Source organism: Streptomyces sp. S063 (assembly GCF_002832675.1).
Classification (GTDB): domain Bacteria; phylum Actinomycetota; class Actinomycetes; order Streptomycetales; family Streptomycetaceae; genus Streptomyces; species Streptomyces sindenensis.
Window position 1 is genome coordinate 5,916,258 of record NZ_CP021707.1, and the last position, 115,343, is coordinate 6,031,600.

Annotated in this window: 53 protein-coding genes, 3 pseudogenes and 1 riboswitch (2 of these 57 cut by a window edge); of the genes and pseudogenes, 40 read left to right on the forward strand and 16 right to left on the reverse strand. The window is 71.9% G+C overall.

Translation table 11 applies throughout. The annotated features are described in order from the left end of the window. Positions 1-762, forward strand: partial view of an ATP-dependent DNA helicase gene (locus CCZ36_RS27290; RefSeq protein ID WP_128818769.1) — the final stretch only. The gene continues 1,209 nt to the left of window position 1, outside the view; the window shows 762 of its 1,971 coding nt (coding positions 1,210-1,971); its start codon lies beyond the left edge, outside the window; the stop codon is at positions 760-762. A 135-nt stretch (positions 763-897) separates the two neighbouring features. Here the strand turns inward: CCZ36_RS27290 and lexA are convergent, their stop codons facing one another. Beyond that, positions 898-1,695, reverse strand: a complete 798-nt coding sequence (gene lexA / locus CCZ36_RS27295; RefSeq protein WP_069738661.1) for a transcriptional repressor LexA — start codon at positions 1,693-1,695, stop codon at positions 898-900. Between the two features lie 534 nt (positions 1,696-2,229). On the opposite strand from lexA, the gene nrdR reads away from it, so the two are divergent. Beyond that, the gene (gene nrdR / locus CCZ36_RS27300; protein WP_069738660.1) at positions 2,230-2,742 is read left to right on the forward strand and encodes a transcriptional regulator NrdR; all 513 of its coding nucleotides are present in this window, start codon (positions 2,230-2,232) and stop codon (positions 2,740-2,742) included. Positions 2,743-2,907: 165 nt separating this feature from the next. Beyond that, a complete protein-coding gene (locus CCZ36_RS27305) occupies positions 2,908-5,805 on the forward strand; it encodes a vitamin B12-dependent ribonucleotide reductase (protein WP_128818770.1) in 2,898 nt (965 codons plus the stop codon). Positions 5,806-5,941: 136 nt separating this feature from the next. Here the strand turns inward: CCZ36_RS27305 and CCZ36_RS27310 are convergent, their stop codons facing one another. Continuing rightward, complete coding sequence (locus tag CCZ36_RS27310; RefSeq protein WP_069738658.1) at positions 5,942-6,478, reverse strand: TerD family protein; 537 nt, start codon at positions 6,476-6,478, stop codon at positions 5,942-5,944. A 485-nt stretch (positions 6,479-6,963) separates the two neighbouring features. On the opposite strand from CCZ36_RS27310, the gene CCZ36_RS27315 reads away from it, so the two are divergent. The 6 genes from CCZ36_RS27315 (at position 6,964) to CCZ36_RS27340 (ending at position 12,905) form a co-directional block, all read left to right on the forward strand. Further along, positions 6,964-7,569 carry a YdbC family protein gene (locus CCZ36_RS27315; RefSeq protein ID WP_069738656.1) on the forward strand — a complete coding sequence of 202 codons (606 nt, stop codon included), beginning with the start codon at positions 6,964-6,966 and terminating at the stop codon, positions 7,567-7,569. Between the two features lie 208 nt (positions 7,570-7,777). Beyond that, positions 7,778-8,437: a histidine phosphatase family protein gene (locus CCZ36_RS27320; protein WP_069738655.1), complete on the forward strand. Its 660-nt coding sequence runs from the start codon at positions 7,778-7,780 to the stop codon at positions 8,435-8,437. A 12-nt stretch (positions 8,438-8,449) separates the two neighbouring features. Then, on the forward strand, positions 8,450-9,358 hold the full coding sequence (locus tag CCZ36_RS27325) for an ADP-ribosylglycohydrolase family protein (RefSeq protein WP_069738654.1): 909 nt from the start codon (positions 8,450-8,452) through the stop codon (positions 9,356-9,358). A gap of 196 nt (positions 9,359-9,554) precedes the next feature. Beyond that, positions 9,555-11,312 (forward strand): DUF4153 domain-containing protein, encoded by a 1,758-nt coding sequence (locus CCZ36_RS27330; RefSeq protein ID WP_069738653.1) that lies wholly within the window; start codon positions 9,555-9,557, stop codon positions 11,310-11,312. A gap of 185 nt (positions 11,313-11,497) precedes the next feature. Continuing rightward, positions 11,498-12,208, forward strand: coding sequence for a ribonuclease HII (locus tag CCZ36_RS27335; protein WP_128818771.1), 711 nt, complete (start codon positions 11,498-11,500; stop codon positions 12,206-12,208). Between the two features lie 67 nt (positions 12,209-12,275). Further along, a complete protein-coding gene (locus tag CCZ36_RS27340) occupies positions 12,276-12,905 on the forward strand; it encodes a hypothetical protein (RefSeq protein ID WP_128818772.1) in 630 nt (209 codons plus the stop codon). Positions 12,906-12,967: 62 nt separating this feature from the next. Here the strand turns inward: CCZ36_RS27340 and CCZ36_RS27345 are convergent, their stop codons facing one another. Next, positions 12,968-13,615 (reverse strand): hypothetical protein, encoded by a 648-nt coding sequence (locus tag CCZ36_RS27345; protein ID WP_069740532.1) that lies wholly within the window; start codon positions 13,613-13,615, stop codon positions 12,968-12,970. Positions 13,616-13,829: 214 nt separating this feature from the next. Beyond that, on the reverse strand, positions 13,830-16,001 hold the full coding sequence (locus CCZ36_RS27350) for a RecQ family ATP-dependent DNA helicase (protein ID WP_128818773.1): 2,172 nt from the start codon (positions 15,999-16,001) through the stop codon (positions 13,830-13,832). A 110-nt stretch (positions 16,002-16,111) separates the two neighbouring features. On the opposite strand from CCZ36_RS27350, the gene CCZ36_RS27355 reads away from it, so the two are divergent. The 6 genes from CCZ36_RS27355 to CCZ36_RS27380 all read left to right on the forward strand — a co-directional run bounded on the left by CCZ36_RS27355 (position 16,112) and on the right by CCZ36_RS27380 (position 24,188). Further along, positions 16,112-17,503 (forward strand): DUF4192 domain-containing protein, encoded by a 1,392-nt coding sequence (locus CCZ36_RS27355; protein WP_128818774.1) that lies wholly within the window; start codon positions 16,112-16,114, stop codon positions 17,501-17,503. 135 nt (positions 17,504-17,638) lie between these two features. Further along, a complete protein-coding gene (locus CCZ36_RS27360; protein ID WP_010063447.1) occupies positions 17,639-18,397 on the forward strand; it encodes an NUDIX hydrolase in 759 nt (252 codons plus the stop codon). A 145-nt stretch (positions 18,398-18,542) separates the two neighbouring features. After that, positions 18,543-20,276 carry an ATP-binding cassette domain-containing protein gene (locus CCZ36_RS27365; RefSeq protein ID WP_069740530.1) on the forward strand — a complete coding sequence of 578 codons (1,734 nt, stop codon included), beginning with the start codon at positions 18,543-18,545 and terminating at the stop codon, positions 20,274-20,276. A gap of 181 nt (positions 20,277-20,457) precedes the next feature. Further along, entirely contained in the window at positions 20,458-21,324 is an 867-nt protein-coding gene (locus CCZ36_RS27370) for a FadR/GntR family transcriptional regulator (RefSeq protein ID WP_269467463.1), read from the forward strand. 320 nt (positions 21,325-21,644) lie between these two features. Continuing rightward, the gene (locus CCZ36_RS27375) at positions 21,645-23,192 is read left to right on the forward strand and encodes an RNA polymerase sigma factor (protein ID WP_069740533.1); all 1,548 of its coding nucleotides are present in this window, start codon (positions 21,645-21,647) and stop codon (positions 23,190-23,192) included. A 165-nt stretch (positions 23,193-23,357) separates the two neighbouring features. Further along, entirely contained in the window at positions 23,358-24,188 is an 831-nt protein-coding gene (locus tag CCZ36_RS27380) for a S1 family peptidase (RefSeq protein ID WP_069740528.1), read from the forward strand. Positions 24,189-24,470: 282 nt separating this feature from the next. Here the strand turns inward: CCZ36_RS27380 and CCZ36_RS27385 are convergent, their stop codons facing one another. Then, positions 24,471-24,704: a DUF7455 domain-containing protein gene (locus tag CCZ36_RS27385; RefSeq protein WP_006128079.1), complete on the reverse strand. Its 234-nt coding sequence runs from the start codon at positions 24,702-24,704 to the stop codon at positions 24,471-24,473. 447 nt (positions 24,705-25,151) lie between these two features. Between CCZ36_RS27385 and CCZ36_RS27390 the strand changes: the two genes are divergently transcribed. From CCZ36_RS27390 to CCZ36_RS27400, 3 genes are all read left to right on the forward strand, one after another. Further along, a complete protein-coding gene (locus tag CCZ36_RS27390; protein WP_128818775.1) occupies positions 25,152-27,278 on the forward strand; it encodes a DNA gyrase/topoisomerase IV subunit B in 2,127 nt (708 codons plus the stop codon). 246 nt (positions 27,279-27,524) lie between these two features. Continuing rightward, on the forward strand, positions 27,525-27,968 hold the full coding sequence (locus CCZ36_RS27395; protein WP_128819757.1) for a DUF485 domain-containing protein: 444 nt from the start codon (positions 27,525-27,527) through the stop codon (positions 27,966-27,968). Continuing rightward, positions 27,965-29,557, forward strand: coding sequence for a solute symporter family protein (locus CCZ36_RS27400; protein WP_128818776.1), 1,593 nt, complete (start codon positions 27,965-27,967; stop codon positions 29,555-29,557). The genes CCZ36_RS27395 and CCZ36_RS27400 overlap by 4 nt, the downstream gene beginning before the upstream one ends. Before the next feature lie 26 nt (positions 29,558-29,583). Here the strand turns inward: CCZ36_RS27400 and CCZ36_RS27405 are convergent, their stop codons facing one another. Together CCZ36_RS27405 and CCZ36_RS27410 are read right to left on the reverse strand one after the other, a co-directional pair. Further along, on the reverse strand, positions 29,584-30,258 hold the full coding sequence (locus CCZ36_RS27405) for a DUF7342 family protein (RefSeq protein ID WP_069739019.1): 675 nt from the start codon (positions 30,256-30,258) through the stop codon (positions 29,584-29,586). Continuing rightward, positions 30,255-31,937, reverse strand: coding sequence for an ATP-binding protein (locus CCZ36_RS27410; RefSeq protein WP_128818777.1), 1,683 nt, complete (start codon positions 31,935-31,937; stop codon positions 30,255-30,257). The genes CCZ36_RS27405 and CCZ36_RS27410 overlap by 4 nt, the downstream gene beginning before the upstream one ends. Positions 31,938-31,996: 59 nt before the next feature. Here CCZ36_RS27410 and CCZ36_RS35995 point away from each other — a divergent pair. Beyond that, positions 31,997-32,158: pseudogene (locus CCZ36_RS35995) on the forward strand (LacI family transcriptional regulator); the annotation flags it as partial. Here the strand turns inward: CCZ36_RS35995 and CCZ36_RS27415 are convergent. Then, positions 32,142-33,431, reverse strand: a complete 1,290-nt coding sequence (locus CCZ36_RS27415) for a citrate synthase (RefSeq protein ID WP_069739017.1) — start codon at positions 33,429-33,431, stop codon at positions 32,142-32,144. The pseudogene CCZ36_RS35995 and the gene CCZ36_RS27415 sit on opposite strands and share 17 nt — an antisense overlap. A 111-nt stretch (positions 33,432-33,542) precedes the next feature. Between CCZ36_RS27415 and CCZ36_RS27420 the strand changes: the two genes are divergently transcribed. Together CCZ36_RS27420 and CCZ36_RS27425 are read left to right on the forward strand one after the other, a co-directional pair. Next, positions 33,543-34,697, forward strand: coding sequence for a citrate synthase/methylcitrate synthase (locus CCZ36_RS27420; protein WP_128818778.1), 1,155 nt, complete (start codon positions 33,543-33,545; stop codon positions 34,695-34,697). 23 nt (positions 34,698-34,720) lie between these two features. Further along, positions 34,721-35,863 (forward strand): CobW family GTP-binding protein, encoded by a 1,143-nt coding sequence (locus tag CCZ36_RS27425; protein WP_128818779.1) that lies wholly within the window; start codon positions 34,721-34,723, stop codon positions 35,861-35,863. 96 nt (positions 35,864-35,959) lie between these two features. Here CCZ36_RS27425 and CCZ36_RS27430 read toward each other — a convergent pair whose 3' ends face one another. Continuing rightward, positions 35,960-38,416 (reverse strand): DNA gyrase/topoisomerase IV subunit A, encoded by a 2,457-nt coding sequence (locus CCZ36_RS27430; protein ID WP_128818780.1) that lies wholly within the window; start codon positions 38,414-38,416, stop codon positions 35,960-35,962. Positions 38,417-38,708: 292 nt separating this feature from the next. Between CCZ36_RS27430 and CCZ36_RS27435 the strand changes: the two genes are divergently transcribed. The 4 genes from CCZ36_RS27435 to CCZ36_RS27450 all read left to right on the forward strand — a co-directional run bounded on the left by CCZ36_RS27435 (position 38,709) and on the right by CCZ36_RS27450 (position 43,616). Next, a complete protein-coding gene (locus CCZ36_RS27435) occupies positions 38,709-40,091 on the forward strand; it encodes a M16 family metallopeptidase (protein ID WP_069739013.1) in 1,383 nt (460 codons plus the stop codon). A gap of 26 nt (positions 40,092-40,117) precedes the next feature. Further along, positions 40,118-41,488, forward strand: coding sequence for a M16 family metallopeptidase (locus CCZ36_RS27440; protein ID WP_069739012.1), 1,371 nt, complete (start codon positions 40,118-40,120; stop codon positions 41,486-41,488). A 243-nt stretch (positions 41,489-41,731) separates the two neighbouring features. Beyond that, positions 41,732-41,898: riboswitch (cyclic di-AMP (ydaO/yuaA leader) on the forward strand. Positions 41,899-41,912: 14 nt separating this feature from the next. After that, positions 41,913-42,728: a M23 family metallopeptidase gene (locus tag CCZ36_RS27445; protein ID WP_069739011.1), complete on the forward strand. Its 816-nt coding sequence runs from the start codon at positions 41,913-41,915 to the stop codon at positions 42,726-42,728. Positions 42,729-42,908: 180 nt separating this feature from the next. Beyond that, positions 42,909-43,616, forward strand: a complete 708-nt coding sequence (locus CCZ36_RS27450) for a GntR family transcriptional regulator (RefSeq protein ID WP_069739010.1) — start codon at positions 42,909-42,911, stop codon at positions 43,614-43,616. Between the two features lie 159 nt (positions 43,617-43,775). Here the strand turns inward: CCZ36_RS27450 and CCZ36_RS27455 are convergent, their stop codons facing one another. Further along, complete coding sequence (locus CCZ36_RS27455; RefSeq protein ID WP_007449776.1) at positions 43,776-44,057, reverse strand: HPr family phosphocarrier protein; 282 nt, start codon at positions 44,055-44,057, stop codon at positions 43,776-43,778. 96 nt (positions 44,058-44,153) lie between these two features. Here CCZ36_RS27455 and CCZ36_RS27460 point away from each other — a divergent pair, with 96 nt between their 5' ends. From CCZ36_RS27460 to CCZ36_RS27475, 4 genes are all read left to right on the forward strand, one after another. After that, the gene (locus tag CCZ36_RS27460; RefSeq protein ID WP_128818781.1) at positions 44,154-47,192 is read left to right on the forward strand and encodes a bifunctional acetate--CoA ligase family protein/GNAT family N-acetyltransferase; all 3,039 of its coding nucleotides are present in this window, start codon (positions 44,154-44,156) and stop codon (positions 47,190-47,192) included. A gap of 65 nt (positions 47,193-47,257) precedes the next feature. Continuing rightward, entirely contained in the window at positions 47,258-47,854 is a 597-nt protein-coding gene (locus tag CCZ36_RS27465) for a DUF5998 family protein (protein WP_006128099.1), read from the forward strand. Beyond that, on the forward strand, positions 47,854-49,041 hold the full coding sequence (locus CCZ36_RS27470; RefSeq protein WP_069739008.1) for an alkaline phosphatase family protein: 1,188 nt from the start codon (positions 47,854-47,856) through the stop codon (positions 49,039-49,041). The genes CCZ36_RS27465 and CCZ36_RS27470 overlap by 1 nt, the downstream gene beginning before the upstream one ends. A gap of 44 nt (positions 49,042-49,085) precedes the next feature. Further along, positions 49,086-49,736, forward strand: a complete 651-nt coding sequence (locus CCZ36_RS27475) for a thymidine kinase (RefSeq protein ID WP_069739007.1) — start codon at positions 49,086-49,088, stop codon at positions 49,734-49,736. A 24-nt stretch (positions 49,737-49,760) separates the two neighbouring features. Here the strand turns inward: CCZ36_RS27475 and CCZ36_RS27480 are convergent, their stop codons facing one another. From CCZ36_RS27480 to CCZ36_RS27495, 4 genes are all read right to left on the reverse strand, one after another. Next, positions 49,761-52,655 carry a helix-turn-helix transcriptional regulator gene (locus CCZ36_RS27480; protein WP_128818782.1) on the reverse strand — a complete coding sequence of 965 codons (2,895 nt, stop codon included), beginning with the start codon at positions 52,653-52,655 and terminating at the stop codon, positions 49,761-49,763. A gap of 277 nt (positions 52,656-52,932) precedes the next feature. Beyond that, positions 52,933-53,919: an NAD-dependent epimerase/dehydratase family protein gene (locus CCZ36_RS27485; protein ID WP_069739005.1), complete on the reverse strand. Its 987-nt coding sequence runs from the start codon at positions 53,917-53,919 to the stop codon at positions 52,933-52,935. 22 nt (positions 53,920-53,941) lie between these two features. Further along, entirely contained in the window at positions 53,942-55,237 is a 1,296-nt protein-coding gene (locus CCZ36_RS27490) for a nucleotide sugar dehydrogenase (protein ID WP_069739004.1), read from the reverse strand. Positions 55,238-55,356: 119 nt separating this feature from the next. After that, entirely contained in the window at positions 55,357-56,037 is a 681-nt protein-coding gene (locus CCZ36_RS27495; protein WP_234428151.1) for a PIG-L deacetylase family protein, read from the reverse strand. Positions 56,038-56,353: 316 nt separating this feature from the next. Here CCZ36_RS27495 and CCZ36_RS27500 point away from each other — a divergent pair. From CCZ36_RS27500 to CCZ36_RS27530, 7 genes and pseudogenes are all read left to right on the forward strand, one after another. Beyond that, positions 56,354-67,804, forward strand: a pseudogene (locus tag CCZ36_RS27500) (type I polyketide synthase); the annotation flags it as partial. Between the two features lie 32 nt (positions 67,805-67,836). After that, on the forward strand, positions 67,837-69,174 hold the full coding sequence (gene ccrA / locus CCZ36_RS27505) for a crotonyl-CoA carboxylase/reductase (protein ID WP_069739001.1): 1,338 nt from the start codon (positions 67,837-67,839) through the stop codon (positions 69,172-69,174). Next, positions 69,171-70,181 carry a 3-oxoacyl-ACP synthase III family protein gene (locus CCZ36_RS27510; protein WP_069739000.1) on the forward strand — a complete coding sequence of 337 codons (1,011 nt, stop codon included), beginning with the start codon at positions 69,171-69,173 and terminating at the stop codon, positions 70,179-70,181. Before ccrA ends, CCZ36_RS27510 begins: the two co-directional genes overlap by 4 nt. After that, a complete protein-coding gene (locus tag CCZ36_RS27515) occupies positions 70,178-71,038 on the forward strand; it encodes a 3-hydroxybutyryl-CoA dehydrogenase (RefSeq protein ID WP_128818784.1) in 861 nt (286 codons plus the stop codon). The genes CCZ36_RS27510 and CCZ36_RS27515 overlap by 4 nt, the downstream gene beginning before the upstream one ends. A 64-nt stretch (positions 71,039-71,102) precedes the next feature. Then, entirely contained in the window at positions 71,103-72,086 is a 984-nt protein-coding gene (locus CCZ36_RS27520) for a nucleotide disphospho-sugar-binding domain-containing protein (protein ID WP_069738998.1), read from the forward strand. A gap of 79 nt (positions 72,087-72,165) precedes the next feature. Next, positions 72,166-77,034 (forward strand): type I polyketide synthase, encoded by a 4,869-nt coding sequence (locus tag CCZ36_RS36550; protein WP_443069849.1) that lies wholly within the window; start codon positions 72,166-72,168, stop codon positions 77,032-77,034. A gap of 90 nt (positions 77,035-77,124) precedes the next feature. Beyond that, on the forward strand, positions 77,125-87,963 hold the full coding sequence (locus CCZ36_RS27530; RefSeq protein WP_128818786.1) for a type I polyketide synthase: 10,839 nt from the start codon (positions 77,125-77,127) through the stop codon (positions 87,961-87,963). A 21-nt stretch (positions 87,964-87,984) separates the two neighbouring features. Here CCZ36_RS27530 and CCZ36_RS27535 read toward each other — a convergent pair whose 3' ends face one another. Beyond that, positions 87,985-88,752, reverse strand: coding sequence for a TetR/AcrR family transcriptional regulator (locus CCZ36_RS27535; RefSeq protein ID WP_069738995.1), 768 nt, complete (start codon positions 88,750-88,752; stop codon positions 87,985-87,987). 98 nt (positions 88,753-88,850) lie between these two features. On the opposite strand from CCZ36_RS27535, the gene CCZ36_RS27540 reads away from it, so the two are divergent. Beyond that, positions 88,851-89,852 carry an ATP-binding cassette domain-containing protein gene (locus CCZ36_RS27540; RefSeq protein WP_069738994.1) on the forward strand — a complete coding sequence of 334 codons (1,002 nt, stop codon included), beginning with the start codon at positions 88,851-88,853 and terminating at the stop codon, positions 89,850-89,852. Further along, positions 89,849-90,646 carry an ABC transporter permease gene (locus CCZ36_RS27545; RefSeq protein ID WP_069738993.1) on the forward strand — a complete coding sequence of 266 codons (798 nt, stop codon included), beginning with the start codon at positions 89,849-89,851 and terminating at the stop codon, positions 90,644-90,646. The genes CCZ36_RS27540 and CCZ36_RS27545 overlap by 4 nt, the downstream gene beginning before the upstream one ends. A gap of 60 nt (positions 90,647-90,706) precedes the next feature. On the opposite strand, the gene CCZ36_RS27550 is transcribed toward CCZ36_RS27545, so the two are convergent. Next, on the reverse strand, positions 90,707-91,483 hold the full coding sequence (locus tag CCZ36_RS27550; RefSeq protein WP_069738992.1) for a thioesterase II family protein: 777 nt from the start codon (positions 91,481-91,483) through the stop codon (positions 90,707-90,709). 374 nt (positions 91,484-91,857) lie between these two features. Between CCZ36_RS27550 and CCZ36_RS27575 the strand changes: the two genes are divergently transcribed. Continuing rightward, entirely contained in the window at positions 91,858-108,243 is a 16,386-nt protein-coding gene (locus tag CCZ36_RS27575) for a type I polyketide synthase (RefSeq protein WP_237302749.1), read from the forward strand. Between the two features lie 338 nt (positions 108,244-108,581). Further along, positions 108,582-115,343 (forward strand): annotated as a pseudogene (locus CCZ36_RS37020) (SDR family NAD(P)-dependent oxidoreductase); its annotated part runs 1,828 nt beyond the window's last position; the annotation flags it as partial.

The window sequence follows — 115,343 nt, forward strand, 5'->3', positions numbered from 1 at the left end:
AAGCTCGGCGGCGACTTCAACGGCGTGGGCGCGTCCCTCGGGCTGGCCCCCGAGGGCACGGCGGGCGAGGACCTTCCGCAGTGGAAGGGGCTGGACGTCGGCTCCCCGTTCGACTACCCGAAGCAGGGCATCCTCTATGTCGCCCGGCATCTGAACACCCCGGGGCGCGAGGGATCGCGTACGGACATGCTGGACGAGCTCGCCGAGCTGGTGGAGGCGGCCGGCGGTCGCACGCTGGGGTTGTTCTCCTCCATGCGGGGAGCCAAGGCGGCGGCCGAGGAGCTGCGGGGACGCCTGGACAAGCCGATCCTGCTCCAGGGCGAGGAGACGCTCGGCGAGCTGATCAAGAACTTCGCGGCCGACCCGGAGACCTGCCTCTTCGGCACCCTGTCACTCTGGCAGGGCGTCGATGTCCCGGGGCCGAGCTGCCAGCTGGTGGTCATGGACCGGATTCCGTTCCCCCGGCCCGATGATCCGCTCATGAGCGCCCGGCAGAAGGCGGTCGAGGAGGCGGGTGGCAACGGGTTCATGGCCGTGGCGGCGACGCACGCCGCTCTGCTGATGGCCCAGGGCGCGGGCCGGCTGGTCCGGGCGACGGGCGACAAGGGCGTCGTCGCCGTGCTGGACCCGAGGCTCGCCAACGCGCGGTACGGAAGCTATCTGCGTGCCTCGCTGCCGGACTTCTGGTACACCACCGACCGGAACCAGGCGCGCCGCTCGCTGGCCGCCATCGACGCCAAGGCCAAGGCGGACGGGGCGTAGCAGGGCTCTTCCGCCGGCTGCGCGGTCTGTCGGTTGTGCGGTTCCGGGGCACGGCAAAGCCCCGGGACCGACGCCATGATCGACGTCCTAGGGAATCCCGGGGCCAACGAGCTCTCGACCGACGCTGCCGTCTCCTCAGACCCGGCGCAGCACCGCCACCACCTTGCCCAGGATGGTCGCCTCGTCGCCGGGGATCGGCTGGTACGCGGCGTTGTGAGGCAGCAGCCATACATGACCGTCCTCCCGGCGGAAGCGCTTGACCGTGGCCTCGCCGTCGAGCATGGCGGCGACGATGTCCCCGTTCTCCGCGACGGGCTGGCGGCGGACGGTGACCCAGTCGCCGTCACAGATCGCGGCCTCGATCATCGAGTCGCCGACGACCTTCAGGACGAACAGCTCACCGTCGCCGACGAGCTGGCGGGGGAGGGGGAAGACGTCCTCGACGGACTCCTCGGCGAGGATCGGACCACCGGCGGCGATCCGGCCCACCAGCGGCACATAGGACGCGGCGGGCTTGCCCGTCGTGTCGGTCGGCTGGGTGCTGGGCTGGTCCGACCCGCGCACCTCGTACGCGCGGGGGCGGTGCGGGTCCCGGCGGAGGAACCCCTTGCGCTCCAGGGCCATCAGCTGGTGGGCGACGGACGAGGTGCTGGAGAGGCCCACCGCCTGACCGATCTCCCGCATGGAGGGCGGGTATCCCCGTCGCTGCACGGAGTCGCGGATGACCTCGATGACCCGCCGCTGCCGGTCCGTGAGCCCCGAGCTGTCCGCCCGGATGCCGGGGGGCCTTCCGGGCATGGAACGTCCGGGACGCGCGGGCTCGGGCCCGTCCGTGGTCGTGACTGAGTCATTCATGGCATGCACCGGCTCAAATCGGCTCTGGGAGCGGTGGTCCCGGGCGGTGATGGTGGCGCTGTCTGCGGTGGTGGTCACGTCGGCCCCTCTCGAATGTTCTCCCTAGCTGGACAACGGTAGTAGCTTTCGAAAGGTTGCGCCAAACACACGTTCGAGTGAAAAACGAATAAAGGGGTGCGGTGTTGCTGCCGACAGGTGTATGGGCGTCGTGGTGAAGGTCGTTCGGCCTCCGCGGCGGGCCTGTCGCGGGCCCCGGCCCAAGTCTGTCATCCGGACCTGTGTGCGGAGTCTTTCATCCGGCCCGGACGTCGAAGCCCCGGCGGCTCGGCGGCCCCGCGTTTCCCGTACCCTCTTCTCTGGTCCACGCTCCCCGGGCGGCCTCGCGGCGGCCTCACGGCGGCGTTCCGGTGGGGTCCGGTGCGCGACACGCGATGGGGCCCAAAACGCGAACCAACCCTAGATCTAGTGGTTGGATTGCCTCAGTCGCCCAGAGGTTGTGGTCTCGGTTCAACCGTGCCGTGGTCATCGCCTATGCTGGGGACTGCTTCCAGGGGCCCGGACAAGGCCCTGAAGAGGCTATTCAGTCGTGCGTGTTAAGGAGGGTTGGGAGCCATGCACTGCCCCTTCTGCCGGCACCCCGACAGCAGAGTCGTCGACAGTCGCACCACCGACGACGGGACGTCGATCCGTCGCCGCCGCCAGTGCCCCGACTGCTCCCGCCGCTTCACCACGGTGGAGACCTGTTCGCTGATGGTGGTCAAGCGCAGCGGCGTGACTGAACCCTTCAGCCGCACCAAGGTCATCTCCGGCGTCCGCAAGGCATGCCAGGGACGGCCCGTCACCGAGGACGCCCTCGCCAAACTCGGCCAGCGGGTCGAGGAGGCGGTGCGCGCCACCGGCAGCGCCGAACTGACCACCCACGACGTGGGACTGGCCATCCTCGGCCCCCTGCAGGAACTCGACCTCGTCGCGTACCTGCGCTTCGCGTCCGTGTACCGGGCGTTCGATTCCCTGGAAGACTTCGAGGCCGCCATCGTGGAACTGCGTGCGCAGCGGCCTTCCGCGGAGGACTGCGGGAACGGCGAGACCCCCGAGGTCCCCGCCCCCGCCATTGCCGCCGACTGAGCGGTACGCGCCCGTCACGGTCCGGAGTCACCTCCGCCGACCGGTGGCCGGGCGAATCAAGACCTGTTCCCGTGGCCGAGTGCGGCCCACGGGGCAACGGACACACATTGTGCCTGGGAAGATCTGGGCACTTCAGGGCGTTTTCGCCCACATATGGGAGGCGGCATGACAGAGACGGCGAGCGGCCCGGCACGAGGTTCCCGCACCAAGGGCGCCAAGGCGAGCAAGGGTCTGCGTATCGAGCGCATCCACACCAGCCCCGGCGTGCACCCGTACGACGAGGTGGAGTGGGAGCGCCGTGACGTCGTCATGACCAATTGGCGCGACGGCTCGATCAACTTCGAGCAGCGTGGCGTCGAGTTCCCCGACTTCTGGTCGGTGAACGCGGTCAACATCGTCACCAGCAAGTACTTCCGCGGTGCCGTCGGCACTCCGCAGCGCGAGACCGGCCTCAAGCAGCTGATCGACCGGATCGTGAAGACGTACCGGAAGGCCGGCGAGGACAACAACTACTTCGCCTCTCCCGCGGACGCCGAGATCTTCGAGCACGAGCTGGCCTACGCCCTCCTGCACCAGATCTTCAGCTTCAACTCCCCGGTCTGGTTCAACGTCGGCACGCCCCAGCCCCAGCAGGTCTCCGCCTGCTTCATCCTGGCCGTCGACGACTCCATGGAGTCGATCCTCGACTGGTACAAGGAAGAGGGCATGATCTTCAAGGGCGGCTCCGGCGCCGGCCTGAACCTCTCCCGTATCCGCTCCTCCAAGGAGCTCCTCTCCTCCGGCGGCAACGCCTCCGGACCGGTCTCGTTCATGCGTGGCGCCGACGCCTCCGCCGGAACGATCAAGTCCGGCGGTGCGACCCGCCGCGCGGCCAAGATGGTCATCCTCGACGTCGACCACCCCGACATCGAGAACTTCATCGAGACCAAGGTCAAGGAAGAGGAGAAGATCCGCGCGCTGCGCGACGCGGGCTTCGACATGGACCTGGGCGGCGACGACATCACGTCCGTCCAGTACCAGAACGCCAACAACTCGGTCCGGGTGAACGACGAGTTCATGAAGGCCGTCGAGTCCGGCGGCAAGTTCGGGCTGCGCGCCCGGATGACCGGCGACGTCATCGAAGAGGTCGAGGCCAAGTCCCTCTTCCGCAAGATGGCCGAGGCCGCCTGGGCCTGCGCCGACCCGGGCATCCAGTACGACGACACCATCAACGCCTGGCACACCTGCCCGGAGTCCGGCCGGATCAACGGCTCGAACCCGTGCAGCGAGTACATGCACCTGGACAACACCTCGTGCAACCTCGCCTCGCTGAACCTGATGAAGTTCCTCAAGGACGACGGCCTGGGCAACCAGTCCTTCGAGTCCGAGCGCTTCGCCAAGGTCGTCGAGCTGGTCATCACCGCGATGGACATCTCGATCTGCTTCGCGGACTTCCCCACGCAGAAGATCGGCGAGAACACCCGTGCCTACCGTCAGCTGGGCATCGGTTACGCCAACCTCGGCGCCCTCCTGATGGCGACCGGTCACGCGTACGACAGCGACGGCGGCCGCGCGCTCGCCGGCGCCATCACCTCGCTGATGACCGGCACCTCGTACAGGCGCTCCGCCGAACTGGCCGCGGTCGTCGGCCCGTACGACGGCTACGCCCGCAACGCCGAGCCGCACCAGCGCGTCATGAAGCAGCACGCCGACGCCAACGCCAAGGCCGTCCACATCGACGACCTCGACTCCCCGGTCTGGGCCGCCGCCACGGAGGCCTGGCAGGACGTGATCCGGCTCGGCGCCAAGAACGGCTTCCGCAACGCGCAGGCCTCGGTCATCGCGCCCACCGGCACCATCGGTCTCGCGATGTCCTGCGACACCACCGGCCTGGAGCCCGACCTCGCCCTGGTCAAGTTCAAGAAGCTGGTCGGCGGCGGCTCGATGCAGATCGTCAACGGCACGGTGCCGCAGGCGCTGCGCCGCCTCGGCTACCAGCCCGAGCAGATCGAGGCGATCGTCGCCCACATCGCCGACCACGGCAACGTGGTCGACGCCCCCGGCCTCAAGACCGAGCACTACGAGGTCTTCGACTGCGCGATGGGCGAGCGTTCCATCTCCGCGATGGGCCACGTCCGGATGATGGCGGCCATCCAGCCGTGGATCTCCGGCGCGCTCTCCAAGACGGTGAACCTCCCCGAGACCGCCACCGTCGAGGACGTCGAAGAGGTCTACTTCGAGGCGTGGAAGATGGGCGTCAAGGCGCTCGCGATCTACCGCGACAACTGCAAGGTCGGCCAGCCTCTCTCCGCGAAGACCAAGGAGAAGGAGAAGGAAGAGGTCACTGCGAAGGCCGAGGAGACCATCCGCGAGGCGGTCGAGAAGGTCGTCGAGTACCGCCCGGTCCGCAAGCGTCTCCCCAAGGGCCGCCCCGGCATCACCACCTCCTTCACGGTGGGCGGCGCCGAGGGCTACATGACCGCCAACTCCTACCCGGACGACGGTCTCGGCGAGGTCTTCCTGAAGATGTCCAAGCAGGGCTCGACCCTCGCTGGCATGATGGACGCCTTCTCCATCGCCGTCTCGGTCGGCCTGCAGTACGGCGTCCCGCTGGAGACGTACGTCTCGAAGTTCACCAACATGCGCTTCGAGCCGGCCGGCATGACGGACGACCCGGACGTGCGGATGGCGCAGTCGATCGTCGACTACATCTTCCGCCGCCTGGCGCTGGACTTCCTGCCCTTCGAGACCCGCTCGGCCCTCGGCATCCACTCCGCCGAGGAGCGCCAGCGCCACCTGGACACCGGCAGCTACGAGCCGTCGTTCGAGGCGGACGGCGTGGACGCGGACAGCCTGGCCCAGTCCGCCCCGGTCCACGCCGAGCCCCTGAAGGCGGTCCCGGCCCCCGGGGAGTCCGCCGTGAAGGCGGCGCCGAAGACCGCGCACACCTCGGCCGAGCTGGTCGAGATGCAGCTCGGCATCAGCGCCGACGCCCCGCTCTGCTTCTCCTGCGGGACGAAGATGCAGCGCGCCGGCTCCTGCTACATCTGCGAGGGCTGCGGCTCGACGAGCGGTTGCAGCTGACCGGACGCGGCTGACCGGACGCGGAAGCGTGTGCGGAACCGCGTAGGGCTCAGCTGACCCGCTGCTCACGAAGGGGACCGGCCATCGGCCGGTCCCCTTCGGCGTGCCGCCCCGGGTTGTCCGGAACTGACCGCTGTCAGCCCTCGGCGGCCCGGCTTCCCATCGCCGCCGCGAACGAGTCAGCGTCGCCGTCGTAACCGCGTACGGCCGACCGGAAGCCCCAGGAGCCAGAGCCGTCCCGGGTGAACTCCCCGACGACCGCAGCGGTCGCCCAGGCCACGTCGGAGAAGTCGTTCGCCGCCAGCTTCGTGTAGCCCTCGGCGATCTCCATCGCCGTGCTCCCTATGGCGCCGAAGGTCTTGTGACCGTCGCGCTGCTGGATGGCGACGCCGACCACCACGCGCCCGTACCGCTCGGCCAGCCGGTTCAGCTCGATGGTCATGACCTCGTCGAAGCCGAAGCCCTGGCCGGTCCGGCTGTCCCGGTTCAGGGTGATGGTGCCGTCCGGGGAGCGGCTGTCGAAGTGGACCAGGTAGGCGGGGGCGCCGTACGGATCGTCGGCCGGATACGTCGCCGCGATGATGTCGAGGTCGTTGGCCGGTGCCCCGTGCGGGCTGGGGTCCCATTTGACCCGCACTTCGACCTTCTCGATGTCCTTGTTCGGAGTGCTCAAGAAACTCCCCTCCCCGCCGACGGCCCACGGGCCGTTCTCATCACCCGATACACGACTGACCCGATCATGTACGGAACCGGCCGCCGAACCAACTGCCCCGGGGTCGGACGGCGGATTCGGGCCATTCGACGGCCCGCCGGCCTCCCCCGGATACGCGCCCGCGCGCTCCAGTGCCGCGGTGTTCTCCAGGACCGGGCCGTGGCTGACCCCGTGGTAGGCGTCGACCTCGAACCCGATGGACACGACGAGACGTTCGGGCCCCTGGATCCCGGCGAGCGCGGCGACGCCGGTGAGGTCCTCCCCAGGGGTGCCGAGTCCCGATTCGTCCCCGCGCAGCGAGGATGCGCCGGGCGGAGGCGAGCCGGTCGAACAGGGGGTGGGCGCGCAGGGTCGTCATGGCTCTCATGGTGGGAGCGGAACGACCGGTTCGGGTGCACTCCCCGGGACCGTGACGCGTGCCACGTTCCGCGCCGTACGATGGCGCGGTGCTGGTGAAGTGGATTCGCTGTTCCGTGGTGGACCGTCATGGTTTCGAGCGGGGGCAGCGGAAGTGGGCGGGGCTGGTCGGTGAGCCGGGGTTCCGGGGACAGAGCGGCGGGTGGAGCCGGACGCGCCCCGAAGTCGCCCACGTCTTCGCGTTCTGGGAGAACCGCGTCTTCTACGACTCCTTCATGGCCCGCGGGCACGACCGGCTGGCGGCCGGGCAGTCGGGCATGTTCCGGGACATGCAGGTCACGCTCTTCGAGCGCCGCTTCGACGTGAAGACGGGCTTCGAGCCCCACTTCGCCGAGGCGGACGTCGCCAGGGTCGCGCACAGCCGGGTGCACGAGGACCGCGCCGAGCACTTCGTGCTGATGCAGCAGCAGGTCTGGAACCCCGCCATGGCCGGATCGCCCGGCATGCTGCGCGGCGTGTTCGGTGAGGCGCCCGGCAACGAGTTCCTCGCGCTGTCCCTGTGGAAGTCGAGCGCCGAGCGCGGCAAGTACCGCGCGGCCGGGGCCGAGCGGCTGGCGGCCCGCGCGCAGACCGAGACGGACGTGATCGAGCTGACGGGCGACGTCGTGGAGCTGGAACCGTCCTGGACGGTGTGACCGGCGGCTCCCCGCAGGACGGGGCGGCCCGGTGACTCCCTCCGGGCAGGGCGGCCCGCGCAGCCCTCTCCCACCGCCCCCGGCCGGTGGCGCGGGGCCGATCCGTTCCGATCCGTTCCGATCCGTTCCAAGGGGTGTCCTGCCGATCAGGCCGCACCGGGCCCCGCGAGTCCGGCATGATCGGCAGGACACCCCCTAGGCTCGGGGCATGGCACGACCGCAGCGCATTGTCCTCGTCCGGCACGGTGAGTCCGAGGGCAACGCCGACGACACGGTGTACGAGCGGGAGCCCGACCACGCGCTCCGGCTCACCGCCACCGGTCTGCGGCAGGCCCGGGAGACCGGGGAGGAGCTGCGCGAACGGTTCGGCGACGAGCGGGTGAGCGTCTACATCTCGCCCTACCGCCGCACCCACGAGACGTTCCGGGCCTTCGACCTCGATCCGGCACGCGTCCGGGTCCGCGAGGAGCCTCGGCTGCGCGAACAGGACTGGGGCAACTGGCAGGACCGGGACGACGTACGGCTGCAGAAGGCCTACCGGGACGCCTACGGGCACTTCTTCTACCGCTTCGCCCAGGGCGAGTCCGGCGCCGACGTCTACGACCGGGTCGGGGCCTTCCTGGAGAGCCTGCACCGGAGCTTCGAGGAGTCGGACCACCCGGAGAACGTCCTGCTGGTCACCCACGGACTGACGATGCGGCTGTTCTGCATGCGCTGGTTCCACTGGTCGGTCGCGGAGTTCGAGTCGCTGTCCAATCCGGGCAACGGCGAGACGCGGACGCTGCTGCTGGGCGAGAACGGCCGCTACACGCTCGACCGGCCCTTTCAGCGCTGGCGGACCCCTGAACCGTACGGCCGCACCGGTTAGAGTGGCTGTGCGATGACCGCTGATTCTGCTTCCGCGCGGCGCTTCGAACGCGCCCTGGCCAGCCTGCGTGGGCTGTCCGTGGGAGACGCCCTGGGCTCCCAGTTCTTCGTACCGGCCAACTACCCCCTGCTGAAACGGCGGGCCCTGCCGCCCGGGCCCTGGCAGTGGACCGACGACACCGAGATGGCCTGCTCGGTCCTCGCCGTGCTCGTCGGCCACGGCCGTATCGACCAGGACGCGCTCGCCCGCTCCTTCGCCGAACACCACGACTTCGACCGCGGCTACGGCCCCGCCGTCAACCGGCTCCTCAGGCTCGTGCGGGAGGGCGGCGACTGGCGGGAACTGTCCTCGGCGCTGTTCAAGGGCCAGGGATCCTGGGGCAACGGTTCGGCGATGCGCATCGCCCCGCTCGGCGCCTGGTACGCGGACGACCCGGAGCAGGCGACGCACCAGGCGGAGATCTCGTCCTACCCCACCCACCAGCACCGTGAGGCCGTCGTCGGGGCGATGGCCGTGGCCGCCGCAGCGTCGCTCGCCGCTGCTCCCGGCGGGCCGCCGAGCCCCGAGGACCTCCTCGACGGCGTCATCGCGCTCGTGCCCCGCAGCGCTGTCGGCGCGGGGCTGCGCCGGGCCCGCGACATGCTGGACTACCAGGACGCGGGGACGGTCGCCGCGGTCCTCGGCAACGGCCGCCGGACCAGCGCCCACGACACCGTGCCGTTCGCACTCTGGTCGGCCGCCAGGAGCCTCGGCAACTACGAGGAGGCGTTCTGGGTGACGGCCCAAGCGGGCGGCGACGTCGACACGACCTGCGCCATCGTCGGCGGTGTCGTCGCGTCGGGCGAGACCGGAGCGCCGCCCTCCGGCTGGCTGGCACAGACCGAGGAGCCACCGGCGTGGATGGTCCTGTCCCCGCGCTGACCCGTCCGCCCCTCTGCTGAGGACTCCTCTGTCACGGTCCTGCCACAGGATCACTCTCCGTGTCTGCGAACGCGGGTTCGGGACTACTCTTTCGGCCACGCCGCCCCTGGTTGATCTTGAGGGCGCGCTCCGAATGAGACACCGGGCCGGGCGTACGGCCGTGGGCCGCGCCCGGAACCGGTGGGGGAGGGGTCCCATGTCCGATCAGCCGTCCGAGGCGTCCAGACCGCCGGAGCGGTCGCCGGAAGCCGGCACACAACCGGAGCCGCGACCGGAACCGCAAGCATCGACGTCCACCACCACCGCCACGACCACCGAGGTCGCCGGAACCACCGCGCCCCCCGGCACACCGGCAGGCGCCGGCGCACCGGCGTCCGGGCCCGGCAACCCCTGGCAGTACGGTGCGGGGGCGCCCGGAGCCAAGAACAGCGCGGGCGACGGCGTGGCCGCCCGGCTCCGGCCACCCGCTCCGCCCCTGATCCGTCCCGCCGTGCTCTGGTCGGTCCTGGCCACCGCCGTTCTCAGCGCGCTCTTCCTGGGCGACGGGCTCGGGGTGAACCTGCTGATCGTGGCCGCGCCCGCCGCGCTGGCGGCGTTCTTCGCCGCACGGTCGGCGGGCCGCCGCCTGCGCCCCTGGACCGCGACCTGGGCGCTCGGTGGGCTCGCGCTGCTCGCCGTGCCCGCGCTCCGCGACGCGGGCTGGCCCACCTTCCTCGCCGTGGTCTCCGCCTTCGCGCTCGGCTCGCTGGCGCTGCACGGCAGCCGGAGCTGGCTGGGCGTACTGATCGGCTCGCTGGGCCTGTTCGACGCGGTCGTCCCCGGCATCATCTGGGGCGTCCGGGGGGTACGCGCCCGCGCCGACGGCTCCCGGGCGCGCTGGGGCACGGCCCTGCGCACCACGGCGGTGGCCGTCGTGCTGCTGGTGGTCTTCGGAACGCTCTTCGCGAGCGCGGACGCCGCCTTCGCCGATCTGCTGAGCGGCCTCATGCCCGACGTCTCGCTCGTCGAGGGGCCCTGGCGGATCTTCCTGTTCGCCCTCGGTCTGGCCGGCGCGCTCGCCGCCGCGTACACCGCGGCCGCCCCGGTGCGCTGGGACGGGATCACCGTGTCCCCCGGCAAACCGCGGGGACGGATCGAGTGGGCCCTCCCGCTGATCGTGCTCAACCTGCTCTTCGCCGCGTTCATCGCCCTCCAGCTCGTCGTCCTCCTCGGGGGCTACGAGAAGGTGCGGGCGGAGACCGGGCTCGACCACGCCGAGTACGCCCGCCAGGGCTTCTGGCAGCTGCTGTGGGCCACCCTGCTCACCCTCCTCGTCATCGCCCTCGCTCTGCGCTGGGCCCCGCGCGGCGGCAGCCGGGACCGGACACTGGTGCGCGCCGTCCTCGGCACCCTCTGCGTGCTCACTCTCGTCGTCGTCGCCTCGGCGCTGCGCCGCATGGACCTGTACGTCGACGAGTACGGCCTCACCAGGCTCCGGATATCCGTGGCCGCGATGGAACTCTGGCTCGGCGTGGTGCTGGTCCTGATCCTGGCGGCCGGGGTCTTCGGGGCCCGGTTCCTGCCCCGGGCCATCGCGGTGAGCGCGGCGGCCGGGGTCCTGGCCTTCGGACTGCTCTCGCCGGACGGACTGGTCGCCGAGCAGAACGTCCAGCGCTTCGAAGCCCGCGACTCCGCCGGCATCGACATCGACTACGTCAAGGACCTCTCCGCCGACGCCGTACCGGCCCTGGACCGACTGCCCGAACCGGAACGCTCCTGTGCGCTGCGGATCATCCAGCGCGAGGTCCTCCACGACGACGCCCCCTGGTACGCGACCAGCTGGGGAGAGGCGCGGGCGAAGGAGATCCTGGAGAAGCGCCCGGTGGTGGGCGACGGCCGGGACTGCTACCGCCTCGGCACGGACGGGGTCCGCGACGGCTACGAGCCCGATGACGACGGCTACGACCCGTACTGAGCAACGGCTTCGAGAGCGGCGCCGCCGCTCCGGACCGACTCGGCCTCTGAGCCCACGGGCCCTCTGAACCCCGCCGGGCTCGGAGGGCCCCGGACCCTTGAACCCGCCCCCGGTGGCTGATTCGCAGTACGCATGGTGCCCCGGGGTGTTGCCGCCGTGGCTCTCGGCGTACGCTGGCTGGCGCCATGCCGTACGAACCACCCACGCACACCGTCGAGCGCTCGATTCGCGCTACCACCGGTGCCAGAACCGTCGCCGGTGTCGATGAGGTCGGACGCGGCGCTTGGGCCGGACCCGTCACCGTGTGCGCGGCGATCACCGGTCTGCGCCGACCGCCCGAAGGTCTCACCGATTCCAAGCTGTTGACCCCGCGGCGGCGCGCCGAGCTCGAACCCGTGCTGCGGAGCTGGGTCACCGCCTATGCCCTGGGCGACGCCTCGCCGCAGGAGATCGACGACCTCGGGATGACCGCCGCTCTCCGGCTCGCCGCCGTGCGCGCCCTGGAAGGGCTGCCGGTCCGTCCCGACGCGGTGATACTCGACGGCAAGCATGACTACCTGGGCGTTCCCTGGAAGGTCCGCACCGTGATCAAGGGCGATCAGTCCTGTATCGCGGTCGCGGCGGCCTCGGTGATCGCCAAGGTGCACCGGGACCGGATGATGGCCGAGCTCGGCGCCGCGTCCGAGGACTGCGGCGACTTCGCCTTCGACGCCAACGCGGGATATCCCTCGCCCGTGCACCGGGCCGCGCTGGAGGAGCGGGGGCCCACGGTCCATCACCGCCTCTCCTGGTCGTACCTGGACGCGCTGCCCCGGTGGCAGCACCTGAAGAAGGTCCGTATTTCCGCCGAGGCGGCCGCACTCGAAAGCGGGGGCCAGCTCGGCTTCGAATTCTGATCGCGCGCACGCGCCCCTTTTCCCGGCGCCGACGACCTCGGCGTCCGACACCACCCAGACCACCGTCATGCCTCTGATCTCCGAGGAGCCTCAGATTCCCGAGAGCGCCCAGGGTCCCCGCGTCACTCCGGCCGCCGGCCGCACCGCGCCGACCCCTCGTCCCGTACCCGGTCCGCGTTCAGCGGCCACCCCGCGTCCCGGCCGTCCGGGCCCCGGCCCCGCGCGCCCCGCGCCCCCGGCGCAGCGCCCCCACCCCGCCCCCGCGGCTCCGGCCCCCGCCCGTCCGAAGCCGCCGGAGAATCGTTCCGCACCGCAGGTCCAGCTGATCCCGGCCCCGGCGGCCGGTGCGCTCGACGCCGCCGAGGAAGCGGTCGACCTGCTGCTGGAGTCCGGTCGCGCACCGGGTGACATCCTGGTCCTCACCACCGGCGAACAGCATCCGTGGGCCGCCCACGAGCTGTCCTTCGGCGAAGCCGCGTACTGGGCCCAGCACGACGCCGGCGACGACGTCTTCTTCGCCGACGTCTCCGCGGCCGACCGGGCGGCGTCCCGGCCCGTGGTCGTCGTCGCGGTCAACGGCGATGCCGACCGGACCGTGGCGCGCACCCTGCCCGCCGCCCGTGACCGCGCAGGCGCGCTGCTGATCGTCTGCGGCGACCCGCAGACGATCAACTCCGCACTCGGCGCCGGGGTCTGAGGCACATCCCACCGGTGCCCCGGCCGCCCACGCGCGGGCGGCCGGGGCACCGGTGGGGGCGGTCAGCGGGCCGCCGTGCGACGCAGCGCCTCCACGGCACCGCCGCCCGACCGGGTAGGGGCGGTCCGGTGGTCGCCGACGGAGACGGTGTCGGCCAGGAGCGAGGGCTCCGACAGCGAACTGGGCCGCCGCCCGCCCCTTCCCTCGCCGAGCACCTGCCAGCCTCCGCGGGTCAGCGTGATGTACGCGCCGCAGCGCAGCCCGTGCAGGGTGCAGGCGTCCCGCAGGCCCCACATCCACGCGCCGTCCTCCTCGGTCCACCGTTCGTCGCCGTCACGGCAGTACAGAAGTACCGCCGTACGGACCGGAGCACGCCGGCGCAGATCGTGCGGGATGACCCGCCGCAACTGCGCCAGGAGGGCGTTGCGGAACTCCCAGCCGTCCGCGGCCACCGTCGGCCGGCGGGCGAACGAGGCGCTCGCGATGAGCCGTTCCTCATGGTCCAGGACCGCGACCACCGCGGTGGCCGGAGTCGGGTGGTGCCGGGAGTGCAGCCCGCTGACCACTTCCCGGGGACTGCGCAGCAGGGGGATGCCCGCCGAGGCCCACTCCGCCGGCTCCAGCATCCGGGCAAGGTGATCGGCGGAGCCGGCGGAAACCGGGGACGCCGATGTCGACGTGGTTGAGGACGGGGCGAATCCGAAGGTCACGGTCCTCCCTTCGCTACGCGCCCACGGTGCGGGCAGGGTCGAGTGAGGGCGCGCCGCGGCACAGCCCTTCCGGGCCCGACGAGAACTGTGCGGGAGCGCTTCCCATCCTCCCTGGCCCACCGGCAGGCGGCAACGAGCAATTTCTGAGGCTGACGGGAATCAGCCGGAATGACACTGATATCCCTGCCCAGACCCGCACGCGATGACTCCCCCGTCACCCCTGAACCGCGAGGACCAGCGGAAACACCCCCTGAGCCCCGGCCCGCCGCAGCAGGCGCCCCGCCACGGCCAGGGTCCAGCCTGTGTCCGACAGATCGTCCACCAGCAGCACGGGGCCGTCCGCCGCCGCCAACGCCGCCGCCAGATCCGGCTCCACGACCAGCGTCTCGTGCAACGCCCGCACGCGCTGCGCGCTGTTGGTCTGGGACATCCGTACCTCCTCGGAGCCCGGCGCGTAGGAGACCGACCCGAGCAGAGGCATCCGGCCGATCTCGGAGATGCGCCGGCCGAGTGACTGGACCAGCTGCGGCCTGCGGCGTGAGGCGACGGTCACCACACCGACCGGCCGGGGAGCCGCGTCCGCCGATCCGGAGGCCCAACCGCCCGGCCCCTTCGCCCAGTCGGCGAGCACGGTGACCACGGCGTCCGTGACATCGTCCGGCACCGGAGCGTCCGGAGCCTGCGCCGCCAGCATGGGGCGCAGCCGGTTGCCCCAGCCGATGTCGGAGAGCCGGCCCAGCGCCCGTCCGGCGAAGGACAGTTCGCCCGCGGGGATACGCCCCTTGAGATCGACGCCCACCGCGGGCAGGCCGGTGGGCCACATCTTGCGGGGATCAACCTCGACACCGGGACGGCCCAGCTCGTGGCGCGCCCCGTCCAGGGCGGAGGTGGAGACCTTGTCGTTGAAGCGGGCGCCCGCGCAGTTGTCACAGCGTCCGCAGGGTGCGGCCGTCTCGTCGTCCAGACGCAGCCGCAGGAACTCCATCCGGCACGCCGTCGTCGAGGCGTAGTCGCGCATCGCCTGCTGCTCGGCCTCCCGCTGCCGGGCGACCCAGGCGTAACGCTCGGCGTCGTAGACCCAGGGGGCGCCCGTGGAGATCCAGCCGCCCTTGACGCGTTTCACGGCACCGTCGACGTCCAGCACCTTGAGCATCGTCTCCAGCCGGGTCCGGCGCAGATCGACCAGGGGCTCCAGGGCGGGGAGCGAGACCGGGCGCTCCGCGTGGGCCAGCACGTCCAGGGTGCGCCGCACCTGCTCCTCGGGAGGGAAGGCGACGGAGGCGAAATACTGCCAGATCGCCTCGTCCTCCTTGCCGGGGAGCAGCAGCACCTCGGCGTGCTCCACACCGCGCCCCGCACGCCCGACCTGCTGGTAGTAGGCGATGGGGGAGGAGGGCGAGCCCAGATGCACGACGAAGCCGAGATCGGGCTTGTCGAATCCCATGCCCAGCGCGGACGTGGCGACCAGGGCCTTGACCCGGTTCGCCAGCAGATCGTCCTCGGCCTGCTGCCGGTCGGCGTTCTCGGTCCGCCCGGTGTACGAGGCCACCGCGTGCCCGTTCTGGCGCAGGTAGGCGGTGATCTCCTCGGCCGCTGCCACGGTCAGCGTGTAGATGATTCCGGAGCCGGGAAGCTCGCCGAGATGGTCGCCCAGCCAGGCCAGCCGGTGCGCGGCATTGGGCAGCCGCAGCACGCTCAGGCTCAGGCTCTCCCGGTCGAGGGGCCCCCGCAGGACCAGCGCGTCCGTGCCGGCGCCGGTGCCCAGCTGCTCCGCGACGTCCGCCGTCACCCGGGCGTTGGCCGTGGCGGTCGTGGCGAGCACCGGGACGCCGGTCGGCAGATCGGCGAGCATCGTCCGCAACCGCCTGTAGTCGGGCCGGAAGTCGTGTCCCCAGTCGGAGATGCAGTGGGCCTCGTCGACCACCAGGAGCCCGGTCGCCGCCGCCAGCTTCGGCAGCACCTGGTCGCGGAAGTCCGGGTTGTTGAGCCGCTCGGGGCTCACCAGCAGCACGTCGACCTCGCCCGCCGCCACCTCGGCCTGGACGCTCTCCCACTCCTCGGTGTTGGAGGAATTGATCGTCCGGGCGCTGATCCCGGCCCGGGCCGCCGCGGCGACCTGGTTGCGCATCAGCGCCAGCAGCGGTGAGACGATCACGGTCGGGCCGCTGCCCTGCGCGCGGAGCAGTGAGGTCGCGACGAAGTAGACGGCGGACTTGCCCCAGCCGGTGCGCTGCACCACCAGAGCCCTGCGCTTGTCGGCGACGAGCGCCTCGATGGCGACCCACTGGTCCTCGCGCAGCACGGCTGTTCCGCTGTCGTCGCCCACCAGGCGGGCGAGAACGGAATCGGCCGAAGCCCTGAGCGCTGCACGGTCTGCGTTGGTCATGCCCCCATGCAACCCGATGACTGTGACAAACCGCGAACGGCGACGCAAGCCTGTGGATAACGTTATCCACAGGGGTCGCGGGATTCGGTGGCTCGCGGGACCGTCGAGCCATGAACAAGCACCACGAATCCACCGGCCCCGCCGGGGACCAGCAGATCACCCTGCGTGGCCCCGCCGACCTCGCCGACGCCCTCCCGTATCTGATGGGCTTCTATCCCAACGACAGCGTCGTGATGGTGGCCCTGCACGGCGGCCAGGGCCGGTTCGGCGGCCGGCTCCGCCTCGGAATTCCGCAGGCGCCCGGCGAATGGGGGCCGGTCGCCGACCAGTTGGCCGAGTGCCTGGTCTCGGGGAGCGAGCGTCGCGAAGGGCGGCCCGACGCGATCGTGATCTTCCTCTGCCAGGACTCGCCCGACGGTGAGAGCGGCCGGCTGACCATGGAGCGGCTCAGGCCGTTCGCGCAACGTCTGCGCACGGCGTGCGGAGCCCTCGACGTCCCCGTCCTCGAAGCGCTCTGCCTCTCCGACGGCCGTTACTGGTCCTACTGCTGCCCCGACCCACGGTGCTGCCCCGACCAGGGAAATCCCCTGGCCATGCCCGGGACGACGGTGATGGCCGCGGCCGCCACCTACGCGGGCGTGCACGTGCGGGGCACGCTGCGCGAGATGGAGGCACGGCTCCAGCCCTGGCGGACCCCGGCAGCCGTGCGGGCCCAGGAGAAGGCCCTGGACACGGCCGGCCCCGAGCTGCTGCCGAGGCTTCTCGACGAGCGGGCCAGGCGGGAGGTCACGGCGGAGACCCTTCGGCTGGCGCGCAGGCTCATGGACCGGATCGAGGACGCGCAACCCGCGCCGCCCGCGCTCGCGGACGCCGGGGACGACCAGCTGATCGGTTCCGACGAGGCCGCCGCCGTCATCCTCGGGCTCCAGGACCGCGAGACCCGGGACAAGGCCGCCGCCTGGATGGAGGGGCCGGAAGCCCAGTCCGCCCTGCGGTTGTGGCGGACGCTGGCACGGCGCTGCGTCGGACCGTACGGGGAGCATGCCGCCGCCCCGCTCACCCTGGCCGGCTGGGTCTCCTGGTCCACCGGCGACGAACCGGGCGCCCGGGTCGCCCTGTCGCTGGCGCTGCGCGCCGATCCGGACTACACGTTCGCGCAACTGCTGCACCGGGCCTGCAACGAAGGGCTCGATCCGGAGGCCTTGCGCCGGTGTCTGCGCGAGGCGGCCGACGCCGACGAGGAGCAGCCGGGCGCCGACGCCGAAGAGGGGGAGGCGGTGGGGACCGGCATCGACCGGGGTACCACCCCTCTCCACGTCCGCAAGGTCCGCGCGCTGCCCGACGGAGGACGGCGGCGGGCGCGTGCTCTCCGCCCTCCGGGCGCCGAGCGGCACCAGGCGTCACCCGGCTCGACCCGTTCCCGGGTCCCGGCGCCCGGGCGACGTGCGCGCGACGCCCGGCGGTACGGCCGACGCGGCAGCAGGGCGCGGCGGCATGACTGACCGTCCCCTCGGCAACCCGTTACGGCCACACCCCGGTGCCCCGTGCCCCGGCGAATCCGACGACGTGGCACCCGGACTGATCACGAGCATGCTGAAGGGAGTGTTTATCGTCAGGCAGACGACTATGATCGCGGCATGCCGCCCTACGACCCGTCGACCTTCCCGCCCTTCGCAGTCACCGTCGACCTGGTCGTGCTCACGGTGCGCCGTCACGCGCTCTGCGCGCTGGTCGTCCGACGCGGAGAGACCCCGTTCCAGGGCCGGTGGGCGCTGCCCGGCGGTTTCGTCAGGCTGGACGAGGACCTGGGCTCCGCGGCGGCACGCGAGCTCGTCGAGGAGACCGGCCTCTGTGCGCACGATCCGGCTAAACCGGCCGTGGGCAACGGAGCGCATCTGGAGCAGCTGGCCACCTACGGGGACCCGGCGCGCGACCCCCGGATGCGGGTGGTCAGCGTCGCCCATCTCGCCCTCGCGCCCGACCTGCCCGCGCCCCGGGCGGGCGGCGACGCCAACAGCGCGCGCTGGGCGCCGGTCGAGGATCTGCTGCACCCCGGCACCGGACGGGAGGGCGAACAGGCGGCTCCGCTGGCCTTCGACCATGCGCGGATCCTGGCCGACGGGGTGGAGCGGGCCCGCTCCAAGATCGAATACTCCTCGCTGGCCACGGCGTTCTGCCCGCCCGAGTTCACGGTCGGTGAGCTGCGCCGGGTGTACGAAGCGGTGTGGGGCGTGGTCCTCGACCCCCGCAACTTCCACCGCAAGGTCACCGGGACGCCGGGATTCCTGGTGCCGTCCGGCGGGACGACCACACGCCAGGGCGGACGGCCCGCGCAGCTCTTCCGGGCCGGGGCGGCCACGGTGCTCAACCCGCCGATGCTGCGACCCGAGGTCTGAGTCACCGGGCGTTCCCCCGCGCCGGCTCCACGGAACGCCCGTCGATCCCGCCCTGCACCAAAAGTCTGAAATGTCGCGTTATCTTGCTGCGGTACCCCCTTGCCGCCGAGCGGTCTCACCGTCCGCGAGAGACGCGAGAGAAGCGATGCTCCAGGCCATCGGACTCACCAGCACCCCCCGTCGCGACGGGCCCCCCGCCGTGAACGATCTGACCTTCGAGGCCCCTCCCGGACGGGTCACGGCCCTGCTGGGCGCTCCCGGCTCGGGCCGGACCGCGGCCCTGCGGCTGATGCTCGAACTGGACGCCGGGCGGGGCGTCGCCTATTTCAGGGGGCGGCCACTGCACCGCATCGCCCACCCGGCACGGGAGGTGGGCGTGCTCCTGGGCGACGTGCCCGGCCACCCCTCCCGGACCGTCCGGGGGCAGCTCCGGATGCTCTGCGCGGCCGCGGGCGTACCCACCACCCGGGCCGACGAGGTGCTGGAGGTCGTCGGCCTCGCCGGGCTCGGGGACCAGCGCCTGGGGACCCTGTCGGTGGGGATGGACCGTAGGCTCGGGCTCGCCGCCGCGCTGCTGGGAGACCCGCACACCCTGATCCTGGACGAGCCGGCGGACGGGCTGTCCCCACGGGAGAACAGCTGGCTGTACGGGCTGCTGCGCGCGCACGCGGCCCAGGGCGGCACGGTCCTCCACACCACCGGCGACCCCAAGGAGGCGGCCCGCACCGCCGATCGCGTCGTCACCATCGGCGGCGGACGCCTCGTCGCCGACCAGGACGTCGCCGACTTCGCCCGCACCCGGCTCCGGGCCCGCGTCGCCGTCCGCACCCCGCACGCCGCCCGGCTGGCGGCCGTGGTCAGCCGGGAGGCGCGGGCGGCGCAGCGCTCCGTCGAGGTGGTCGAGGAGGCGGGCGGCCGGCTGACGGTCTACGGCAGCAACTGCGCGGAGATCGGCGACACCGCCTACCGGCACGGCGTCCCCGTCCACCAGCTCGCCGACGAGATCGGCGACACCGGACCCGCCGAACCGGCAGCCGGGCGAGCGGAGCGGGACGACGCGGCCGTTGCCCTCTCCGAGCTGCCGCCCCCGATCCGGGTGCGGCCCGTGCGCGGCCCCCTCCGCCCGCTCCGCTACGAACTGCGGCGCTCCCTCGGCGTCCGGACAACGACCATGATCATGGCGACCGTTCTGGTGGTGTCGGCCGCCCTGTCGGTCCTGCTCGCCCGCACCGACGGCACCGCCCTCCCCCGTGTGCTCGCCGCCTGGCCGGCCCTCTTGCCGCTGCCTCCCGCCGCGCTCGGCGCGGGTCTGCTCGGGGCGCTGTCCTTCGGGGACGAGTTCCGTTATCCCGCGCTCGCCGCCGCTCGCGGCACCGTGCCCCGGCGGCTCGGGCTGCTGCTGGCCAAGCTCACCGTGACGGCGGGCTTCGCCCTGTTGCTCGCCGCCCTCACCGTGGTGGGCGGAGCGCAGAGTCTCCGGCTCGTGTACGGACCGGACTTGATCGACATCCCTTCGAACGCCTTCGCGCTGGGCGTGAGTTGGGCCGGCCTGACGGTCGGCTGCGCCTGGGCGGGGCTGCTGGCCGCCGGCGTCTTCCGGGTGACCGGGGCGGGTATCGCCGCCGTCCTGGCCGTACCGGTGCTCGTCGTTCCGCTGGTGCAGAAGATCTTCGCGGTGCCGTCCGCGCGTTCGGTCGCCGGGCTCCCGGGCCGTCTGCGCGAACTGGCCGGATGGCAGCTGCCGCAGCAGGCGGACCACTGGATCCTCGCCGTCGCGCGGGTGGTGGCGCAGCCCGTCGGGACCGCGCTCACCCTGTCGTTGGCAGCCCTGATCTGCGCGTATCTGTTCACCAGCCTTCGAGGAAAGGCGCGTTGGTGACCGCCACCGCATCACACCGAGGAGAGGAGCCCACAACTCCCTGAAAAATGACTGACTTGTGCGGATATGGCGTCAATTGCGGAGCGGGCGCCGATCACCCTTTCGTGTGCTTTTCACCAAAGACCTCAAGAGGCGGGTGAGCCGCGCCGACAAAGGATGCGTGAGTACCCTTGCGCACACCATGATGACCGCCGCCCGCACCGCCGATTCCGGCCTGGCCGGCTCGGGCGAACTCGACCGCTACCCGTATCCGGAGGCGTCGGCCGGCGAGCGTGCCGCGACCCGGGCCTGGGGCGGTGCCGATTCCGAGCTGGGACGGGCGAGCCGGCGGGGCTCGGCCAGCCGTGGGCGCGGTCTCCACGGCCAACTTGTCCAGCAGCTGGGCCAGATGATCGTTTCCGGTGATCTCGGCGCGGACCGCCCCCTCGTACCCGAGGAGATCGGCCAGCGCTTCGAGGTCTCCCGCACCGTCGTCCGCGAATCCCTGCGCGTCCTCGAAGCCAAGGGGCTGGTCAGCGCGCGTCCCAATGTGGGGACGCGGGTCCGCCCGGTCAGTGACTGGAACCTGCTCGATCCCGACATCATCGAATGGCGTGCCTTCGGTCCGCAGCGCGACGATCAGCGTCGTGAGCTGGCCGAGCTCCGCTGGACCATCGAGCCCCTCGCGGCCCGGCTCGCCGCCGGGCACGGCCGGGACGACATCCAGCAGCGGCTCGCCGACATGGTCGAGATCATGGGGCACGCGACGGGGCAGGGCGACACGATCACCTTCTCCCGCGCCGACGCCGAGTTCCACGCCCTGCTCATCCAGGCCGCGGGCAACCGGATGCTCGAACACCTTTCCGGCATCGTCTCGGCGGCCCTCCATGTCTCCGGCGGCCCCGTCACCGGCTGTGACCGCCCCGGTGAGACCTCGCTCGCCCACCACGCCCGTATCGCCGACGCCCTGGCGTCGGGCGACGCCGGGGCCGCCGAGGCCGCCATGCGTCAACTGCTCGTCGTCCATCCCGACGTCGAACGCGTGGTTCCCGCACCGCGCGAGCACTGACCGGGGCGGCGGGGCCCCGGGCCCGATGCCGCCGGACCGCACGGGCCCGGCGGCACAATGGAGGGGGATGCAACCTTTGGTCCCGTTCGCCGTAAATGGGGTGTGACTCGGGCCACGCGGATTGGCCGTAACACTCCTCGAAGCAGCGCGATGACTTAAGAGGTGAGCGCAGCGGAAGGAATACAGCAGCCCTGGGGCGCGCTGTTTCAGTTCTGAGGCCAAACCCGCGCCGTCGACGACATCCCCAGTCGGCGGTCGTCGGTTCCAGCCCCCTCCAGGGCAGGGCCGGAAGCCGTTTCCATCGTTCCGAGAGGTTGTTCGTGTCGGCCAGCACATCCCGTACGCTCCCGCCGGAGATCGCCGAGTCCGAATCTGTGATGGCGCTCATCGAGCGGGGAAAGGCTGATGGGCAGATCGCCGGCGATGACGTGCGTCGGGCCTTCGAGGCTGACCAGATTCCGCCAACCCAGTGGAAGAACGTTCTGCGCAGCCTCAACCAGATCCTCGAGGAAGAGGGTGTGACGCTGATGGTCAGTGCCGCGGAGTCGCCGAAGCGCGCCCGCAAGAGCGTCGCAGCGAAGAGCCCGGTCAAGCGCACCGCCACCAAGACTGTCGCGGCGAAGACCACCGTGACCAGGACCGTCGCGGCAACCGCCGCCCCGGCGGCCGAGAGTGCGGACGCGGGGGCCGACGACGCCGTCGCGGCCGCTCCCGCGAAGAAGGCGGCGGCCAAGAAGACCGCTGCCAAGAAGACAGCCGTGAAGAAGACGGCGGCCAAGAAGACCGCCGCCAAGAAGTCCGGCAAGCAGGACGACGAGCTCCTCGACGGCGACGAGCCGGTCGAGGAGGTCAAGGCCGGCAAGGGCGAGGAAGAGGAGGGCGAGGGCGAGAACAAGGGCTTCGTCCTCTCCGACGACGACGAGGACGACGCACCTGCTCAGCAGGTCGCCGTCGCCGGCGCCACCGCCGACCCGGTCAAGGACTACCTGAAGCAGATCGGCAAGGTTCCCCTCCTCAACGCCGAGCAGGAGGTCGAGCTCGCCAAGCGCATCGAGGCCGGCCTCTTCGCCGAGGACAAGCTGGCGAACGCCGACAAGCTCGCGCCGAAGCTCAAGCGCGAGCTGGAGATCATCGCCGAGGACGGCCGCCGCGCCAAGAACCACCTCCTGGAGGCCAACCTCCGTCTGGTGGTCTCCCTGGCCAAGCGCTACACCGGCCGCGGCATGCTCTTCCTGGACCTGATCCAGGAGGGCAACCTCGGTCTGATCCGCGCGGTCGAGAAGTTCGACTACACCAAGGGCTACAAGTTCTCCACGTACGCCACCTGGTGGATCCGTCAGGCGATCACCCGCGCGATGGCCGACCAGGCCCGCACCATCCGTATCCCGGTGCACATGGTCGAGGTCATCAACAAGCTCGCGCGTGTGCAGCGCCAGATGCTCCAGGACCTGGGCCGCGAGCCCACCCCGGAGGAGCTGGCCAAGGAGCTCGACATGACCCCGGAGAAGGTCATCGAGGTCCAGAAGTACGGCCGCGAGCCGATCTCCCTGCACACCCCGCTCGGCGAGGACGGCGACAGCGAGTTCGGTGACCTCATCGAGGACTCCGAGGCCGTCGTCCCGGCTGACGCGGTCAGCTTCACGCTCCTCCAGGAGCAGCTGCACTCGGTGCTCGACACGCTCTCCGAGCGTGAGGCCGGCGTGGTCTCGATGCGCTTCGGTCTCACCGACGGGCAGCCGAAGACGCTCGACGAGATCGGCAAGGTCTACGGCGTGACGCGTGAGCGCATCCGTCAGATCGAGTCGAAGACGATGTCGAAGCTCCGGCACCCGTCCCGCTCCCAGGTGCTCCGCGACTACCTGGACTAGAGCGCGAAAGGCGGCCTCCCAAGGGCGGAACGCCGAGGATTCACCGGCCGAGGGCCCGGAACCCCCCAGGGGATCCGGGCCCTCCGGCGTGTCTCCGGGGCCGGACACGGACTGCCTGGATCACGCTGGGTGAAACGGTTTATCGCCTCAGTGTCAGGAGCCTCCATGCCTCGTCCCCTCGTCCGTGCCCTGACCGGGGCGCTCGCCCTGACCGCCGCCTCGGCCGTGCTGCCCCTCGCCGCGCCCTCCGCGGCGGTCGCGGAGAGCATCATCGTCGGCGGGCGCCCCGCCCCAGTCGCGGACAGCCCCTGGGTCGTGGCGCTGTCGAGCCGGGACCGGTTCGGGGACACGCGCGCCGGGCAGTTCTGCGGCGGTGTGGCCGTGGCGCCCACGAAGATCCTGACGGCGGCCCACTGTCTGAGTGACGAGGCGCTCGGCGGACCGGCGAAGCGGGTGAAGGACCTGCTGGTCATCGCCGGCCGGGAGCGGTTGAGCGATTCCGGCGGCCGGGAGGTCCCGGTCCGGCGCATCTGGGTGAACCCGGCCTACGACCCGGTCTCCAACGCGGGCGACCTCGCGGTGCTGACCCTGTCCCGCGCCCTGCCGAAGGGCGCGACCATTCCGGTGGCCAGGAGCGGAGACGCCGCCTACCGGGCCGGGACAGCCGCCGACGTCTACGGGTGGGGGGACACGACGGGCAGTGGCACCTACGCCTCCGTGCTGCGCTCCGCCCGGGTCCAGGTCCTGCCGGACGGCGACTGCGCGCGGGCCTACCCGGGCGGCCGGGAGGGTACGTACAAGGCCTCGGCGATGCTCTGTGCGGGCGAGCCCGCAGGGGGCCGGGACGCGTGCCAGGGCGACAGCGGCGGGCCGCTGGTGGCCCGTGGGCGGCTCATCGGCCTGGTGTCCTGGGGCAGCGGCTGCGGGCGGCCGGGCAGCCCCGGGGTGTACACCCGGGTCTCGGCCGCGCTGGACTGGGCCGCAGGCCGCATCTGAACCGCGCCCCGCACCGCCTCGGAGCCGTACGGACCCCGCGGCCGAGGTCTGCGGGGTCGCAACCGCATCCGGGGCGGTACGGGCGGACCGAGGCCCCGGAGGCGTCACGGCCCCCTGAGGCCACGCACAGCCCCGGAGGCGCCTGAGGCCGCGCACAAGCCCCTGGGGCCTCCCGACGGCCGGCAACACCGGCAGCACAACGAGAACGGGCGGCTCCCCCGGTGGGGGAGCCGCCCGTCGGCCGGTCCTGGACCGGCCCCTGGCTCGTCGTGATGCGAGGTGTCAGTGTTGGTCCTCGTCGGCAGCAGCCGTCTGTACGGCGGTCAGCCGATCCGTCTCATCCTGTATTTCCGCGGCGATCTTCTTGAGTTCCGGCTCGAACTTGCGCCCGTGGTGGGCGCAGAAGAGCAGTTCACCGCCGCTGATCAGGACGACGCGCAGATATGCCTGGGCGCCGCAACGGTCACAGCGGTCTGCTGCGGTCAGCGGGCTCGCGGGGGTCAGAACAGTAGTCACGTCGCCTCTTCTCTAGCTCGACGAGCTGTCGTACCAGGGTCAACATCCAACCAGGCCGAAAACGTTCCCGCTCGTGGCTTTTCTTCGAAACTTCTTCTCGGTGTGGCTGTCTGTTGCCGGTTGGCGGCGAATGTGCCGTATGCGGAGCGCTACGGTTTCGCATTGCTTGTCTCGGGGGTGGGTCCCGCCGGCCGGCTTGCCGGTTTGTTCATGAGGACGTGCCCGGAGCCTAAATGGTTCATGCGTCGAAGGGAACGTGATGTGCACGTCACTCCAACGAATGATCGAACATCCATGCGAGCCCGGATGGGGCTCGACTAGCATGAGGATTCCCCGAGGGTGGCGTTACAACCGCTCTACCAGGCCTCTGTAGGCTCTCAGCGGCAACCGACGCCCAGCCCGATACCCACGGGGGCCCCAGATGAAATTCAGCGAGGAGCGAACCGCGTGACCGCCGAAACGTCCGTGCCGTCCACCGCGATGCTGGCCGCAGCAGGAGGCGACCGGGACAGCTCCAACTACACCGCGCGGCACCTTCTCGTCCTCGAGGGGCTCGAGGCGGTCCGCAAGCGCCCCGGCATGTACATCGGGTCCACCGACAGCCGTGGCCTGATGCACTGCCTCTGGGAGATCATCGACAACTCCGTCGACGAGGCCCTCGGCGGCTACTGCGACCAGATCGAGGTCATCCTCCACGACGACGCCTCGGTCGAGGTCCGGGACAACGGCCGGGGCATCCCGGTCGACGTCGAGCCCAAGACGGGCCTCTCCGGTGTCGAGGTCGTCATGACCAAGCTGCACGCCGGAGGCAAGTTCGGCGGCGGCTCCTACGCGGCCTCGGGCGGCCTCCACGGCGTCGGCGCCTCCGTGGTCAACGCCCTCTCCTCGCGCCTGGACGTCGAGGTCGACCGCAACAGCGCGACCCACTCCATCAGCTTCCGGCGCGGCGTCCCCGGCATGTTCACCGAACAGGGGCCGGACAGCCCGTTCGATCCGGCCAACGGACTGCACAAGGGCAAGCGCGTCCCCAAGACCCGTACCGGTACCCGGGTGCGGTACTGGGCGGACCGGCAGATCTTCCTCAAGGACGCCAAGCTCAACCTGGAGACGCTCTACCAGCGGGCCCGCCAGACCGCCTTCCTCGTGCCCGGCCTCACGATCATCGTCCGCGACGAGCGAGGGCTCGACGGCGAGGGCAAGACGGAGGAGACGTTCCGCTTCGACGGCGGCATCAGCGAGTTCTGCGAGTACCTCGCCCAGGACCGGGCCGTCTGCGACGTGCAGCGTCTGAGTGGCACGGGCACCTTCAAGGAGACCGTCCCGGTCCTCGACGACCGCGGCCACATGACCGCCACCGAGGTCACCCGCGAGCTCGGCGTCGACATCGCCCTGCGCTGGGGCACCGGCTACGACACGACCGTACGGTCGTTCGTGAACATCATCGCCACCCCTAAGGGCGGCACCCACGTCACCGGGTTCGAGCGCTCCCTGACCAAGACGGTGAACGAGGCACTGCGCTCCGCCAAGATGCTGCGGGTCGCCGAGGACGACATCGTCAAGGACGACGCCCTCGAAGGACTCACCGCCGTCGTCACCGTCCGGCTCGCCGAGCCGCAGTTCGAGGGGCAGACCAAGGAGGTGCTCGGCACCTCGGCGGCAAACCGGATCGTGGCCAATGTGGTCGCCAAGGAGCTCAAGGCGTTCCTGACCTCGACGAAGCGGGACGCCAAGGCCCAGGCCAGGGCGGTGCTGGAGAAGGCCGTGGCCGCTGCCCGCACCCGGATCGCGGCCCGTCAGCACAAGGACGCCCAGCGCCGCAAGACCGCGCTGGAGTCGTCCTCGCTGCCCGCCAAGCTCGCCGACTGCCGCAGCGACGACGTCGAGCGCAGCGAGCTGTTCATCGTCGAGGGAGACTCGGCGCTCGGCACGGCCAAGCTGGCCCGGAACAGCGAGTTCCAGGCACTGCTGCCGATCCGCGGCAAGATCCTCAACGTCCAGAAGTCGTCCGTCTCCGACATGCTGAAGAACGCCGAGTGCGGCGCGATCATCCAGGTCATAGGAGCCGGGTCCGGGCGGACCTTCGACATCGACGCCGCGCGCTACGGGAAGATCGTCCTGCTGGTGGACGCCGATGTCGACGGCGCCCACATCCGCTGCCTGCTGCTGACCCTCTTCCAGCGCTACATGCGCCCGATGGTCGAGGCGGGACGGGTCTTCGCCGCGGTGCCCCCGCTGCACCGGATCGAGCTGGTCCAGCCCAGGAAGGGCCAGGACAAGTACGTCTACACCTACTCCGACAGCGAACTGCGCCAGACCCTCCTGGAGTTCCAGCGCAAGAACATCCGGATCAAGGAATCGATCCAGCGCTACAAGGGCCTCGGCGAGATGGATGCCGACCAGCTGGCCGAGACGACGATGGACCCGCGCCACCGCACGCTGCGGCGCATCAACATCGGCGACCTGGAATCCTCCGAGCAGGTCTTCGACCTGCTGATGGGCAACGAGGTCGCGCCCCGCAAGGAGTTCATCACCAGCTCCGCGGCCACCCTGGACCGCTCGCGCATCGACGCCTGATCCCCGGATCCCGTCGCACGGCCCCCGCCCCGGTTCCGCCGGAGCGGGGGCCGCGCGCGTTTTCCGGGGGCCCCGCCGGGGAAGCGCGCAGCCGTCCCGGATATCTGTCACCTGAAGGGGTGAAGTCGGGCGAATGACGCGCCCGGGACCCTCCCGAACCGCCCATGGTTGGCCGTGCGGCCGAAAAGGTCCGTGAATCAGGGGAGTTGTTCGGTGGAGAAGGAAGCAGGGCGTCAGACCGTGGGAGTGCGGCTCGACGACCCGTGGGACGACGTACCGGCGCCCGGCCGGGGCGACCAGGACGGTACGGAAGGCGCCGCGGCCCTCGACGCGTCCGGCGCGGCGGGGCCGGACCCCCGGCCCAGCGCGGCCGACATCTATCTGGAAGTGCACCGCAGCGACGCCTTCCGCGAGGTGCGCCGCCGCTACCGCCGCTTCGTGGCCCCCGCCGCCCTCGCCTTCCTGCTCTGGTATCTCGCCTTCGTCGTCGCCGCGACCACCGCCCCCGCCCTGATGGCCCGCCCGGTCGCGGGAGCGGTCAACGTCGCGATGGTGGCGGGGCTCGGCCAGTTCTTCACCACGTTCCTGCTCACCTGGGCGTACGCACGGCACGCGCGGCTGCGCAGGGACCGGGCGGCGCTCGATCTGCGCTGGGACACCCAGGAGATGACGAGAGGGCTCGGACGGTGAAAGGAGACCACCAGACCCTCGCCCTGCTGCTGTTCAGCGCGTTCATCGCGGTGACGCTCTTCATCACCACCTGGGTCGGCCGCCACCGGCAGGGCTCCGCCGAGGAGTTCTACGCCGGCGGACGCCTCTTCTCGCCCATGGAGAACGGATTCGCCATCGCCGGCGACTACATGTCGGCGGCCTCCTTCCTCGGCATCTCCGGGCTGATCGCCCTCTTCGGCTACGACGGCATGCTCTACTCCGTCGGCTTCCTCGTCGCCTGGCTGGTCGTTCTGCTGCTCGTCGCCGAACTCGTCCGCAACTGCGGCCGGTTCACGCTGGCCGACGTGGTCGCCGCACGGATGGCGGAGCGCCCGGTGCGTACCGCCGTCGGCACCTCGTCCGTTACCGTCTCCGTGCTGTACCTGGTCGCCCAGATGGTCGGCGCGGGCAGCCTGGTGGCGCTGCTGCTCGGCGGCACGAGCGACGCGGCCCGGTCCTGGACCGTGGTCGGGGTCGGCGCGCTGATGGTGATCTACGTGTCCTTCGGCGGCATGCGCGCCACCACCTGGATCCAGATCGTCAAGGCCGTCCTGCTGATGGCCGGAGCCCTCGCGCTGACCGTGCTCGTCCTGGTCCACTTCCACGGGAACATCAACACCCTGCTCAACACGGCGGCCGAACGCAGCGGCCACGGCAAGGACTTCCTCGCTCCCGGGCTGCGGTACGGCGGGGACTGGACCTCGCGCTTCGACTTCATCAGCCTGGGTGTGGCCCTGGTCCTCGGCACGGCGGGGCTGCCGCACATCCTGTCGCGCTTCTACACCGTGCCCACCGCTCGTGCCGCGCGCCGGTCCGTCGTCTGGTCCATCGGCCTGATCGGCAGCTTCTACCTGATGACGATCGTGCTCGGGTTCGGCGCCGCCGCACTCGTCGGCTCCGCCGAGGTCCGCGCGTCGAACGCGGCGGGCAATACCGCGATCCCGCTGCTGGCGCTCGATCTCGGCGGCGGCGAGGGCTCCACCGGTGGAACGATTCTCTTCGCCGTGGTCGCCGCCATCGCCTTCGCCACCATCCTGGCCGTCGTCGCGGGCATCACGCTCGCCTCGTCCGCCTCGGTCGCCCACGATCTCTACGCCTCGCTCCGCCGCCCCGGGCGCAAGAAGCGCGGCGAGGTCGCCGTGGCGCGTATCGCCGCCGCCGGGATCGGCGCGGTCGCGATCGGTCTCGGGCTGCTCGCCCAGGACCTCAACGTCGCCTTCCTGGTGGGCCTCGCCTTCGCCGTGGCCGCCTCCGCCAACCTTCCGGTCCTGCTCTACTCGCTGTTCTGGCGCAACTTCACCACCCGGGGCGCGGTCTGGTCGGTGTACGGCGGTCTGGTCCCGGCGGTCGTCCTGGTGCTGGTCTCACCCGTCGTCTCGGGCAGCCCGACGTCCCTGTTCCCCGGCGTCGACTTCCAGCTCTTCCCGCTGGAGAACCCGGGCCTGGTCTCGATCCCGCTCGGCTTCCTGGCCGGCTGGATCGGTACGGCCACCTCGCCCGAGCCGCCCGACGAGGCCAAGCACGCCGAGGCCGAGGTGCGGGCGCTGACGGGGGCCGGGGCGGCGTAGGGCGTGGCGGGGCCCCGGGCGGCGGCTCAGCCCGCGGCCCAGGCGTACCGGTGTTCCGGGCGGCCCGTCTCGCCGTACCGCAAGGTCAGCCGGACCTTGCCGGTGCGCTCAAGCAGCTTCAGATAGCGCTGGGCGGTCTGCCGGCTCATCCCCGCGCTGTCGGCGATCTCCTGTGCGGAGAGCGGACCGTCGGCGCCGCGCAGGGCCCGCCGGACGAGGTCGGCGGTGGTGGGGGAGTGACCCTTGGGGAGGGCCGGCTCGCCCGCCGCCCACAGCGCCCCGAAGAGCCGGTCCACCTCCGCCTGCTCGGCCTCCCCGCCCCCGTCGAGCGTCTGCCGCAGCGCCGCGTACGCCTCCAGCTTCGTGCGCAGACCGGCGTACGTGAACGGCTTCACCAGGTACTGGAGCGCACCGTGCCGCATCGCGTCCTGCACGGTCGCGACGTCCCGCGCGGCCGTCACCATGACCACGTCGACCTGACGGCCGAGGCGGCGCAGCTCCCGGACGACGGCGAGGCCGTTGCGGTCGGGCAGATAGTGGTCCAGCAGGATCAGGTCGACCGGGACCTCCTCGACCCTCGTCAGCGCCTCGGCCGCCGAGTGGGCCTGCGCGGCCACCCGGAAGCCGGGGACCTTGGCGACGTACGCCGCGTTGATCTGCGCCACCCGCACGTCGTCGTCGACGATCAGGACCTCGATCACCGTTGCTCTCCCGTCGTCGCCGGATGCGTGGGGTGCGGCGCGCCGGCCGGGGGTTCGGCGGAGGGGGCCGCCAGCGCCTCCGGCAGGACGACCGTGAACACCGCGCCGCCCCCGTCCGCCCCGGACACGGTCACGCTGCCTCCCTGGCGCTCCGCGAGCCTGCGTACGAGGGCGAGCCCGAGGCCGCGCTTGCCGTGCGCCGGGACGTCCTTGGTGGACCAGCCCTCGGTGAAGATCGACGCGTGCTGGTCGTGGGGGACGCCGGGGCCGCTGTCGCGCACGTCCAGGACCACCGTCCGGCCCTCGGTCCGCAGGCCGACCTCGATCCGCGCCCCCTCCGATCCGGCCGCCGCGTCCGTGGCGTTGTCGACGAGATTGCCCACCACCGTCACCAGACCCCGGGGGTCGACCACCCGGTCCGGCAGCAGCGTGCCCGGGGCCAGCCGCAGCGAGACACCGCGCTCGGCGGCGACCGTCGTCTTGCCGACGAGGAGGGCGGCCAGCAGCGGGTCCTGGACCTTCTCCGTGACCTGCTCGGCCGTCGCCCGGTGCACGCCCACCACCTCGGTGACGAACTCCATCGCGTCCTCGTGCATCTCCAGCTCCAGCAGCCCCAGCAGAGTGTGCAGCCGGTTCGCGTGCTCGTGGTCCTGGGCGCGCAGGGCGTCGATCAGCCCGGTGGTGGAGTCGAGTTCGCGGCCCAGGTGCTCCAGCTCGGTGCGGTCGCGCAGGGTCACCACGGCTCCGCCGTCGTCCGTGGGCATCCGGTTGGCCAGCAGCACCCGGCTGCCCCGCACCGCCAGCAGGTCGTCGCCGACCACCCGTCCCGCCAGCACGTCCGTGGTCCTCCCGTCGCCCAGCACCTCCTCCAGCGGGCGGCCCGCCGCTTCCGGGCCCAGCCCCAGCAACCGCTGCGCCTCGTCGTTCAGCAGCCGGACGCGGCCGGCCCCGTCGAGGGCGACCACGCCTTCGCGGATGCCGTGCAGCATGGCCTCGCGTTCGGTCAGCAGCGCGGAGATATCGGAGAACGCCAGGTCATGGGTCTGTCGCTGCAAGCGCCGGGAGATCAGATACGCGGCGAGCGCCCCGACGGCCAGGGCCCCGCCCGCGTACGCCAGCAGCCCCGGGATCGCCGCGAGGAGCCGGGCGCGGACGCTGTCGTACGCGATACCCACCGACACCGCGCCGATCACCTCGCCGGACGGGCCGAACAACGGCACCTTGCCCCGCGCCGAGCGGCCGAGGGTGCCGCTGTCGATCTCCATCACCTCGTGCCCGCGCAGCGCCTCACCGGGGTCGGTGGAGACGACCGCGCCGATCCGGTGGGTGTCGGGATGCGACCAGCGCACCCCGCGCCGGTTCATGACGACGACGTACTCCGCGCCGGTCGCCCCCCTGACCCGCTCGGCGGCCGACTGGACGGGGCCCCCGTCCGACGGGTCCGTGCTGCTCAGGTTCTCCACGATGTCCGGGTCGGCGGCGGTGGACTGGGCGATGGCCAGGGCGCGGCGCATCGCCTGGTCGTCCAGCTGCTCGCTGAGGGGGGCCAGGAAGAGGCCCGTGACCAGGATCGTCACACCGGTGATGATGGCCAGCTGCATCAGCAGGACCTGGGAGAAGACCCGCTGGGGCCAGCCGAACCGGCGCGGGCCCCGGCCGGGGGGCAGTGGGGCGTTCATCGTAGAGACGGTAAGGGCCGGGCGGCCGGGGCGGAAATCTCGTCGCGCGGAGCCCGGAAACCTGCGACGACTCCGTCGCCGTCGAGCAGGCCCGGCGTCATCTCGTCTCGCTCGCCCACGAGCGCATCGGTCTCGTCCCGGGGCCGTCCGACCACGTGCCCTCGCAGCGCGAGCTCGCCGCCGCCCGGGTGCTTGGTTCTGTGGCTAATGTGCGCTGCCCGGTCCTCGGTCCGGACCTGATCCGTCCCGGGGGAGGGGCTGAGGCGGTCGGGGCCCGGTGTACTGTCCGCTCGGCCGGATGCGGAGCGGGCGCTCCTCGTACTCCTCCAGCGCGTGGGCGATCCAGCCCGCCGTACGGGACACCGCGAACACGGTCTCGCCCGCATCCGCCGCCATGCCCCGGGAGACCGACAGGACCGCCAGCGCCAGGTCGATGTTGGCGTGCAGCGGAGCGTGCCGCGCCGTCGTGGCCACCACCTCACGGGCCGCCGCCAGCGCCCCGGCCGCCTGCGGCACCTCCGCCAGCAGCGCGAACAGGACGGTCGCCCGGGGGTCCTCGCCCCGGTACAGCCGGTGACCCAGGCCCGGCACCCGCCGCCCGGTCCGCAGATGGTCGGCGACCACGGGGACCGCGCTGCCCCGGTCCACCGCTTCCCGGAGAAGCCGGTGCGCCAGGCCGCTCGCCGCACCGTGCAGCGGCCCCTCCAGCACGCCGAGGCCCGCCGACACCACGGCGTACGGATGGGCCCGCGCGGAGGCGGCGACCCGGGCGGCCAGGGTGGAGGCTGCCAGGTCGTGGTCGATCAGCAGCGCGAGGGCCGCGTCCAGCACGGCGAGGGACGGGGCGTCGGCCTGCTCCGCCGTGAGCCGTGACCACAGGTCCGCCGCCAGCGGACCCTCCTCGGCCGCCGGACCACCCAGCACCGGCAACGCGCCCACCAGCGTCGGGATCAGGCCGCGCGCACTGTTCAGCACCGCCCCCGGCGACAGGTCGAACCGCAGCGGATCCGTGGCCGCGGCAGCCGTCACCGCCACCCGGAGCCGGTCGGTCGACCCGCTGTGCGAGGGCAGTGCCTCGACCGCCCTGCGGGCTGCCGCGAGGGTCCCGGCGGGCGCGGCGAACCGGGCGCCCGGCCGCGCCTCACCCGTCCACAGCCACTCGGCGACCTCTTCGTAGCCGTAGTGCCGGACCAGCTCCGTCGCGTCGACCCCGCGGAAGTAGCAGCGGTCGTCCTCGATGAGCGTGATGCCCGTCCGGAAGGCCAGGTCGCCTCCGGCCGGGGACGGGTCCCGGCGTCCCGAACGCCGCGCCAGTGCCCGGACCTCCTCGGCGTCGAACGTGCTGCCCCGGCCCCCGGCGGCCCGCACGCTGCTCAACTGGCCCCGGCTGACGTAGGCGTACACCGTCTCCGGCTTCACCCCCAGCAGCTCGGCCGCCTGCCGGGTGGTGAGCCTGGGTGCCTCGTGCCGCTCGGGCTCTGGTTGATCCGTCATGGAAACCACCGTATCCATTCCGCATATGTATTGATTGAATCAACATTGACAGATCTTCAGTCAAGCATGGACAGTCGAATCAATGTTGCATGCACGGAGGAGAGAGCAGCCATGACCACCACCCCCGTCGCCCCCGCCGTCCCCCGTGGGCTCGCCGGTGTCGTCGTCACCGACACCGCCCTCGGTGACGTCCGCGGCCGCGAAGGCTTCTATCACTACCGCCAGTACTCGGCGATCGAGCTGGCGCAGACCCGCGGCTTCGAGGACGTGTGGTACCTGATGCTTCACGGTGAGCTGCCCGACCGGGCGGCGGCCGCCGAATTCGCGGCCCGGACGGCGAGCCTGCGCGCGCTCCCGGCCGATGTGACCGGGGCCCTGCCCGCCATCGCCCGCGCGAGCGCCGTCTCGGGCCCTCTCGCGGGACTCCGCACCGCGCTCTCCCTGCTCGGGTCCTCGGCCGGCTTCCGCCCGGTGTACGACATCGACGCCGGGCGCCGACGCGAGGACGCGCTCGCCGTCTGCGCGGCCGTGCCCACGATCCTGACCGCCCTCCACCGCCTCGGCCAGGGGCTGGAGCCGGTCGCGCCCCGCGCGGACCTGCCGCACGCCGCGAACTACCTGTACATGCTGACCGGCTCGGAGCCCCGCCCCGAGCGGGTACGGGCGATCGAGCGGTACCTCGTCTCGACCGTCGACCACGGCTTCAACGCCTCCACCTTCACCGCTCGCGTCGTCGCCTCCACCGGGGCCGACCTGGCCGCGTGCCTGGTGGCGGCCGTCGGCGCGCTCTCCGGACCACTGCACGGCGGAGCCCCCAGCCGGGCCCTGGACACCCTGGACGCCATCGGCACCCCCGACCGAATCGACGGCTGGATCCGCGAACAGGTCCTCTCCGGCCGCCGCATCATGGGATTCGGCCACCCCGTGTACCGCACCGAGGACCCGCGCTCCCGGATGCTCAGGTCGATCGCCCAGGGCTTCGGCGGCCCGCTCGTCGACTTCGCCGTGGAGGTGGAGGCCCAGGTCGAGGCGATCCTCGCCGAGCTCAAGCCGGGCCGGGAGCTGCACACCAACGTGGAGTTCTACGCCGGGGTGGTCATGGAGCTGTGCGGGCTGCCGCGCGCGATGTTCACCCCTACCTTCTGTGCGGCGCGGGTGATCGGCTGGAGCGCCAATATCCTGGAGCAGGCGGAGGACTCGAAGATCATCCGCCCGGCGGCCCGCTACGTCGGCGCACCTCCGCCGCAGCCGGTCCCGGCACCCTGACGACGCCCGCAGGAAGGCTCCCGTTGACCCCGCCCCGTACCTCGCAGATCCCGGTCGTCGTCCTGGCGGGCTTCCTCGGCTCCGGCAAGACCACGCTCCTGAACCATCTGCTCCGCAACCGGGCGGGCACCCGGATCGGCGTGATCGTCAACGACTTCGGGGCCATCGAGATCGATGCCATGACCGTCTCGGGGCAAGTCGGCTCGACGGTCTCGCTGGGCAACGGCTGCCTGTGCTGCGCCGTGGACGCGAGCGAACTCGACACCTTCCTGGAGACCCTGACCCGGCCGTCCGCCCGGCTGGACGTGATCGTCATCGAGGCCAGCGGACTGGCCGAACCCCAGGAACTCGTGCGCATGCTGCTGGCCAGCGACAACCCGCACATTCTGCACGGGGGCCTCGTCGAGGTCGTCGACGCGGCGGAGTTCGCCGGCACCCGTCAGCGGCATCCGGAGCTCGACCGCCACCTCGCCGTCGCCGACCTCGTCGTCCTGAACAAGACGGACCGGGTGGAGGAGGCCGAACGGGAGCGGCTGCGGGCCACGGTCGCGGAGCTGAGCGGCCCCGCCGCCGTGATCTCCGCCGAGCACGGCCGCATCGATCCCGAGCTGCTCTTCGACCCCGCGCTGCGGCCGGACGGGGAGGAGACGGCGGGTCAACTGAGCTTCGAGGACCTGCTGCGCCAGGAGGAGTGCGACGAGCACGAGGTGTGCGACGGGCACGGGCACGCCGACCACCTGCACGCGGCGTACGAGAGCGTCGACTTCACCGCCGATGTGCCGATGGACCCGCGCCGCTTCATGGCCTTCCTCGACTCCCGGCCCGAAGGGCTCTACCGGATCAAGGGGTTCGTCGACTTCGGTGCGGGGGACCGGGACAACACCTACGCGCTGCACGCGGTCGGCCGGTTCCTGCGCTTCGTCCCCCGGCCGTGGGCGCGCGGCGAACAGCGCCTCACCCAGCTCGTCATGATCGGCGCGGGCATCGACGCCGCCGCGCTGACGGCCGGGCTCGCCGCCTGCCGGGCGGAGCCGCGGCCCGACGCCCCGGACATCGAGCGCGCCATGTGGGGCGTGCTCCGCTACGTACCGGAGTCCGTCAGCGAAGGGGACGCGGAGCCCGCCGGAGCGGAAGCCGACGTACCGGAAGCGGCCGTGGAGGCGTAACCGGGGAGCGGCCGAGGAGAGTTCATCCCTCCCCGCCGCTCCCTGCCGTACGACACACTCCCTGCCGTACGACACGCTCCCTGCCGTACGCGGGCGTCAGTACAGCGGCGGTCCCGCGATCACGGCCACCTTCTCCAGCAGCGGTGTGCCCGAACCGTCCCGCCTCGGGTCCGGAGCCGGCAGCTTCGCCGGGGTGCCGTTCTTCTGGGCGGCCCGGGCCGGGGTGGGACCCGCCCAGGCGAAGACCAGGACGTCTTCGCCCTTCAGGAACCGCTGGCAGCGCACTCCGCCGGTCGCCCGGCCCTTGCGCGGATACTGGTCGAACGGGGTGAGCTTCGACGTCAGCACCGAGTCGTCCAGCGTGCCGTGCGAACCGGCCACCGTGAACACGACCGCGTCGGCCGCCGGGTCCACCGCCGTGAACGACAGCACCTCGGCCCCGGCCGCCAGCTTGACGCCCGCCATACCTCCGGCGGGCCGCCCCTGCGGGCGTACCGCAGCCGCCGGGTAGCGGAGCAACTGGGCGTCGGAGGTGATGAACACCAGATCCTCCTCGCCCGTCCGCAGCTCGGTCGCGCCCACGATGCGGTCACCGTCCTTGAGAGTGATGACCTCCAGCTCGTCCTTGTTGGCCGGGTAGTCCGGCACGACGCGCTTCACCACGCCCTGGAGCGTGCCGAGCGCGAGACCCGGCGAGTCCTCGGCCAGCGTCGTGAGGCAGATCAGCTCCTCGTCCGCCTCCAGCGTGAGGAACTCGGAGATCTGCGCCCCGCCCGAGAGGTTCGGCTCCGCGTGCGTGTCCGGCAGCTGCGGCAGATCGATCACCGAGAGCCGCAGCAGCCGGCCGGTCGACGTGACCGCACCGACATCGCCCCGGGCCGTCGCCGCCACCGCCGACACGATCACGTCGTGCTTGGTCCGCCGGGCGTCCTCGGAGATCTCGACGGGCTCCGCGTTCGCCGTACGGGCCAGCAGGCCCGTCGAGGAGAGCAGCACCCGGCACGGGTCGTCCGCCACCTCCAGCGGCACGGACGCGATCTGCGAACCGGCCGACTCCAGCAGCACCGTGCGCCGGTCCGTGCCGAACTTCTTCGCCACGGCCGCCAGCTCCGAGGAGACCAGCTTGCGCAGCTCCGCGTCCGACTCCAGGATCGCGGTCAGCGCGTCGATCTCGCCGTTCAGCCTGTCGCGCTCGCTCTCCAGCTCGATCCGGTCGAAGCGGGTGAGCCGGCGCAGCGGGGTGTCCAGGATGTACTGCGTCTGGATCTCGCTGAGCGAGAAGCGCTCCATCAGGCGCTCCTTCGCCTGCGCGGAGTTGTCGCTGTCCCGGATGATCCGGATGACCTCGTCGATGTCGAGGAGGGCGACGATCAGACCCTCGACCAGATGCAGCCGGTCGCGCCGCTTGGTGCGACGGAACTCGCTGCGCCGGCGCACGACCTCGAAGCGGTGGTCGAGATAGACCTCCAGCAGCTCCTTGAGGCCCAGGGTGAGCGGCTGGCCGTCGACCAGGGCCACGTTGTTGATGCCGAAGGACTCCTCCATCGGCGTCAGCTTGTAGAGCTGCTCCAGCACCGCCTCCGGCACGAAGCCGTTCTTCACCTCGATGACGAGGCGCAGGCCGTGCGCCCGGTCGGTGAGGTCCTTCACATCGGCGATGCCCTGGAGCTTCTTCGCCGAGACCAGATCCTTGATCTTGGCGATCACCTTCTCCGGTCCGACGGTGAAGGGCAGTTCGGTGACCACGAGGCCCTTGCGGCGGGCGGTCACGTTCTCCACGGAGACGGTGGCGCGGATCTTGAACGAGCCGCGGCCCGCCGTGTACGCGTCCTTGATGCCGGCGAGTCCGACGATGCGGCCGCCGGTGGGCAGGTCGGGGCCGGGGACGAAGCGCATCAGCGTCTCGACGTCGGCGCCCGGGTGCTTGATCAGGTGCCGGGCGGCGGCGATGACCTCGCCCAGATTGTGCGGGGGCATGTTGGTGGCCATGCCCACAGCGATCCCGGAGACCCCGTTGACCAGGAGGTTGGGGTAGGCGGCGGGGAGGACGACCGGCTCGCGCTCCTGACCGTCGTAGTTCGACTGGAAATCGACGGTGTCCTCGTCGATCGCCTCGGTCATCAACGACGTGGCGTCGGCCATCCGGCACTCGGTGTACCGCATGGCGGCCGGCGGGTCGTCGTTGCCGAGGGAGCCGAAGTTGCCGTGGCCGTCGACCAGGGGGAGACGCATCGAGAACGGCTGCGCCATGCGCACCAGTGCGTCGTAGATCGAGGCGTCGCCGTGCGGGTGCAGCTTGCCCATGACCTCGCCGACGACGCGGGCGCACTTCACATAGCCGCGGTCGGGGCGCAGTCCCATCTCGTTCATCTGGGACACGATGCGGCGGTGCACCGGCTTCATGCCGTCGCGGGCGTCGGGCAGGGCCCTGGAGTAGATCACCGAGTACGCGTACTCGAGGAAGGAGCCCTGCATTTCGTCGACGACGTCGATGTCGAGGATCTTCTCCTCGAAGTCGTCCGGAGGCGGGGTCTTCGTGCTACGGCGGGCCATCGCGGCTGCGACTCCTTCACGGATTCTGTTCGGGCGACCTGAGCTTGTTCGGGACAACACGAGCTGCTGACGCGGTCCATTGTGGACCGCCCCACTGACAACGCCGACCTCGACCCGTCCGAAGGCCTCTCCGAGGGACGGTCCGAAGCCGCCCGGGCGGTACACCGCCGACGGCGTCCGCGACACCATCGACGGAAACATCCGCCGAACGGGAACTTCGCCAGGTGCTGGTGCGCTTGCTTAGAGTGGCAGGTCTGGCAGGAAGTCCAGTATCGCGATCGAAGGGACGTACATGCCCATGGGTCACACGGCCACAGCACAGGCCGGCTCCGGCGGCTTGACAGCGACCGAGCACCGCCTGGCCAACGGCCTGCGTGTGGTGCTCTCCGAGGACCATCTGACCCCGGTCGCCGCGGTCTGCCTCTGGTACGACGTCGGCTCGCGCCACGAGGTCAAGGGACGCACCGGCCTGGCTCACCTCTTCGAGCACCTGATGTTCCAGGGCTCGGGCCAGGTCAAGGGGAACGGTCACTTCGAGCTCGTCCAGGGGGCCGGCGGTTCGCTCAACGGAACGACCAGCTTCGAGCGGACCAACTATTTCGAGACCATGCCCACCCACCAGGTGGAACTCGCCCTGTGGCTCGAGGCCGACCGGATGGGCTCCCTCCTCGCCGCGCTCGACGAGGAGTCCATGGAGAACCAGCGCGACGTCGTCAAGAACGAGCGCCGCCAGCGTTACGACAACGTGCCCTACGGCACCGCGTTCGAGAAGCTGACCGCCCTCTCCTACCCCGAGGGCCACCCCTACCACCACACCCCGATCGGCTCCATGGCCGACCTGGACGCGGCCACGCTGGAGGACGCCCGCGCGTTCTTCCGTACGTACTACGCGCCCAACAACGCGGTGCTCTCGGTGGTCGGCGACATCGACCCCGAGCAGACCCTCGCCTGGATCGAGAAGTACTTCGGTTCCATCCCCTCCCACGACGGCAAGCAGCCGCCGCGCGACGGGACGCTGCCCGAGATCATCGGCGAGCAGCTGCGCGAAGTGGTCCACGAGGAGGTTCCGGCGCGCGCCCTGATGGCCGCCTACCGCCTCCCGCACGACGGCACCCGGGCCTGCGACGCCGCGGACCTCGCGCTGACCGTGCTGGGCGGCGGCGAGTCCTCCCGGCTGCACAACCGCCTGGTCCGCCGCGACCGTACGGCCGTGGCGGCGGGCTTCGGCCTGCTGCGGCTCGCCGGGGCGCCCTCGCTGGGCTGGCTGGACGTGAAGACGTCCGGCGGTGTCGAGGTGGAGACGATCGAGGCCGCCGTCGACGAGGAGCTGGCCCGGTTCGCCGCCGAGGGGCCCACCCCGGAGGAAATGGAGCGGGCCCAGGCGCAGTTGGAGCGCGAGTGGCTCGACCGGCTCGGCACGGTCGCCGGCCGCGCCGACGAACTGTGCCGTTACGCCGTCCTGTTCGGCGACCCGCAGCTCGCCCTGACCGCGGTGAGCCGCGTCCTGGACGTCACCGCCGAGGAGGTGCGCGCGGCGGCCGAGGCGGCCCTGCGCCCCGACAACCGGGCGGTGCTCGTCTACGAGCCCATCGAGCCGGCCGACGAGGCCGCCGAGGGCGAAGAGGGCGAGGACGGCACCGAGGGGACCGACGCGCACGAGGGGGCGGCCAAGTGAGCGACGCCGCCGTGACTGGAGTAACCATGGAGTTCCACCCGCAGCCCACGCCCGGCACGGCCCGCCCCTGGGCCTTCCCGGCGCCCGAGCGCGGCGCCCTGCCCAACGGGCTGACCGTGCTGCGCTGCCACCGCCCCGGCCAGCAGGTCGTCGCCGTGGAGATCTTCCTGGACGCGCCGCTGGAGGCCGAGCCCGAGGGCCTGGACGGCGTGGCCACGATCATGTCGCGGGCGCTCTCCGAGGGCACCGACAAGCGCAGCGCCGAGGAGTTCGCCGCCGAGCTGGAGCGCTGCGGCGCCACACTCGACGCGCACGCCGACCACCCCGGTGTCCGGGTCTCCCTGGAGGTCCCGGCCTCCCGCCTGGCCAAGGCGCTCGGACTGGTCGCCGAGGCGCTGCGGGCCCCCGCCTTCGCCGAGAGCGAGATCGAGCGCCTGGTGGGCAACCGCCTCGACGAGATCCCGCACGAGCACGCCAACCCGTCCCGGCGCGCCGCCAAGCAGCTCTCCAAGGAGCTGTTCCCGGCCACCGCCCGGATGTCCCGCCCCCGCCTCGGCACCGAGGAGACGGTCCGGCGGATCGACGCGGCCGCCGTGCGCGCCTTCTTCGACGCCCACATCCGCCCGTCCACCGCGACCGCCGTGATCGTCGGCGACCTCACCGGCATCGACCTGGACGCGCTGCTGGCGGAGACCCTCGGCGACTGGTCGGGCAACACCGCCCAGGCCCGCCCGGTGCCGCCCATCACCGCGGACGACACCGGCCGCGTGGTCATCGTGGACCGGCCCGGCGCGGTCCAGACCCAGCTGCTGATCGGCCGCATCGGAGCCGACCGGCACGAGCGCGTATGGCCCGCGCAGGTGCTCGGCACGTACTGCCTGGGAGGCACCCTCACCTCCCGGCTGGACCGGGTGCTGCGTGAGGAGAAGGGCTACACCTACGGCGTACGCGCCTTCGCCCAGGTGCTGCGCTCCTCCGGCCCGGACTCGGGCGGCGCGGCGATGCTCGCGATCAGCGGCTCGGTGGACACCGAGTCCACCGGACCTGCCCTGGACGACCTCTGGAAGGTCCTGCGGACGCTGGCGGCCGAAGGACTGACCGACGCCGAGCGCGAGACGGCCGTGCAGAACCTGGTGGGCGTCGCCCCGCTGAAGTTCGAGACCGCCGCCTCCGTCGCGAGCACGCTGGCCGACCAGGTCGAGCAGCACCTCCCCGACGACTACCAGGCCCACCTCTACGCCAGGCTCGCCGAGACGGGCACCGTGGAGGCGACCGCCGCCGTGGTCAACGCCTTCCCGGTCGACCGGCTGGTCACGGTCCTCGTGGGGGACGCCGCCCGGATCGCGGAGCCGGTGAAGGCCCTCGGTATCGGAGAGGTGACCGTCGTCACCGGCTGACACCGCCGCGGCGCGCGGCCGACCGCTGAGCGGTCACCGGCGTGAACCGGACCCCGACGGAAGAGATTTCGTCGGGGTCCTTCGTTTTTGACGCATTGGTCGGTTTCACCCCCTTTGGGGGAGTGGTTGCCTGTCTGCCCTGTGGGATACGCGACAAATCCCCGTGTCCGTTTGGTGATGGGAAGTCGCCCCGCCTAGCGTCGGCCCGGCTGTCCGTCACCTGTATGCCGCAGCCGCGGCGCCGGACAGCCATCGCCGAGTCCCCGTCAGGCGCGAGCCTGGGGAGCCGGGGACCCACGCAGTCCCTGGGGTGAATCGGAGACCCGAGCCGCGAACCGGCGCGGGGACCCGTAGGAGACCTTCCTGCTCCGAACCCGTCAGCTAACCCGGTAGGCGAGAAGGAAGGAAAGGAACCAGCCCCTCCATGGCGTTCACCCGTGCCACCGGGAAGCACCGTGCCCCGAGCCGCCTCACCCGCCGGAGCGCCCAGGCCGCCGGCATCGCGACCCTGGCCACCACCGGAGTCCTCGGCTCGCTGTCCTCCCCGGCCCTCGCCGCCGACACCGAGGCCGCCAAGGTCGCCGACACCGGCCTCACCCAGGCCCTCTCCCTCGACGCCACCCTCGCCGAGCGGATCGACGCGCAGGCCCACGCCCAGCAGCGGCAGGCCGACGCGATCGCCAAGGCGAAGGCGAAAGCCGCCGCCGAGGCCCGGGAGAAGGCCGCCAAGGCCAAGGCGAAGGCCGAGGCCGAGCGCAAGGCCGAGGCCCGCGCCAAGGAGATCCGCGAGGAGAAGGCCCGTGCCGCCCGCGCCGCCGAGCGCGCCCGGCTGAACGCCTTCCACCTCCCGGTCGCCGGCTCCCACGTCACCACCGGCTACAACGCCGGCGGCTCCCTCTGGTCCTCCGGCAGCCACTCCGGCGTGGACTTCCGGGCCGCCTCCGGCAGTTCCGTCGTCGCGGTCGGCGCCGGCACGGTCGTCGAGGCCGGCTGGGGCGGCGCGTACGGCAACAACATCGTGCTCCGGATGGCCGACGGCACCTACACCCAGTACGGCCACCTCTCCTCGATCGGCGTCTCCGTCGGCCAGAGCGTCTCCTCCGGCCAGCAGATCGGCCTCTCCGGCTCCACCGGCAACTCCACCGGCCCGCACCTGCACTTCGAGGCCCGCACCACCCCCGACTACGGCTCCGACATGGACCCCGTCGCCTACCTGCGCTCCCACGGTCTGAACGTCTGACCCCACTCCGCGCGACCCACCGCCCGAAGGCCCCGGCAGCCGCCGGGGCCTTCGGCAATTCCCGCGTGAAGATATCCCTGGATTCCGACCCGCCATCGGAAATTCCGGCGGATTGTCATAGAGTCACGGAACAGACGTCGGGCGGCCGCGTTTCGCGGGGATCAAGGCGGAGGTTCGGATATGCGCATTCCCGCGCATTCGGTATGCACGGCAATCCGTGACGACATCGTCTCCGGTGTCTACGAGCGCGGCAGCCGCCTCACCGAGGAGTTGCTGGCACGCCGCTACGGGGTCTCCCGCGTCCCGGTCCGCGAGGCCCTGCGCACGCTGGAGTCCGAGGGGTTCGTGGTCACTCGCAGGCACGCCGGCGCCTGTGTCGCCGAGCCCACCGTGCAGGAGGCGGCCGACCTCCTGGAGGTGCGGATGCTCCTGGAGCCGCTGGGCGCGGCCCGTGCCGCCCAGCGCCGCACCGAGGCCCATCTGAAGGTGCTCCGCGGTCTGGTCAGGCTGGGCCAGGAGCGGGCCCGCCGGGGCGAGGGCGAGGATCTGCGCTCGCTGGGCGGCTGGTTCCACGAGACCCTGGCCCAGGCCTCCGGAAGCCCCGGGCTGATCGCGCTGCTCACCCAGCTCCGCCACAAGATCGCCTGGATGTACGCGGTCGAGCAGCGGGCCCGCCCGGTCGACTCCTGGGCCGAGCGCGGCGCGATCGTGGACGCGGTGGCGCGCGGCGACGCGGAGCGGGCGAGGGCCCTCACCGCCCAGCACGCGGAACGCTCCACCGCCGAGTACCGGCTCCGCCGCCCGGATCTCCCGGGGCGCCGCACCGCCCCCGTCCGCCCGGTGAGAAGTTCGCAACACGGCGTAAACACTGCGGGTGTCCGGCATTAACAGAAGCGCCGTATACAAAGAGAAGTAATTGCGGAGCGCCTATTTCGCGCTGCCCGCATTATCGAGATGCGGCTCTCTCGAAAACGAAAAGGCCGTGATCCCTTGACGGAATCACGGCTTTCGCGCGCGTCGCATCCGGACGGACCGGAGGCGGAGGGGTCAGACGGTCTCCGGGAGCTCTTCCAGGCCCTCGGCGACCAGCTTCGCCAGCCGGTCCAGAGCGGCCTCGGCGTCGTCCGCGTCGGACGCGAGCACGATCTCCTCGCCACCCTGCGCGCCCAGACCCAGCACGGCCAGCATGGAGGCGGCGTTGACCGGGTTGCCGTCGGCCTTGGCGATCGTCACGGGGACGCCGGAGGCCGTGGCGGCACGGACGAAGATGGAAGCGGGGCGGGCGTGCAGGCCCTCGGCCCAACCGACGTTTACGCGGCGCTCAGCCATGGTTCTGCCCTTCACATATCAACGGTTGTCTAGACCAGTCTCTCATGCAGTGCGTGGTGCTGTGCCCGGCCTCCCGTCCGGCCGTAGGCTTTGGCCATGGAGCCCACGCCGGAACAGAGTCCGCATCACGCGTACCCCGACCACTGGGAAGCGGACGTGGTGCTCCGCGACGGGGGCACCGCGCGCATCAGGCCGATCACCACGGACGACGCCGAGCGACTGGTCAGCTTCTACGAGCAGGTGTCCGACGAGTCGAAGTACTACCGCTTCTTCGCCCCGTATCCCCGCCTATCCGACCGGGACGTGCACCGCTTCACCCATCACGACTACGTCGACCGGGTCGGACTGGCGGTCACGATCGGCGGCGAGTTCATCGGGACCGTCCGCTACGACCGCATCGACGACAGGGGCCGTCCCGCCTCTGCCCCCGCCGACGAGGCCGAGGTCGCCTTCCTCGTCCAGGACGCCCACCAGGGCCGCGGAGTCGCCTCGGCGCTGCTCGAACACATCGCCGCGGTCGCCCGTGAGCGCGGCATCCGGCGCTTCGCCGCCGAGGTGCTCCCCGCCAACAACAAAATGATCAAGGTGTTCCGGGACGGCGGGTACACCCAGCGCCGCAGCTTCGAGGACGGCTCCGTCCACCTCACCCTCGACCTCGAACCCACCGAGAAGTCCCTCGCCGTCCAGCGCGGCCGGGAACAGCGCGCCGAGGCCCGCTCGGTGCAGCGGCTGCTCGCCCCGGGCTCCGTCGCGGTCATCGGCACCGGCCGCACCCCCGGCGGCGTGGGCCGCACGGTCCTGCGCAACCTCCTCGCCGCCGGCTACACCGGCCGCACCTACGCCGTGAACCGCGCCTTCGACGAGGGCCCGGCCACCCTCGACGGGGTCCCCGCCCACCGCTCGCTCGGCGAGATCGACGAACAGGTCGACCTCGCCGTGATCGCCGTCCCCGCCCACCGCGTCCCCGAGGCCGTCGCCGACTGCGGCGAGCACGGCGTCCAGGGCCTGGTCGTCCTCTCCGCCGGTTACGCCGAGCGGGGCGCCGAGGGCCGCGAGCTCCAGCGCGAACTGGTCCGCCAGGCCCGCTCGTACGGCATGCGGATCATCGGCCCGAACGCCTTCGGCATCATCAACACCGCCGAGACCGTCCGGCTCAACGCCTCCCTCGCCCCCGAGTCGCCCGCGCGCGGCCGGATCGGGCTGTTCACCCAGTCCGGCGCGATCGGCATCGCCCTGCTCTCCGGCCTCCACCGGCGCGGCGCGGGCCTGTCCTCGTTCATCTCGGCGGGCAACCGGGCCGACGTCTCCGGCAACGACTTCCTCCAGTACTCCTTCGAGGACCCGGACACCGACGTCGCGCTCCTCTACCTCGAATCGCTCGGCAACCCCCGCAAGTTCACCCGCCTCGCCCGCCGCACCGCCGCCGTGAAGCCCGTCGTCGTGGTGAAGGGCGCCCGGCACAGCGGCACCAACCCGCCCGGCCACGCCGTCCCGGTCAGCCGCATCCCCGACACCACGGTCTCCGCGCTGATGCGCCAGGCCGGCGTCATCCGGGTCGACACCGTGACCGAGATGGTCGACGCCGGGCTCCTGCTGGCGGGCCAGCCCCTCCCGGCCGGCCCCCGGGTCGCCATCCTCGGCAACTCCGAGTCCCTCGGCCTGCTGACGTACGACGCCTGCCTCGCGGAGGGGCTGCGGCCGCGCCCGCCGATCGACCTCACCACCGCCGCCTCTCCGCAGGACTTCCGCGACGCGCTGGCCGAGGCGCTGGCGGACGGGACCTGCGACGCCGTGATCGTCACCGCCATCCCGTGGGTGGGGGAGAGCGGCGAGGCCGAGACCGGTGACGGCCAGGTGCTGGCCGAGGCCCTGACCAAGGCGGTGGCCGGGGGTTCCGCCAAGCCGGTGGCCGTCGTCCACGTCGAGATCGGCGGCCTCGCCGAGGCGCTGGCCGCCGCGAGCAGCACGGCGGCCCCGCGACCGCGGACCCCCGCGCTCCGGACCCCGTCCCCGGAAGCGGACGCGGCCCGGGGGGCGGCGGACCGGGCGGGGACCGCCGGCCCGGAAACGATCACGGGCCGGGCGGCCGGGACCACCGCCCCGGCAACGCCCGCCGCCCAGGCCGGGCCCACCGCCCCGAGGGCGGCGACCGCCCCGGCGGTTCCCGGACCGGCGACCTCCGCGACGCCTTCCCCCGGCACGCCCGCCCCCGCACCACCGGCCTCCGAAGCGCCCGCCCCCGAGACCCCGCCCCGCCCCGGCCGCATCCCCGCCTACCCCGCCGCCGAACGGGCCGTACGCGCCCTCGCCGAGGCCGTGAAGTACGCCCAGTGGCGGCGGCAGGCAGCCGTGCCGGGCAAGATCCCCGAGTTCCTCGACGACACCATCGACGAGGCCGGGGCCGCCGCCCTGATCGAGGCGCAGCTCGCCACCGCCCCCGACCCGCGCGGGCGCCCGCTCAGCCACGACGAGGCCCGCGAACTGCTCGGCCACTACGGCATCGACGTACGCCCCACCCTGCCCGCCCCCGACCCCGAGGCGGCCGTCGCCGCGGCGGCCCGGCTCGGCTACCCGGTCGCCCTCAAGACCACCGCCCCCCACCTGCGACACCGCGCCGACCTCGGCGGTGTCCGCCTCGACGTCGCCGACGAGGAGGCGCTGCGCCGGGCGTACGGAGAGCTCACCGACCTCCTCGGCAAGCCCGCCGAACTCCTCCCCGTCGTCCAGGCGATGGCCCCGCGCGGCGTGGACACCGTCGTGCGGGCCTCCATCGACGCGGCCGCCGGGGCGATCCTCTCCTTCGGCCTCGCGGGCGCGCCCTCCGAACTGCTCGGCGACACCGCGCACCGGCTGGTCCCCGCCACCGACCGGGACGCCGCCGAGCTGATCCGGTCCATCAGGGCGGCCCCGGTGCTCTTCGGCTGGCGCGGCTCGGCCCCGGTGGACACCGCCGCGCTCGAAGAACTGCTACTGCGGCTGTCCCGGCTGGTCGACGACCACCCGGAGGTGGTCTCCGTCGCGCTCGAACCCGTCGTCGTCGCCCCGCAGGGGCTGACCGTGCTGGGCGCGAGTGTCCGCCTGGCCCCGCCGCCCGCCCGGAGCGATGTCGGCCCCCGCCGCCTTCCGAACTACTGAGACCCGCCGGCCGGCGGCCACCGGGGCGTCCCCGGCAGTCACCGGCCCGCCGTAGGATGGTGCTCATGGCAAAGACCGGTACGACGACGAAGGGGCTGCGCGCGGCGATCGAGCGCAGCGGCTACTACCCGGCCCTCGTGGCCGAGGCGGTGGAGGCCGCCGTCGGCGGGGAGCCGGTCGCTTCGTACCTGGTCCACCAGGAGACCACGTTCGACTCCAACGAGGTCCGCCGTCATGTGACGGTCCTCGTCCTGACCGAGCACCGGTTCATCGTCAGCCACACCGACGAGCAGGCCGCCGACACCAGCTCCCCGACGCCGTACGCCACCACCTCCACCGAGTCGGTGAAGCTGGAGCGGATCTCCTCCGTGGTCGTCAGCCGGGTGGTGGCCAACCCGGAGAAGTACGTCCCGGGCACCCTGCCCCGCGAGGTCGTCCTGACCATCGGCTGGGGCGCGGTCTCCCGCATCGACCTGGAGCCCGCCGCCTGCGGCGACTCCAACTGCGAGGCCGACCACGGCTACACCGGCAGCTCCACCGCCGACGACCTGAGCCTGCGGGTCAGCGAGGCCGGTGACGGCCCCGACGCCGTGCGCCAGACCCTCGCCTTCGCCCAGGCGCTCTCCGAGGCCACGGCCGCCACCGCGGCGAGTGGCCGCTGATGGCCCAGCCCGCCTGGCAGGACCCCGCGCCGCTGGCCCTCGACACCGCGCCCGTACCGGAGTACGGCAGCGGCTCGCTCGCGGACCTGCTGCCGACGCTCGCCGCCGGGCTGGAGGTGCCGGGCTTCACCGTCGCGATCCCCGAGCTGACCCCGGCGAGGCGCAACTGCGTCTTCCTGATCGACGGCCTCGGCTGGGAGCAGATCAAGGCCCACCCGGACGAGGCCCCCTTCCTGCACTCCCTGCTGCCCACCTCGCGCGGAGGCACCGGCCGCCCGCTCACCGCGGGCTTCCCGTCCACCACCGCGACCTCGCTCGCCTCCGTCGGTACGGGGCTGCCGCCCGGCGAGCACGGCCTGCCCGGTTACACCGCGCGCAACCCGCGCACCGGCGAGCTGATGAACCAGCTCCGCTGGAAGCCCTGGACCGAGCCGAAGGCCTGGCAGCCGTACCCGACGGTCTTCCAGCTCGCCGACGCCGCGGGTGTGCACACCGCGCAGGTCTCCGCGCCGATGTTCGAGCAGACCCCCCTCACCAAGATCGCGCTCAGCGGCGGTTCCTTCCTCGGCCGGCTCTCCGGCGAGGACCGGATGGACGTCGCCGCCCAGCGCCTCGCCGCGGGAGACCGCTCGCTCGTCTACACGTACTACAGCGAGGTCGACGGCAAGGGCCACCGCTTCGGCACCGACTCCGACGCCTGGCGCGGCCAGCTGATGTACGTCGACGGGCTCGCCCGGCGCCTCGCCGAGCAGCTCCCGCCGCGCTCCGCGCTCTACATCACCGCCGACCACGGCATGATCGACATCCCGTTCGACGAACAGTCCCGGATCGACTTCGACGAGGACTGGGAGCTGAGCGCCGGCGTCGCCCTCCTCGGCGGCGAGGGCCGCGCCCGCCACGTCTACGCGGTGCCCGGCGCCCAGGCCGACGTCCTGGCCGTCTGGCGCGAGGTCCTCGGCGAGCAGTTCTGGATCGCGAGCCGGGACGAGGCCATCGCGGCCGGGTGGTTCGGTCCGACGGTCGACGAGCGGGTGTACGGGCGGATCGGCGACGTGGTCGCCGCCGCCCACGACGACGTGATCATCACGGCCTCCGTCAACGAACCGCACGAGTCGGCCATGGTGGGCGTGCACGGCTCCCTGACCCCCGTGGAACAGCTCGTCCCGCTCCTCGAAGTACGCTCGTAACCCCTCCTGCCCCACCACCCCCTCCGAAAGGTGCTCGACCTCTCATGCCCGAGCTGGTGTTCTTCTCCGGAACGATGGACTGCGGAAAGAGCACGCTGGCCCTGCAGATCGGTCACAACCGCTCGGCACGTGGCCTCCAGGGCGTGATCTTCACCCGGGACGACCGCGCGGGCGAGGGCAAGCTCTCCTCCCGGCTCGGCCTGGTGACGGACGCCGTCGAGGCCGAGGAGGGCATGGACCTGTACGGAAACATCGTGGACCGGGTCAGCCGGGGCGGCCGGGTCGACTACGTGATCGTGGACGAGGCCCAGTTCCTCGCTCCGGACCAGATCGACCAACTGGCCCGTGTGGTCGACGATCTGAAGCTCGACGTCTTCGCCTTCGGCATCACCACGGACTTCCGCACCAAACTGTTCCCGGGCTCCCAGCGGCTGATCGAACTGGCCGACCGCATAGAGGCCCTCCAGGTAGAGGCGCTCTGCTGGTGCGGGGCCCGCGCCACGCACAACGCCCGGACGGTCGGCGGGGTCATGGTGGTCGAGGGGGAACAGGTCGTCGTCGGGGACGTCGACCGGCCGGCCACGGAGATCGGCTACGAGGTGCTCTGCCGCCGTCACCACCGTCGCCGGATGACGAGCGCCGCCGCGCACGCGGGCGCGCTGTCGCCGGACGTGCTGCCGGTCTCCGCCGGGTGATTCCCCGCGGAGACCGGCAGCACGTCAGACGACGATGCCGATCCCGGAGTCGCTCCGGGGGCTTTCGTCGCTCGACATGAGCTGCGGATAGCGTGTCCAGAGTTCCTTGCTCAAGGTGCTCCGGCCGCTTATGCCCAGCTTCTTGTAGGCACGCGTCAGGTGCTGCTCGACCGTACTGACGGTGATGAACAGCCTGCTGCTGATCTGCCGGTTGGTGTGGTCGAGGGCCGCGAGCTGCGCGACGCGCTGTTCGGCCTCGCTGAGGACGGTGGCGTCATGTGTCTCCGATGGCTTGGAGCCGGGCGCCGCGGACCGTTCGGTACGCGCGGCCGGCGCACTCCGCGCCGGAGCGCCGACGGGCCGGGCCGGCGCCCGCCCGGAGCCGAGCGGCTGCGCGGGGATGCCTCGGGGGGTGAGCTTCTGGCCTTCTCCCGGGCTCCGTCGCTCGGCCGGCCAGCGCTGATCACCGGGCCGGCCGGTGCGGGGGGCGGTGCCGCTCCGGGGCGCCTTGTTGGCCATCCGGACGGTCCTGTCCACCTCCAGCTGGTCGCCCAGGGCCTGGAAGGACTCGGCGGCCCTGGCGAACAGGGCCGAGCGCTCACCGGGGGGGCCGGCCTGCGCCAGCACCCGGAGCGCGAGACCACTGCCGTAGGGGTCCTTCTCGGCCGACAGATCGAGCTGCTGTCTCGCCAGATCGCGGGCCATCGCCGTGTTGCCGAGATGCAGGTTGGCCTCGGCGAGGTCGCTCCGCCAGGGCACCAGCGAGGCTGCCGTCGCGTCCCAGTCCCGCACCAGCTGCTGGCACTTCTGGAACTCGCTGACCGCGGCGAGCGGCCGCTTGGTGGCGAGGTAGAAGTGGCCGCACGCGCGTAGATAGGTGAGCCCGCCCACCGTTGCGAACATCGCTTCGGGTACCGGACGGCGCAGCACCTTCGCCGCGTCGTCGTAACTGCCGCGGGCGATGTCGGCGAGCAGGAGAACGGTGAGCGGCTGCGCGATCGAGACGCCCCAGTTGTGCTCTCCGAGCATGTCGAGGCAGGCACGGGCCCGCTCGGCCGCGACGGCCACCTCGCCCCGTTGCAGCAGGATGCTCGCCCGGAGACCTTCGAGCATGGCCTGCCAGGTCACGGCGCCGCGCTGGTCCGCCTCCCGGACGAGCCGCTTGCACCAGCGTTCGGCGCGGTCGCTCCTGCCACTGCGCGCCAGTGCCATGATGGCCATGGCGAGAGCTTCCAGCGAGGTGTCGCTGAGACGGCAGTTCTGCAGGATCCGCTCGGCGCTGGCGTCGGTCGTCTCGTCCCCGCCGCCGCGCCAGATCTGCATCAGGCCGGCCGCCGTACGGTCCCAGAGCGCGGAACCCGGGTGGCTCCCGGAGTCGGCGTGCTCCTTCGTGCCGGCGACCGGGCCGAAGTGCCACTGATACGCGAGGTGCAGCTCGGCCTCGGTCTGGGGGTCGACGGACGCCGGCAGGGTGCTCAGCACCTGCTGGGTGCGGGCGAAGGTCTCGCGGTCGCCGTGCCACAGGGCGTGCCGCATGAGCGCGAAGCAGCCGGGCGCGTCCAGCGTCCCCGCGTACGCGGCCTCGCGCAGCGAGGATCCGTAGGCCGAGACGGCCGAGGGGTTGACCCGCCAGGTGTTGTGCACGAGCGACTGGCGGATGGCCCGCCGCTCGTCCTCGTCCTTCGAGCCGGTCAGCGCCAACTCCAGGCACTGGGTGGCGAACTGGACGTCGTCGCTGAGCATGGCCTGACCCGCCGCGTGCCGCAGGACGGGGATCGCCCAGGGCGCCGGTGTCTCGCCCGCCGCGACGAGATGGGACGCCACCTCGTTCGGGGTGGCCGCGTTCCAGTACTTCAGCTCGGCGGCCTTGCTGTGCAGCGCCGAACGGGCCCCGGGCGCGAGGCTGCCCAGGATCGCGGCCCGGGTGCTGGGGTGCTTGACCTGCCCCTTGACGAGCAGTCCGGCGAGATCGAGGGCGTCCATCATGCCGCTCACCGCGTCGGGATCGATCCCGGTGAGCTTCGCCACCATCTCCGTACCGCCGTAGTCGCCCAGTACCGCGACGGCGGAAGCGGTCTCCAGCAGTCTGATGTCCGGCCGGTCGAGGAAGGCGTGCACGGCCCGGGCGTACGCCGGGCCCACCGCGGGACGGCCGTCGCGGTCGCCGGCGAGGTAGTCGTCGACGAGGGCGGTCGTGAGCAGCGGGTTGCCCCCGCCCAGGGCGTGGAGCTGCGCCGGCAGGTCGGGACCGGGCGCTCCGTCGAGGGATTCGCGCAACATGGAACCGACGGCCCGCTTGGACATGGGCTGCAACTGGACGAAGTGGAAGTGCGGCTGGCGTGCGAAGCGCGCGCTGAGACGCATCTGCGCGGTCTGCGGAAGCCAGTCCGGCTGACTGAGGATCACCATCATCCTGGTGAACCTGATCCTGAGCTGGAGCTGCAGGATCAGCTTCAGAGACAGGTCGTCGGCATAGTGAAGATCATCGATCGCTATGACGAGAGGACGTGTCCGCGCGATACCCAGGAGTGCGTCGCAGAATCTGCGGGGAATTCGGGTGTCCGTCTGCCGGCGCCCCGGAACCGCGGACCAGTCGCTTTCATCCCCGGAATCCGGGGAAACTGTACCGGGGTCGTCGGGTATGTCAATGGGCAGAGGGGAATTGGCGAGGAGCTGGTCGAGTACTGCGGCATTGATTTGCTGCTCGTCCGGTGCGGCCGTCGCACTCAGCGTCAGAGCGCCCGAACCAGCGGCGTTGTGGAGAAGTTCGCTCTGCAGCGTCGTCTTTCCGCTGCCGACTCCACCACTGATGAAAACCAGGCGCCCGGCTCCTGCCACGCTGGATTCGAAGCTCTTCTCTAAGAATTGAGACGCACTGTCCGGTTCAAGAAGTCGTCTTCGGCCGTCAAAAAGCCTCATGTACACCTACCCCCGTACATGCATGGACCGGCAGGTCACGATTTTACTGCCCCGTGACCTTCATCACGCCAGGTACCGTACCAGACCGACTGTCACTGTGGTGTTTCAGTCGAGAGTTGATTCGGAAGGGGTGCGAAAGGCCCCGGGTAAGGGACGTGACGCACCGTGGGGCCGGCGCCCCAAGGTGTTTTTCCCCGTTTATGCACTGTTCCCGAAAGGGCGTGATGGTGTATACGAAGGGCGGGGTCCGAGCCGTCGGCAGGGGCGCGGCGGGCCGTCAGGAGGCCGGGATCTCGCGTCCCTGCCGCTCCAGGTCCTCGGCCACCGCCGCGATGATCTCGTCGAGCGTGCGCCGTGGCCGGAACCCGATGCGCTCCCTCGCCCTGGTGCAGTCGGGAATGCGCCGCTGCATGTCCTCGAAGCCGGGTCCGTACGCCTGCTCGTAGGGGACCTTCACGACGGGACTGCTCGACCCGGTCGCCTCGACGACCCTCTGCGCGAGCGCGGTGATGCTGATCTGTTCGGAGTTGCCGAGGTTGTAGACCGTGCCGTGGGTGTCCGCGTCCTCCAGGAGCGTGACGAGCGCGGGCACGATGTCGTGGACGTGGCAGAAGCACCGGACCTGCGTGCCGTCGCCGAAGACGGTGATCGGCTCGCCGGCGAGCGCCTGTCCCACGAAGCGGGGGATCACCATGCCGTACTGGCCGCTCTGCCGGGGCCCGACGGTGTTGAACAGCCGCACGATCACCGTGCTCACGCCGTACTCCACGCCATAGAGGTGGGCGAGTGTCTCGTCCAGCGCCTTGGCCTCGGCGTACGACCAGCGGTTCTTGAGCGGTGAACCGAGGACCCGGTCGGCTTCCTCGGAGAGGCCGTCGGCGGTGTTCTTGCCGTAGATCTCGCTGGTCGAGGCGACCAGGATCGGTACCCCGTGCGCGCGGGCCGTCTCCAGCACGGTCTCCGTGCCGTGCAGATTGGTCCGCAGACAGTCCAGCGTGTTGCCGAGGATGGTGAACACACCGACCGCGGCGGCCAGATGGTAGATCGCGTCGACTCCCGTCATACAGCTCTCGACCGTTTCCCGGTCGCAGACGGAGCCGCGGACGACACGCACAAGCCCGGGATGACCGGAGAACGGCGCGAGGTTGCGTTCGCTCCCCGTGCTGAAGTCGTCGAGGACGACGACCTCGTGTCCCAGGCCCAGCAGGTGCTCGGTGAGGTGCGAGCCGATGAAGCCGGCACCTCCGGTGATCAGGCAGCGCAAGAGCGGGTCCTCTTCCGGATACTCAGCAGGGTGCGGGACTGGGGGCGAAACGGTAGGTCGCGTCGACGGTCATGGGGCACTGATGGACCCAGGCGTAGTCGTGGTCCGGCTGCACGGTGTGCAGGAGAGCCGCGTCCCAGTCGGAGCCCGACGGCTCGACGATGCTCTCCAGCACCGTGCCGTCGGCGAGCGCGACGCGTTGGATCAGCGGGTCGTAGTAGCCGACCTTGGCACCCCGCCGGGTGAGCAGCTCGATGATCTCCAGGGCGGGTGACGAACGTACGTCCCGCACGCCCGGCTTGTAGCTCACGCCGACGACGAGGATCCTGCTGCCCGCCATCCCCTTGCCGTTGTCGGACAGCACGCCCTGGACGCGTTCCACGACCCGCCGGGGCCGTTCGGCGATCGCGTTCATCGCCTGGCGCACCAGCGGTGCGCCGGTGCGTGTCTCGCTCAACTGCCACAGCAGATAGTGCGGATCGCAGGGAATGCAGTGCCCGCCGACACCGGGGCCCGGGTGGAAGGGCATGAAGCCGTAGGGCTTGGTGCTCGCCGCGTCGATGACCTCCATCGGATCGAGCGCGAGGTCCGCGCAGATGTCGGCGAACTCGTTCGCGAGGGCGATGTTGACGGCCCGGAACGTGTTCTCGTACAGCTTGGTCATCTCCGCGACCTCGGGAGAGCCCACCCGGTGCGCGATCGGGCTCAGTGCCTCGATCACGCGGGCCGCCATGTCGGTGCACCGGGGCGTCACACCGCCGAGCACCCTGGGGGTCTCCTGCTGGGTGTGGCGGACGTTGCCCGGGTCGATGCGCTCCGGGCTGGACGCGACGAAGACGTCGGAGCCGACGGTGAGCCCGCGGTCGGTCAGCGGCTCGACCAGCATGGTGGCCGTCGTCCCGATGAAGCTCGTCGAGGTGAGGATGAAGGTCTGGCCGGCGCGTGCGTACCGCACCAGCTTGTCGCAGGCGTCGCTCAGCGGCCCGAGGTCGGGCAGCAGACGGCTGTCGACCGGAGTGGGCACACAGACCATGACCGCGTCCGCCTCGGCCAGTCTGGCGACATCGGTCGTGAGCTCGAAACCGCTCTCGCCCAGGGCCGTGGCGAGGCGTTCCCGATCGGGCCCGATCAGGTCGACATTCTGATTCCTGATCGCTTCGAGGCGATGCGGATCGTGGTCGATACCGAGGACTGAAATTCCGTTCGCGTGCAGTCCGAGTGCGGTCGGCAGTCCCACATATCCCATGCCGATTACCGCGACAGAAGAAAGCCGTGCTGAGCTGAATGGGACGTCCCCTGCGGTAAGCAGCTTCGCCATTATCTACTCGACTTCGTTGGCGGGAATGTTTTGATGGGGGATCTTACGAGCTGAGGCGTACCGCTTCCTACCCCTACCCGCCCCTACTGGCCCCGGCCGTCCCCGGCTGTCACGCCTGGTCATCGCACGGTCCTGAGCAGCTCGAAGGCCTCCGCGAACTCCTCCGTGATCTGCGAACCCCGGTACTCGGCGAGGGCCCGCACCCCGCGCTCGCTGCGCGGGCTCGGCCAGTTCTCCACCTCCTGCCCGTACTCCCGCAGCGCCTCGATCTTGCGCTCCAGGTGGGAGGCGCTCACGACCTCCCAGCAGTTGGGCGCGAACGTCGGCAGGCCCGAGGCCTCCCCGCAGTCGGTCGCCGAGCGGGTCTCGAAGCAGCGGATCTCCCGGACCCCTGACCTGCCGGGACGTCCGGCGATACGGGCCGCCCTGCTCACGAGCTGGTGGTCCATGCTCAGATCGCTCATGCTGGTCGTGAAGATGGTGTCGGGCCGGAAGTCGCGCACCTCGCGCTCCACAATGCGGTTCAGCTCCAGCTGGCTCTCGGCGTCGAGTCTGTTGTCGCCGAACTCCCGGATACCGACCCGCTCGATTCCGAGAATCTTCGCGGCCCTCTCGATGGCGGAAACGCGATTGGTGACACGCTGTCCCATTGCCGCCCGCGAACCGTCGTCGTTCGTCAGGACCAGCAGGCTGACCTGCACTCCTGCCTCGGTCAGCTTCGCTGTGGTCGCTCCGGCACCGAGCGTCTCGTCATCACCGTGCGCGACCACTATCAGGAGTTTGCCGGGCATTCTGTCCATCGGGATCCCCGCCTTCGACGGCAGCCCGGTGGGCCGCCCACTGGAAAGGCACGAATGTGCCAGCCGTCGAGATGGAGGGGCAACCCCTACCGGCCGGGGATGGCCGCCCGAAGGTGCATCGCAGCGCGCGGACCCTGCGGAATTTTGCGGGGCTCGTTAGGGGTGGGGTCACCATTCCCCCCGTCGTTCTTCCGCTCGTAAAGTGACGCCAGGCTCGGCAATCCAACTTGCGCAATGGGTGCGGCACATAAGTCTCTTGATTCCGGCGCGACGGCACACACGTGAGGGTTAAGTGAGTATGTCTGAAGACAGGCTGGTCGGCGCGCTGCGAGCGTCACTGAAGGAGACCGACCGGCTGCGCGAGCAGAACAAGCGGCTCATGGACGCCGGCCGGGAGCCGATCGCGATCATCGGTATGGCCTGCCGGTTCCCGGGCGGCGTCACGACGCCCGAGGATCTGTGGAGGCTGCTCGCCGCCGGCGAGGACGGCATCGGCCGGTTCCCCACCGACCGGGGCTGGGACCTGGAACGGCTCTACGACCCGACGGGGGAGCGCCCCGGAGCGACGTACGTCCGAGAGGGCGGATTCCTCTACGGGGCGGGCGACTTCGACGCCGACTTCTTCGGGATCAGCCCTCGTGACGCGCTGCTCATGGACCCCCAGCAGCGCCTCCTGCTGGAGACCGCGTGGGAGGCGCTGGAGCGGGCCGGTGTGCCGCCCCACTCCGTCAAGGGAACCCCCGTGGGGGTCTTCGCCGGAGCGATGTACCACAACTACCCCGGCAGCTACGGATCCTCCGGGCCGCTGTCCGGCAGGCTCTCGTACCACCTGGGGATCGAGGGCCCCGCGGTCACCGTCGACACCGCGTGCTCCTCGTCCCTCGTGACGCTGCACCTCGCCGCCCAGGCGCTCCGCCAGGGCGAATGTCCGCTGGCGCTCGCCGGCGGCGTCTCCGTCATGTCCTCACCGCGCACCTTCGTCGAGTTCAGCGTCGACGGGAACCTGTCGCGTGACGGCCGGTGCCGGCCCTTCGCGGAGTCCGCCGACGGCACGGCCTGGTCCGAGGGCGCGGGCATGCTGCTGCTCGAACGGCTCTCCGACGCCCGCCGCAACGGCCACCCCGTCCTCGCCGTCGTCCGGGGCAGCGCCGTCAACCAGGACGGCGCCTCCAACGGCATCGCCGCGCCCAACGGCCCCGCCCAGCAGCGCGTCATCCGGCAGGCGCTCGAGAACGCCCGCCTCTCCGCGAACCAGATCGACGTGGTCGAGGCCCACGGCTCCTCCACCGAACTCGGCGACCCCATCGAGGCCGACGCGCTGATCGCGACGTACGGCAAGGACCGCCCCGAGGACCGGCCGCAGTGGCTCGGCTCGGTGAAGTCGAACCTGGGGCACACGCAGGGCGCCGCCGGGGTGGCCGGCGTGATGAAGATGGTCCTGGCGATGCGCAACGAGCTGCTGCCGAAGACCCTGTACGTCGACCGGCCCAGCCGCCACATCGACTGGGCCGAGGGCGCCATCAAGCTGCTGACCGACCCCGTCGACTGGAAGGCCAACGGCAGCCCGCGCCGCGCGGGCGTCTCCTCCTTCGGCCTGAGCGGCACCAACGCGCACGTGATCCTCGAAGAGGCGCCCCCGGGCCCCGCGGTCCCGGAGGACGCCGCCGGCACGCCGGACCGCGAGGCCGCGCCGGCGGGGCCCCTGCCCTGGATGCTGTCGGGCCGCAGCCGCGACGCACTGCGTGCGCAGGCCGCCCGCCTCGTGGAGTACCTGCGCGACCGCCCCCAGGACCGTCCGCTGGACGTGGCCTGTGCGCTCGCCACCACCCGCTCGCCGCTGGACCACCGAGCCGTCGTCACGGGAACGGACCGCGACGAGCTGATGAGCGGGCTGCGCGCCGTCGCCGACGGCGAGCACGCCGCCAACGTGGAGACCGGTCTGGCCAGGGGCGAGTCCACCACCGCGTTCCTCTTCCCCGGCGGCGGCGCGCAGCGCCTCGGCATGGGCCGCGAACTGGCCGCCGCCCACCCCGCCTTCGCCGCGGCGTACGACGAGGTCTGCGCCGAGCTGGACAAGCACCTGGACCGGCCGCTGCGCCCGATGATCGACGGGGACGCCGAGGCGCTCGACCAGGTGGGCTACGCGCAGGCCGCGCTGTTCGCCATCGAGGTCGCGCTCTTCCGGCTCACCGAATCCATGGGGCTGCGCGCCGACTTCCTCGCCGGGCACTCGACCGGCGAGCTGGCGGCCGCCCATGTCTCCGGCATCCTGTCCCTGCCCGACGCCGCCCGCCTCGTCGCCGCGCGCGGCCGGCTGATGCAGGGGCTCCCCGAGGGCGGGGCCATGGTCGGGATCAACGCGACCGAGGACGAGGTACGTCCGCTGCTGACCGACGGCGTCGGCATCGCGGCCGTCAACAGCCCCGACTCCGTGGTCGTCTCGGGCGAGGCCGACCAGGCGCACGCCGTGGCGGAACACTTCGCGGCCAAGGGGGTCCGCACCAAGCGGATCCGGGTGAGCCATGCGGCGCACTCGCCGCTCATGGAGCCCGTCCTGGAGGAGTTCCGCCGGGTCGCGGCGGAACTGGACTTCCAGCAGCCGCGCATCCCCGTCGTCTCCACCGTCACCGGTGAACTCGCCGCGGACGACGACCTGCGCACCCCCGACTACTGGGTGCGGCACATGCGTCAGACGGTGCGGTTCCGCGACGCCGTCGAGGGCCTGCGCGCCGAGGGCGTCACCCGCTTCGTCGAGCTCGGCCCCGGCGGTGTGCTCGCCGCGATGGCACAGGAGTGCCTGACCGGCACCCCGGACGGCAACCTCCTCGTGGTGCCGCTGCTGCGCAAGGGCAGATCCGAGGAGCTGGCCTGCGCCACCGCCCTGGCCCAGCTGCACGTACGCGGCACCTCGCCGGACTGGAAGAGGTGGTTCGAGGACCGCGGGGCCCGCCCCGTGGAGCTGCCGACGTACGCCTTCCAGCGGCAGCGGTACTGGCTGGAGGCCTCCTCCGCCGGCGGGGACCCGGCCACGCTCGGCCTGGAACCGGCGGACCACCCGCTGCTCGGCGCCGCCACCGTACTCGCCGACTCGGAAGGGCTGCTGCTGTCGGGCCGCCTCTCCCTCGCCACGCACTCCTGGCTGCGCGACCATGCCGTGGGCGGCGCGGTCCTGCTGCCCGGCACCGCCTTCGTCGAGCTGGCGGTCCACGCGGGCGGGCGGATCGGCGCCCCGGCCCTGCGCGACCTGGTGCTCCACGCCCCGCTCGTCCTGCCCGAGCACGGGGCCGTACGCGTCCAGGTGCTGGCCGGCCCGGCCGACGCCTCCGGCGCCCACCCCCTCAGCGTGTACTCGCGGACCGAGGAGGGGGGCGACGGCACCCCGTGGATCCAGCACGCGAGCGGCACGCTGGAACGTGCGGGCGCCGTGGCGCCCGCCGCGCTGACCGTGTGGCCGCCCGAGGGCGCCGAAACCCTGGACACCGACGGGATGTACGAGGAGCTGGCCGCACGCGGCTCCGGGTACGGCCCGATGTTCCAGGGGCTGCGCGCCGCCTGGCGCAGCGGGGACGAGATCTACGCCGAGGTCGGCCTCCCGGAGAACTCCCGGGCCACGGCCGAGGACTACGGTCTGCACCCCGCCGTCTTCGACGCCGCGCTGCACGCCATCGGCCTCGCCGCCACCGAGGACCAGGGGATGGCGCTGCCGTACGCCTGGTCCGGAGTGGAGCTGTTCGCCACCGGGGCCTCCGTCGTACGTGTCCGGGTCCGGCCCGCCCGGGGCGACGCGCCCGGCCGGAGCGTCGCCCTGGACATCGCCGACGTGACCGGGCAGCCGGTGGCCTCGGTGACCGCCCTGACCCTGCGCGAGATCGCCGAGGAGCAACTCGCCGCGGCGGTGCGGCCGACGACCGGTACGGCCGGTGACGCGCTCTTCGGCATCGAGTGGACGCCCGCCGCGCTCCCCGAGCCGGCCGAAGCGCTGAACATCGTCGACTTCGCCTCCCTCGCCGGAGCCGACGCGTCCACCCCCGCACCCGACGTCGTCGTCCTGCGCGTCACCGGCGGATCCGGCGCGGACGCGGCGCGGCGCGCGACGCACCGCGTGCTCGCCGACGTCCAGACCTGGCTGCGTGACGAACGCTTCCGCGCCTCGCGGCTCGTCGTCCTCACCGGCGGCGCCGTGGCACTGCCCGGCGAGGACGTGTCCGACCTCGGCGCCGCGGCCGTGCACGGGCTGATCCGATCGGCCCAGTCCGAGGAGCCCGGACGGCTCCTCCTGGTCGACGGCGACGCGGAACCCGACGCGCTCGACCTGCTGCCCCGCATCGTGGGCCTGAACGAGTCGTCCGTCGCCGTCCGCGGCGGTACGGCGCTGCTGCCGCGGCTCGCCCGCGCGGACCGGGGCGGCGACACCGAGGCCGCGGCGAGCTGGCCGGCGGACTCCCACGTGCTCGTCACCGGCGGCACCGGCGCACTCGGCCGGGTCGTCGCCCGGCACCTCGCCGAGGCACACGGCGTACGACGCCTGCTGCTGGTCAGCCGGAGCGGCCCGCAGGCCGACGGGGCCGCGGAGCTCGTCGCCGGACTGGCCGAACTGGGCGCCGAGGCCGAGGTGGTGGCGTGCGACCTCGCGGACCGCGAAGCGGCCCGCGAACTGCTCGCGGCGCACCCCGTGACCGCCGTGGTGCACTCGGCGGGCGTGCTCGACGACGGCGTGTTCGCCTCGCTGACCCCCGAGCGCGTCGACAACGTACTCCGCCCGAAGGCCGATGCCGCGTGGAATCTGCACGAGCTGACCAGGGAGACGGAGCTGACGGCCTTCGTGCTGTTCTCCTCCGCCGCCGGTGTGCTCGGCGCGCCCGGTCAGGCCAACTACGCCGCGGCCAACGCGTTCCTCGACGCCCTCGCCCACCACCGCCGTGCGCACAACCTGCCCGCCCAGTCGCTCGCCTGGGGACAGTGGGCCCAGTCCGAGGGGATGGCGGCGGTGCTCAGCGAACCGGGCGCCGCCACCTCGGCCCTGCGCACGGGACTGCCCGCACTGTCCGTCGCCGAGGGCCTGGAGCTGCTGGACGCCGCCACCGCGGCCCCGGGCGCCGTCCTCGTACCGCTGAAGCTCGACATCGCGGCCCTGCGCGAGCGGCCCGACCGGGTGGCCGACGTGCTGCGGGGAGTCGTACCGTCCGTACGCCGCGCCGCGAGCGCCCCCCAGGCCGCCGACGGCGCCGTGCCGGGCGCCCTCGCACAGCTTCCGCCGGGCGAACGGCGCGCCGCCCTGCTGGAGGTGGTGCTCGGCAGCGTCATGGAGGTGCTGGGCCACAGCTCCACCGAACTGATCGACACCGACCGCGCGTTCCGGGACTTCGGCTTCGACTCGCTGACCGCGGTCGAGCTGCGCAACAAACTGGGCGGTGCGACGGGAGCCCAGCTCGCGAGCACCGTCGTCTTCGACTACCCGACCGTGGCCGAGCTGGCGGCACACCTCCACGACACCCTGTTCGGGCGGGCCGAGGCCGACCCGGACGGACCCCGTACGCAGGCGACGGCGGTGGACGACGACCCGATCGTGATCGTCAGCATGGCGTGCCGCTACCCCGGGAACGTCAACACCCCCGAGGACCTCTGGCAGCTCGTGGCCGAGGGCCGCGACGCGACGTCACCGCTGCCCACCGACAGGTCCTGGGACCTGGACTACTGGCACAGCCTGCTCGCCGAGGCCGGGACCGTACCCCGGGGAGGCTTCGTCGAGAACGCCACCGACTTCGACGCGGCGTTCTTCGGGATCAGCCCGAACGAGGCGATCATGATGGCGCCGGAACAGCGGATGCTCATGGAGATCTGCTGGGAGGCGCTGGAGTCGGCGGGCATCAACCCGCTCTCGCTGAAGGAGAGCGCCACCGGCGTCTTCGCGGGAATGATGGGCGGCGGCGGCTACGACCCGGGTCCGCTGGGGGAGTTGGAGCAGTACAGCCAGTACATCGGCACCGGCTGGCACGGCAGCATGATCTCCGGGAGGATCGCGTACGCCTTCGGCTTCGAGGGCCCCGCCATCTCCGTCGACACCGCCTGCTCCTCGTCCCTCGTGGCCCTGCACCTCGCGCGTCAGGCGCTGCGCAACGGTGACTGCGACCTCGCGCTCGCCGGCGGTGTGACCGCCCTCTCCTCGCTCGAACCCTTCGCGCAGTACGGCGGAGGCATCGCGTCGGACGGGCGGTGCAAGGCGTACTCCGCCTCCGCCGACGGCGTGGGCTGGGGCGAGGGCGTCGGCATGGTCGTCCTCGAACGCCTCTCCGACGCCCAGCGCAACGGCCACCCGGTCCTCGCCTACGTGCGCGGAACCGCGGTCAACTCCGACGGGGCGTCCAACGGCCCCACCGCGCCGAACGGCCCCTCGCAGGAACGGGTGATCCGCAAGGCGCTCGACACCGCCGGACTGCGGCCGCACGAGGTCGACGCCGTCGAGGGCCACGGGACGGGCACCACGCTCGGCGACCCCATCGAGGCCAACGCGCTCCTCGCGACGTACGGCCAGGACCGCCCCGACGACCGGCCGCTGTGGCTGGGTTCGGTCAAGACGAACATGGGGCACACCCAGGCGGCGGCCGGCGTCGCGGGCGTCATCAAGATGGTGCAGGCCATGCTCCACGGGGAAGTGCCGATGAGCCGCTTCGCCGACGAACCGACACCGCACGTGGACTGGACGACGGGCAACGTCAAACTGCTCACCGAGACCATCCCCTGGCCCCGGACGGACCGGCCGCGGCGTGCCGGTGTCTCGTCCTTCGGCTACAGCGGCACCAACGCGCACGCCATCCTGGAGCAGGGACCCGGCCTCCGGCCGGAGCCGGAGACGGCGCCCGTGCCCACCCCCGGGGAAGCGGCGGGCACGGAGCCCGGGACCGCGCCCGAGGGCGTACTGCCCTGGCTGCTGACCGCGCGTACGGCCGAGGCCCTGCCCGCACAGGCCGGGCGGCTCTTGGAGCACCTCGCCGAGAACCCCGGGCCCGGCGCCGACGACATCGGCTACTCGCTCGCGCTGCGGCAGCCCCAGTTCCCCTACCGGGCCGCCGTCGTCGGCGACACCCGGGAGGAGCAGCTCGCCGCCCTCGCCGCGCTCGCGGCCGACGAGGACTCCCCGCGCGTGGTGACGGGCACGGCCAAGGCCGGAGCGAAGATCGCGTTCCTCTTCCCCGGGCACGGCACCCAGCGGCCCGGAATGGGGCGTGAACTGTACGCCGCCTTCCCGGCGTTCGCGCAGGCCCTGGACGAGGTGTGCGCGTCCTTCGACCCCTACCTCGACCGCCCGCTGCGCGACGTGATGTTCTCCGAACCGGGGTCGGTCAACGCCCAGTTGCTCGGACAGGTCGCCTTCGGCCAGGCCGCGCAGTTCGCCATGGCCGTCTCGCTCGCCCGGCTCCTGGAGTTCTGGAAGCTGCGCCCCGACTACCTGCTCGGCCACTCCGGCGGCGAGATCGCCGCCGCCCACTTCGCCGGCGTCCTCACGCTGCACGACGCGGTCAAGTTCACCTCGAACCGCACCGAGCTGATCCAGGACATGCCGAGCGGCGTGATGATCGGCATCGAGGCCACGGAGGACGAGGTCCGCCCCACGCTCACCGACGGGACCGACATCGCCGCCGTCAACGGTCCGCGGTCCCTCGTCGTCTCGGGCGAGGCCGATGAGGTGCGGGCCGTCGCCGAGCACTGGAAGGGCCTGGGCCGCAGGACGAAGGTGCTGCCCATCGGCGCCCCCGGGCACTCGCCGCTGACCGAGACGTTCCTCGACGACCTGCGCGACGTGGCCGAGGAGCTGACGTTCTCCGCCCCCCGTACGAAGATCGTGTCCACGGTGACGGGCGCGCTCACCGACGGCGACGCCCTGGCCGACCCCGACCACTGGGTCTCCAACTGCCGCCGTGCCGTGCGCTTCATGGACGGGGTGCGCAGCCTGGAGGCCGAGGGCGTCACCCACTACGTGGACCTCGGCACGGAAGGCGCCCTCGCCGCGATGGCGTCGGGCTGCCTCACCGACGCGGTCGACGGAGCCGTGGTCGTCCCGGTGCAGCGCAAGGGCACGCCGGAGGTCACGGCCGCGGGGCTCGCCTCCGGGCAGCTCTACGCCGACGGAGCCGGCGTCGAGCCCGCCAGGATCTTCGCGGCCCGGGGCGCGGCCCAGGTCGAACTGCCGCCCTACACCTTCCGCCGCAGGCGCTACTGGCCCGACGTCGACATGGCGGCGGTCCGGGCGTCGGGCGGCGCGCCGACCGGTATGGAGGCCACCGACCACCCGCTGCTCGGCGCGGCCGTGGAGGTCGCCGAGTCGGGCGAACTGATCCTCAGCGGCCAGATATCGGTCGACAGCCAGAGATGGCTCGCCGACCACGCCTTCGGCGACACGATCCTCTTCCCCGGCGCCGGATTCGCGGAACTCGCGATCAGCGCCGGTGACGAGGCCGGCTGCCCCCGCCTCGACGAACTGACCATCGAGGCGCCCCTGGTGCTGCCCCGGCAGGGCAAGGTCCAGGTGCAGCTGGTCGTCGGACCGGCCGACGCGGCGGGCGCGCGCCCGGTCACCGTGCACGCCCGGCCCGGCCGCACCACCCCCGGTGCGGGCGCCGCGCCCTGGACCCGGCACGCGAGCGGTGTGCTGGTCCCGACGGGCGCACCTGAGCCGGCCGGCCTGGCCGAGTGGCCCCCGCCGGGCGCCGAACCCCTCGACGTCGAGGAGCTGTACGACGGATTCGCGGAGTCCGGATTCCGTTACGGCCCCGCCTTCCGCGGCCTCCGCGCCGCCTGGCGTCGCGGCGACGAGGTGTTCTCCGAGGTACGTCTCGGCCCCGAGACGGGGCAGAGCACCGAGCGGTTCGGGCTGCACCCGGCGGCGCTGGACGCCGCCCTCCAGACGATCGCCCTCAGCGAGGGCATCGAGGTCGAGTCCGGTATGCCGTACTCCTGGTCGGGCATCGACCTCTACGCCACGGGCGCCACCAAGCTCCGGGTGCGGGTCACCCCGGTCCGCCCGGACGCCGCCGCGGTCCTCCTGACCGACCAGGCCGGGCAGCCGGTCGCCGCCGTGGAGACCCTGGTGCTGCGCCCCGTGCCCGACATCGGCGCCGTCGTCGCCACGGGACACGAGTCCCTGTACGGCTGGGACTGGGTCCGGCTGCCCGCCGCCACGCGAGGACCGGACGCCGGACGGCCGGTGCCGCTGGCGGTGCTCGGCAGCGACCCGGGCGGCCTCGCGGCAGCCCTCGGCGACGCCGGGTTCGACGTCACCGCGCACACCGGCCCGGAGACGCTGGGCGCGGGGCCCGTGCCCCCCGTCGTCGTCCTCGACCGCTCGGCCTCGCCCACCGCCCAGGGCCCCGAGGCCGTGCACACCGGCGTCCGCGACACCCTGGAACTGCTCACCGCGTGGCTGGACGCCAAGGCCCTCGCCGACACCACGCTCGCCGTCCTGACCAGGGGGGCCGTCGCGCTCCCCGGCGAGGACGTCACCGACCTCGTGGGCGCCGCGGTGTGGGGCCTCCTGCGCTCCGCACAGGCGGAGAACCCCGGCAGGTTCGTCCTCGTGGACACCGACGGCAGCGCCGCCTCCCACGAGGCGCTGCACGCGCTGCTCGCCTCCGGCGAGCCGCAGGCCGTCGTCCGGGAGGGAACGGTGCACGGCGGCAGGCTCGTCCGGCCCCCGGCCCACGGAGGCGAGCCCGGGGGGACCTTCGACCCCGAAGGGACCACGCTGGTCACCGGCGCCACGGGAGCGGTCGGGCGCGTCCTCACCCGCCACCTGGTGACGGCCCGCGGGGTACGCCACCTGCTGCTGCTCAGCCGCGGCGGTGAGGCACCCGAGCTGGTCGAGGAGCTGACCGGGCTCGGCGCGGACGTCACCCTCGTCGCCTGCGACGCGGCGGACCGCGACGCGCTCTCCGCCGTGCTCTCCGCCGTGCCGGCGGAGCACCCGCTGACCGCCGTCGTCCACCTCGCGGCGGTCGTCGACGACGGGACGCTGACCTCGCTCACCGAGGAGAAGCTGACCGCCGCGCTGCGGCCGAAGGTGGACGCGGCCTGGAACCTCCACGAGCTGACGGCCGGCCGTGAACTGACCGCCTTCGTGCTCTTCTCCTCGGTCGCCGGCCTGCTCGGCAACATGGGCCAGGCCAACTACGCCGCGGCCAACGCCTACCTCGACGCCCTGGCGGCACACCGCCGCGCGGCCGGGCTCCCCGCCCAGTCGCTCGCCTGGGGCCTGTGGGCCGCGACCGGCAGCGGCGGCTCGGGAGCCACGCCGGACGAGGCGCAGCTCGCCCAGGAGGGCATGGCGGCGCTGTCCGACGCGGAGGGCGCGGAACTGTTCGACGCGGCCCTCGCCCGGCAGGAGGCGCTCCTCGTACCGATGAAGGCCGGGGGCCGGGGGGCCGGGACCGGTGGCACGGACGGCGTGCCGCACGTGTTCCGCTCGCTGGTGGCGCCCGTACGGCGGGCCGCCTCACGCACCACGGTCTCCGACACCGACGCGCTGCGCAGGCGTCTGGCCGGGCTCACCGCCGAACAGCTGGACAAGGCGATGGAGGAGCTCGTCCTCGAACACGCGGGCGCGCTCCTCGGATACGGCGACAACGAGACGATCGATCCCGAGCGCCACTTCCTGGAGTCGGGCTTCGACTCGCTGACCGCGGTGGAGCTGCGCAACGGCCTCAACGCCGCCACCGGGCTGCGCCTGTCGGCGACGGTCGCCTTCGACCACCAGACGCCGGGCGGCCTCGCGCGGCACATGGCCGCGGAGATCGGAGCCGTCCCGCGCACGGCCGGACCGGCTGACCCGTCCGTGCGCGAGCCCGGGAGCGCCGAGGCGGGCGGGGAGCGGGAGGCCGCACCCGGCACCGGCGATTCCGTGCCGGAGCTGTTCCGCGCGATGGTCCGCGCCGGACAGGTGCAGGAAGGCCTCGGGCTGCTGAGCTGGGTGGTCAAGTCCCGTTCGCAGTTCACGTCCAGCGCGGACCTGGAACGGCCGCCGGTCTCCGTGCGGATGGCCGACGGCGACGAGGCGCCGCACCTGGTGTGCCTGTGCACCCCGGCCGCGATGGGCGGCGCGTACCAGTACGCGAAGCTCATCTCCGCCTTCAAGGGCGCACGGACGGTCACCGTCCTGCCGATGCCGGGCTTCGGCCCCGGCGAGCAGCTGCCCGCCTCCGTCCCCGCCGCACTCGACGTCCTCGCGGCGACCGTCAAGGACATCGTCGGCGACGCACCGTTCGCCCTGCTCGGGCACTCCGGCGGCGGGCTCCTCGCGTACGCCACCGCCGGGCTCCTGGAGGAACAGGGACGGCCGCCCGTGGGCGTCGCGCTGCTGGACACGTACGTCGTCGAGCAGACCGCCGGCTTCCAGGACTTCGCGGCCGAGGTCGCGGTCGGAGCCCTGACCCGGGAGATCTCCTACGGCCAGCTCGGCAACGCGACCTCGCTGAGCGCCATGGCCCAGTACGTGACGCTGATCCCGGACATCGAGCTGAAGGAGCTCACGACGCCGACGCTCCTGGTGAAGGCGTCCGAACGGTTCGCCACCGGTGAGGAGGAGACCGCCGGCGCGACCGCGGCGCACGACGGCCCGGAGACCGGGGGCGACGAGGCCGCCGCGGACGACTGGCAGACGACCTGGTCGCTGGCGACCCGGGTCGAGACGGTCCCCGGCGACCACTTCAGCCTCATCGAACAGGGTGCTGAGACGACGGCGGCCGTGGTCGAGAACTGGCTCGGCACCCTCGCCTGAGCCCCCCGCGTGTGCAACAAGGAAGGTGTGGAATGGAAGCGTTGACCGAGGCGGTACGGGCCGGTGCCGGGCCCGAGGAGCTGGCCGGCCTGCCGGTGCCCGAGGAGTACCTGGCCGCGCACACCCGGGTCGAGGACATCGGGATGTTCGACGGCGTCGAGGACAAGGACGTGCGCAAGTCCCTGCGGGTCGGCCGGGTGCCGATGCCGGAACTGGCCCCGGACGAGGTCCTGGTGGCGGTGATGGCCAGCTCCGTGAACTACAACACGGTCTGGTCGGGCACCTTCGAGCCGGTGCCGACCTTCAGCTTCCTCAAGGCGTACGGGAAGCTCGGCGGCTGGGAACGCCGCCACGACCAGCCGTACCACGTGCTGGGTTCGGACGCGGCCGGGGTCATCGTCCGGGTGGGCGTGGGCGTCCGCCGCTGGCAGGTGGGCGACCATGTGCTCGCCAGCCCGATCCAGGTGGACGACCAGGAGGCGACGACCCACGCGGACGGAATGCTCGGCGAGGGCCAGAAGGCCTGGGGCTACGAGACCAACTTCGGCGGGCTCGCGCACTACTGCGTGGTCCGGGCGAGCCAGCTCATCCCCAAGCCCGCGCACCTGACCTGGGAGGAAGCCGCCAGCACCCCCGCGTGTGCCGGTACCGCCTACCGCATGCTCGTCAGCGACCGCGGCGCCCGGATGAAGCAGGGCGACGTGGTGCTCATCTGGGGCGCGGCGGGCGGACTCGGCGCCTACGCCGTCCAGCTCGTGAAGCACGGCGGAGGCATAGCCGTCGGCGTCGTCGGCTCCGAGGAGAAGGTCCAGGCCCTCCGGGACCTCGGCTGCGACCTGGTGATCAACCGCCGGGAGCTGGGCATCGGCGACGACGACGGCAGCGACCCCGACAAGGTGATCGAGGCGGGCAAGCGGCTGGGCCGGATCATCCGGCGCGAGATCGGCGAGGACCCCAACATCGTCTTCGAGTACGTCGGGCGGGCGACGTTCGGCATCTCCATGTTCGTCGTACGGCGGGGCGGGGTGGTGGTGACCTGCGGGTCGAGCAGCGGCTACCAGCACCAGTACGACAACCGCTACCTCTGGATGAAGCTGAAGCGGATCGTCGGCAGCCACGCCGCGAACCTCTCCGAGCAGTGGGAGAGCAACCGGCTCATCGATATGGGCCGCATCATGCCGATCCTGTCCACCGTCTACCGGCTGGAGGACATCGGCGACGCCGCCCGGCTCGTACAGACCAACGGGCACATGGGCAAGATCGGCGTGCTGTGCCTGGCATCCGAACGCGGTCTCGGCGTCACCGACCAGGAGAAGCGGGACGCCATCGGCGAGCGCCGGCTCAACCCTCTGGGGGACGGACGCGCATGAGCAGCCAGCCGGTCGGCATCCTGTCGACGGGGGCGTACGTCCCCGAGCGGGTGGTCGGCAACGAGGAGCTCGCGCCCCGCATCGGAGTGACCGCCGAGTGGATCGAGCGCAAGACGGGCATCCGCGCCCGGCGTTGGGCGGACCCGTCCGAGGCCACGTCGGAGATGGCCGTCGCCGCGGCCACCAGGGCGCTCGAACAGGCCGGCCTGACCGCCGACCGCATCGACCACCTCATCGTGACCACGTCGACCGGCGACGCGCCCCTGCCCCCCACGGCCTGTCTCGTGCAGGCCGAGCTGGGCGCGCACCGCGCCGCCGCGTTCGACCTCAACATCGCGTGCAGCGGCTTCGTCCACGGCCTGGCCGTCGCCCACGGGCTGGTGGCGCAGAACCCGGGCTCGCACGCCCTGGTCGTGGCCGCCGACCTCTGGTCGCGGTTCGTGGACTTCGGGGACCGGGGAACGGCGGCGCTCCTCGCGGACGGCGCCGGCGCCGCCGTCGTCGGCGCCGTGCCCGGCCCGTACGGCATCCTCGGGACCGATCTGCTCTCGCACGGCGACGAGTCCTCGCTCCTGGTCATCGAGGCCGGCGGCAGCAGGAAGCCCGCCTCGCACGCCACCGTCGACGAGGGCGGGCACTTCCTGCGGATGCGCGGCCGCGAGGTCAGCGACTTCGTTCTGGGCAAGGTCCCGCAGGCCGTGAAGGACCTGCTGGCGAAGACCGGTGTCCGGCGCGAGGACATCGCGCACTTCGTGCCGCACCAGGCCAACGGCGTACTGCTGGGCAGACTCGCCGAGCAGATCGGCTTCGAGAACGCCCGGACGCACCTCACGGTCGGCGAGTACGGCAACTCCGGGGCCGCCTCCATGGCGGTCACCCTCGACGACGCCAACCGCTCCGGCCTGCTGCGCGACGGCGATCTCGTCCTCCTCGTCGGATTCGGCGGCGGTATGGCGCTCGGTGCGTCGCTGCTGCGCTGGCGGACGACCGGGCGGGTGGAGCTGTGAACGGGACGAACCGCGTCGGGGTCGTCGGCTGCGGCCTCATGGGATCCGGAATCGCCGAGATCTGCGCGCGGAAGGGACTCGACGTGGTCGTCGCCGTCTCCTCGGCGCGATCGGAGGAGCGCGGCAGACGCCGGGTGGACAGATCCCTCGAACGGGCCGTGTCCAAGGGCGGCATCACCCCGGCGGAGAGGGACGAGGCCCTCGGGCGGATCTCCTACACCACCGACCTCGGCGGCCTCTCCGGCGGACGGTTCGTCATCGAGGCCATCACCGAGGACGAGTCCGCCAAACTCGACCTCTTCTCCCGCCTCGACAAGGCCGTCGAGAACCCCGACGCGGTCTTCACCACCAACACCTCCTCCCTGCCCGTCATGAAGCTCGCCCGGGTCATGTCGCGGCCCGAACAGGTCGTGGGGACACACTTCTTCAGCCCCGTGCCCGCCATGCCCCTCGTGGAGGTGACCCGCTCGCTGCTCACCTCCGCCGAGAGCGCCGAGCGGGTCGAGACCTTCCTGACCACGACGCTCGGCAAGGACGTCGTGCGCTCGCCCGACCGCGCGGGGTTCGTGGTCAACGCGCTGCTCGTCCCGTACCTGCTGTCCGCGATGCGGATGGCGGAGTCCGGCTTCGCCTCGCCCGAGGACATCGACCGCGGGATGACGCAGGGCTGCGCCCACCCCGTGGGCCCGCTCAGACTGTCCGACCTGATCGGCCTCGACACCCTCGAAGCGGTCGCGGGCGGACTCTACGCGGAGTTCAAGGAACCCCTCTTCGCGGCACCGCCGCTGCTGTCCCGGATGGTCGAGGGCGGGCTCCTCGGCAAGAAGTCGGGCCGCGGCTTCTACCGGTACGACTGAACCCGGACCCGACCGCCACCCACCGCTCCGCACCTCACACACCCGATTCCCTGGAGGGGCTTCCATGCGCGTACTGCTCGTCGCGCCGCCTTCGGACGCACGACTGCACAGCCTGGTGCCACTCGGGTGGGCCCTGCGCACCACAGGGCACGAGGTGCAGATCGCCGGCCGGGCGTCCTGTACCGAAGCCATCACCCTGACCGGATTCGTCGCCGTGCCCGTCGGCGACGGCGAGGACGGCCCGGCCCTCGACGCGGCCTCGGACGTGGCGGGCCTGGTGGCCTACGCGTCCTTCTGGCGGCCCGAGTTGGTCATCTGGGACACCATGGCGCCCGCCGGAGCGGAGGCCGCACGCGCCGTCGGTGCGGCGAGCGTGCGGCTGAAGGGCCCGCACGACCGGCGCACCGGGCCCGGCGGCGGATCCGGTGCCGCCGCGGAGTGCCACGCCACGCTGGACTGTCTGCCGCCGTCCCTGCGCGAGCCCGACGGCACCGACCCGCTGGGCGTACGCCACATCCCCTACGGCGGCCCCGCCGTGCTGCCCCCCTGGCTGAACCGGAAGCCGCGCAGACGCCGGGTGCACCTGGCGTCCGGGGTGCCCGACGCGGCGCTCGCGGGGGTATTCGGCGCGGCGGGCGGTGTGGACGTCGAGATGGTCTGCGAGCTGGCGGAGGGGCGCATCCCGGAGGGCACCGTACTGCCCGCCCACGTACGCCTCTTCGCGTCCGTGCCGCTGCACAGCCTGCTCTCCTCGTGCACCGCGGTGGTGCACGGCGGCGGCACCCCGGACGTCATGGCGGCGCTCGTCCACGGGCTGCCGCAGCTCGCGATCGGGGACACCGGCGGCACCGGCCCCGCCGCACGGCTCGCGGAGCGCGGAGCGGGCCTGCTCGTGGCGCCCGGAGAGGTGACGGCGGCCATGCTGGAGAGGCTGGCCGGAGATCCCGACCTGGCGAAGCGGGCCATGGAACTGCGGGACGAGATCACCGCGATGCCCAGCCCGCGCGAGATCGTTCCCGAACTGGTGACCATCGCGGCACACCGCTGATCACACCGCCGGCACACCGTGCCGCACGACCGACACAGACCTCTCGTGAACGGGGCCCGCGATGGCGAACGAGGACAAGCTGCGCGCATATCTCAAGCGCGCGACCGCCGATCTTCAGCAGGCGAAGGCGCAGCTGCGCGAGGTGGAGGAGCGGAGCCGCGAACCGATCGCGATCGTCGGGATGAGCTGCCGCTACCCGGGTGGCGTCAGCACGCCCGAGGACCTGTGGGAGCTGGTCGCCGAAGGCCGCGACGCCATCGGCGACTTCCCGGCGGACCGGGGGTGGGACCTCGACGCCCTCTACCACCCGGAACCCGAGCAGCCCGGCAAGAGCTATGTGCGCAACGGCGGATTCCTCTACGACGCCGCCGAGTTCGACGCCGCCTTCTTCGGGATCAGCCCGCGCGACGCCCGGGGCACGGACCCGCAGCAGCGCCTGCTCCTCGAAGCCTCCTGGGAGGCGGTCGAACGCGCCGGAATGGCCCCGGAGTCCCTGCGCGGCAGCCTCACGGGCGTCTTCGCCGGGGTCATGTACCACGACTACGACGCGGGCGCCCCCGGCGGCAGCCTCGTCTCCGGCCAGGTCGCGTACAACCTCGGTCTCGAAGGGCCCGCCGTCTCCGTCGACACGGCGTGCTCCTCCTCCCTCGTCGCCGTGCACCTCGCCGCCCAGGCCCTCCGGCGCGGCGACTGCACGCTGGCGCTGGCGGGCGGCGTCGCCGTGATGAGCACCCCGGAGATATTCGTCGACTTCAGCAGACGGCGCGGACTCGCCCCCGACGGCCGGTGCAAGCCCTTCTCCGACGACGCCGACGGAACGTCCTGGGCCGAAGGGGTCGGCGTCCTCGTGCTGGAACGGCTGTCCGACGCACGGCGCCTGGGCCACCGGGTGCTCGGCGTCGTCCGCGGCTCCGCCGTCAACCAGGACGGCGCCAGCAACGGCATGACCGCCCCCAACGGCCCCGCCCAGGTGAAGGTCATCAAGCGGGCCCTCGCCGACGCGGGCCTCCTCCCCTCCGACATCGACGCCGTCGAGGCGCACGGCACCGGCACCACCCTCGGCGACCCCATCGAGGCACAGGCCCTCCTCGCCACCTACGGGGCGGCACGCGACGCCGAACAGCCGCTCTGGCTCGGCTCCGTCAAGTCCAACCTCGGCCACCCGCAGGCCGCAGCCGGTATCGCGGGCATCGCCAAACTGCTGCTCGCGATGGAGCACGGACAGCTCCCGCCGACCCTGCACGTCAGCGAGCCCACCCGGCACGTCGACTGGTCCTCGGGCACCGTCCGGCTGCTGACCGGACCCGTCGACTGGAAGCCGGGCGGGCGCCCGCGCCGCGCCGCCGTCTCCGCCTTCGGCCTCAGCGGCACGAACGCGCACATCGTGCTGGAGGAGCCGCCGGCCGACACCGGTCAGGACGCGCCGACGGACCCGGCGCCCCGGCCCCGCTCCGGCTCCGTACCGCTGGTGCTCTCCGGCCGGACCGAGGACGCGCTCCGCGCCGGGGCCCGCCGGCTCGCGGGCCGCACCGGGGCCGCCGGCGAGGCCGGCCACCCCGCCGACATCGGCCACTCCCTGGTCGCCTCCCGCTCGGCCTTCGAGCACCGGGCGGTCGTGATCGGTGACGCCGCCGACCCCGCCGGACTCACGGACGCGCTGCGCTCCCTGGCCCAGGGCCGGTCGGAGCCCGGCGTGGTGACCGGCCGGGCGGACCTGCACGGAAAGACCGTCTTCGTCTTTCCCGGACAGGGCTCCCAGTGGGCCGGCATGGCCACCGAACTGCTCGACCGGTCCGAGGTGTTCGCGCAGCGCCTGGCCGCGTGCGAGCAGGCGCTGGGCGCCTTCACCGACTGGCGCGTCACGGACGTGCTGCGCGGCGCGGAAGGGGCGCCGCCCGCCGACCGCGTGGACGTGGTGCAGTCGACGCTGTGGGCCGTGATGGTGTCCCTGGCCGCGGTGTGGCGCGCCCATGGGGTCGAACCCGACGTGGTGATCGGCCACTCGCAGGGCGAGATCGCCGCGGCGTGCGTCGCGGGCGCGCTGTCCCTCGACGACGGCGCGCGCGTCGTGGCGCTGCGCAGCAGGGCCATCGCGGAGGACCTGGACAGCCGGGGCGGCATGATGGCCGTCGGGCTGCCGGCCGAGCGGGCTGCCGAACGCGCCGCCCGCTGGGACGGCCGGATCTCCGTCGCGGCCGACAACGGCGCCGTGTCGTCGGTCCTCTCCGGCGACGGCGAGGCGCTCGACGCGCTCGGCGAGGAACTGCGGGGCGAGGGCGTACGAGCCAAGCGGGTCCCCGTGAACTACGCCTCGCACTCCGCGCACGTCGACGCGCTCCGGGAACGGCTGCTGCGCGACCTGGCACCCCTGGCCCCCCGCGAGGGCGAGGTCCCGATGCTGTCGACCGTCACGGGCACCTGGCTCACCGGCACCGAACTGGACGCCGCCTACTGGTTCGACAACCTGCGGCACCGGGTGCGGTTCGCCCCCGTCGTCGGCACGCTCGCCACCTCGGGACACACCGCGTTCGTGGAGGTCAGCCCGCACCCCGTCCTCACCATGAGCATCCAGGAGACCGTGGAGGACCTGGACGCGGCGGCGGTCGTCACCGGCACGCTGCGCCGCGACGAGGGCGGCCCCCGGCGCTTCCTGCGGTCCCTCGCCGAGCAGTACGTACGAGGCACCGGCTGCGACTGGTCGGTGTGCTACCCGGACGCCCGCCTCGTCGACGTACCCACCTACCCCTTCCAGCGGAACCACTACTGGGAACGCCCGGGAGCGGGCCCGGCCACCGAGGCCCCGCCCGGCGCCGCGGCGGACGAGAGCGGCTTCTGGGCGGACGTCGAACGCGACGACGCCGAAGCGCTCGCCGCCCGGCTCGACGTCGGCGCCGAGCGGCTGCGCGACATCGTCCCGGCCCTCTCGGCCTGGCGACGCGACCGGCTCACGGACGCGGCGGTGGACGCCTGGCGCTACCGCGTCACCTGGTCGCCGCTGCCCGGCGGCCCGTTCGCCGGCCTCACCGGCGCCTGGCTCCTCGTCACACCGCCGGACGCACCCCGCGCCAAGGCCGTCGCCGAGGCGCTCACGGTCCACGGCGCGACCCTCGTCACCGTCGAGACCGACGGCGCGGACCGGGCGGAGCTCGCGGACCGGCTGCGCGCCGTGCCGGAGTGCCGCGACGCCACGGGGGTGCTGTCGCTGCTGGCCGACGGAACACCCGGGTACGCCGACGGCCCGGCGCTCCCCGACGCCGGGCCGACACTCGTCCTTCTCCAGGCCCTCCAGGACATCGGGGCCCGGGGCCTCCTCTGGTGCGTGACGTCGGACGCCGTCGCCGTCCACGGCACGGAGGACGTCGACCCCGGCGCCGCCTCGCTGTGGGGCCTGGGCACCGTCCTCGCGCTGGACCACCCCGAGGCCTGGGGCGGCATGATCGACCTGGCCGACGCCGACGACGACGCCGTACGGGAGCGGCTGTGCCGCGTCCTCTCCGGGGCCCCGGGCGAGGACCAGGTCGCGGTGCGCCGGACGGGCGCGTTCGCGAAGCGGCTGGTGCGCGCACCGCTCGGCGGCGGGCCGGGCGGCTCGTGGCGACCGCGTGGGACCGTGCTCATCACGGGAGGCACCGGGGCGATCGGCGCGCACGTGGCCCGCCGACTCGCCCGCGAGGGCGCCGAACGCCTCGTCCTCACCAGCCGCCGCGGCCCCGAGGCCCCCGGCGCCGCGGAGCTGCGGGCGGACCTCGCCGAACTGGGCGCCGAGGTGCTGATCGAGGCCTGCGACCTGTCCGACGCCGAGGCCGTACGGGAGCTCGTGGCACGGATCGACGCCCTGCCCGGAGACCGGCCGCTGACCGCCGTGCTGCACGCGGCGGGCGTCCTCACCGAGGAACCGCCCCTGCCGGACCTGACACCGGAAGCCTTCGCCGACGCCGTCGCCGCCAAGGAGGCCGGCGCGATCGCCCTCGACGCCGCGCTCGGCGGACGGGAGCTGGACGCCTTCGTGCTCTTCTCCTCCGGGGCCGCCGTCTGGGGCACCTCCGGACAGCCCGCCTACGCCGTGGGCAACGCCTGCCTCGACGGCCTCGCCCAGTGGCGCCGGGCCCGCGGCCTGACGGCGACGTCGGTCGCCTGGGGCCCGTGGGGCGGCGGCGGCATGGTCGGCGAGGACAGCGCCGCGCACCTGCGCCGCCTCGGCCTGGCCGGGATGGACCCCGAACGCGCGGTGCAGGCCCTCGCGCTCGCGCTGGACCACGACGAGAGCCACCTGGTGGTCGCCGACATCGACTGGGAGACGTTCGTCCCCGTCTACACGCTCACCCGCGGCCGCCCCCTCCTGCGCGAACTCTCCGAGGCACGGCGTGCATCGGGGGAGCGGGACGGCGGCGAGCCGGAGCCGGGCGGCCGGCCGGACGACGGCGGCTTCGCGGAGAGCCTCGCCAAGCTCACCGAACCCGAGCAGCGGCGGCGGCTGCTGGATCTCGTCCGCACCCACGTGGCCGTCGTCCTCGGACACGACAGCACCTCCGCCGTCGAACCGGCCCGCGCCTTCAAGGAGGTCGGCTTCGACTCCGTCACCGCCGTCGACCTGCGCAACAGGCTCGGCTCGGCGTGCGGCGTACGGCTCCCCACGACGGTCGTCTTCGACCACGTCAGCCCCCAGGCGCTCGCCGGGCATCTGTGGACGCTGCTCTGCCAGGGAGAGGACGGCGCGCTCGCGGCCCAGCCGCTCACCGTCGAACTCGACCGGCTGGAGGCCCGCGTCGCGGGTCTCACCCGCGACGAGATCGAACGCACCCGGGTCACGGCCCGGCTCCAGGCCCTGGTCGCGAAATTGACCGAGACGCTCGCCGGGGGCCAGGACACCGCCGCGCGGGACCGCCTGGAGACGGCGACGGCCGACGACCTCTTCGACCTGATCGACAACGAACTCGGCGCGGCATGACCGGGCACCGGCCACGCGGAACGAACGAGCGGCATGACCGGGCCCCGGCCACGCGGAACGAACGAGCAGACGGACGGACACGAGGCGCAGATGGCTAACGAAGAGAAGCTCGTCGACTACCTCAAGCGGGTGACGGCGACTCTGCAGGAGACCCGCGAACGGCTGCGCGAACGGGAGTCGGCCGATCGGGAGCCCATCGCGATCGTGTCGATGGGCTGCCGCTACCCCGGTGACGTCCGTACGCCCGAGGACCTGTGGCAACTGGTGGCAGACGGCACGGACGCCATCGGGCCGTTCCCCGGCGACCGCGACTGGGACCGGGTGGCCTTCGAGACCGACCCGGACGACCCCGACGCCGGCACGGTGACCGAGGGCGGCTTCCTCGCCGGGGCCGGTGACTTCGACGCGGCGTTCTTCGGCATCTCGCCGCGCGAGGCGCTGGCGCTCGACCCGCAGCAGCGGATCGCCCTCGAACTCGCCTGGGAGACCGTCGAACGGGCGGGCATCGCACCGCATTCCCTCCAGGGGACGCCCGTCGGCGTGTTCCTCGGCAGCGGCAGCCAGGACTACTACGACGGGGTCGCGCCCGCGCGGATGGCCGAGGTCGCCGACGACTACCTGAGCACCGGGACGGCGGGCTCCGTCATCTCCGGAAGGATCGCCTACGCGCTCGGACTCGAGGGCCCGGCCGTCACCGTCGACACCGCCTGCTCGTCCTCCCTGGTCGCGCTCCACCTCGCGGCCCAGGCCCTGCGGAACCTGGACTGCTCGCTCGCGCTGGCCGGCGGCGTGATGGTGATGGCCACACCGTCACCCTTCCAGGCGTTCAGCAAGCAGCGCGGGCTCGCCCCCGACGGCCGGTGCAAGGCGTTCTCCGACGACGCGGACGGCACCGGCTGGTCCGAGGGCGCGGGCCTGCTGCTCCTGGAGCGGCTGTCCGACGCCCGCCGCAACGGCCACCCCGTCCTGGCCGTCATCCGCGGCTCGGCCATCAACTCCGACGGCGCCTCCAACGGCCTCACCGCCCCCAACGGCCTCTCGCAGCAGCGCGTCATACGGCAGGCGCTCACGAACGCGGGGCTCTCCCCGGCCGACATCGACGCGGTGGAGGGCCACGGCACCGGGACCACGCTCGGCGACCCGATCGAGGCCCAGGCGCTGCTCGCGACCTACGGCGCCAACCGCTCGCCGGAGCGGCCGCTGTGGCTCGGCTCCGTCAAGTCGAACATCGGTCACGCGCAGGCCGCGGCCGGTGTCAGCGGCGTCATCAAGATGGTCCACGCCCTGCGGCACGGCCTGCTGCCGAAGACGCTCCATGTGTCGAAGCCCACCGAGGAGGTCGACTGGGCCGCCGGGGGGGTACGCCTGCTCCGGGAACCCCAGGAGTGGGTGCGCGGCGACGGCCCGCGCCGCGCCGGGGTGTCCTCCTTCGGCGTCAGCGGGACGAACGCCCACGTCATCCTGGAAGAGGCGGAGGAGACGCCCGCCCCGCACACCGTGCGGGACGCACCCGACGACGCCCCGGCGGAGCGGGGGACCACCCTTCCCGACGCACCGTCATGGCCCGCCGGCCTCCCCGTGCCGCTGCCCCTCTCCGGTCTGACCCCGGCCGCGCTGCGCGCACAGGCCGCGCGACTGGCCCCGGTGGCCGACAGCGGCGCGAGCGCGCTCGACCTCGGGTTCTCGCTCGCCACGACCCGTTCGCCGCTCCAGCAGCGCGCGGTCGTCCTCGCCGAGGACGCGGAAACGGCCGCCCGCGCCCTCGGCGCCCTCGCGGACGGCGACACCCCGCCCGGCACGCACCTCGGAGCCGTGCGGCACGGACAGACCGCCTTCCTGTTCTCCGGACAGGGATCCCAGCGGGCCGGTATGGGCCGCGAACTGTACGGCCGCTTCCCGGTGTTCGCCCGGGCGCTGGACGAGGTGTGCGCCGTCTTCGACAGCCACGGCCCGGGCCGCGCGCTGCGCGACGTGATCTTCGACGAGCCGGAGCTCCTCGACCGGACGGGATGGGCCCAGCCCGCACTGTTCGCGGTCGAGGTCGCGCTGTTCCGGCTGCTCGGATCCTGGGGCGTCACCCCCGGTCTGCTGTTCGGCCACTCCATCGGCGAACTGGTCGCCGCCCACGTCGCCGGAGTGCTGTCGCTCCAGGACGCCTGCGCCCTCGTCGCCGCGCGCGGCCGGCTCATGGAGGCGCTGCCCGAGGGCGGAGCGATGGCCGCCGTCGACGCGACGGAGGAGGAGGTACGCCCCCTGCTGAACGACCGCGTGGACCTGGCCGCCGTCAACGGGCCCTCCTCGGTGGTCGTCTCGGGCGACGCGGAGGGGGTGCTGGCCGTCACCGCGCACTTCGACGCCGAGGGGCGCAGAACCAAGCGGCTGCGGGTCTCGCACGCCTTCCACTCCGGCCACATGGACGCGATGCTGGAGGAGTTCGCGGAAGTGGCCCGCGGCCTCACCTACGCGCCGCCCGCCATCCCGCTCGTCTCCGACGTGACCGGGCAGCCCGCCACGGCCGAGGAGCTGTGCGACCCGGCCTACTGGGTACGCCACGTACGCCGGACCGTCCGCTTCCACGACGGCGTACGGAGCCTGGAGGCCGCCGGAGCCACCCGGTTCGTGGAGATCGGCCCGGACGGCACGCTCACCGCCACCGTCCGCGCCTGCCTGACAACCGGCGGGGACACCGCCGTAGCGGTGCCGCTGCTGCGCCGGGACCGGCCCGAACCCGAGGCACTGCTCCACGCCCTCGCCCGGCTCCACGTCAGCGGTGTCGACCCGGACTGGGCCGCCGTGTTCGCGGGGTCCGGCGCCCGGCGGATCCCGCTGCCGACGTACCCGTTCCAGCACCGGCGCTACTGGCTCGACGGGCGCACCCCGCTGGACGCCCTGGGCTCGGCCGGGCTGCGCGCCTTCGGACACCCGCTGCTCGGCGCCGCCGTCACCGTCGCGGGGACGGACGGCGCGGTGCTGACGGGGCGGCTGTCCGCCGCGCAGCAGCCCTGGCTCGCCGACCATGTCGTCGGCGGGAATGTGCTCCTTCCCGGAACGGCCTTCGTGGAACTGGCGGTTCAGGCGGGCGACCAGGTCGGCTGCGGCCGGATCGAGGAACTGACCCTGAGCGGCCCGCTCGTGCTGCCGCCCGACGGGTCGGTGCGCGTCCAGGTGGCCGTCGGCGAGGCCGACGGCTCGGGGCGCCGGAGTTTCACCGTGCACGCGGCTCCCGAACAGCCCGGCGCCGAGGCGGACCAGGAGCCGTGGACCCAGCACGCCTCCGGAACCGTCACGCCCGCCTCCGCCCGGGCGGACGGACCGGGAGGTCTGGAGGTGTGGCCGCCCGAGGGCGCGCGGGAGGTGGCGCTGGACGGGCTGTACGAGGACTTCGCCGGGACCGGGCTGGACTACGGGCCGGTGTTCCGTTCGCTGCACGCGGCCTGGCGCAAGGGCGACGACGTCTACGCCGAGGTGCGCCTGCCCCAGGACGCGGCCCACGGCGCCGAGCGGTTCGGGCTGCACCCGGCGGCGCTGGACGCGGCGACGCACGCGCTGCGCGCGGCGGGCGGCGACGACCCCGAGTCGGGCGGCGCGGGGCTCGTACCGTTCTCCTGGTCCGGTGTCGAACTGCACGCGAGCGGTGCCACGGTGCTGCGCGTACGGTTCACTCCCACCGCTCCGAGGACCTTCCACGTCACCGTCGCGGACGCGGCGGGCGGCCTCGTCGCGACCGTCGAGGCGAACGCCTTCCGGCCCTTCGACCCCTCCGGAACGCGCTCCGCCGATGCACGGCACCCGCTGTACCGGCTGGACTGGCGCCCCCTGCCCGCCGCACCCGACGGCGAACGCACCGTCACCACGGCCGAGTTCGAAGCCGTCGACCTGGCGGGCCCGGAGCTACCCGGCCTCGTGGTGCTGCGCTGCGAGCCTGCCGACAGCACCGGCGCCGACGCGGTACGGGACGCGGCACACCGCGCGCTGGAGGCTCTCCAGGCCTGGCTGGCCGCCGACTCGACGGCCGGCTCCACCCTGGCCGTGGTCACCCGTGGGGCCGTCGCCGTCGGCGACGAGCCGGTGGCCGACCCGGCGGGCGCCGCCGTGTGGGGCCTGGTCCGCTCGGCGCAGGCCGAACACCCGGGCCGCTTCGTGCTGCTGGACGAGGAGAAGGACGAGGGAAGGGCCGGGGAGAAGGACGGCGAAACGGGCCGGGAAGCCGACGGCGCGGCCGGTGACGGGGCGAACGCCCGGCGCGGGCCCGCCCCGCTCTCCCCGGCGGCCCTCGCCGCCCTCTCCCACGCGGAGCCGCAGATCGTCCTGCGCGACGGTGTGCCGCACGCCGGCCGGCTGGTGCGCACCGCGCCGGTCCCCGACGCCGTGGACCGGCCGCTCGGCGGCGCGGACGGCCGGGGCACGGTCCTGATCACCGGTGCCTCCGGCGCGCTCGGCGGCGTGCTCGCGCGGCACCTGGTCACCGCACACGGCGTACGGCACCTGCTGCTGCTGAGCAGGGGCGGGGCGGAGCCGCTCGCCGAGCTGACGGCCGAGCTGACCGCCCTCGGCGCGCACGTCCTGGCCCCCGCCTGCGACGTGGCGGACCGCGCCGCGCTCGCCGCGGCACTCGCACAGGTCCCCGGGCAGCATCCGCTGACAGCGGTGGTGCACGCGGCCGGTGTGCTGGACGACGGGCTGGTCACCTCGCTCACCCCGGACCGGGTGGACGCGGTGCTGCGCCCGAAGGCCGAGGGCGCGCTGCACCTGCACGAGCTGACCGAAGGCATGGACCTCGCCGCGTTCGTGCTGTTCTCCTCGGTCTCCGGGGTGCTCGGCGCGCCCGGCCAGGCCAACTACGCGGCCGCCAACGCCTTCCTCGACGCGCTCGCCGCCCACCGCGCCGCGCTCGGCCTGCCGGCCAAGTCGCTGGCCTGGGGACTGTGGGGCCAGGTGGCCGGCATGGGCGGCAGGCTGGAGGGCGCCGACATGTCCCGGCACGCCCGTGGCGGTCTGCTGCCGCTGACCACCGAGCAGGGGCTCGCCCTGTTCGACGCGTCACTCGGGACGCCGGGCGCCGCCGACGTCGCCGTCCGGCTCGACCTCGGCGCCCTGCGGACCGCCCCCGCCGAGACCCACCCGGCGCTGCGCGGCCTCGTGGGCGGCGGTGCCCGCCGGTCCGCCGCGGGCGCGACGGGCCAGGACAAAACGGCCACGACGTTCGCCGAACGGCTCGCGGGTCTGCCGGACGGCGAGCACCACACCGCCGTGGCCGCACTGGTACGCGCGCACACCGCCGCCGTACTGGACTACGCGTCGGCCGAAGAGATCGACGCCGACCTGGAGTTCCACCGGCTCGGCTTCGACTCCCTCACCGCGATCGAGCTGCGCAACGCACTCGACTCGGCGACCGGGCTGCGGCTTCCCGCCACCCTGATCTTCGACCACCCCACCCCCACCGCGCTCGCCGCCCACCTGCTGGACGCGCTCACCGGCACGGGCACCGGGGCCACGGCTGCCCCCACGGCCGCTCGCGCGGCGGACGACGACCCCATCGCCCTCGTCGGCCTCGCGTGCCGCCTCCCCGGCGGCGTCACCTCGCCCGAGGACCTGTGGCGGCTGCTCACCGAGGAGGGAAGCGGCATCGGTGACTTCCCCGCCGACCGCGGGTGGGACATCGACGGACTGTACGACCCCCGGGGCGGCAGGCCCGGATCCAGTTACGTCCGGGAGGGCGGATTCCTCTACGACGCGGGCGACTTCGACCCCGGGTTCTTCGGCATCGCGCCCAAGGAGGCGCCGATGATCGACCCGCAGCAGCGGCTCCTCCTGGAAGCCTCCTGGGAGGCGCTGGAGCGGTCCGGGATCGACCCGCGCTCGCTGAAGGGCAGCCGTACGGGCGTCTACGTGGGCGTGCAGTACCACGACTACGCGGGCGCGGCCAGCTCCGGTTCGATGGTCACCGGACGGGTCGCGTACACCCTCGGTCTCGCGGGCCCCGCCGTCAGTGTGGACACCGCCTGCTCCTCGTCCCTGGTGGCCCTGCACCTCGCGGCCCGGGCGCTGCGCGCGGGCGAGTGCTCGCTCGCGCTCGCGGGCGGGGCCGCCGTAATGGCGACACCCGACTCGTTCGTCGAGTTCAGCCGCCAGCAGGGCCTCGCGTCCGACGGCCGGTGCAAGGCCTTCTCCGCCGACGCCGATGGGACCGCCTGGTCGGAGGGGGTGGGCCTGATCGTTCTGGAGCGCCTGTCCGACGCCCGTGCGGCCGGCCACCCGGTGCTCGCCGTCCTGCGCGGCAGCGCCGTCAACCAGGACGGTGCGTCGAACGGGCTGACCGCCCCCAACGGTCCCGCGCAGCAGCGCGTCATCCGGGAGGCACTGGCCGACGCCGGACTGACCCCGGCCGACGTCGACGCGGTCGAAGCCCACGGCACCGGGACCAGGCTCGGCGACCCGATCGAGGCGCAGGCGCTGATGGCGACCTACGGGCAGGACCTGCCCGAGGACCGGCCGCTGCTCATCGGCTCCGTGAAGTCCAACATCGGGCACACCCAGGCCGCCGCGGGCGCCGCGGGCATCATCAAGATGGTGATGGCCCTGCGCCACGGTGAACTGCCGAAGACCCTGCACGTGAGCGAACCCTCCACCGAGGTCGACTGGTCCGCCGGGAACGTCCGGCTGCTGACGGAATCCCGGCCGTGGGAGCCTGCCGGCCGCCCGCGTCGGGCGGGGATCTCGTCGTTCGGCGTCAGCGGCACCAACGCCCACCTCATCATCGAGGAACCGCCGCGGGAGGAACGCGTCCCGGCGGCCGACGAGCCGGAGGAGTCCGACGCCGGCCGGCCGGCCGTCCCCTGGCTGCTGTCCGGACGCAGCCGGGCGGCGCTCGCGGCCCAGGCCGAACAACTGCTGTCGTACCTCGACGAGGACCCCGACCGCGACCTCGCCGACATCGGCTACTCCCTCGCGACCTCACGCGCCGCGCTGGAGTGCCGCGCCGTGGTCGTCGGCCGCCGCCATCCGGAGTTCCTGCGCGGGCTGATGGCCCTGGTCGACGGCGAGGAGGCGCCGGGCGTCGCCGAGGGCCTCGCCCGCGGCCGGGGCCGGCTGGGTTTCCTGTTCTCCGGGCAGGGCTCCCAGTGGGCGGGTATGGGACGCGAACTCCACCGTTCCTACCCGGCGTTCGCGGCCGCGCTGGACGATGTGTGCGCGGCACTGGACGCGCGGCTCGACCGGCCGCTGCGCGATGTGATGTGGGCGGAGCCGGGCACCCCGGAGGCGGAGCTCCTAAACGGGACCGGCTACACCCAGCCGGGCCTCTTCGCCGTGGGCGTGGCCCTGTTCAGGCTGCTGGAGTCCTGGGGGGTCACCCCCGACGTCGTCGCCGGGCACTCCATCGGCGAGCTGGCCGCGGCGCACGTCGCCGGGGTACTGAGCCTGGACGACGCCTGCACGCTCGTCGCCGCCCGGGGCGGGCTCATGCAGGCGCTCCCCGAGGGCGGCGCGATGGTCGCGGTCGCCGCCTCCGAGGAGCGGGTGCGCGCCGCGCTCGTGGACGGAGTGGACATCGCCGCCGTGAACGGGCCGGAATCCGTGGTGATCTCGGGCGACGCCACCGCGGTGGCCGCCGTCGCGGAACGCTTCGACCGTACGAAGCGGCTGCGTGTCTCACACGCCTTCCACTCGGCCCTCATGGAGCCGATGCTCCAGGAGTTCGCCGCCGTCGCAGGGGAGTTGACCTACGCGGAGCCGCGTATCCCGGTGGTGTCCACGGTCACGGGCGCACGCGTCGGCGAGGAGTTGCGCACCCCGGACCACTGGGTACGTCAGGTGCGCAGCCCCGTCCGCTTCCACGACGCGGTGCTCGCCATGGAATCGCTGGGCGTGACCCGGTTCATGGAGCTGGGCCCCGGCGGCACACTCGCCGCACTCGTCCGGGAGACGCTGGACGACCGTGTCGAGGACGCCGTGGCGACCCCGCTGCTGCGGAAGGGCCAGGCGGAGCCCACGTCGGTGCTCACGGCGCTGGGAACCCTGCACAACAGCGGTGGGTCCGTCGACTGGCGGGCCGTCCTCGGCCGCCGGACCCTCGTCGAGCTGCCCACCTACCCCTTCCAGCGGCAGCGGTACTGGGTGGAGACGGCCGCCGGCTCCGGTCCCGAGGAGCATCCGCTGCTCGGGACGGCGACGGAACTCGCCGACGCCGAGGGACTGTTGCTCACGGGACGCGTCTCCCTGGGCACGCATCCGTGGCTCGCCGACCACGTGGTCGGCGGAGCCGCGCTGTTCCCGGGCACCGGTTTCGTGGAGATGGCGATCCAGGCGGGCGACCGGACCGGATGCCCCCGCCTGGAGGAACTGACCATCGAGGCACCGCTCGTGGTGCCCCGGAAGGCAGGCGTACGCGTCCAGCTGGCCGTGGCGGCGCCCGACGGAACCGGCATCCGGCGGTTCACCGTGCACGCACGCCCCGAGGACGCGGACGGTCACGCGCCGTGGACCCGCCACGCCACCGGAGCGCTGGCACCGGGCACCGCGCGGGCCGCCTTCGATCTCACGGCCTGGCCGCCGGCCCGCGCCGAACAGGTGCCGCTCGACGGCCTGTACGCGGACCTCGCCCGCCAGGGCATGGCCTACGGGCCCGCCTTCCAGGGGCTGCGCGCCGTCTGGAAGCGGGACGGCGAGGCCTTCGCCGAGGTGGGCCTGGCGCACGCGGAGCAGGCCGACGCCGACCGGTTCGGGGTCCACCCGGCGCTGCTCGACGCCGTGCTGCACGCCATCGGGTTCAGCGCCGCCGCCGCCGACGAGCCGGTGCTGCCGTTCGCCTGGGAGGGCGTCGACCTGTACGCCGTCTCCACGACGTCCGTGCGGGTGCGGGTACGTCCGGTGGGCAGCGGTTCCGTCTCCATCGACGTGGCCGACACCTCGGGGCAGCCCGTGCTGTCGGTCGGCACGCTGCTGCTGCGTCCGCTGTCGGCGGCGACCGTGCGGGCCGAGCCCGTACCCCGGGCGGCCGACACGCTGTTCAGGATCGAGTGGCGGAAGACCGCCGCCGAACCGGCCGAGGACACCAGGGGCTGGCACGTCCTGGGCGACGGACACCCGGCACTGGCGCGGGAGCTCGGTGCCGTCGCGGCCGACGGCCTCGCCGGGGTGGCGGACGACGGAGTGGTCCTCGTGCCCTCCGGCGGTGCGGACGGCACCCCGGAGGCGACGCACCGCGAGGTGCACCGCGTCCTCGGCGTCCTCCAGGCCTGGCTGGCCGACGAGCGGTTCGCCAAGGGCCGGCTCGTCGTCGTCACCAGGGGAGCCGTCGCCTGCGGGAGCGGGGAGGAGCCGCGCGACCTGGCGGGCGCCGCGGTGTCCGGACTGGTGCGCTCGGCGCAGGCCGAACACCCGGACCGCATCGTTCTCGTGGACCTGCCGGCCGACGACGGCGACCGGGCGTCCCTGGCGGTGCTGCCCGCCGCGGTGGCGTCCGGTGAGCCGCAGGTCGCCCTGCGCGGGGGATCGGTACTCGCGCCCCGGATGGCCGGGGCGGGCGCGGCGCCCACGGGCGATGTCGCCTGGGGCGCCGACGGGACCGTCCTGATCACCGGAGCCGGTGGCGCGCTCGGCGGCGCGGTAGCCCGGCACCTGGCCGGCCGGCACGGCGTCGGACACCTGCTGCTGGCCGGCCGCCGGGGCGGCGACGCGCCCGGCGCCGACGAGCTGCGCAGGGAGCTGGAAGCGCTCGGAGCCGAGGTCTCCACCGTCGCCTGCGACGTCGCGGACCGGGAGTCCGTGGCCGCGCTGCTGGCAGCCGTCCCCGAGGACCGGCCGCTGCGGGGCATCGTCCACACGGCCGGCGTACTCGACGACGGTGTGCTCTCCTCGCTCACCCCGGACCGGGTGGACGCGGTGCTGCGTCCCAAGGTCGACGGCGCGCTGCACCTGCACGAGCTGACCGAGGGCATGGACCTCGCCGCGTTCGTGCTGTTCTCCTCGGCCGCGGGCGTGCTCGGCTCACCCGGCCAGGGGAGCTACGCGGCGGGCAACGCGTTCCTCGACGCGCTGGCGGCACGCCGCCGGGCCGCGGGGCTGGCCGGTACCTCCCTGGCCTGGGGACGATGGGAGACCGCGACGGGCGGCGGCATGGCGGACTCCCTGAGCGCCGCGGACGAGGCACGCCTCGCGGGCAGCGGCATCGGCTCGCTCTCCACCGAGGAGGGCCTGGCCCTGCTCGACACCTCCCGGCTGCTCGACGACCCGCTGCTCCTGCCGATCCGGGTGGACACCGAGGCGCTCGCGGACACGGACCCGGAGGAGCTGCCCCCGCTCTTCCGCGGCCTGGTGCGCGCCCCGGCCCGGCGGACCGCCCAGGAGGCGCCGCCGGAGACCGGCACGCTGCGCGAGCGGCTGGCCGGGATGCCCGAGCACCAGAGGATGCCCGCGCTGCTCAAGCTCGTACGCACGCACGCCGCCGGAATCCTGGGGTACTCCGGGGCCGAGGAGATCGACCCGGACCGGCCCTTCAACGAGGCGGGTTTCGACTCACTGTCCGCGATGGGCTTCCGGAACAAGCTGACCCTCGTCACGGGGCTGAAGCTGCCCGCCGGGATGATCTTCGACTACCCCAATCCGCGCGTCCTCGCGGCCTACCTCGGCGAGGCGCTCGCCCCCGAGCCCGACCCCGAGGAGGCGGACCGGGGCGGAGCCGGGGCCTTCGCCGAGCACGAGGTGCGCGAGCTGCTCGCGTCGATCCCCGTCGCCCGGCTGCGCGAGGCGGGGCTGCTGGCCGGCCTGCTGGAACTCGCGGACGCGGGGGCCGGCCGGACGGCGGGCGACGGCACGCAGAGGGACGGCGTGGAGAGGGGCAGCGCGGACGGGGAAGGCGCCACACCGTCGATCGACACGATGGACAGCGAGGCGCTGATCAACCTGGCGATCGGCGGCGCCGAGGACTGACCGGGAGAATCGACGGTTACATCAGCGCCCGCGGGCGCTGATGTAACCGTCGACCCCGTCGAGCAGGCGCTGCAGGCCGAACTCGAGGCTGGGCATGATGTCGTTGTACTCCGCGTCGCCGGGCTCGAACGTTCCTGCAGCGACCATCTTGGACAGCGCGGGGAGATGAGCCTCGCCCACGAGGTCCTTCATCGCCCGGGCGTACTCCTGCGCCATCTCCTCCACGGCCACCCCGGACTGCTGCGGGCCCTGCGCCAGCTCACTGGACGTCCTGGCGAGATCACGTACGGCGCAGGTCACGAAGATGACGAGGTGGAGGACCTCCTCCTCGTCCAGACCGATCCCGGACACGTGGTGCAGCAGGGCCTCGAACCAGGCGAGCTGGTTGGGCCCCAGCGGAGGCGAGTTCGTCGTGACCCGCAGCAGCCACGGGTGCGCCTTGTAGACACCGAGCATCCCCCACACCCAGTCGTGGACCCCCGCGCGCCAGTCACCGGACTCGGGGGCGGGGCGGGGGAGGCCGAGGGCGGTGTCGTAGATGACGTCGACGAGCTGTTCCTTGCCCGAGACATAGCGGTAGAGGGACATCGCCGTGTAGGCCAGCCGGCTCGCGACGGACTGCATGGAGAGGCCTTCGAGCCCCTCCTCGTCGGCGATCTCGATGGCGGCCTTGGCGATGACCTCCAGGGACAGGCCGGGCCGCGGACCCCGGGTCGGCTTGTTCCTGGCACCCCACAACAGCTCGACGCTGGTCGGCTGGGGTGCCTTCGCCTTTCGCTCAGGCGTCATGTGTCTCCCATGTTCGGCGCTTGACGACCACCCTAAAACTGTGTATCACTTAAGCCAAGTATATGAGGCACACAATTTGGTAAAGGGAAGTGTGGTTGGTGACGGGTAACTACGCGATTGAGGCCCGGGGGCTCCGTAAAGCATTCGGCGACCTGACCGTTCTCGACTCGGTCGACCTCCGGGTCGAAAGCGGCACCATGCTCGGTGTGCTGGGCCCCAACGGCGCGGGGAAGACCACGTGCGTCCGTATCCTCAGCACCCTGCTCGGTGCCGACGGAGGCACCGCCACCATCGCCGGCCACGACGTGATGAAGGAACCCCGCGCGGTGCGCAGGGTCATCGGCCTCACGGGCCAGGACACCGCCGTGGACGAGTTGCTCACCGGCGAGGAGAACCTCGTGATGATGGGGCAGCTCTTCCGCCTGGGCGGCGCCGCCTCCCGGCGGCGAGCCGCCGAGCTGCTCGACCAGTTCGACCTCACCGACGCCGCCCGCCGCCCCGTGAAGACGTACTCCGGTGGTATGCGCCGCAGGCTCGACCTCGCCGTCAGCCTGATCAACTCGCCGCCCGTGCTCTTCCTCGACGAGCCGACGACCGGCCTGGACCCCACGAGCCGGATGGCCATGTGGGAGACGATCCGCAGGCTCATGGCCGCGGGGACCACGGTCCTGCTGACCACGCAGTATCTGGAAGAGGCCGATCAGCTGGCCGACCGCGTCGCCGTCATCGACGGTGGCCGCGTCGTCGCGGAGGGCACCGCCGGCGAGCTGAAGCGCAAGGTCGGCTCGGAGCGGGTCGAGCTGACGTTCGACGGCGAGGATCTCGCGAGGGCCCGCGCACTGTTCGACGGCGAGCACGTCGGCATGCAGACCCTCAGCATGCCGATCGAGAGCCCCTCGGACGTACGCGACCTGTTGAACCTCGCGGCCTCCCAGAACCTCGACGTGAAGGGCTTCGCCCTGCACGAGCCCACCCTCGACGACGTGTTCCGCACGCTCACCGGCTCCGGCCCCCGGACAGGGGCCGCCACCGCCGCCGACGGCGCCACGGGAGCCGGGGCTTCCGTGGGAGCCGGTGCCATCACAGGAGAGACCGCATGAACCAGGCCGTCGCGCCCAAGGCGCGCCCGGAGTTCGTCCTCGCCGCCGGCGACTGCGTCGTACTCATCCGCAGGAGCCTGCGCCACCTCACCAGGAACGTGGACGAGGTCATCCAGTCCGTGGTCCTGCCGATCATGCTCCTGCTGCTGTTCCGCTACCTCTTCGGCGGCGCGATCCAGACGGGAGGACCCAGCTATGTGAACTACGTGATCGCCGGAGTCATCGTCGTCAGCATCGCCTTCAGCGCCTCCGCCACGGCCGTCGGCGTCGCCAACGACCTGCAGAACGGGATCGTCGAACGGTTCCGCACCATGCCGATGTTCAGCTCGGCCATGCTCGTCGGCCACGTCGTCTCGGCCGTCCTGCGGAACGTGCTCGCGGTGACCCTGGTCGTCCTCGTCGGCCTGCTCGTCGGCTTCCGCCCCTCGGCGAGCCTGGGCGACTGGCTCGTCGCGTGCGGCCTCCTGCTGCTCTTCATCACCGCGATCTCCTGGCTGGCCACCCTGCTCGGCCTGCTCGCGGGCGGTGTCGAGGCCGCCAGCGGGTACGCGATGATCCTCGTCTTCTTCCCCTACGCCAGCAGCGCCCTGGTGCCCTCCGAGAGCATGCCCTCGATCCTGCGCGCCTTCGTGGAGAACCAGCCGTTCACGCCCATCGTCAACGCGGTCCGCGGGCTGCTGATCGGCACGCCCACCGGCAACAGCGTCATGCTCTCCGTCGTCTGGTGGCTCCCGGTGCTCGCCCTCACCGTCGTCTTCACCGTCAGGTACTTCCGCCGGCACACGGGCAAGTGAGCGCGGGCCTCTCACGTACAGGGTGCCGTCACCGTCCAGCGGTGACGGCACCCGGCTGTTTCAGACGGCCCGTCCCGCGGCGGCCGACCACTTCGCCACGTGCTCGGTGACGACGGAAAGGACAGCCTCCGCCTGGTCGTTGAGGTAGAAGTGACCGCCGGGGAAGACCCGCATCCCGAACTCCCCGTCGGTGTGGTCCTCCCAGCCCCGCGCCTCGTCCTCGGAGACCCGCGGATCGTCGTCGCCCAGCAGGGCGACCACCGGGCACGAGAGCTTGTCGTCCGGGTCGTACCGGTAGGTCTCCACGGCCTTGTAGTCACTGCGGAGGGCAGGGAGCACCATGCGTACGATCTCGTCGTCCTCGAAGAGCTTGTCCTCCGTGCCGCTCAGCGCACGCACCTCTCGCAGAAGCATGTCGTCGCGCATCAGGTGCACATCGTGCACGCGCGCCCGTGAGGGGGCGCCCCGCCCGGAGGCCAGCACCCCCAGCAGCTCGACGTCCGACCCCCGGAGCCGTCGCGCCACCTCGTAGGCGAGCACCGATCCCATGCTGTGCCCGAAGAGCGTCACCGGCCTGTCCGCCCACAGCTTCAGCTCCCGGGCCACATGGTCGGCCAGCTCGTGGATGCTCTCGACGCATGGCTCCGTACGCCGGTCCTGCCGCCCGGGGTACTGGACGGCCAGCACCTCGATGCCGGGCGTCAACGCCTTGGCCACGGGGAAGAAATAGGACGCGGAACCTCCCGCGTGCGGCAGACACACCAGACGGGTGGGGGCCGAAGGGGCAGCGTGGAAGCGGCGTATCCACGCGCTCGGTTCACCGGAAGCAGAAGTCATCTGTAGATGCAACCCTATTCTCGCGCGTTCGCCCGAACACACAACGGTAGGCCAATTATCCCGTGAATGTGTCAGCGTCCCGCGGACCGCGCAACCCCTAGGGGTTGCCACCGGCCACCGCCAGGGCGGGATCGCACGCGGCACCCCCTAGAACTCCGGCGGCCGCCCGGCCCCGGGGGCCGACCCGCGGCAGGCTAGGGGTGGTTCGCCCGATATCCCGCCGGTAGCGTGCAGCAGAATCCAGAAGAAAAGCCCGGGGCCGGCCGTGCAGGGAAAGCAGTGATGTGCCGTCGAATTCCTTTGTGACAGGCGAATTCCGGCGCTGAGCGAGAATCCGCGACACCGCCCCGGGCCGGGATCGACCGGAGCGATGGGTGACGTCGGTGGGTAACTCGGTGGGTAACGAAGAGAAGCTGCTCAACTACCTCAAGCGTGCGACCGCCGACCTCCGAGAGGCGCGGCGGAAGCTGAGCGAGGTGGAGGCCCAACAGCACGCTCCGGTCGCCATCGTCGGGATGGCCTGCCGCTACCCGGGCGGCGTGCGCTCGCCCGAGGACCTCTGGCAGCTCGTCTCGCAGGGCGTCGACGGCATATCGGCCTTTCCGCAGGACCGGGACTGGGACGTCGACGGGCTCTACGACCCCGAGCCCGGAAAGCCGGGGAAGTCGTATGTGAAGGAAGGCGGATTCCTCTACGACGCCGCCGACTTCGACCCCGCCTTCTTCGGGATCTCGCCGCGCGAGGCGCTGGCCATGGACCCGCAGCAGCGGCTGCTGCTGGAAGTGTCCTGGGAGGCGTTCGAGCGCGCCGGCATCGACCTGACATCGGTACGCGGCACCCCCACGGGCGTCTTCGCCGGAGTCATGTACCACGACTACGGCTCCTGGGTGCGGGACATCCCGGAGGAACTCGCGGGATACCTCGGCAACGGCACCGCCGGCAGCATCCTCTCCGGCCGCGTCGCCTACACCCTGGGCCTCGAGGGCCCCGCCATGACCATCGACACGGCCTGCTCCTCCTCCCTGGTCGCCCTGCACTCCGCCACGCGCGCCCTGCGCTCCGGCGAGTGCTCTCTGGCGCTGGCGGGCGGTGTCACCGTGATGTCGACCCCTGACACCTTCGTCGAGTTCAGCCTGCAGCGCGGCCTCGCCGCCGACGGCCGGTGCAAGGCCTTCTCGTCCGACGCCGACGGCACCGCCTGGGGCGAGGGCGCGGCCATGCTCCTGCTGGAGCGGCTGGACGACGCACACCGCAACGGACACCAGGTGCTCGGCGTGATCCGCGGCTCCGCCGTCAACCAGGACGGCGCTTCCAGCGGCATGACCGCACCGAGCGGCCCCTCGCAACAGCGGGTCATCCGGGCCGCGCTGGAGGACGCCGGGCTGTCGGCCGCCGAGGTCGACGCGGTCGAGGCGCACGGTACGGGGACGAAGCTCGGCGACCCGATCGAGGCGCAGGCCCTGCTCGCGACGTACGGCACGGACCGCCCGGCGGACCAGCCGCTGTGGCTCGGCTCCGTGAAGTCGAACATCGGTCACACGCAGGCGGCGGCCGGTGTCGCGGGTGTGATCAAGATGGTCCAGGCGATGCGGCACGGTGTGCTGCCGAGGACTCTGCACGTCGACGCTCCCTCGACGCACGTCGACTGGACGGCGGGCGCCGTCGAACTGCTCACCGGGTCCCGGAGCTGGGAGACCCCGGACGGCAGGCCCCGGCGCGCGGGCGTCTCCTCGTTCGGCCTCAGCGGCACCAATGCCCATGTGATCGTCGAGCAGGAACCGGTGTCCGCCGGCGACGGGCCCGGGGGCGAGCTCGCGGACGGGTCCGCGGGTGACGCCGACGGAGGCGCGGAGGGCAATGCCGAAGGCGCCGCCGAGGGAGGCGCCGACCCGGAACGCGGCACGTGGAACGCCCTGGCATGGCCGGTCTCGGCCGCCACCGACGGCGCGCTGCGCGACCAGGCCGCCGCTCTCCTCCGCCTGACGGAGGACGCCGACGTGGATCCGGCGGACATCAGCCACTCCCTCGTACGGGGACGCACCGCGCTGAGCCGTCGCGCGGTCGTGACAGGCCGCGACCGTGAGGAGCTGCGGGCGGGGCTGGCCCTGCTCGCCGCCGGCGAGTCGCCGACCCGGAACGCGTCGACCTCCGGTGGTCGGTTGGCGTTTGTGTTTCCGGGTCAGGGGACGCAGTGGGTGGGGATGGGTGCGCGGTTGGCGCGGGAGAGTGTGGTTTTTGCGGAGCGGTTGGGTGAGTGTGCGCGGGTGTTGGAGCCGTTGGTGGATTGGTCGTTGTGGGAGGTGTTGGCGGAGGCGGATGGTTTGGGGGTTGAGGAGTTGGGTGGGGTTGGTGGTGGGTCGTTGTTGGGGCGGGTTGATGTGGTGCAGCCGGTGTCGTTTGCGGTGATGGTGTCGTTGGCGGCGTTGTGGCGTTCGTTGGGTGTGGAGCCGGATGCGGTGGTGGGGCATTCGCAGGGGGAGATTGCGGCGGCTGTGGTGTCGGGTGCGTTGTCTTTGGAGGATGGTGCGTGGGTGGTGGTGTTGCGGTCGCGGGTGATTGCGGGGTCGTTGGCGGGTGGTGGGGGGATGTTGTCGGTGGGGTTGTCGGTGGGTGAGTTGGTGGGGCGGTTGCCGGTGGGGGTGTCGGTGGCGGCGGTGAATGGTCCGTCGTCGGTGGTGGTGTCGGGTGATGTGGAGGGGTTGGGTGTGTTGGAGGGTGTGTTGGTGGGTGAGGGGGTGCGGGTGCGGCGTGTTGCGGTGGATTATGCGTCGCATTCGGTGCAGGTGGGGTTGGTGGAGGAGGAGTTGTTGCGGGTGTTGGCGCCGGTGGTGGCGGGGGTGCCTGAGGTGCCGTTCTTTTCGTCGGTGTTGGTGGGTTGGGTGGGTGGTGGTGTGGTTGATGGGGGTTATTGGTATCGGAATTTGCGGGAGCCGGTGTTGTTTGCGGATGCGGTGGGGGCGTTGGTGGGTGAGGGGTTTACGGATTTTGTTGAGGTGAGTGCGCATCCTGTTCTGGTTCCGGGTGTGAGTGAGTTGTTGGATGTGGGGGGTGTTGAGGGTGCGGTTGTGGGGTCGTTGCGTCGTGGTGATGGTGGGTTGGATCGTTTTCTGCGTTCGGTGGGTGAGCTCTGGTCTGCTGGGGTGGGTGTGGACTGGGGGGCTGTTGTGCCGGTGGGTGCGGGGCGGGTGGATCTGCCGACGTATGCCTTCCAGCGACAGCGCTACTGGCTGGACAGCGCCGAGGCATTCGACGGCGCGGGCGACGTATCCGCTGCCGGACTGATCACGACCGGGCACCCCCTGCTCGGCGCGGCCGTCGAGCACGCCTCCGGCGGGGGAGTGACCTTCTCCGGACGCATCGGCCTGGACAGGAGCGCCTGGCTCGGCGATCACAGCGTCGAAGGACGGACGATCTTCCCCGGAACCGGATTCGTCGAGATGGCGATCCGGGCCGGCGACCAGACCGGCCACTCCCACCTCGAAGAACTCACCCTCGCCACCCCCCTCGTCCTGCCCGAGCACGGCACGGTCGAGATCCAGGTGGTCGTCGAAGGCGGCCCGGACACCACGGGTGATGCGGCACCGGAGGGGACCGGCGACAGCACCACCGGAGCCGCACCGGCCGACGGACGCCGCCGGTGCGCGATCTACTCACGCCCCGAGGGCGCCCCCGCGGGCACCCCTTGGACCCGGCATGCCACCGGAACCCTCAGCGCCACGCGTTCCCACCCCGGCTTCGACCTCGCCTCGTGGCCGCCGCCCGGCGCCGAACCCATCGGTCTCGACGGGGTCTACGAACGGCTCGCCGCGACAGGGCTCCTCTACGGACCGGCGTTCCAGGGGCTCCGCGCCGCATGGCGACTCGGCCCCGAGGTGTACGCCGAGGTCGAACTCGCGGAAGAAGCCCGGGACCACGCCGACCGCTTCGGCATCCACCCCGCACTGCTCGACGCCGCACTGCACGCGATAGGGGTGGACGCGCCGCACGCCCGGGTCGAGCTGCCGTTCGCCTGGGAGCACGTCGAGCTGACGGCTACCGGGGCCACCGCCCTCCGCGTACGGGTCAGGCCCGGCGCGCACGGCACCGTCGCCCTGGACCTGGCCGACACCACCGGCAGCCCCGTCGCGTCCGTCGGGTCGCTCGCCGTGCGCCCCGTGACCGCCGAACAGCTCGCCGAGGCGGCCCGGACCGCCCCGGAGGGCGCACTGTACGGAGTGGACTGGGAGCCCGTCCCCGCCCCGTCCCTCGTCGACGCGTCGGCGTCCGACGCCGGGCAGGCCGCCCCGCGCTGGGTGGTCCTGTCGCAGGACGGGAACGCCCCGGAGTCTTGGGCACGGACGCTCCCGGCCGCCGTCACGGCCACTTCCCTCGACGACATCGCCGAGGCCGATGTCGTCGTCCTCCTCAGCGGCACGGGCAGCGACCCCGAGGCCGTACGCAGGGCGACCGGGCACACCCTGCACACGTTGCAGGCCTGGCTCTCCGCCGACCGCTTCGCCGACGCCACCCTTGTGGTGCTCACCCACGACGCCACCGACGGCGCCACCGACGGCGCTGCCGGCGGTGCCGCCGACGGAGCCGGGCTGGCGGCGGCAGCCGTGCGCGGACTCGTCCGCACCGCACAGCTGGAGAACCCCGGCAGCTTCCTGCTCGTCGACCTCGACGGACACGTAGACTCCGCCCGCCTCCTCCCGTACGTCACCACGCTCGGCCACCCCGAAGTGGCCCTGCGAGCGGGAACGGCGCAGGTGCCCCGGCTCGCCCGCAGAACCGAACCGGTGGCCGGCGACGCACCGCGCGAGGCGGCATGGGACGCCGACGGCACGGTAGTGATCACCGGTGCGAGCGGGACCCTCGCGGGCGCCCTCGCCCATCACCTCGTCGAGCACCACGGTGTCCGCCACCTGCTGCTCCTCAGCCGGAGCGGCACCGGGATCGACGGCCTCGAAGTGGCGGGCGCGACCGTGACGACGGTGGCCTGCGACGTGGCCGACCGAACCGCCCTCGAACACGCCCTGGCCGCCGTTCCCGCCGAGCACCCCGTGCGCGCCGTCATCCACGCGGCGGGCGTACTCGCCGACGGAACGACCGGGACCCTCACCCCGGAACAGATCGACGCGGTGCTGCGCCCGAAGTCCGAAGCGGCCTGGCACCTGCACGAGTTGACCCGGGAGATGGACCTCCACCACTTCGTGCTGTTCTCGTCCATCGCCGGCATCACGGGCAGCCAGGGACAGGCCAACTACGGTGCGGCCAACGCCCACCTCGACGCGCTCGCCGCGTACCGCAGAGCACGCGGGCTGCCCGGGCAGTCGCTGGCCTGGGGCTTCTGGGCCCAGGCCAGCGGGATGACGGGTCACCTCGATGACGCCGACCGAGCTCGTATCAGCAGCAGTGGCATCGCTCCGCTGTCCACGGAAGAGGGGCTGCGGCTCTTCGACGCGGCGCTCGCCCAGGGCGATCCGGTGGTCGCCCCGGTACGGATGGACATGGCGGGCCTGCGCGCCCAGGGTGCGGAACTGGCCGAGATCTTCCAGGGTCTCGTGCCGGCCCGCCGCCGCGGCGCCACCGTCACCGTCGTCACGCCCGACACGGTCGCGGACGGCTCTCTGCGGGGCGAGCTCACCGCACTGTCCCCGTCGGAACGCGCGGAACGACTGCTCACGATGGTCCGCGCGCAGGCAGCCTCCGTACTCGGCCACGACAGCGCGGACGCGGTCGAGGCGAACCGCGCGTTCCGCGAGTTCGGCTTCGACTCCCTGACCGCGGTCGAACTGCGGAACCGCCTCAACTCCGCCACAGGGCTGCGGCTTTCCGCGACTCTCGTCTTCGACTACCCGACCCCCGAGATCCTCGCCGGCCACCTGAACGACGAACTGCTCGGCAAGAGTGCCTCTTCCGCCGTCGCGGACGTCGCGGTGGGTGCCGTGGACGCGGTGGGCGGTGCGGGTGGTGTGGAGGACGATCCGGTGGTGATTGTGGGGATGAGTTGCCGTTATCCGGGTGGGGTGGAGTCGCCTGAGGATTTGTGGCGGTTGGTGGATGACGGGGTGGATGCGATCGGTGGCTTTCCGCGTGATCGTGGGTGGGATGTCGAGGGGATTTATGATCCCGAGCCGGGGGTGCCGGGGAAGTCGTATGTGCGTGAGGGGGGTTTCCTTGCGGATGTGGCGGGTTTTGATGCGGAGTTCTTCGGGATTTCTCCGCGTGAGGCGTTGGAGATGGATCCGCAGCAGCGTTTGCTGCTGGAGTTGTCGTGGGAGGCGTTCGAGCGGGCGGGTGTGGACCCCTCGTCCTTGCGCGGCAGTGACACCGGTGTATTCGCCGGCCTGATGCATCACGACTACGCGGCCAGTTCGAGTGGCGGCAGTCTGGTTTCGGGTCGTATTTCTTACACGTTGGGGTTGGAGGGGCCGGCGGTGACGGTGGACACGGCGTGTTCGTCGTCGTTGGTGGCGTTGCATTGGGCGGCGCAGTCGTTGCGTGCGGGTGAGTGTTCGTTGGCGTTGGCGGGTGGTGTGACGGTGATGACGACGCCGGATATGTTTGTTGATTTCAGTCGTCAGCGGGGGTTGGCGGTGGATGGGCGGTGTAAGTCGTTCGGTGGGGGTGCGGATGGTGCTGCGTGGTCGGAGGGTGCGGGGTTGTTGGTGTTGGAGCGGTTGTCGGATGCGCGGCGGAATGGTCATCGGGTGTTGGCGGTGGTGCGGGGTTCTGCGGTGAATCAGGATGGTGCGTCGAATGGGTTCAGTGCTCCGAATGGTCCGTCGCAGCAGCGGGTGGTGCGGGCGGCGTTGGTGAGTGGGGGGTTGTCGGTGGGGGATGTGGATGTGGTGGAGGGGCATGGGACGGGGACGCGGTTGGGTGATCCGATTGAGGCTCAGGCGTTGTTGGCGACGTATGGGCAGGGTCGTGTTGAGGGGCGGCCTTTGTGGTTGGGGTCGGTGAAGTCGAATATTGGTCATGCGCAGGCGGCTGCGGGTGTGGCTGGTGTGATCAAGATGGTGGAGGCGTTGCGGCGGGGGGTGTTGCCGCGGACGTTGCATGTGGATGTGCCGTCGGGTGAGGTGGATTGGTCTGCGGGTGCGGTGGAGTTGTTGGTGGAGGGGCGGGTGTGGCCGGATGTGGGTCGGGTGCGTCGGGCGGGTGTGTCGTCGTTCGGGATCAGTGGGACGAACGCGCATGTGATTTTGGAGCAGGCGCCTGCGGAAGTGCTGGGTGAGCTGGTTCCGGTGTCGGGTGAGGCATCGGTTGGTGTGGTGCCGTTGGTGTTGTCGGGTGGTTCTGTGGGTGTGGTGGGGGAGTTGGCGGGGCGTGTGGTGGCGGTGGGGGATGCGGTGGTGGGGGATGTGTCGGTGGGTGAGGTTGGTCGTGGGTTGGCGTTGACGCGTGCGGGGTTGGGTCATCGGGCTGTGGTGGTGGGTGAGGGGTGGGAGGAGTTGCGTTCGGGTCTGGTGGCGTTGTCGGAGGGTGAGCCGGCGTCGGGTTCGGGTGTGGTGCGTGGTGTTGCGTCTTCTGGTGGTGGGTTGGGGTTTGTGTTTGCGGGTCAGGGGTCGCAGTGGTTGGGGATGGGGCGTGGTTTGTATGAGGCGTTTCCGGTGTTTGCGGAGGCGTTTGATGAGGTGATGGGTTTGGTGGGTGAGGGTGTGCGTGAGGTGATGTGGGGTCTGGATTCCGATTCGGATTCGGGTTCTGGTTCAGATTCGGGTGTGGATTCGGGTTCTGGTTCGGGTTCTGGTTCTGGTTCGGGTTCTGGTTGGTGGTCTGGTTTGTCGGTGGATGATACGGGTGTGGCGCAGGTGGGGTTGTTTGCGTTTGAGGTGGCGTTGTTTCGGTTGTGGGTGTCGTGGGGTGTGCGGGTGGATTGTGTGGGTGGTCATTCGGTGGGTGAGGTGGTGGCTGCTTTTGTTGCTGGGGTTTTGTCGTTGGAGGATGCGTGTCGTTTGGTGGTGGCGCGTGGGCGGTTGATGCAGGGGTTGGCGTTGGGTGGGGTGATGGTGGCGGTGGAGGCGTCGGAGGAGGAGGTGTTGCCGTTGTTGGGTGGTGGGGTGTCGTTGGCTGCGGTGAATGGTCCTTCGTCGGTGGTGTTGTCGGGTGTGGAGGGTGTGGTGGAGGAGGTGGTGGGGGTGTTTGTGGGGCGTGGTCGTCGGTCGAAGCGTTTGGTGGTGTCGCATGCGTTTCATTCGGTGTTGATGGAGCCGATGTTGGAGGAGTTTCGGGGTGTGGTGGAGGGGTTGGTGTTTCGGGAGCCGGTGTTGGGTTTGGTGGTGGGTGGTGATGTGTGTGATCCGGAGTTCTGGGTGTCGCATGTGCGGGAGCCGGTGAGGTTTTTGGAGACGGTTCGGGTGATGGAGGGTCGGGGTGTTTCGGGGTTTGTCGAGGTGGGTCCGGATGCGGTGTTGTCGGTGATGGGTCCGGGTTGTGTTGTGGGTGATGAGGTGGTGTTTGTGCCGTCGGTGGTGCGGGGGCGTGATGAGGTGCGTGGTGTGGTGGGTGCGTTGGGTGGGGTGTGGGTGCGGGGGTTTGATGTTGATTGGGGTGCGGTGTTCGAGGGTCTTGGTGTTCGGGGTGGTGTTGGTGGTGGGGTTGTTGATTTGCCGACGTATCCGTTTGAGCGTCGGCGGTATTGGTTGGAGCCGGGTTCGGGTGGTTCGGGTTCGGGTGATGTGTCGGTGTCGGGGCAGGTGGGTGCGGGGCATCCGTTGTTGGCGGCGGTGCTGGATCACGTCGATGGGGATGGGGTGACGCTGACCGGAAGGCTGTCGCTCGCGACGCATCCCTGGCTGGCGGATCATGCGGTGCACGGGGCGGTGTTGGTGCCGGGGACGGCGTTGGTGGAGATGGTTCTGCGTGCGGGTCAGGAGACCGGCACCCCCACCATCGACGAACTCACCCTGCAGGCGCCGATCATCGTGCCTCCGGACGGTGGCGTACGGCTTCGAGTGACCGTGGGCCCGCGCGACGGCGACGGACTGAGGACCGTCACGGTGCATGGGCAGGCGTCCGACGGGCCGTGGATCGAGCACGCCGGCGGAACGCTCACCGAGCAGCAGCCCGTGTCTGCCCCGGCTGACAGCCACTGGCCGCCCGCCGGGGCCGGGGAGATGGACGCCGACACCGCGTACGCGCGGCTGGCGCAGGCCGGGGTCGACTACGGCCCGCTCTTCCAAGGGCTGCGTCGGGCCTGGCAGCGGGGCGGCGAGGTGTTCGCCGAGGTGACGCTCCCCGAGAACACCTCGACCGAGGGGTTCGCCCTCCACCCGGCCCTGTTCGATGCGGCGCTGCATGCCGGTGCCTACCTGGACGCGGACCGTCCGCAGAGTACGGAAGGCAATGGAGGCGCGGGGCTGCCGTTCGTGTGGCGAGGGGTCACCGTCCACTCGGCGGGCGCCCTGGAGCTGCGGGTCCGGATGAAGCGGAGCGGCGACAACGAGATGGCGCTGTCGGCCACCGACCCCGACGGCTCGGCCGTCGTCACGGTCGAGAGCCTGGTGACGCGCGCCCTGGCCGCCGAACAGATCGCGACCGCCGACGAATCGCTCTACGTTCCGGAGTGGAAGGAACACCCGGGCGCGGCACGGTACGCGGGGACGTCGGCGATCGTCGACGACCTGGCGGACCTCGGTGCGGAGGTGCCGGACGTGGTGGTCCTGCGCGTCGGCGGACCGGGCACGGGGAACGCCGACAGTGACGACGTAACGACTGCGGCGGACAGGGCCCGTACGACCACCGCTCAGGTGCTCGGCGCCCTCACCGCCTGGCTGGCGGACGACCGGTTCACCACGTCCCGGCTCGCGCTGCTGACGCGGCATGCCGCCCCGGCGACGGACGACCCGGATCTGGCACAGGCACCCGTATGGGGACTCGTCCGGGCGGCGCAGGCCGAACACCCGGGCAGGTTCCTCCTCCTCGACGTCCAGGAGACCCGGGAGAACCCGGACGCGGACGAGGCGCCCGTACCGTCCGGCACACGCGAGGCCGGCGACGCGGTCCCGGACACGGCTCTGAGCACAGCGCTCGGCGCCGGGGAACCGGAGATCATGATCCGGGACGGAGCACTCTTCGTGCCCCGCTGGCGCCGAGCGGCAACGGTCCGGGCCGACGGGCCCGGTACGGGCGGCGCGGGGGCGAGCGAGACCGGGCTCCGTGCCGGCTTCCCCGACTCCGTACTCATCACTGGCGGGACCGGTGGCCTCGGCGCGGCTGTGGCCCGTCACCTGGCCGGGCAGCACGGGGTCGGCGAACTCGTGCTCGTCAGCCGCCGGGGCCCCGAGGCCCCGGGGGCCGAAGCCCTGTGCGCCGAGCTGACAGCTCTGGGTGCCCGGGTGACCGCCGTCGCCGCGGACGTGTCGGACCGTAATGCCGTTGCCGCGCTCTTCGCCGACCACCCGGTGCGGGGCGTCGTCCACGCCGCCGGAGTGCTCGCCGACGGGCTCGTCGAGTCGATGACCCCGGACCGGCTCGACGCGGTGTTCCGGCCCAAGGCCGATGCCGCGTGGCACCTCCACGAGCTGGGCGGCGACCTGGACACCTTCATCCTGTTCTCGTCCGCCACCAGCGCCATCGACGCGACGGCCCAGGGCAACTACGCGGCGGCCAACGTGTTCCTCGACGCCCTGGCGGCACACCGTCGTGCCCGCGGGCTGCCCGCACAGTCGTTGGCCTGGGGATTCTGGTCCGAGGACGGAATGGGTACGCGGCTGGAGGCGGCGGACCTCGCCCGCGTCCACCGGACCGGAATCGCTTCCCTGCCGACGGACGAGGCCCTGGAACTCCTCGACACCGCCATCGCCACGGGCGAGCCCAATGTGGCCCCCGTACGTCTCGACACCTCGGTGCTCAGGACGCGTGAGGAGGAGCTCCCCGTCGTCCTGACCGACCTGGTCCGGCGGCCGAAATCGCGGGTGCGGGCAGAGGCGGACCGGAACACCACACCGTTCCGTACGAAGCTCGTCGGGCTGGCGGAAAGCGAGCGGGAGCCGTACGTCCTGGACCTCGTCCGAACGCAGATCGCCCACGTGCTGGGACATGCCGGAGCGCAGGACATCGAGCCGCGTCGTGCCTTCACGGACTTCGGATTCGATTCACTGACCGCGGTGGAGTTCCGGAACAAGGTGGCCGCGGCGACAGGTCTGAAACTGCCCTCCACGATCGTCTTCGACTACCCGACACCGAGCGCTTTCGCCGGCTTCCTGCTCGCCGAAGCACTCGACGAGGTCCAGGAGGACGCTGCGGACGCCGCAGGCCCCCTGCACGCCGTGGATGCCGACGACCCTGTGGTGATCGTCGGCATGAGCTGCCGCTACCCGGGCGGTGTCGAATCGCCCGAGGACCTGTGGCACATGGTCGCCGAGGGCATCGACGGAATGTCCGGCTTCCCGACGGACCGGGGCTGGGACCTGGAGGCACTCGACGGTTCGGCGCCCGGGCAGTCCTACACGAACCAGGGCGGATTCCTCGAAGGCGCCGCCGACTTCGACGCCGACTTCTTCGGGATCTCACCGCGTGAGGCCCTCGCCATGGACCCGCAGCAGCGGCTGCTGCTGGAGGCTTCCTGGGAGGCGTTCGAGCGCGCGGGCATCGACCCCCACTCGCTGCGCGGCAGCGACACGGGCATCTTCGCCGGCGTCATGTACCGGGATTACGGGAGCACGCTGACCTCCGTCCCCGACGAACTGCTCGGCTACTTCGGGAACGGCACCCTGAACAGCGTGGCGACCGGCCGCGTCGCCTACACGTTCGGCCTGGAGGGACCGGCGATCACGGTGGACACGGCCTGCTCGTCATCGCTGGTGGCGATGCACTGGGCGGCGCAGTCGCTGCGCGCGGGCGAGTGCTCGCTGGCGCTGGCAGGCGGCGTGACCGTGATGACCACCCCGGGGACCTTTGTCGAGTTCGCCCGACAGAACGGGCTGGCTTCCGACGGCCGCTGCAAGGCGTTCGCGGAAGGGGCCGACGGTACGGGCTGGTCGGAGGGCGTGGGCCTGGTGGTGTTGGAGCGGTTGTCGGACGCCCGGCGAAACGGTCACCGGGTGCTGGCGGTGATGCGGGGTTCCGCGGTGAACCAGGACGGCGCGTCCAACGGACTCACGGCTCCGAATGGTCCGTCGCAGCAGCGGGTGGTGCGGGCGGCGTTGGTGAGTGGGGGGTTGTCGGTGGGGGATGTGGATGTGGTGGAGGGGCATGGGACGGGGACGCGGTTGGGTGATCCGATTGAGGCTCAGGCGTTGTTGGCGACGTATGGGCAGGGTCGTGTTGAGGGGCGGCCTTTGTGGTTGGGGTCGGTGAAGTCGAATATTGGTCATGCGCAGGCGGCTGCGGGTGTGGCTGGTGTGATCAAGATGGTGGAGGCGTTGCGGCGGGGGGTGTTGCCGCGGACGTTGCATGTGGATGTGCCGTCGGGTGAGGTGGATTGGTCTGCGGGTGCGGTGGAGTTGTTGGTGGAGGGGCGGGTGTGGCCGGATGTGGGTCGGGTGCGTCGGGCGGGTGTGTCGTCGTTCGGGATCAGTGGGACGAACGCGCATGTGATTTTGGAGCAGGCGCCGGTGGAGGTGTCCGGTGAGGTGTCTGTGGAGGCTTCTCGGGGTGAGGGGGCGTCCGGGGTTGGTGTGGTGCCGTTGGTGTTGTCGGGTGGTTCTGTGGGTGTGGTGGGGGAGTTGGCGGGGCGTGTGGTGGCGGTGGGGGATGCGGTGGTGGGGGATGTGTCGGTGGGTGAGGTTGGTCGTGGGTTGGCGTTGACGCGTGCGGGGTTGGGTCATCGGGCTGTGGTGGTGGGTGAGGGGTGGGAGGAGTTGCGTTCGGGTCTGGTGGCGTTGTCGGAGGGTGAGCCGGCGTCGGGTTCGGGTGTGGTGCGTGGTGTTGCGTCTTCTGGTGGTGGGTTGGGGTTTGTGTTTGCGGGTCAGGGGTCGCAGTGGTTGGGGATGGGGCGTGGTTTGTATGAGGCGTTTCCGGTGTTTGCGGAGGCGTTTGATGAGGTGATGGGTTTGGTGGGTGAGGGTGTGCGTGAGGTGATGTGGGGTCTGGATTCCGATTCGGATTCGGGTTCTGGTTCAGATTCGGGTGTGGATTCGGGTTCTGGTTCGGGTTCTGGTTCTGGTTCGGGTTCTGGTTGGTGGTCTGGTTTGTCGGTGGATGATACGGGTGTGGCGCAGGTGGGGTTGTTTGCGTTTGAGGTGGCGTTGTTTCGGTTGTGGGTGTCGTGGGGTGTGCGGGTGGATTGTGTGGGTGGTCATTCGGTGGGTGAGGTGGTGGCTGCTTTTGTTGCTGGGGTTTTGTCGTTGGAGGATGCGTGTCGTTTGGTGGTGGCGCGTGGGCGGTTGATGCAGGGGTTGGCGTTGGGTGGGGTGATGGTGGCGGTGGAGGCGTCGGAGGAGGAGGTGTTGCCGTTGTTGGGTGGTGGGGTGTCGTTGGCTGCGGTGAATGGTCCTTCGTCGGTGGTGTTGTCGGGTGTGGAGGGTGTGGTGGAGGAGGTGGTGGGGGTGTTTGTGGGGCGTGGTCGTCGGTCGAAGCGTTTGGTGGTGTCGCATGCGTTTCATTCGGTGTTGATGGAGCCGATGTTGGAGGAGTTTCGGGGTGTGGTGGAGGGGTTGGTGTTTCGGGAGCCGGTGTTGGGTTTGGTGGTGGGTGGTGATGTGTGTGATCCGGAGTTCTGGGTGTCGCATGTGCGGGAGCCGGTGAGGTTTTTGGAGACGGTTCGGGTGATGGAGGGTCGGGGTGTTTCGGGGTTTGTCGAGGTGGGTCCGGATGCGGTGTTGTCGGTGATGGGTCCGGGTTGTGTTGTGGGTGATGAGGTGGTGTTTGTGCCGTCGGTGGTGCGGGGGCGTGATGAGGTGCGTGGTGTGGTGGGTGCGTTGGGTGGGGTGTGGGTGCGGGGGTTTGATGTTGATTGGGGTGCGGTGTTCGAGGGTCTTGGTGTTCGGGGTGGTGTTGGTGGTGGGGTTGTTGATTTGCCGACGTATCCGTTTGAGCGTCGGCGGTATTGGTTGGAGCCGGGTTCGGGTGGTTCGGGTGGTTCGGGTTCGGGTGATGTGTCGGTGTCGGGTCAGGTGGGTGCGGGGCATCCGTTGCTGGCGGCGGTGCTGGATCACGTCGACGGGGATGGCGTGACGCTGACCGGAAGGCTGTCGCTCGCCACCCACCCCTGGCTGGCGGATCATGCGGTGCACGGGGCGGTGTTGGTGCCGGGGACGGCGTTGGTGGAGATGGTTCTGCGTGCGGGTCAGGAGACCGGCACCCCCACCATCGACGAACTCATGCTGGAAGCTCCCCTCGCCGTACCCGAGCGGGACGCCGTCGACATACGGGTCGATGTGGGTGAGGCCGAAGGGAACGGACGCCGGCCGGTCCGGGTGCACTCCCGGGACGGCGAGGGCGAGTGGCTGCGCCACGCGACCGGCTACCTCACAGCGGAAGCCCCGCAAGCCCCGGAATCGTCAGAAGCTCCCGACGGCACCATCGATGGCGCCGCCCATCTGGAGGTCTGGCCTCCGGCCGGTGCCGAGCAGCTCGATGTCGCCGGTGCCTACGACGAGTTGGCCGACCGCGGCTATGCGTACGGGACCGCCTTCCAGGGGCTGCTGGCCGCCTGGCGGCGTGGCGCGGAGACATACGCCGAGGTCGCCCTGCCCGAGCAGACAGCGCAGACCGCGGAGTCGGACGGCCGGACCTTCGGCATTCACCCCGCGCTCCTCGATGCCTGCTGGCACGCGTTGCTGCTGGGCGATCCGGAGGGCAGCCCGATGATTCCGTTCGCCTGGACCGGGGTCGCGTTGCAGGCCGAGGGCGTGTCGCACGTACGTGTACGGATCGCGCCAGCAGGCCCCGACACCACCGCGATGACCGTGGCCGACCAGGCGGGGAAGCCGGTGGTGAGCGTGGCCGGTCTCGTGGCGCGGCCGGTGTCCGCCCAGCAACTGGCCGTCGCCCCGCGCTCCTTGTACAGGGTCACGCAGACCGCCCTGCCCGGAGCCGTTGGCGGCACCGGCACCATCGGCGGCGCCGGGAAGGCCGACGACTGGGCCGTGCTGGGCGCGGACGTGCACGACCTGGGCCAGCAGGTGTACGCCGAACCGGGCGTCGTCCCGGACCCCGTTCCGCGGTTCGTCACCTACGACTGCCCCGCGATCGAGGGCACCGTGCCCGAAGCGGTGCGTACGGCGACCTGCGATCTGCTGGCGCTGCTGGCCGGATGGCTGGAGGAGCCGAGGTTCGCCGATGCACACCTCGTGCTCACCGTCGGCGAGCACCTGACCCAGGCCCCGCTGGCCGGTCTCGTACGGGCCGCGCAGGCGGAACACCCGGGGCGGATCACTCTCGTCCGTACGACGGGGGGTTTGGTGAACGCCGGGCTGCTCGCCGACGCCGTCGCCACCGGGGAGCCGGAACTGACCATCGCCGACGGGGAGATACAGGTACCGCGACTGACCCGGATCACGGACCTCGATCCGTCGGGAGAGTCCGCCTTCGTGGGTCCCGTGCTGATCACGGGAGGTACGGGCGGCCTCGGCGCACTCGTCGCGCGCCATCTCGCCGTACGGCACGGGATACGCGAGTTCGTCCTCCTCAGCCGCAGGGGACCGCAGGCCCCGGAGGCGGGACGAATCCAGGAGGAACTCGCGCAACTCGGCGCCACCGCAGCCATCGTGGCGTGCGACGCGGCAGACCGGGCGGAGCTTGCCGAGGTGCTGCAGCGGCACCCCGTACGTTCCGTGGTGCATGCGGCCGGGGTCGTCGACAACGCGGTACTCACGTCGCTCACACCCGAACGTGTCGCCGCGGTCCTGCGTCCCAAGGTCGACGCCGCCTGGAACCTCCACGAACTCACGGCCGGTCACGGCCTCGCCGCTTTCGTGCTCTTCTCTTCCTCGGCGGGGATCCTCCTCGGCGCCGGCCAGAGCAACTACGCGACGGCCAACGTCTTCCTGGACGAGCTCGCCGCGCACCGGCGGACGAACGGCCTCCCGGCCCTGTCGCTGGCCTGGGGTCTGTGGGACGAGGGCTCGGGCATGGCGGGGGGCCTCGATGAGATGGGCCGGCAGCGGATGCGGCGCCTGGGCATGCCGGCGATGGGTACGGACGAGGCGCTCGCCCTGTTCGACGCCGCGCTGAACGCGCCCGACGCCTCGCTGCTGCCGATCCGGTTCGACACCGCGGCACTCCGCGCGCGCGGCGACGAACTGCCCACGCTGCTGCACTCCCTCGTACCGGCCCGGGCGACCGTCCGCACGGCCACGGGGGGCGGCACGTCGGCCGAGGCGGGCATCGCGGCGCGTCTGGCCGGGATGAAACCCGATGACCAGGACGCGTTCCTGTTCGATCTCGTGTCCCGGCACGTCGCGGCAGTGCTCGGCCACGGGGAGTCGCAGACCTTCGACGGCGGGCGAGCCCTGCGCGACATGGGGTTCGACTCACTGGCCGCCGTGGAGCTGCGCAACGGGCTCGGCGCGGTGACCGGACTCGCGCTGCCCGCGACGCTGGTCTTCGACTACCCGACGATCACCGAGATCGTCGACCATCTCGGCGGACTGCTCGTCGGCCGCGCCGCCGATCCGACGACCGAGGCGCTGGCCGAGGTCGACCGGCTGGCGGAGGCGCTGGCCAGGACCGAGGCCGACCCCGCGGCCGTCACCGCCCGGCTCGAGGTCCTTCTGCGCAACTGGCGGGAGCGCGAAGGCGATGCCGCGCGGGACGGACAGCTGGATTACGAAGCGGCGACCGACGACGAGTTGTTCGCGGTGCTCGACGGCGAGTTGGGGGACTGAGCGGTATGGGCGACATGGACTTCACAGAACGGGATGCGTTGATGAACGAGCTGGAGAGCGGCCTTCCCGAGCAGCCTGAGCGGACCGAGCAGTCTGACCGGACCGACCGGACCGACCGGACCGACCGGACCGACCGGACCGACCGGACCGAGCAGCCCGAGCCGGCCGAGCAGCCGGATCTCGTGCGGCGGCTGGCCGACGTTCCGCCGACCGAGGCGCTCGACACGCTGCGTCGGCTCGTGCTCGACCACGCCGTGGAGGTGCTGCGCGCGGCGCGCCCCGACGCCGCACCCGCGGCGCTCGACCCGGGCCGGGCCTTCCGCGACCTCGGCCTCGACTCCGTCGCGCTCGTCGGACTGGTCACCTCGCTGTCGGCGGCGACCGGAAGGGAACTCCCCGCGCGGATCCTCTTCGACCACCCCACCCCGGAGGCCATCGCCCGCCACCTCGGTGCCGAACTCCTCGGCATCGACGCCGTCGGCATACCGGAGGCGGCCGGACCGCGGGCCGGGGCGGACTCGGACGATCCCGTCGCGGTCGTCGGCATCGGATGCCGCTTCCCGGGCGGCGTGACCTCGCCCGAGGAACTGTGGGAGCTGGTCAGCGAGGGCCGTCACACGATCTCGGGTTTCCCGGAGGACCGGGGCTGGGACCTCAACAGGCTCTTCGACCCCGACACCAGCAAGCCCGGCACGACGTACGCGCGGGAGGCCGGGTTCATCGAGGCCGCCACCGAGTTCGACGCGGACTTCTTCGGGATCTCGCCGCGTGAGGCGCTCGCCATGGACCCGCAGCAGCGGCTGCTGCTGGAGGTGTCCTGGGAGGCGTTCGAGCGCGCGGGCATCGACCCGGCCACGCTGCACGGTGGCAGGACGGGTGTGTTCGTCGGCGCCGAGCAGCAGGAGTACGGGCCGCGTCTGGACGAAGCCGCCGCAGGCGTCGACGGATACCTCGTGACCGGCAACGCGCTCAGCGTCGCGGCGGGCCGGCTGTCGTACAACTACGGCCTCAACGGTCCGGCCTTCGCGGTGGACACCGCCTGTTCCAGCTCGCTGGTGGCCCTCCACCTCGCGGTGCGGTCACTCCGCTCCGGCGAGTGCTCGCTGGCGCTGGCGGGCGGCGCGGCGGTACTCAGCAGGCCCGGTACGTACACCGCGTTCAGCCGGCAGCGCGCGCTGGCCCCCGACGGCAAGTGCAAGGCGTTCGCGGCAGCCGCCGACGGCACGCAGTTCTCCGAAGGCGTCGGCCTGATCGTCCTGGAACGTCTCTCCGACGCCCGGCGCAACGGCCACCAGGTGCTGGCCGTACTGCGCGGCTCCGCCGTCAACCAGGACGGTGCCTCCAACGGTCTCACCGCCCCCAGCGGTATCGCGCAGCAGCAGGTCATCAGGGACGCGCTGGCGGATGCCGGGCTGTCGGCCGCCGAGGTCGACGCGGTCGAGGCGCACGGTACGGGCACGACGCTCGGCGACCCGATCGAGGCGCACGCGCTGCTCGCGACCTACGGACAGGGCCGGGAAGACGCCGAGGTACTGCGGCTGGGGTCGCTCAAGTCGAACATCGGTCACACGCAGGCGGCGGCCGGTGTCGCGGGTGTGATCAAGATGGTCCAGGCGATGCGGCACGGTGTGCTGCCGAAGACCCTGCACGTCGACGCACCCTCGGACCAGGTGGACTGGTCGGCGGGCGCCGTGGAACTGCTCACCGAGTCGCTGCCGTGGGAGACGCCCGACGGCAGGCCCCGACGGGCGGGCGTCTCGTCCTTCGGCGTCAGCGGGACCAACGCCCACCTCATCGTCGAGCAGGCTCCCTCGGAGCCGTACGCCATGGACGAGCACCCGGACGGTCGCGACGACGACCAGGCCGCCACGGTCGCCCTGCCCGCCGTGCCCGCTGTCGCGTGGACGCTCTCCGCGAAGAGCCAGGACGCCCTGCGCGACCAGGCGGCCCGGCTGCTCGCGCACGTCGAGTCGCACATCACCGGCCGCCCGGCGGACGTCGCGTACTCGCTCGCCGCCACCCGTGCCGACTTCCCGCACCGCGCCGTTTTCGTCGGCAGCGACGAGGCGGAACTGCGCGCGGAACTCGCCGCGTTCGCGAACGGCACCGCAACCTCCCCTCAACCACCGGCAGCTCGTGGTCGGTTGGCGTTTGTGTTTCCGGGTCAGGGGACGCAGTGGGTGGGGATGGGTGCGCGGTTGGCGCGGGAGAGTGTGGTTTTTGCGGAGCGGTTGGGTGAGTGTGCGCGGGTGTTGGAGCCGTTGGTGGATTGGTCGTTGTGGGAGGTGTTGGCGGAGGCGGATGGTTTGGGGGTTGAGGAGTTGGGTGGGGTTGGTGGTGGGTCGTTGTTGGGGCGGGTTGATGTGGTGCAGCCGGTGTCGTTTGCGGTGATGGTGTCGTTGGCGGCGTTGTGGCGTTCGTTGGGTGTGGAGCCGGATGCGGTGGTGGGGCATTCGCAGGGGGAGATTGCGGCGGCTGTGGTGTCGGGTGCGTTGTCTTTGGAGGATGGTGCGTGGGTGGTGGTGTTGCGGTCGCGGGTGATTGCGGGGTCGTTGGCGGGTGGTGGGGGGATGTTGTCGGTGGGGTTGTCGGTGGGTGAGTTGGTGGGGCGGTTGCCGGTGGGGGTGTCGGTGGCGGCGGTGAATGGTCCGTCGTCGGTGGTGGTGTCGGGTGATGTGGAGGGGTTGGGTGTGTTGGAGGGTGTGTTGGTGGGTGAGGGGGTGCGGGTGCGGCGTGTTGCGGTGGATTATGCGTCGCATTCGGTGCAGGTGGGGTTGGTGGAGGAGGAGTTGTTGCGGGTGTTGGCGCCGGTGGTGGCGGGGGTGCCTGAGGTGCCGTTCTTTTCGTCGGTGTTGGTGGGTTGGGTGGGTGGTGGTGTGGTTGATGGGGGTTATTGGTATCGGAATTTGCGGGAGCCGGTGTTGTTTGCGGATGCGGTGGGGGCGTTGGTGGGTGAGGGGTTTACGGATTTTGTTGAGGTGAGTGCGCATCCTGTTCTGGTTCCGGGTGTGAGTGAGTTGTTGGATGTGGGGGTGTTGAGGGTGCGGTTGTGGGGTCGTTGCGTCGTGGTGATGGTGGGTTGGATCGTTTTCTGCGTTCGGTGGGTGAGCTCTGGTCTGCTGGGGTGGGTGTGGACTGGGGGGCTGTTGTGCCGGTGGGTGCGGGGCGGGTGGATCTGCCGACGTATGCCTTCCAGCGACAGCGCTACTGGCTGGACGGGTCGGCCGGCAACACGACCGATCCCGCCGCCCTGGGCCTCACCCCCACCGGACACCCGCTGCTCGGCGCCGCGGTGACCCTCGCGGAGGGTGGTGCGCTCGCCTTCACCGGCCGCGTCGACCTGCGGACCCACCCCTGGCTCGCCGAGCACGCCGTCACCGGCCACGTGCTCTTCCCCGGAACGGGCTTCGTGGATCTCGCCATCCGCGTCGCCGACGAGACGGGATCGGGCGCGGTGGAGGAGCTCACCCTCACCGCCCCGCTCGTCCTCCCCACCACCGGAGGCGTCGACCTCCAGATCATGGTCGGGCCGGCCGAAGGGCACCACCGTCCGTTCGCCGTCTACTCCCGGCCCGTCGGGAGCCTTCCCGACACCCCCTGGACCCAGCACGCGACCGGTCTCCTCGGCGAGCCCGCCCGGCCCGGCGACTTCAGCCTCGCGCAGTGGCCGCCGCCGGGTGCTCGCCCCGTCGACGTACGCGACGCCTACGAGCAGCTCGCGGAGCGCGGCTACGACTACGGGCCCACCTTCCAGGGCCTGCGAGCCGTGTGGCGGGCCGGTACCGACGTGTACGCCGAGGTCACCCTCCCCGACGACACGGACGCGAGCCGCTTCGGCATCCACCCCGCGCTGCTCGACGCCGCCCTGCACGCCATCGACTACGGCGAACTCACCGGCCCCGTACGGGACGGCGAGATCACCCTCCCCTTCTCCTGGAACGGCGTCTCCCTGTTCGCCCAGGGCGCGACCACGCTCCGCGTACGGCTGTCGCCCGCGGGGAAGGACTCCGTGGCCATCGAGGTGGCCGACGCGACCGGAGCACCGGTCGCGTCGATCGAGTCGCTGACGACCCGAGTCATGGAGGAAGGGGCAGCAGGCCGGCACGGCCATGAGGAGCAGCACTCGCTGTACCGCATCGCCTGGACCGTACGACCGGGCTCCGCGACAGCCGCCGCCTCCGAGGCCTCCGCCACGGCCACCTCCTCCTCCCCTTCGCCGAACCCGGCTGCCGCCGGCCGTCGCTGCACCCTGACCGGTCCGGACCACTTCGGTCTCGCCGCAGCCCTCGGCGCCTACGAGGGTGCCGAGCCCGGCTCCGAGGCGGACACACCGGCCACGGTGTTCCTGTCCGTCGCCACCGACCCCGGGCAGCCGGTCGCGGACAGCGCGCACAGCGCCGTCCAGGATGTCCTCCGCGAGGTGCAGCACTGGCTGGCGGACGAGCCGTACGCGGACGCACGGCTCGTCGTCGTGACCCGCGGCGCGGTGACCACCCGGGGCGAGGACCTCACCGGCCTGACGGCAGCCGGGGTGTGGGGCCTCGTACGGGCGGCACAGTGCGAGGAGCCCGGCAGGTTCGTCCTGCTCGACATCGACGACCAGCCCCTTCCGGTCGAGGACGTGCTCGCCGCGATCGAGGCGGGCGAGGAGCAACTCGCGGTACGCGCAGGCCGGGTGTCCACCCCGGGAGTCGTCCGCGCGGTGTCACCGGCGGAGTCGAACGGACCGGTCGGGTCCGCGGGAACGGACACGCACCACGGTGCCGGGGCATCGTCCCCGGTCGTACGGGGACAGCTGGACACCGAGGGCACCGTACTCGTCACCGGCGGCACCGGGGTGCTCGGCGCCCTCGTCGCCCGCCACCTGGTGGCCGAGCACGGCGTACGCCACCTCCTGCTCACCAGCCGCCGTGGCGAGGAAGCACCGGGTGCCGCCGAGCTCACCACCGAGCTCACGGAGAGCGGGGCCCAGGTGACCGTCGTCGCCTGCGACGCCGCCGACCGCGACGCGGTCGCCCGGCTCATCGCCGGGGTACCCGCAGCCCACCCGCTCACCGCCGTCATCCACACGGCGGGCGTACTCGACGACGGGACGATCCCTTCCCTCACCCCGGAACGCACGGCTGCCGTGCTCCGCCCGAAGGTCGACGCCGCGTGGCACCTGCACGAGCTGACGGCCCACTGCGACCTGGCAGCCTTCGTGCTCTTCTCCTCCATGGCCGGAACGCTCGACAACGCGGGCCAGGCCGGTTACGCCGCTGCCAACACCTTCCTCGACGCACTCGCCGCACACCGGCGAGCCCAGGGCCGTCCCGGCATCTCCCTCGCCTGGGGCTTCTGGCAGCAGCGCAGCGGACTCACCAGCCACCTCACGGACGCCGACACCGCACGCCTCGCACGCTCCGGCGACCTCGGGCTCACCGCGGAACAGGGCCTCGCCCTCTTCGACGCCGCCCTGCGCAGCGACGAGGCCCTGCTGCTGCCGATCCGGCTCGACGCCGCAGCCCTCCGGGCCCAGGGCACGGACCTGCCCGCCCTGCTGCGCGGGCTGGTACCCGCGCCCGTACGCCGGACCGTCACAGCGAACAGCTCCGGCGTCGGCACGTCCGCGCTGGAAGGCGCGACAGCCGGGCTCCCCGAGCCGGAACTGCTGCAGTACCTCACCGACCTGGTACGCGAACACGCCGCCTCCGTACTCGGCCACGCCGACGCGGCCGCCGTCGACGCGCGCCGCGCCTTCAAGGACCTCGGCTTCGACTCGCTGGCCGCGGTCGGCCTCCGGAACCGTCTGACCTCCGCCACCGGGCTGAAGCTGCCCGCCACCCTCGTCTTCGACCACCCCAACGCGGAGGCCGTCGCCGCTCTCCTCCGGGAGAAGATCTCCCCGGTTCCGGCCTCGGCTCCGGCTCCGGTCTCGGACACCACTGTGGGGTCGGTGGGCGGTGCGGATGGTGTGGAGGACGATCCGGTGGTGATTGTGGGGATGAGTTGCCGTTATCCGGGTGGGGTGGAGTCGCCTGAGGATTTGTGGCGGTTGGTGGACGACGGGGTGGATGCGATCGGTGGTTTTCCGCGTGATCGTGGGTGGGATGTCGAGGGGATTTATGATCCCGAGCCGGGGGTGCCGGGGAAGTCGTATGTGCGTGAGGGGGGTTTCCTTGCGGATGTGGCGGGTTTTGATGCGGAGTTCTTCGGGATTTCTCCGCGTGAGGCGTTGGAGATGGATCCGCAGCAGCGTTTGCTGCTGGAGTTGTCGTGGGAGGCGTTCGAGCGGGCGAGTGTGGACCCGTCGTCCCTGCGTGGGAGCAGCACCGGGGTATTCGCCGGCCTGATGTACCACGATTACGCCGGTACCAGCACCGAAGGAAGCCTGGTCTCGGGTCGTATTTCTTACACGTTGGGGTTGGAGGGGCCGGCGGTGACGGTGGACACGGCGTGTTCGTCGTCGTTGGTGGCGTTGCATTGGGCGGCGCAGTCGTTGCGTGCGGGTGAGTGTTCGTTGGCGTTGGCGGGTGGTGTGACGGTGATGACGACGCCGGATATGTTTGTTGATTTCAGTCGTCAGCGGGGGTTGGCGGTGGATGGGCGGTGTAAGTCGTTCGGTGGGGGTGCGGATGGTGCTGCGTGGTCGGAGGGTGCGGGGTTGTTGGTGTTGGAGCGGTTGTCGGATGCGCGGCGGAATGGTCATCGGGTGTTGGCGGTGGTGCGGGGTTCTGCGGTGAATCAGGATGGTGCGTCGAATGGGTTCAGTGCTCCGAATGGTCCGTCGCAGCAGCGGGTGGTGCGGGCGGCGTTGGTGAGTGGGGGTTGTCGGTGGGGGATGTGGATGTGGTGGAGGGGCATGGGACGGGGACGCGGTTGGGTGATCCGATTGAGGCTCAGGCGTTGTTGGCGACGTATGGGCAGGGTCGTGTTGAGGGGCGGCCTTTGTGGTTGGGGTCGGTGAAGTCGAATATTGGTCATGCGCAGGCGGCTGCGGGTGTGGCTGGTGTGATCAAGATGGTGGAGGCGTTGCGGCGGGGGGTGTTGCCGCGGACGTTGCATGTGGATGTGCCGTCGGGTGAGGTGGATTGGTCTGCGGGTGCGGTGGAGTTGTTGGT

Excerpts from the sequence above, each read along its gene's own strand:
- nrdR (WP_069738660.1), top strand. The coding sequence starts at position 2,230 with ATGCACTGCCCCTTCTGCCGGCACCCCGACAGCAGAGTCGTCGACAGT.
- CCZ36_RS27305 (WP_128818770.1), top strand. The coding sequence starts at position 2,908 with ATGACAGAGACGGCGAGCGGCCCGGCACGAGGTTCCCGCACCAAGGGC.
- CCZ36_RS27320 (WP_069738655.1), top strand. The coding sequence starts at position 7,778 with ATGGCACGACCGCAGCGCATTGTCCTCGTCCGGCACGGTGAGTCCGAG.
- CCZ36_RS27325 (WP_069738654.1), top strand. The coding sequence starts at position 8,450 with ATGACCGCTGATTCTGCTTCCGCGCGGCGCTTCGAACGCGCCCTGGCC.
- CCZ36_RS27330 (WP_069738653.1), top strand. The coding sequence starts at position 9,555 with ATGTCCGATCAGCCGTCCGAGGCGTCCAGACCGCCGGAGCGGTCGCCG.
- CCZ36_RS27335 (WP_128818771.1), top strand. The coding sequence starts at position 11,498 with ATGCCGTACGAACCACCCACGCACACCGTCGAGCGCTCGATTCGCGCT.
- CCZ36_RS27340 (WP_128818772.1), top strand. The coding sequence starts at position 12,276 with ATGCCTCTGATCTCCGAGGAGCCTCAGATTCCCGAGAGCGCCCAGGGT.
- CCZ36_RS27350 (WP_128818773.1), bottom strand. The coding sequence starts at position 16,001 with ATGACCAACGCAGACCGTGCAGCGCTCAGGGCTTCGGCCGATTCCGTT.
- CCZ36_RS27355 (WP_128818774.1), top strand. The coding sequence starts at position 16,112 with ATGAACAAGCACCACGAATCCACCGGCCCCGCCGGGGACCAGCAGATC.
- CCZ36_RS27360 (WP_010063447.1), top strand. The coding sequence starts at position 17,639 with ATGCCGCCCTACGACCCGTCGACCTTCCCGCCCTTCGCAGTCACCGTC.
- CCZ36_RS27365 (WP_069740530.1), top strand. The coding sequence starts at position 18,543 with ATGCTCCAGGCCATCGGACTCACCAGCACCCCCCGTCGCGACGGGCCC.
- CCZ36_RS27370 (WP_269467463.1), top strand. The coding sequence starts at position 20,458 with ATGATGACCGCCGCCCGCACCGCCGATTCCGGCCTGGCCGGCTCGGGC.
- CCZ36_RS27380 (WP_069740528.1), top strand. The coding sequence starts at position 23,358 with ATGCCTCGTCCCCTCGTCCGTGCCCTGACCGGGGCGCTCGCCCTGACC.
- CCZ36_RS27410 (WP_128818777.1), bottom strand. The coding sequence starts at position 31,937 with ATGAACGCCCCACTGCCCCCCGGCCGGGGCCCGCGCCGGTTCGGCTGG.
- CCZ36_RS27415 (WP_069739017.1), bottom strand. The coding sequence starts at position 33,431 with ATGACGGATCAACCAGAGCCCGAGCGGCACGAGGCACCCAGGCTCACC.
- CCZ36_RS27420 (WP_128818778.1), top strand. The coding sequence starts at position 33,543 with ATGACCACCACCCCCGTCGCCCCCGCCGTCCCCCGTGGGCTCGCCGGT.
- CCZ36_RS27430 (WP_128818780.1), bottom strand. The coding sequence starts at position 38,416 with ATGGCCCGCCGTAGCACGAAGACCCCGCCTCCGGACGACTTCGAGGAG.
- CCZ36_RS27435 (WP_069739013.1), top strand. The coding sequence starts at position 38,709 with ATGCCCATGGGTCACACGGCCACAGCACAGGCCGGCTCCGGCGGCTTG.
- CCZ36_RS27440 (WP_069739012.1), top strand. The coding sequence starts at position 40,118 with ATGGAGTTCCACCCGCAGCCCACGCCCGGCACGGCCCGCCCCTGGGCC.
- CCZ36_RS27445 (WP_069739011.1), top strand. The coding sequence starts at position 41,913 with ATGGCGTTCACCCGTGCCACCGGGAAGCACCGTGCCCCGAGCCGCCTC.
- CCZ36_RS27450 (WP_069739010.1), top strand. The coding sequence starts at position 42,909 with ATGCGCATTCCCGCGCATTCGGTATGCACGGCAATCCGTGACGACATC.
- CCZ36_RS27455 (WP_007449776.1), bottom strand. The coding sequence starts at position 44,057 with ATGGCTGAGCGCCGCGTAAACGTCGGTTGGGCCGAGGGCCTGCACGCC.
- CCZ36_RS27460 (WP_128818781.1), top strand. The coding sequence starts at position 44,154 with ATGGAGCCCACGCCGGAACAGAGTCCGCATCACGCGTACCCCGACCAC.
- CCZ36_RS27465 (WP_006128099.1), top strand. The coding sequence starts at position 47,258 with ATGGCAAAGACCGGTACGACGACGAAGGGGCTGCGCGCGGCGATCGAG.
- CCZ36_RS27470 (WP_069739008.1), top strand. The coding sequence starts at position 47,854 with ATGGCCCAGCCCGCCTGGCAGGACCCCGCGCCGCTGGCCCTCGACACC.
- CCZ36_RS27475 (WP_069739007.1), top strand. The coding sequence starts at position 49,086 with ATGCCCGAGCTGGTGTTCTTCTCCGGAACGATGGACTGCGGAAAGAGC.
- CCZ36_RS27480 (WP_128818782.1), bottom strand. The coding sequence starts at position 52,655 with ATGAGGCTTTTTGACGGCCGAAGACGACTTCTTGAACCGGACAGTGCG.
- CCZ36_RS27490 (WP_069739004.1), bottom strand. The coding sequence starts at position 55,237 with ATGGCGAAGCTGCTTACCGCAGGGGACGTCCCATTCAGCTCAGCACGG.
- CCZ36_RS27495 (WP_234428151.1), bottom strand. The coding sequence starts at position 56,037 with ATGGACAGAATGCCCGGCAAACTCCTGATAGTGGTCGCGCACGGTGAT.
- ccrA (WP_069739001.1), top strand. The coding sequence starts at position 67,837 with ATGGAAGCGTTGACCGAGGCGGTACGGGCCGGTGCCGGGCCCGAGGAG.
- CCZ36_RS27510 (WP_069739000.1), top strand. The coding sequence starts at position 69,171 with ATGAGCAGCCAGCCGGTCGGCATCCTGTCGACGGGGGCGTACGTCCCC.
- CCZ36_RS27520 (WP_069738998.1), top strand. The coding sequence starts at position 71,103 with ATGCGCGTACTGCTCGTCGCGCCGCCTTCGGACGCACGACTGCACAGC.
- CCZ36_RS27530 (WP_128818786.1), top strand. The coding sequence starts at position 77,125 with ATGGCTAACGAAGAGAAGCTCGTCGACTACCTCAAGCGGGTGACGGCG.
- CCZ36_RS27535 (WP_069738995.1), bottom strand. The coding sequence starts at position 88,752 with ATGACGCCTGAGCGAAAGGCGAAGGCACCCCAGCCGACCAGCGTCGAG.
- CCZ36_RS27545 (WP_069738993.1), top strand. The coding sequence starts at position 89,849 with ATGAACCAGGCCGTCGCGCCCAAGGCGCGCCCGGAGTTCGTCCTCGCC.
- CCZ36_RS27550 (WP_069738992.1), bottom strand. The coding sequence starts at position 91,483 with ATGACTTCTGCTTCCGGTGAACCGAGCGCGTGGATACGCCGCTTCCAC.